Origin of the sequence: Corynebacterium sp. c25Ua_89, from assembly GCF_047459735.1 — a bacterium.
Classification (GTDB): domain Bacteria; phylum Actinomycetota; class Actinomycetes; order Mycobacteriales; family Mycobacteriaceae; genus Corynebacterium; species Corynebacterium simulans.
Window position 1 is genome coordinate 55,317 of sequence record NZ_JASBOD010000006.1, and the last position, 115,343, is coordinate 170,659.

Genomic DNA, 115,343 nt, shown 5'->3' on the forward strand with positions numbered 1-115,343 from the left:
GTGTGTTTGTTGCGATCGTAAGCCACGACCACCCCGGGTTCCAAGGCAACCACGTTGTTGGCGTCATCCCACTGCTCACGCGCCGCGGCATAGGAATTGCCGCCGGTTTCTACGATGTGGAGCTTATCCAGGCCGAGCGCTTCCTCGACCACCGTGACGAAGTGCTTGTCTGGGCTTTCGAGTTCCAGCTTCTTCTGATCATCTGCAGGGCGCAGGATAAGCGGGCGAATGGTATCCACCACGCGCGGATAGGCGGTGGCCTTGTCGACGTCGAGAAAGGTGAACACGGTATCCAGGTGCATCGAGGCGCGATCTGGGGCCATGGCTGCGATGATGACCTTTTCTGCCGCACCCGCCCTGAATAGGTTGCTGGCCAAGCGGCTCACACCCTGCCACGTGGTGCGCTCGCCCATGCCCACTAGGACCGCGCCATTGCCCACCGGCATGATGTCGCCGCCCTCGAGTGCAGCAAGGCCCGGATCCTCGTCGGTGTCGCCGTACCAGAACTCAAAGGATGCGTTGGCAAAGCGCGGATGGTAGCGGTAGATAGCACGCGTGAGCATCGTCTCCTGGTGGCGGGCAGGAAGACGCATCGGGTTAAGGGAGACGCCGCCATAAATCCAGGCGGAGTTATCGCGGGAGAACTGGCTATTGGGCAGGGGACGCAGCGCGAACTCGTCGGGAGCGTACACGTTGCGCATGGTGTCAATGACGCCGTGGCCGAGGCCTTTGGGGATTTCGTTGAAGGGCACGCCGCCTATGAGAAGTTCGGCCAGAGTCTTGTTGTCCAGCTCGCTAAACCACTCGCGCAATTCGCTGCCCACGCCCACGCCGACGTTCTTATCCAGTAGCTTGTTGCCGAGGATGAACTCGCGGCCTTCCTTGGTCGCCAGCGTTTCTTCCAACAGAATTCGCATGTGCAGCACCTCGACGCCGCGCTCTTCCATGCGGGCTACGAACTCGTCGTGGTGGCGTTGTGCTTCCTCGACCCACAGGACGTCGTCGAAAAGCAGCTCCTTGCAGTTGCTTGGAGTGAGCCTCTCGTGTGCCAAGCCGGGGCGGCAGACCATTACCTGGCGGAGTTTGCCTACCTCTGACCAAGCACCGAGTTGCTGTCCACCTTTGCTATCGGAGGTTTCAACAGAATCCATCATGTAAATCTGTGCCTTCCTTTTTCAAGTATTTGGTGCTGGAGGCAACAGTAACTAAAGGTTTATGAGTTATGGGTCACATCGACGGATGAATAGTAGTTTGAATCATACATATCATTCATGCTGCTGGTAGTGAATAAGATTTGCATAATTCGCAAAAGATTCAGGAATCTCGTGTTGCACCCGTCTGGGGGTGGGACTCGTCGTAGGAGGCGGGGAGAAGCGCAACGACGATAATCGTCGCGATGACGACGGCGCAGAAAACCAAAACCCACGGCCAAAACTTGATGAAGATGCTGATACCTACCAATGCGCACAGCACGGCCAACAGATAGGTGGTGCCGCGTCCGGCCTCTTGCTCCTCCCGCTTGGCGGTCTCCAAAGCCTTTGCCATGCGTGCCGATTCGCGGGCTTTTTCCGCGAAGGCGTTGCTGCGGTATCGGTTGGGAATGTCCATCGTGGTCACCACGGCATTCTCACCTAAACCAAAGCGGCAGCCATCAGCGCCATGTAGACCAGCAGGGCCCCAGACAGGATGCCTAGGAACACGGTATCGAAGTCGCGTTCCTGCTTGCGTGCCTTAGACAAGGCTTCACGCTCGAGCTTGGCGACGCGCGCCATTGCCTTCTTGTTGGACTGAATCCGGGAGCGTTCCTGTGCGATGCGTTCAGGCATTAGAGCTGGCATCTGCGTGGTCTGGGACTGCATGAGAGATCTAGGTTCCTTCCTTATCGAGGTCAGCGATTCTGATAAGGAGTATGCGGTAAAAGTCCCAAGTGCCCTCTGAAAATGGGGATTATTCCTCTAGCTCTAGTTCTGGGTCTTCTGCCTGGGCGGCTTCTAGAACTTCCTTCGCAGCGCTCAAGTTGATAGCGCCTACTACAATGCCGACAGCGATGTCCGGCCACGGGCTAAACCACCAGATGGTGATAACGCCAGCCAGCAGGATAAGAAGATTGGCCGCTACGTCATTACGGGCTGCTAGCCAAGCGCCCTTGGTCAGCGCGCTTCCGTGCTTGCGCAGGCTAAGCAGCAATACCGCGCAAAGTAGGTTGATGAGCATTGCAAATACCGCGGTACCGGAAAGCAAGAGGGCTTCTGGCGGAGTGCCGCTAATCATCTTCCAGATTGCAGTGGCAAAGGCCGCGATTGCCGGAATGAGGATAAGCCCCGCAAGCCCGTAACTTGCTTTCCGACGCCCCGCTACCGACCATCCAAGCGCCGCCAAGACGAGTGCGTTGATGAGGAAGTCTTCAAGGAAATCCGCGGCGTCGGCAAGCAGTGAAGCCGAGCCGATGTGCCAGGCCATGGCCACTTCAACGATGAAGCCAAACAGGTTCAATGCGGCAACCGACGCCACCACGCGCCGGGCGCGGGTGCCGAGGGTGGAAGAAGTTAGTTCAGAGCTCACGGAGCTCGATATTAGTCTTTAACGACCACGTCATCGGTACGACGGTGACGCTCAGCCCAGAATGAGCCCAACGCTGTAATCAGGGAGATTGCCACGAGGATGATAACTCCAGGAATCGAGCTTGGCGTCTCGTTTGAAGCGTTCATTGCAGTCGCGATAAACGGCAGGAGTCCGGAAATTGCTCCAGCGATGTTTGCAGCGATAGCGACGCCGGAATAGCGGACGTTCGCTGGGAAGATTTCGGACAAAAGAACGCCGGAGACAGAGTAGGTGCTCGTTACTAACGAGAGGCCGAGACAGACAGCCACAGTTAACAAGGCTGCGTTTCCAGAGTCGATCATTGCCCAGATGGGATAGGCCATGACAGCAGTTGCAATACCTCCCCAGCCCATTACTTTGCCTGGCCCGATCTTCTCGCCGAGCCGGCCAAAGTAAAGGTTGATGAAGATCTGGCAAACAGCGGCAGCGAGCGTCGCATTGACTACCGTTTGGCGCTCGAAGTTCAAGGTGATTGTGGCGTAACTGATGGTGTAGGTGGTCAATACGAAGAACCCGCCGATTCCGAGCAAGGCTGCTGCAGCGGCAAGAACTATTTGCCCGAAGTGCTCGGTAAATAGTTCTTTGAGGGATCCTTTGTGTTTCGCTTCATCTTCTTCTGCTTCCTTCTCCAAGGCTTGATAGACCGGAGATTCCTCTACTTTTGTGCGGATATAAAGCGCAATTGCGAGGAATGGGAACGCGATCAAGAAAGGAATGCGCCAACCCCAGCTTGAAACTGCGTCATCAGGCAGCATGAGGATGAGGGAGAAGACGCCAGAAGAAAGGAGCGTGCCAGCGGGCGAGCCAATTTGGACGAATGCGGCGTAGCGCCCTCGCTTTTCTGCAGGTGCGTGTTCAATTGCCATCGTGGTGGCGCCGCCCCACTCGCCACCAACTGCAATTCCCTGTACAAGACGTAGAACGGTTAGCGCAATCGGAGCCCAAATGCCGATTGAATTGTAATTAGGTAATAGGCCGATTAAGCCCGTTGCTACGCCGATAGCGACAATCGAGATGAGAAGTGCTGGGCGACGTCCCATCCTGTCGCCGATCTGGCCGAATAAAATTGCGCCAAAAGGTCGAGCAAGGAAGCCAACGCCTAGCGTCGCGAAAGACGCGAGAGTTGCTGTGGTTTCGCTGGCGTCGGAGAAGAAGAGGTCATTGAAGACCAATGCTGAGGCGGTGCCGAACAGGAAGAAGTCATACCACTCAAGCGCGGTACCAATGAATGCTGAGCTAGCAATTTTGAATACGTCTTTGGAGTTGACTTCGACTTGCTCGGGGGCTGAAGACTGAGTGTCTAGGGGAGCGGTCGGGCCAGTCAAGATATTCCCTCCTGTCGTTAAGGTGTGGTGTGGATAACACAATAACGGTGGAGAAATTGTAGCGGGATGAAAAATATAAAAGTTGGGATTTTTTCCTGCGGATTGAACATGGGCTGTGCAATTGCACAGCCCATGGCTTGAAGGGCGTGTTTGCCGTGTGGATCGAGAGGCGGGGGAAGAGGATTAGAAAGTGGTTACCGGTTTATAGTTGAGCGCGAGAATGACTGCGGCAGCGTCGTAAGGACGCGTGACGTCGTAGCCTGTTGCATCTGCGAATTGGCTGAGCCGATTGATGACAGTGTTGCGGTGGCAGTAGCTGATGGCTGCTGTTTGTTTGATTGAGCCGGTGCGAAGATAAGCTTCTACAGTTTCTAGGGCCGGGGAGTTGGAATTGCGTAACTTCGTAATATCGGCGCTTAGCTCGTTTTGCTTCGAACCGGGAAAAGATGCGAGTGCGCTTCCTGCAATTGCCCAAGATAGTTCATGGGCTGGGGTCGGCTGTGTGGGCGTGCGTGAAGCCTCAAAGAGTTTGGGGCTAGCTAGTACTGCATCGCGGACATTTGCAAGCCCTTCGACCTTACTGAAAACAGCGCTGGGTAATGCTGGAATGTTCGGCTGATTCTCGGCGCTTATGGACCAGAAAGCGGTGAATAAACCATTGTGCGGATAGCCGAAGATCTTTCCTTCCGCTGTTGCAAGTTCGAGTGCGTCTCGAGCTTTCAAGGCGCTGTTTGCGTGGAAAACGACGACTTTGAAATTGCTATGTGCGTCGCAGCCTATTGCTTGGGCTATTTCCTTGATTGTGATGGTGTCAATGGAGGCGGAGGAGAATAATTTGTCGAGATGGCGGGCGTTGGCTAGGCGTAAATCTTGCGCAATACGGGCATTTTCTCTCCGGAAGCCATCGCGAACGAAGAAATTGTATTTTGCGACCGCATTGTGCAATTGGTCCACGTGAGAGATAAGTACTTCTTGGTTTCCTCCGGCGGCTTGACGGATGCGGTTCCAAATCGCCAGAAAATCCAGTTGAACTGCATCTATGAGCGTGCTGATGGGGACGCCTTGCTGCGCGCGTCTGCGTCCTAAGGCGTCTGCATGCTGGCGAAAAGTCGTGTCGTCCAGTGTGCCTGCGATGGCCTCCATCAGCATGGTGAGCACCTCAAAAGCAGTGCGGCGAAGTTCTTTCTCACTGACAGGGGAGTTGCCATAGCTGCCAAGACTGCTGAAATCAGCAATGAAGTCATCGACCAATCCTGGGATGTCTGACTGAACTTCTTTGAGGATTCTTTCCCAATCGCCATCGTGCATATGCACAACACTACTGGCTAAAGGGTGGGAAAATGACTCAATTTGTGGGAAATGACTGTGCAGCTGCCCTTCTTCGCTTAGTGTGACTTGCAGCATAAGTAAGGAGGAGTGAATGAATCAGAATCAAATCACTATCATCTACGATGCTCATGTACTGACTCAGGATCCGTCTTACCCTGAAGCGCATGCGATTGCCTTCGCGAATGGGAAGATACTTGCCCTTGATGATGCTGCGTTAGCTCTTCCGGGTGAACGTTGGGATGCACAAGGAAAAGTCCTTACCCCAGGGTTTAACGATGTGCATTCGCACTCCGTGTGGTTCGGGCAAACGCTCATGGAAGTTGATTTGTCCAAGGTTGTTAGCGCGCAAGATGTATATGATGCAGTTGCCTCCGCTGAGCCTTCTGGCGAATGGATTATTGCTTCGGGCTTCGTCGCATCTAGCTTGGGTGGACAGACCCTTGAACTTAGCGAGTTGGATCGCGCGGCCGCTGGACGTCCGCTTCTTATCAAACACAACTCTGGCCATGCTTATACCGTTAATACTCGTGCACTCGAATTAGCGGGAATTGATCCTGCGGCGCCGCCGACAGTAGAAGGCGGAGAATTCGTTCGCGATTCAGCTGGTCGATGTACTGGTTTGCTGGACGAAAATGCGATGCGCCCGATTCAGCAGGTGCTTTTGCCTGAATCTCAAACTGAGATTTCAAGTGCATTGGAACGAGCGCACCAAGTTTACCTCGAACGAGGAATTACGTCAGTTACTGATGCTGGTGTAGCGGGCGGATGGATTGGACATAGCCCTCGCGAGATTGCGGCTTACCAAGCTGCTGATTTACAAGTCCGTACGCAGGTAATGGTGACCATGGATGTTCTCCACGAACTCGATGGGCATCAAACTGATGGCATAGGTTGGGGTATCGACGCCGGCATCCGAAGCGGGCTCGGTAACGAATGGTTGCAAATTGGCCCCACCAAGATTTTTACGGACGGCTCCCTGCTTGGGACTACGGCTGCGATGACGGAAAATTATGAGTGCTGCCAGCATTCAGGCTATTTTCAAGGCGACCCGGAGCTAATCAAGCGTAATGCCTTAATGGCAGCGGGCGCCGGATGGTCACTCGCTTTACACGCAATCGGTGATGCTGCGGTTGACTTCGCGATTGAAACGCTCGAAGAAGCCATTCGTGTGCACGGGGCACCCAAGATTCCGCACCGAATCGAACATGGAGGCGTTGTTAGAGCAGAACAGATTGATCGCTTGGCGAAGCTGCCTGTAGTTCTGGTCCCACAGCCGTATTTCATTAAAGAATTCGGTGATGCAATGGCGCAGAAACTCGGTGCCAAGCGTGTAGAGCTGTCTTATCCAGCTAAGCGTCTCCTTGATGCCGGAATGACTCTGCCTGGTAGTTCAGATCAACCGGTGACGCGTGGTATCCCACTCGAAGTCATGCAAGCTTTCGCGCAAAGAACTACTGCTGCGGGCAATGAATATGGGCCTGCAGACAAGATCACCGTATCTGAAGCTCTTTACGCGTATACCGCGGGTTCAGCGGCAGCTACAGGCTGGGCAGGCCGAAAGGGACAAATAAAGCCCGGGCAGCTCGCGGATTTCGTTCTGTTGGGCTCGAACCCACTGGAAACACAAGTGGAAGCGCTATCTGAGATAGAAATTCTGGCGACTGTGGTCGGTGGCGAACTTCGCTACGGAAGCTTCTAAAACCCAAAAAATCTAATACACATTGCGAATTAACTCGGAAAGGAATACATAATGCGAGCAACAACTGATGAACAGTACCTGGCGGACTTCCGCGAGATGTCAGCCAATGGCGCGACTGCGGGAGGTGGCGTCGAAAGGCAGGCTGCGAGCGAAGGCGACCGCGTTAATCGTGCGTGGTTTGCGCAGGTGCTGGAATCGATGGGTGCGCGCGTGCATTACGACGAGATTGGTAATCAGTACGGTCTCTTCGAGTTCGTTCCGGACGCGCCTTTTGTAGGCCTGGGTTCGCACCTCGATTCACAGCCTTTGGCCGGGCGCTATGACGGTGCGTACGGCGTGCTGGCAGCAGCGCATGCGGCAAACCGGGTGGCCCGCCTTGCGGAAGAGGGGAAGATTTCGCCGCGTTATAACCTGGCCATAATCAACTGGTTTAACGAGGAAGGCTCGCGTTTTTCTCCGTCGATGATGGGCAGTTCCGTGTTCACCGGAGTTATGCCGCTGGAAAAAGCGCTGGAATCGACGGATCTTGCAGGAACCACCGTGGCAGAGGCTTTTGAGGAAGCGAAGTGGACCCCGGTGGAGCAGGCCCCGAAGGTGGTTTCCTATGGCGAAATCCATGTTGAACAGGGTAAGGGTTTGGAGGCTGCTGGCAATACCATCGGCTTAGTGACCGCGACCTGGGGTGCGAAGAAATTCCAGGCGGTAGTGCACGGTGAACAGGGACATACCGGTTCCACCATGATGGCGGATCGTCGTGATGCGCTGTTTGGCGCCTCGCTCATCATTGCCGAAGTACAGCGTTTAACGCGAGAGTTCCCAGAGTTTGAGCTTCAGGCATCAGTGTCCCAGCTGACCTTGGAGCCAAACTCGCCGGTGACCATTGCCCGTGAGGTGTGCTTCAATATTGACCTACGCTCGCCGAATAGCGAGACGCTGGAGACCGCGCAGAAGCGCGTTCGGGAGATTATTTCGGCAGCGGAAGAAGAGTCCCGTACCCGTGTTGAGCTGAACACTACCCATGAGTGGGCGCTCAACCCGTATCCAGAGGCCGGTGTGGAACTTGCGCGTGAAGTGGTTGAAGAGCTGGGCTATTCTCACCAGGAGATCTTCACCGTGGCTGGGCACGACTCGACGAATATGAAGGAGCACGTACCGACCGTCATGCTCTTTATCCCAAGCGTTGACGGCGTCTCCCACAATGAGGCGGAATACACCAAGGATGAAGACTGCGTTGCAGGTCTTGATGTATTTACCCACGTGGCAGCGCGCCTGGTTGAGGGCGCGCTGACCTAAAACACCTGGCTCGAGTTACTTGTCCAGCGGCGTTACCTGCGCGCCCGCCATGGACTCGAGTACGGCAGACTCCGTGGTTTCTTCTACCGGCTCGGCGTTGACGTCGAGCACGGAGCTGTCGTCGACGCCGGCGGTATTGGCGCTGCGCTCACCGGAGCCTTCGAGGTTGATGCCGTAGAGCTGGGTGAAGTTTTCCTCATCCTGCTCGGCTTGCCAGCCGCCACGACCCGCGATGACAACGGTTGCCGGTTTTATAGCATTCCAATCGGCAGTAATTTCGCGGGATACGCGAACCTCAATTGAGGCGGTCTGCGCGTTGAACATACTCTAAGAACCCAGCAGCCCCGGATAAAGCGCAGCGACATCTTGCCAGCGAGAACCTTCTGATCCAGAATCGGGAAGTAGCTTTCGCCCCAGCTGCCGATGTCGCTTGGCAGCAGCGTGAGGTTGTCAGCGTGCCCGTATTTTACGAGTTGTTCGACGTCATCGCCCTCGTTGAGCGGACGGTCCATCACGATTTCGCCGTTTTCTACGCGGGCGATCATTCCCACTGGGCTGACCCACTCGCTCTTTCCAAAGCCACCGAGGTAGGAACCCCCAAACGATGACCCGGAGCTAAACCCTTGGGCAGTAGGCACGACCGTGCTGTTTAAGGACAGAGCGACGATTGCAGTTACGGAAAGAGGACGGAGCAATTCCTTAGTCATCTCGAAAGCCTTGCCTCGAGGAAGCTGGTACCGCACTGTTCTCTATCTCTCTTTGCGCGTTCTCTCAAACACACGCGCAAATTATGAGCCCTCAAAACCCAGAAACTGGCGCAAGAACGCTGTGCAAGAGATAGTAGGTTTGTATACTGCTAGATTTTGCACAACGAAAGCGCCCAGGTCTTCGAAAAGGCTCTGGGCGCTATCGCTGTCTCTCTCTAAACGCCTCCGATTATCAGCCAAGGCTGCCCTCCGGAAGCTGAGGGGTTCTCTCTATCTCTCTCATGCGCTCTCTCAAACGCACAACAAAAGTATGAAGCATGCGGCTGGCACAGCAATGATGCGTGGCTGTTAGATCGCTGGGACTGCCTGTGCAATCACTGGCGGTTTATGGGCGCTTGCCGTTTGCCTCTAGTCCTTGCCCGTTAGTTGATGCGGTTGCCGCTTTCGCGGTCGAAGATATGCACGTTCGAGGTATTTGGCTTCAGCCAGATGGTTTCGCCGATGCTTTGATGGCTACGCGGTTCCACGAGCACACCGGTATTGCCACCCAGACGAGTAGTGGAGCTAAACACCGTGCCGTCCTCGCCAGTGAGATCGCCGTAGAGGTAAGACTCGTGGCCAAGTTCCTCAACATGGTGAATGACAAACTTTACGCCGCCTTCGCCTTCAGAACTCTGCTTCCAATCTTCAGGGCGAATGCCCACCGTAAGTGGACCTTCTGGCGCTTGCTCGAAACCCCAGCGGCGCAGAACGGAAGCGTCGATGTCGTAGAGGTTCATTGCAGGCGATCCGATGAATCCCGCGACGAAGGTATTAGCAGGACGGTCATAAATTTCCCGAGTTGGTGCTACTTGTTGCAGAACACCCGCATTTAGTACCGCCACGCGGTCGCCCATGGTTATAGCCTCTGTCTGGTCGTGGGTGACATAAACCGTCGTGGTACCGAGGCGTCGCTGTAATTCGGAAATCTGCGCACGGGTAGATACGCGCAGCTTGGCATCGAGGTTAGACAGTGGTTCGTCCATGCAGAACACCGCCGGTTCGCGCACAATAGCGCGCCCCATCGCTACGCGTTGGCGTTGGCCGCCCGACAAGTTTGCTGGTTTGCGGTCGAGTAGGTCTTCCATCTGCAGGATCTTCGCCGCTTCCTGAACGCGCTCCTTGATGAGGGCTTTGTCCATCTTCCGGTTTTCCAAGGCGAAGCTCATGTTCTGTGCAACGGTCATGTTGGGGTAGAGGGCGTAGTTCTGGAAGACCATGGCAACATCACGATCGGATGGGCTAACGCCCGTGACGTCCTTGCCGTCGATGCGGATGGAGCCGGAATCGGTTGGCTCCAGTCCAGCGAGCATGCGAAGACTCGTTGATTTTCCGCAACCAGACGGTCCGACGAGCACAAGGAACTCGCCGTCGGCGATGTCGAGGTTGAGCGAATCGACAGCGGGGCGTTCGGCGTCCTTGGAATAAATCCGCGAGACACCATCAAAAGTGACAGTTGCCATGGTTTCCTCTCAGTTCAGGTACGAAGACGGGGCGGCGAGATGAATTACTTCTTGATGACCGGCTTGACCTGGTTGTCGTAGATAGACTGCAGTGTCTTTTCCAGATCGGTTAGGGTCTTCTTGACGTCATCGCGGTTGGTAACGATCTTCTCGAAGGCACCGCCGATTTCCTGATCGGCGCCGGGGAGGAATACACGTGCGTAATCCTGTGGACGGGTATCCGGTAGCTGTTCAATAGCAGTCTTGAAGTTCGGGTTTTCTTTCATGAACTTCTTTTGCTCATCCAGTTCCATTGCAGTCTTGCGCACGGGCATGTAACCGACGTTCTGCGACCAGTAGGCAGTGTTTTGGTCATTGGTTACAAAGTCGATGAACTTGATCGCTGCGATTTGGCGATTCTTGTCGATGCCGGCTGGGATAGCCAGACCAGCTCCGCCGGTTGGGCAAGCACCATCGCCGTTTGGGTTAGGCAGGAACGCGGTGCCCAAGTCGAACTTGGCGTTTTCGGTGATGCCGCTGAGATCACCGGTGGACAGCACCGTGGCAGCGGCGCGGCCGGTGGAAAATTCCATCGCCATATCGTTGCCCACGTAGGAGTAGCCTTCTTTTTCATCGGTGACCTTCTTCAGCCACTCGACGGCTTCGATGGTCTTGGGATCAGTGAACTTGAGCTCCCATTCATCGGAGTATGCGCCGCCCTTGGACCACAGCGGCCCCTGGAAGATCCAACCCAGGTAGTCAACAGCATCGCCCCAGCCAAAGGCTTGCATATCGGGGTTTGCATCCGCGAGCTTTGTAGCCCACTTATCCATCTCGTCCCAAGACTTTGGTCCGCGGTCAGGTAGGCCAGCCTTCTTCCATGCGTCCTTGTTGTAGTAGAAGAGTGGAGTAGAGCGGGCAAATGGCAGTGCAAAGTGGCCGCCGTCGTAGGCGTAGTCCTCATACAGTGGCTGCACGTAGGAGGAAAGGCCGACGTTTGCTTCCTTGGCGAGCTCGTCGACGTTCGCGATCTGACCGTTGATAGCGAAGTTGTACCACCAGACGTCGGAGAGAACCACGATGTCGGGAAGGTCGCTGCCGGTCAGTGCCGCGTTAAACTTTTGGGCTGCTTCTTCGTAGTTCTTGCCGGCATCAATCAGGTTGATTTTGATGTCCGGGTTTTCTTTTTCGAAGCGGGAGATGATCTCGGTCTCGATGTCCTTCGAGGAACCCGGGTGGTTGGACCACCAGGTCAGCTCGGTGACTTCCCCGGAACCAGAGGAATTCTTCTTAGCTTGTGGGTCGGTGGAGGAAGTGCCTGCGCAGGCAGAAAGAGAAACCGAGGCGGTGCTCAGTGCAAGAACAGAGAGGAATGAACGGCGGTCCATGAATTAACTCCTTGTAGAAATAGAAAGACTAAACGGCGAGCGTGGTTGAGGTAGCCATCTGCGGCTATCCCTTGACGGCACCAGTGGTAAGGCCCTTGATCATGTATTTCTGAAGGGCCAGGAAGATGATGAGAATCGGAATGATGGTGAGGATGGTGGCGGCCATAACTGGACCCCAGTTGGTGACGCCGTCGTTGTTTTGCAGCATGGTTAGACCCACCTGAAGCGGCGCGACGTCGGCAGTATCGGACATCAAGAATGGCCACAGGTATTGGTTCCATTCGTTGACGATGGTGATCACTGCGAAGGCTGTCAACGTTGGCCAAGAGATCGGAAGCAAGACCTTTGTCAGCAGGCGAATAGGTCCAGCGCCGTCCATTCTTGCGGCCTCAACCAGTTCAAAGGGCAGCGATAAGAAGTGATTGCGCATCAGGAAGGTGCCGAATGCGACGCCAGCCAAAGGCACGATGATGCCTGTGAAAGTATTTCGCCAGCCCAGCGCGTTGACCAGTGCGTAATTGGAAATAACGGTGATTTCGGAAGGTACCATCAGCGCTGAAATGACTACTAGGAAGACGATGTTGCGACCCGGAAAACGCAGGATTGCCAGCGCATACGCAGAAATCACGCCAAGCACGAACTTCAGCACAGACAGCACAGCTGTGATGAGCACCGAGTTGCGCAGGTACGTCCAGAAAGGAACGCGGGTGGTTGCGTCTTTGTAGTTCGCGGTTTCCCAGCTGGGTGGAAGCCAATTTACTGGATCCGTGTAGATGTCGCCTTTGGCTTTGAAGGAGGTCATCAAAATCCAAAACAGCGGTAGGCCAACCAGCAGGAGGACAGCGACGATGCCGATGTATCCAAAAACTTTTTTGAGGGTGTTATCCATTTAGGCTTCGCTCCCATTAGTGGTTTTGCTTGTCCATGATGCGTACCTGAATCAAAGTGATGATTAGCAAGATCAAGAACATGATTGTGGCGGCGGTAGCACCGTAGCCAGCGCGGAAGTTCACGAAGGTCTCTTGATAAATCTGGAACACAAGAGTGGTAGTGCCGTTACCCTGTGGGCCGCCACGGGTCATTACGTTGATGATGTCGAAGACCTGTACAGAGTTCAGCGTCACTGTGATCGAAAGAAAGAATGTAGTGGGGCGAAGCTGTGGCAGCGTCACGCGGCGGAAACGCGTCCAAGTGGACGCACCGTCGATAGCCGCGGCCTCGTCCAAGTCCTTGGAAAGGCCTTGTAGAGCAGCCAAATAAATGACGAAGGTATAGCCCAGGTTCTTCCACACGAAAGTGAAAGTCACCATGAATAGCGCCCAGCCGGGTATGGCATAGAAGTTAGGACTTTCAACGCCTACCCAACTGAGCATCTCTTGAATAAGTCCGAAGTTGGGATCGAAGATGAACTGGAAAGCAATGCCGATGGCAGCTCCGGAAATTGCGAAAGGTGCGAAGACCACCGATCGGGTGAAATTGCGGCCCTTCAAGTTTTGATTGAGCAAGAGAGCTAGCGCGAGTCCCAATACCAGAGAGCCGATTACGGCAAAGAAAGTAAAGATGAGGGTATTCGCGATGATGGTCTTCGTATCGTCGCGCGTGAACCACTCAACGTAGTTCTGAAATCCTACGAATGCCGACGTTGGGCTCGAGATATTCCAGTTAAAAAAGGAAAGCCGGATATTGTCGATGAGTGGGCGATAGGTAAAGATTCCCAACAAAATGAGGTTGGGGGCTAAGAGTACTAGCGCGAGCCACCACTCTTGGCGCTTTTTCCCCTCTGCTTTCTTGCGTAAAGCAGCTGTATCGGGACTATGCTCCGATTGTTTAATAACCACTTTGGAGAAGCTAGGTTGGGAAGGTTAAAACCCGCTACCGGTGGGGTGAAAACTTGGCTAACTAAAGATGAATGAAAAAATACTCAAGAACTAAGGCAAAGTAGCAGCGCCTCCGCCCGAATCACGGGGTTGGCAAGATCGATGCCGCACAGGGCTTGGACCTTTTCGATGCGGGCGCGCACGGTGTGGCGGTGCACGTTGAGCTCGCTGGCAGCGGCGGCGAGCTGGGCGTCGGCAAGCAAGTAGGTGCGCAAGGTGCGCAGCAGCTCCGTATTGTGTGCGGCGTCATGGTGCTTAAGCTTTCCGACGATCGCGGCGCGGCGCTTTCCTAAGGCCTCGTGTACTGCAGATTCACCGAGCCAGGCGGGGGCGTCGGAGCTAAATTCCGCCATGGTTCCAGGAGGCAGGCTGCGAGCGTGGGCCTTCAGGGCCGTTACACGGTCGGTGCTGATTTCCTCCCACGGGGTGTCGCGGAGCACGGAAACCTGCAAGTTTTTGGAGTATCGGCCGAATAGTTCCTGCGCATCGATGGTTTCGGGAGGCAAGGCAATGAGTGCGCTTTCCGACGCCGTGCCTTCCAAAGGCAGCACGAAGCAGGCATAGCCGCCTTTGTTTGCGGCGCGGTGGACTAGCCCCAGCGCGCGGCTCAGGCGGGTGGGTGAATCAGCCTGCGCCAGGCAGAGGTGGAGACGGCCGTGGGAGGCCACAGAGTTGAAAGCGGCGTCTAAAGCCGTGGCGCCAAGCGCAGGCGTGGTGCCGGAGACCTGCGTTGCAAGGGCGAGAGCGCCTAAGATGATGCGGGCCGAAGAGTCGCGGTTTTGCAGCAGCATTTCCGCCAAGCCCGCAAGATGGCGGGTCAATGCGCGGTCATAAGAGTCGAATTTTTGCTCGCGGGATACCGCAAGCGCGATACGCCGTCGGCCGTGGGTATTAAACACGTTGGTGATGGTGGCGATCGTCGTGCCGTCTTTGGTGATGCTCGAGCGCGCGCCTGAGGTCCGTCCCGAGCTTTGGCTTGCCGCGGCAATAGCGAACTCAGCGGCGGAAAGCTCGCCTAAATCGTGACGATTGATGACGATTCCTGAATCGTTAGCCACGGCCACGGCAGCGCCGAGTTCTTTTGACGCACGCTCCAGCAGCGCATTAGTGCCATTCGACGCCGCCTGATTCAAACGCTCCTGTTGGCGGTGCAAGGTGAACTGGAGGTTGTTCTCGATGCGCGATTGCTCCGTAGTCACCGTATTGATGATCGAAATGAAAGGCGTGGCGCGGGGGACTTCAAAAAGCGTTAGGTGGTGGCGCGCCGCGGCGTCGATAAGCTCCTGCGGAACCGTGGAGAAGGTCAGGCCAGTGCCGAAGCCAATGGCACCTACGCCCGCCGCCGCCAGGGTGCGCGCATAGACGGAAAAGTCGCTGGGTGAGTGTTCGAAAGCTAGCCCCAAGGTCAGGATGATGGCGCCCTGAGTGGTGAACTCGCTGGGATCGCGCAACTCGCTGGCTTGGATGGTGGTGAATTCACGCGGGCCTTCGAGAATCGGGCGCAGGTTTAGTTTGCGCTGGTTAAACAGCCATTGAAAGCGAAGCTCGCTCATTGCCGGGTCCTTCTTGCAGCAACTCGTCGATAGACATAGTGAATAGTCTTTTCCTCAAAATATATACGCGATGTCCATGGCCTGCGACTAGTCGTGGCGTCCACAATGATTCACATCACAAAGCAAGACGATTGAAGGAGAATCATGCAGGAACTTGAATACCGCATCGAGCAGACCCGCCACCTCGCGCAGGAGGTCCCAGGACCAGCCAGCGCTGCTCTTGATGAGCGCCGCAAGAACGCCATCCCGGCTGGCATGGCGCCTGCGCTGCCGGGCTACGTCGTGGACGCTGATGGTGGCATCCTCGCTGATGCAGACGGCAACCGCTTCATCGACTTGGCGTCCGGCATCGCTGTTACCTCCGCGGGTGCTTCCAACCCGGCCGTCGTCAAGGCCGTGCAGGAGGCCGTCGCGCACTTCACTCACACCTCCTTCACCATCTCCCCGTACGAGTCCTACGTTGAGGTCGCAGAAAAGCTCAACGAGGTCACTCCGGGCGATCACCCGAAGAAGACCGCGCTATTCAACTCCGGCGCGGAGGCGGTAGAAAACGCCGTGAAGATCGCCCGCAACTACACCGGTAAGCGCGGCGTCGTGGTCATGGACCGCGCATTCCACGGCCGCACCAACCTGACCATGGCCATGACCGCAAAGCAGTCCCCATACAAGAACGGCTTTGGCCCGTTCGCGCCGGAAATCTACCGTGCGCCGATGTCCTACCCGCTGCGCGACCAGCTGTCCGGCGAAGAAGCCGCAAAGCGCACCATCACGATGATCGAGCAGGAAGTTGGCGCAGCCAACCTCGCCTGCGTTGTGGTCGAGCCGATTCAGGGCGAGGGCGGCTTCGTTGTTCCGGCTGAGGGCTACCTGCCGGCTATCCAGAAGTGGTGCAACGACAACGACGTCGTCTTCATCGTTGATGAGATTCAGGCTGGCATGATGCGCACCGGCACCTGGTTCGCTTCCGACCACGAGGGCATCGTCCCTGACCTGGTCACCATCGCCAAGGGTATTGCTTCCGGCATGCCACTTTCCGCTGTCACCGGCCGCGCGGAAATTATGGATGCACCGCAGCCAGGCGGCCTGGGCGGCACCTACACCGGCAACCCTGTTTCCTGCGCCGCAGCGCTGGCCACCCTCAAGGAATTTGAGGAGAAGGACTTTGGCGCCCGCGCGCTGAACCTGGAAAAGATTGCCCGCGAGGAGCTGGAGCCAATCCTGGGCGACGAGCGCGTGGCCGAGTTCCGCGGCCGTGGCGCCATGCTTGCACTCGAGTTCGTCACTGCTGATGGCGAGCCAGACTCCGAGCTCGTCCACAAGATCGCAGACGCTGCGAAGGCCGAGGGTGTCCTCATTCTCACCTGCGGTCTCGACCACAACGTCATCCGCTTCCTGCCTTCCCTGGCCATCCCGGAGGATCTATGGCGCGAGGCCCTGCAGGTAGTGGTCAAGCAGTTCAACGAGTACAAGTAAATCCGGGCTGCAGCCGAAAGGGTAGAAGCAAATGACAAACTTTGATTATTCGCAGGTTTCTGAGCTGTTGGGTTCTCTGCCAATTGGCCTTTGGCTGGAGGGCACGAACGTCGCAGCCACCGGCGGCGCCACTTTCGAGGTCCTTGATCCGGCAACGGAGGAAGTCATTGCCAACGTTGCAGATGGCACCTCCGCTGATTGGATGCGCGCGCTGGAGCTTGCCGACGCCGCGCAAAAGGAGTGGGCCGGTTTTGCGCCGCGCACGCGCTCTATCATCCTCACCGACATCTTCAACGCCATTATTGAGCGCAAGGAAGACTTCGCTCGCGTGATGACCCTGGAGATGGGAAAGCCCTACGCGGAAGCGCTGGGCGAGGTGGCCTACGGCGCTGAGTACATGCGCTGGTTCGCGGAAGAAGCCGTGCGCATTCCGGGCCGCTACTCCCAGTCCCCGGCAGGCAATGGTTCCATTACCGTCTCCCACACCCCGGTGGGCCCAGTGCTGGCAATCACCCCGTGGAACTTCCCGCTGGCCATGGCCACCCGCAAGATTGCCCCGGCCTTCGCCGCTGGTTGCCCGGTCGTGGTCAAGCCTGCGGCGGAGACCCCACTGACCATGCTGCTGTTGGGTGAGGTCATCGCAGAGGTATTCACTCGCCACGAGGTGCCGGCTGGTGTGTTCTCCATCGTGACCACCACGCAGTCGAGCGCGCTGTCCTCCGAGCTCATGGCGGATCCGCGCCTGCGCAAGGTGACGTTTACCGGCTCGACCGGCGTGGGCAAGATTCTGGTGCGCCAGTCTGCCGATAATCTGCAACGCACCTCCATGGAGCTGGGTGGAAATGCCCCGTTCCTGGTCCACGAGGACGCCAACCTCGACCTAGTGCTTGACTGCGCAATGCAGGCGAAGATGCGCAACGGCGGTGAGGCTTGCATCGCGGCCAACCGCTTCATCGTGCACGAGGCGGTGGCTGAGGAGTTCACAGAGCGCCTGACGGAGAAGATGGCTGCTATCCAGGCAGGCCATGGTTTGGAAGAAGGCACCACCCTCGGCCCGCTGATTAGTGCGAAGCAGCGCGACAGCGTGGCCAAGCTGGTTGAGCGCGCGCTCGAGCAGGGTGCTACCGCCACCACCGGCGGCGAGCGTCCGGATGGCGCCGGCTTCTTTTATCCAGCTACCGTTCTGGCGAACGTGCCTGACGACGCCGAGATCCTGCGCCAGGAGATCTTCGGGCCGGTAGCCACCGTGACCACCTTCTCCACCTTGGAGGAAGGAGTCGCCAAGGCCAACGACACCGAGTTCGGTTTGGCAGCCTATGCCTTCACCGAGAACTTCCACACCGCGGAGTACCTGGCGCACGCGCTGGAGGCAGGCATGGTGGGAATCAACCGTTCCGCCATCTCCGACGCTGCCGCTCCATTCGGTGGCATCAAGGAATCCGGCTTCGGCCGCGAAGGTGGTGCCGAAGGCATCGAGGAGTACATCTCCGTGCGCTACATCGCTAAGCCTTAGCGCTAACCGGCAAGCCTCAGCGAGCTGATTTTTCACAGGCATTGCCCCTTGGCGCCCTCACCTTTTGCAGAAAAAGGGGAGGGCGCCGAGGGGCCCAGTTGATCCATGCGCAGTTACTTATATTTCTATTTTAGATTCGGGAGAAAACATGACGGTTGTTGAAAAGACAGAAGGGGCTGCTCCGCAGGCTGCGAAGCCGGCCTTGAGTTTCGTCCAAGGCATTGCCCTTATCTTTGGCACCAACATTGGTGCAGGCATTCTTTCCATCCCCTATGCCGCGCGTAACGGCGGATTCATGGCGCTCGTTATTGCGCTTCTCGTGGCGGGTACCCTGACCACGATTTCTATGCTTTATGTTGCGGAAAGTGCGATGCGCACAAAAGCGCCTCTGCAGGTTTCCGGTTTGGCGGAGCACTATCTGGGGCAGTGGGGCCGTTGGCTGGTCTTTCTTGCCATCATTATTAACGGCGTGGGTGCTTTGATTGCCTATGCTTCTGGCTCTGGCCAGCTGATAAACAATATTTTCGGTGCGCCGCCGCTATTGGGAACGCTTATCTTCTTTGGTTTCGGCTCTTGGGTTATGTACCGCGGCCTGCACACCACCGGAGCTACTGAGGGGGCTATCACCGCCGGAATGGCGATTATCATCGCGATTTTGTGTGGTTGGACCTTCATTGGGCCAGGCATTAAAGCGGAAAACCTACTGGTGCTGCACCCATTTTTCATCGTTCCGATTTTGAACCTGGCTGTTTTCTCGTTCGTGGCGCAGTACGTCGTGCCGGAACTGGTGCAGGGAATGGATCCGGAAAAACCGCATGAGACCGCACGCGCCATCGTCGTGGGTATGGTCATCACCGGCTTTACCTTGGCGCTCGTGCCTTTCGCCGCGCTCGGCCTCCTTGGTATGGATGTGACCGAAGTCGTGACTATCGCGTGGGGTGAGAAGCTTGGGCCGGTGGCCTATTATCTGGCGAATATCTTCGCTTTAGCTGCAATGCTGACATCTTTCTTGGCAATTGGTTTTACCACGATGCGCAACATCTTGGACATGCTGCACTGGGAGGGAAGTAACCGCCAACGTGCGATTGGTGTTGCGCTGACGGTGCTGCCGCCGCTAGTTATTTCCGTTGTAGGGTTGGGCGGCTTTGTTGCCGCGCTGTCTTATGCGGGCGGATTTGCCGGCGCTATCATGTCGATCATTCCCGTGATGCTGTTGCATGCTTCCCGCAAGCATGGCGACAAGGAAACGCGATGGAATGTTGGCGTTCTTGCGCATCCGCTGATTCAGGGCGTCATCATCGTGGTTTATTTCTTGGCTTTCGTTTATTCGGTTCTCTCGATTGTGGGCCTGGTTCCGGCGGGCTGGGCTTAAGGAAGTGGCGTCGGCAAGCGCTCATGGATAGGGGGCAGGGGTGTTTGCCAAAAGTAATACCGGAATTTATTTTTCCAACCGGGCCTGACTATCAGCGCAGCGCATAGAAAAATAGAACGAACTTGACGGGACGCGCCGGACTGGCACTCATAGCCGCCGGACTCCTTCTGGGTGGCGTGTTCTATGACGCGTGTGCTCCAGGCGGTGGTTCTTCTAATGGTTCCTCCACCGGTTCTTCCGCAGGCTCTTCGCAGCAGTAGGAGTACCTAGGCAGCACTGACTTACAGGCCGTCGAAATAGAAAAGGGGCGGCTTCCAGATTCCGCAGTGCGGAGCTGGAAGCCGCCCTCCCTTTTATTCGTTTCTAACCTGCAGCGATGTCGTTGAAGAGATTAGTTCTCGACGTAGTACATCTGCTTGTTGACGAACTCGTCCATGCCCAGCGGGCCGAGCTCGCGGCCGAAACCGGAGCGCTTCACGCCGCCGAAAGGCAGCTCCTCGCCCTCACCGGCTGGGGTGTTGACGTTGGCCATGCCCACCTCGAGGCGACGAGAGATGGCCGCTGCGCGCTCGGTGTCCTTGGAAAAGACGGTGCCGCCCAGGCCGAACTGGGTATTGTTGGCCAGCTCGAGCGCTTCCTCGTCGGAGGAAACCTGGTAGACCACGGCAACCGGGCCGAAGAACTCCTCGTAGTAGATGTCAGAGCCGACTGGAATGTCGGTGATAACGGCGGGGGAGACAAAGGCGCCCTTGTCCGCCAGCTCGCCGCCAGCGCGCAGGGTAGCGCCTTCCTTCACCGCGCGCTGAATCTGATCGTGCAGGGTCTCCGCCGCCGCACGCGAGGACAGGCAGGAGTAGGTGCCTTCGCCCTGGGCGTCGGCAGGCGCTGCTTTTGCTGCCTGCGCGAGCTTGGTCAGCTCAGCCACGAACTCCTCGTAGATGTCTTCCATGACGATCATGCGCTTGTTGGAGTTGCAGGCCTGGCCCGTGTTGTACATGCGGGTCGTCCACGCCAGCTTGGCTGCTTCCTTGACGTCGTCGGTATCGAGAAGAATGTAAGGATCGGATCCACCGAGCTCGAGCACGGCCTTTTTCAGGTTCTGGCCTGCCTGTGCGCCCACGATTGCGCCTGCGCGCTCGGAACCAGTCAGGGAAACGCCCTGGATGCGTGGATCCGCGATGATTGTGGAAATCTGATCGTGGGTGGCGAAGATGTTGTTGTATACGCCTTCCGGAATGCCGGCGTCATCCATGATCTTCTGCACGGCGAGTGCGGAGCGAGGGCAGATTTCTGCGTCCTTTAAGACGATGGTGTTGCCGAGGACTAGGTTCGGGCCCACGAAGCGGGCAATCTGGTAGTAGGGGAAGTTCCACGGCATGATGCCAAGCAGCGGGCCGATGGGCAGGCGGCGGATTACCGCAGTGCCATTGGCAGAAGCCGGAATCGGCTGATCCTTGGTGAATTCCTCGCCGTTATCGGCGTAGTACTTGATGATGGCCGCTGAGAACTCTGCTTCCTCGATGCCTTCGGAGATAGGCTTGCCCATCTCTTCCGCGGCAATCTTGGCCAGCTCCTCCTTGCGCTCCGCAAAGAGGCTGGCGGCGCGAGCAACGATTTCCGCGCGCTCGGACATCGGGCGCGCACTCCACTCACGGTAGGCTGCGGCGGCCTTCGCCAGTACGCCTTCTACCTCGGCGTCGGTGGCGGAGTCGAAGGTCTCGACGATCTCGTCGGTAGCAGGGTTTTGAACTCGGTAAGTGTTAGACATTAATTCTCCTTATTGTGTGATCCAGCTCTTTTTGGAGCCTAATAGTGAACTAGGTTGAAATAGGGCTAGCCTCTAAACTAGCGGCAATTGAGAGTCTTCGCCGGACGTTATCCGCTTCAATGTGCGGCCCTTGAAGAAATCCGGATGGGCAAAGCGCGTGAACAGCATTAATACGGCGCCGAGCAACAGAATTCCCATGCCCAGCACGAAGACGGTGCCTACCCCGAAAATAGAGGAACCGGAACCGTATTCCGGGCTAAGCGAGTCGAATGCCGTGATGAAGAACATCAGCAACAAGAAGCCGCCACCCAGCAGGGGGAAGACGAACTTGAAGATGATGTTGTGCACGCTGCTAAAGAGCTCGTGGCGGAAGTACCAGATGCAGGCCACCGCCGTGATGCCGTAGTAGAAGCAGATCATGAGACCGAGCGCGGAGATGGTATCCCACAGCGCGTTCTCAGACAGGATGCGGGTGATTGTGTAGAAACCGCCCGCTGCAATAGCGGAGGCAATGGTCGCCGTGGAGGGTGTGCGGAATTTTGGGCTGATCTTGGAAAAGACCGGCGGCAGCGCCTTGTAGTATCCCATCGCCAACAGCGTGCGCGCTGGGCCGACCATGGTGGACTGGAGCGACGCGAAGGAACTGGAGAGCACAGCGACGTAGATAAGTAGTGCAGCCGAGCCGAGCACAGGGGAGGAGAGCGCGGCGAAGATCGATTCCTGGTTCTCCGGGTTGCCAGCACCCAGGCCGTCATCACCCGTTCCTGCCCACGTGATGACGGCCAAGGCAGTCAGAATGTAGAGGCTGATGATGACCAAGACCGTGATGGTTGCAGCGCGCCCCGGAGTCTTTTCTGGGTCTTTCGTTTCCTCGTTCATCGTCAGCGTGACGTCCCAGCCCCAGAACATGAAGATGGACAAGGAAATGCCGGCCGCGATGAGGGAGAAGTTGCCGATTTCCAGCGGATTAAACCATGAAACTGAAATCGGGGTGAAGTCGAATCCGCCGCCCTTATAAGCGCGCACGATGGCGACGATGTCAAAGACCACAATGGCCATGATCTGGATGGCAACTAGCACGTATTGCAACTTCTGCGTGGAATCTAGGCCACGGTAGGAAACCCAGGCTGCGATCGCGATGAAGACCATCGTGGTGGGGATATTAATCCAGAGATTGCGCGTAAGGTCTGCAATTTCGGGGCGGCCTGATATCTGGGCAAGGAAGAGATAGAAGAAGTCCACAGCGACTGCGGCAAGGTTCGAAAGCACCAGGATGGTGGCAGTAATAAGGCCCCATCCGCCCATCCAGCCCACCCAGGGGCCAAAGGCTTTGGTGGCCCAAGTAAACGAGGTACCGGAATCCGGAACCGCATTGTTGAGCTCACGGTAGGCAAAGGCCACCAGGAGCATCGGGATGAATCCCAAAAGGAGGACGGCCGGAACAAACTCGCCCACCGCGGAAATGGTGGGGCCAAGTCCGGAAGTCAGCGTATAGGTCGGCGCGATGCAGCTGATGCCGATGACGACTGCGCCGAGTAAGCCGACGCGTCCGGTAGCCAGGCCCTTTGTGGAGGCGATGTTATCGCCGCTGCCCGGCGTGGGCTGAATCGGTGGTGCAGGAGTGGCACTAGTCATGACTACTCACCGCCTTTCAAAATAGAACTAGGAAATACGGTCTGGTGGTAGGAAGCGATCTGGGCGAAAGCGCCTGCTAGATCGCTTCGTGGTCGGCGCCGGCGTGCATGTAGCCGGCTGGTACGACGACCATGGGAACGGGAATGGAGCGCAGCATTCGCGACGCCGTGCCACCCAAGAAGAGCCGGCCGGGAACCGCGAGGCGAGAAGAGCCAACCACGGCGAGCTCTCCGTCTTGCCAGGTGACGTTTTCCATTGCGGCTTCGACGTCGCGCCCCGTGGCGACGTCGGTTGTGGCGTAACCAGCCGAGAGCATTTCTTCGGCGATATCGCCCAGCTTGCGGTTGGCATAAGCGCGTACCGCATTGGGAACGTCGGTGCCGAGGCCATGCAGATCGGACTCACCAGGCAGCACGAGCGAAAGCAGGCGCAGCGGAAGGCGGCGGCGCCGCGCGCGGTCCAAACCAATTGCGATGACGTCCGTGGTGCCTGGGCGCGGACCAAACATGACGGTGATGCGGCTGATGGGGCCGGGGTAGGAGTAGCCGCGTGGTGCGAGAGCGATAGGGACAGTACCGGAGTGCAACAACGTGTTGACCGCAGTACCCATTTGGAAGCGGCCAAAAAGGCCGCCCTTGCGCGCACCAACCACGATCATGTCGCAGTCCAGTTCTTCCGCCGCGCGATTGAGCGCTTCGGCCTCAGACTCGCCGGGGACGATCCGGGCGGTGGCGCGGATGTCACTGGGGACTTCACCCAGCGCCTCCTGCAACCAACCTGCAATCTGTTCTTCCAGGATGGAGCTGTATCCGCGGTCGTGCGGGTAGACACCGGAGAAGGAATTATTGGCCGGGGCCGCCATGACGATCTCAAGGTTGACGTTGCGGGTCTTGGCAAGGGCGATGCCCAAGCGGAGCGCGTCCTTGCCGTAGTCCGTAGCAACGTAGCCCACCAAGATATGTCCGGTGGCTGCGCGGCGATCAAAATCAGAAGCAGACAATATTTAACCCTTATCGGCAATCTTCTGAGCGACGAGCTCGCCCTGGCGGATAGCACCGTCGACGTGCTGGTAGCCTTCGGCAGCGATGTCGGAGCAGGCGTAGTAGATGGAACCGGTCGGCTCGTTCTGCAGGTGGCCCCAGCGGGATAGGCCGCCCAGGTCATAAGAGGTGGCGTAGGCGCCGCGGGTCCACTCCTCAGCGGCCATGTCAGAGAGGTAAAACGCGATCGGCTCCTTGGTCTTCGGGCCCAGGTAGTCCGCCATGGCAGAAAGAATGCGCTCCTTGCGCTCTTCTTCTGGCAGGTGCCACATTTCCTCGGCATAAACGTCGGAGACGAAGCCAACCAAGGTGCCGTACTGGTCTTCTTCGCCCTCGGCGGAGGCAGCAAAGTTCTTGCCGTAGTTGGTGTTGTCGTAGACCTCCTGAACTAAACGGCCGCCGCCGAAGCCGGTGCCAGAAAGGCCCTCTTCGCGCCAGAAAGGCTTGTCGTAGATGGCGTGGACCTTGATGACCAAGCCCATGGAGATGTGCTGGTGCACGATCTGCTGATCACGTGGCAGCGGCGGAACGAAGGAGATGCGGCTGTACAGGTTTGGCGGAACTGCTAGGACTGCGTAGCGGGCCTTGACGGTGACTTTCTCGGAGTAGGCGGTCACCTGGCCAGCAGCGCCGTTGTTCGGCACGCCGTTGCGTACGTCGGCAGCGACCTTATTCAGGTCATCTGCAGTGGTCGGATCAACCTCGGCCCAGTGCAGCTCGCGTACCGGGGTACCGAGGTAGACATCCTCGCCTAGCTCTTCTGCCATGGTTAGCGACACGGACTGCATGCCGCCGATCACGCGGCGGTCCAGGATGAAGTCCTCGTCGACCAAGTTGGAGAAGGAACCCGCGGAAGCAGCCATCAGGACTGCCTGCAGGGTGGAGAAAGCATAGGAAGGCTTGGTGAGCATGCCCGAGGCGACGTAGATGGAGACGTTGTCGATTGCCTCCGGGTCATCAGAAAGGCCTTCGAGCCACTTGCGGAAGGAGATGGAGTCCAGCTCCTTCGCACGCGGGTGTGCCCAGGGGTGCGCCGGGTCCATTTCGGCTGCGAGGTCATCCATGATCTTGATGAGTCGGTCCATCTCCGCGATGGTCTTCTCGGAAGCAGGGAAGACGGTGCCCTCGTACTCGTGGCGGGTGCCGTCTGGGGCAACGTAGATGGACTTGCCCTCGCGGTAGCGCTGGAAGGTTTCGAGTCCTAGCTCATCAACGAGCTCGATGAGCCGCGTCTGATCCGGGGAAATCCACTGTCCGCCCAGTTCCACGAAGTGCTCGACGCCCTCGGCATCCTTGACCTTGCCATTCCAGGTACGGCCGCCGACGCGGTCGCGGGCTTCCAGGACTGCGACGGAAAGGCCCTTCTTCTTCAGCGTGCGTGCTGCCATGAGGCCGGCAGGGCCCGCGCCGATGACGACAACGTCGCGCTCGAGGACCGGGTTGGTGTTGGATTCGTTGCTAAATAATGACGACATGGTGGGTTCTCCTGTGTGAAGTGGTGAGCATCTTCCTCTACGCGGTGCAGAGGAAACGACTATGGGAAGATTGTTTGAAAGCTCGACGCAAAATGAACAACATTCATTTTGTGTTGCGTGTCACTGTACAGAATTAATGTGACTCTGGATAGAGGTTTGAGCCATGAATTTTTCGCGCGCTAAAGGTCGGCCACCAAAGGCGCTGGTAAACCGTGAGAAAATTGCCGAGGCCGCTTTAAAAATTGTGGAGGAAAGTGGCTATGCCAAACTCACGATGGCCCGAATTGCCCGCGAAGTGGGGGTGGCGCCGAGCGCGTTGTACAACCATGTACTTAACAAACATGAGTTGCTCATCCTTGTAGAGGACGCGGTTATGGCGCAGGTAGACGCATCGCTTCTCGACGCAGCCTTAGCGGGTGAGGTGAGCGTGCATCACGCATTAGAGGTCTGGGCGCGTTCCTACCGCGATGTATTCGCGCGGCATTATCCGCTGGTGGAAGTCATTGCTTCTACCCCCGTGTCAGGTGCTCCACGGGCAGTGAAAATGTACGAAAAATTAGCTGAGGTACTGGCATTTGCCGGCGTCGAATCCGCTCAGATTCTTCCGCGGATCATCATGCTGGAGTCCTTCATCTACGGCTCCGCCTTCGACGCCAATGCTCCCCAAGAAATCTTCGAGGTTCCCGAAGACGGTGATGTAGAAGCACCGCATCTGCGCAGCGCCCGTGCTGCATGGCAAGAAAAACTTTCGGCTGCGGCAACTAAAGAGCAAAAAGCCGCCAACCCGTTTGCGGAAGATCCGTTTCAAACGGGTTTGGCGGCGTTATTGGCAGATTTCCTGCCGGCGGTTCCAGGTGAGCAACCGCCATCTAAGTAGGGAAAGGGCGATGGGATAGAAGGCGATTATTCGCCGAATGGGCGAATGCCCGCACGCTCCCAGGCGGCCAAGAAGATGTTTGTTTCTTCCTCGGTGGTAATGGAAACGCGTACACCCTCATCCAGGTAGCGGCGGATGATGACGCCTTCGTCGGAAAGCTTGCGTTCAACCTCTTCGGCGTCGCTGCGAGAAATCCAAACGAAGTTGCCCTTGGAAGGGCGCGCGCCAATTGCCTCAGCTACGCGCTCGCGCTGCACCTTGGTCTCTTCGACGCGGGCAAGCAGCTCCTCTGCCGAGTTAAGCGCTGCGATGGCAGCCTTTTCTGCCATGGAGGTAACCGTCAGCGGCATGGTCATTAGCTTGAGGCCGTGGATGAGCTCCGGGGAGGCGATGCCGTAACCCACGCGTGCACCGGCAAGGCCGAAGGCCTTGGAGAAGGTGCGGGCGCCCACCAGGTTCGGGTAGTTGAAAATCTCCTCGGCAGAGTCCGGGGTATCCTCCGCGTCGTTGTACTCCCAGTAAGCCTCATCGAGGATAACCACGATGTCCTTCGGAACCTGCTCCATGAAGTCACGGAACTCGCCCTTGGTGATGGTGGTGCCAGTTGGGTTATTCGGGTTGCAGAGGATGATGGCGCGGGTCTTGTCCGTGATGGCCTCGATTACGGCATCCAAGCCCAAGCGGTCGTCCTCGGTAAGCGGAGTCATCACTGGTTCCGCGCCGGCCATGCGCACGTAGAGCGGGTAAGCCTCGAAGCTGCGCCACGGGAAGATCACTTCGTCACCAGTGTGGCAGGACATTCCGATGGCCTGCTGAACGATGGCCGAGGCGCCCGCCGCGATAGCGAGGTGATCTTCAGGAACGCCCAGGTACTTGGAAAGCTCGATGGTCAGTTCTGGGGAGCCATCGATCTGGTAGCGGTTGGTCTCCGCCGCCGCCCGCGTCATTGCCTCGAGCACGGAGGGAAGCGGTGGGTTAGGGATTTCGTTGGAGGAGAGCTTCAGCTTGTCGCCGTCGGACTTGCCGGGCTTGTAATCAGGGAACTTGTTGAGATCAGAGCGAAGCATATGGTTATAAAACTCCTTACTTTAAAACGACTTTTAAGAAGTGATTGATAAGAATTAGAACATGTTCCACACGGTAACCGCCATGATGACGATTCCCATGCCAAATACGAAGTAGTTCCACGGGTCATTTTTGAACTTGGAATAAGCGTCGAACTTCTTGAACATGTAGACCGGAACCAGGTAAACGAGGAAAGCCACGAAGATACCACCGACGACCGAAATCATCGACACGATGGATGGGTTATAGACCGCCACCAGGGTAGTGCCAACGAAGGTGATGAGATAGATGATGTTAAGCAGGCTGCGGTGCGAGATATGCTCAGCCAGCTTTGGCGCTGCTAGGCGCAGCAGGTACTCTGTGCCTTCCTCGGTGCCCAGCATGTGGCCGAAGTAGGAGGAGATAATGGCGCACATGACCACAACGGGTGCCATGTAGGCCATGAACGGGGTGCCAGTGACGTTAGCGAAGTAGGACAAGACCGGAATGTTTTGTTCCAGCGCCTCATTCATACCGTCGGCGCCCAAAGCCAAGACGCATGACCAAACAAAGAACATGGTAAAGACCACCAGCAAGATGGCGGTAAGCAGCTCCGTGCGGTCAACGCGCTTGGCGGTCTTCTCGCCATAGGCCGGCTGCATGTCTAGTGCGAACTGAGACAGTGCCGCCATGTGGGAAAAGGAAAATACAAGCACCGGCAGAATCAGCAGGATTCCCTTGAGGATTCCAAAGTCGCCTTCACCGTTGTCGTAGTGCAGGAAGCTCTGAAAATCCCAGCGTGGGATGAGGTAGATGGACGTTGCTGCCAAAGCGAAGATGAGCGGATAGACCAGCACCTGGGCCAGCCACAGCATGGGCTTGCGGCCCACGGCGAACGCGCCGGTCATAATGCCCACGCAGAGGATAGCGAGTACCCACCGGTTGATGGAAGGTCCATCCAGTTGGTTGACGATGAAGCTATCGACCGAGTTGGTGATGCTGATGCCGTAAATCAGCACCGTGGGGAAAATAGCGAGCCAGTACAAAATGGCGATAACGATGCCGGAGGTGCGGCCTAAATACTGCGTGGCCAGGTCCAGCACGTCCTTGCCGTGGTCGCGGATGGGCGCGCCACTGACTATTCGGACATAGGTGCGGTGCGAGAAATAGACCAGCGGCAGGATGAAGACCGTGGCAAAGACCAGTGGCCAGAAACCAAATCCACCAGCGTTAAGTGGAAGGAACAAAATTCCTGCGCCGACGGCAGTGCCGAACAGGGTGATGACCCAAGTCATCGTGGAGCCAGCAGGTTTGGCCTCCGCACGTTCAATAGCGGTAGCAACGGTATCGCTCATTGAAAAATCCTTTGTTTGGGGACAGGTCTAGTCGTTGTCAGGCAGCGACAGAGCTTGATCCACAATCACGTTGATGACTGCTGGAATCTGCTTCTCGCGCATAGCCTGCAGGGCGCGCTCGACGGCAGGGCCTGCCTCGGCGTCGGAAGTGACAAGCTCGCCGTGAGCGCCGAAGCCACGGGCGACGGCGGCGAAATCCGGGTTGGAAAGCTGGGTGCCGGAAACGCGATCAGGGAAGTGGTTCTTTTGGTGATCGCGGATGGTGCCGAACTCGCCGTTGGACATCACGACGGTCAGATAAGGAGCGCCGTACTGCAGGGCGGTAGCCAGCTCTTGGCCATTCATCAGGTACTCGCCGTCGCCAGCAATGGCGATGACGGTGCGCTCAGGAAACTCCAGCTTGGTGGAGACTGCACCTGGAACGGAGTAGCCCATCGAGCCATTGCGCACGCTGAACTGGGAGGGGTAGACGTTGGTGTGCATAAACTGCTGCGCCCAGATGCAGTGGTTGCCGGCCCCGAAGGTGTAGATGGAATCCTCTGGGGCCTGCTCCTGAATGGCGCGCATGAGTGATTCGATGTGTGCGGTTCCGTCAGGAGCCGGGCGCCAGTCGGTTTCGTCCTGAACCGTAGAGAAAGCCACCTGTGCCGCGTGCGCATCCGCGAACCACTGCTGCTGGGTAGCAGAGACCTCGCCCGCATTGATCTCAGACAGCGCTTCGGCGAAGGCTACCGGGCTGGCCAGGATGTGGCGGGTGACGGCTGCGGAGTTGCCACGCAGGCTGGAATCGATGTTGATGAAGAAGTTGCGGTCATTTGCGCCTTGACGCAGCTTGTAGCCGTCAGTCGGGACGTCGCCAAGCACTGCTCCAACGGCGAGTACGAGGTCGGAATCCTTGAGCAGCGCAGCTGCCTTCTCGTCACGGCCGTAGCCCAGCCAGCCGGCGTTGGCCGGGGAAGAAAAAGGGATGCGGTCGCTGGCGCGGAAATCGTGGACTACCGGAATCTGGTTGGTCTCTGCAAACTCGGTGATTTGGCGTGCGGACTCTGGGGTCCAGCGCGGGCCGCCGGCGAAGATGAGTGGGTGCTCGGCTGAGTGTAGGGCCTCGGAAAGCGCGGCGATATCGCTTGGGGATACCGCGCCGTCTGTCACGTTGATTGGCTGGATAATCTCGCCGTCGAAGTCCAAGTGGAGAATGTCTTCCGGCAGGCCCACCACTACTGGGCCTGGGCGGCCCTGCTTGGCCTGGAAGAATGCCTCGGCCACCACGTGGGAAGCACGGGATGGGTCATCGAGGATGAAGACCTGCTTGGTCTGGGTGCCAAACCAAGCCTTTGGATCGAACTCTTGGAAGGACTCACGGTCACGGTCAGGGAAGGGGATAAGGCCCACGAAGAGGACCATCGGGGTGGAATCCTGCCAGGCGGTGTGGATACCAACGAAAGCATTGGAAGCGCCCGGGCCGCGGGTGACCATTGCGACGCCCGGCTCACCGGTGGCCTTGCCGTGTGCCTCTGCCATGTAGGAAGCGCCGCCTTCCTGGCGGGTAACGATGGCTTCGATGGGGCTGTCATAGAGCCCATCAAGCACTGGCAGGAAGCTCTCGCCTGGGACGAGGTATGCGCGCTTGACGTTGTGTGCTGCGAGAGATTCAGCGATGGCGGTGCCAACATGGCGACGAGTCATAGTTTTCAGACAACCCTTCTTCTGTGATTGGTGCAACAATTTCACCCTATTGTGAAGGAATTTCGTCCATGTTGTCTAATGCCTAAGATTTTTCAAATCCATGTCCATTGGTAATAGCTCGTGTTAAATGAAGTTTTATGGATTACACGAGGGTGAAATATTTCTTGGCGCTCGCGCGCACCGGTTCCGTGACCACCGCGGCAGAGCAATTGAGCATCACCCAGCCGGCGCTAAGCCGCCAGCTGCGGCGCTTTGAGGAGGAGCTGGGGCTCGAGCTTTTCGAACGCGCAGCTGGGGTGCTGCGCCTCAACGAGGCGGGCAAGGCATTGATTCCCGTGTGCCAGCAATTGGTGGCAGATAATAACAGGGCTACGCAGGAGGTTTCGGCGCTGCAACGCGGCGAGATGCGCACCTTGCAGGTGGCGGCAACGCCGACAACCGTCTCGACTATCTTGGCGCCTTTCATCGTTGACGCGCGCGAGGAGATACCGCTTCTGACTACGCTGGCGGTCGAGCACTACGAGGTGTACCAGGCGCTAGATACCACCGCCGATGTGGTGGTGACGCCAATTCCAGTAAAGGAGGGGCTCGATTCCGTTCCGCTGGGGGAGGCCACTATCCGGGCTTGGGTAAACAAGGAGCACCCTCTAGCGGGCCAAGACAGCATTGACGTGGAGGACTTGGTCACTCATCGCCTCGCCATGTCAGGCCGGAGCAGCGTCTCGCGCGGGCTCTTCGATGCCTTTGTAGGGCGCAGCCACGCTGTGCTTGGCGACGTCGTCGAGTGCGAGGACACCGTTACGCTCATCGCCCTCGCGCGAGCTGGGCGCGCAATCGCCATCTCCAGTGCTCTGCAGGCCCACGACGCGGTAGGCCTGCGCATTTGCAACGAGGAGGAGATACTAGGCGGTGTGCCCCTGCACGCGGCTTGGCGTAGCGGGCACTTTGCCGCCGCGGAAATCCATGCTGTGGTCACGCGCCTCCAGGAGTTTCTGGGGATTAGCCCCGCCGATGGCGTTCGTGCCAGCTAAAGACGCAGATCCACCTTCTCGTTGGCGGCGATTTCTTCTAAACGCTCGGCAGTGCACATGCCGGCGAAAATAACGGCGGAGCCTCCACATGCGAGCGGTTCGAGAATCAACTTCTTAAAGGAACCCTTGTCCTTCCACCCCGCGGACATCACGCGTTGGGCAGGGCCGGCGGCAGGATAAAGCTCCGGCAAAGCGGTGGTGGGCCCATAGAACTGATCGCCGTAGAAACGCACGGTGGGCCCAAAGTCAATGGCGCCAGCGGGCAATTCGCCGCCAGATTCGATGACGCCGCGCCCGAATGGATCATCGGTAACGAGCACAACATCGGCGCCTGTGAATTCTTCGCTCAACTCTGCAAAGCCCTCGGGCGCGGCAAAAATAACATCGGGGCTTGCGCCGTCTAACTCAGCGCGCGTGAACGCTGTGTCGACGCCGGCAGCAATGGCACCCAAAGCGATAACTGCGGGCTGCCAGGAAACAGGAAGGTCGAGGAAAATGAGGGAATCGGAAGCGAGCTCAAGCTCTTCTAAGAGCATGTTGGCAATCTTGGAGACCCAGTTATCCAAGGTCTGTGCGGAAAAATCCATGCGCGCGCCGGTGGCTTCGTTGTAGAAAGTCAGGCGCGGCGCTGCGGCATCTGCGGAAAGTAGGTGCTGAAGCATATCCATGTCCGCCCATCGTAGGTGACTATGCCTTGGCGGGGCAGGGAATGCTTTCGCACTATGGCTCTGGGCTTCAGAGTGGCCCGGAGCGTGAGTGATAGGGATACTCATTTTCTAACATTAAATGACAACTACCTGCCAAAAAATTGGGGAACGATCCCTAAGAAAAGCCAGGAACCTTTTGGATTAGGTCCCTGGCTTGAGAATTACTTAGTTTGTGTGGCGTTTAGTTCACGCAGCGCGGGCCCTCGCCGCCGGCGTCGATTTCCGGGGCAACCTCTGCCGCGCCCATGTCGCTGCCTGGGGTGCCGACCTGCTCGCTCGGTGCGGTGTCAGTAGGTTCTGCGTCCTGTGCTTCCTTGTCGGACGGGCCTTCGTAGTCGTCGTAAGCCACGACGACAAAGGTGTTTTCATCCAGCGACGGGCTGGAGGTAACCGGCAGACCGCCAAGCTGCTCAGCCAAGTCTTTGGCGCGTTGGTCGTTCTCATCCGCAGCGACAATCTGGGATTCGTAGTACAAGCCCGGCTCGGCATTGCTGGTCCGGTCGACCTTGTAGCCCACGCCAGTAAGCCACTTGCCAACACCGGAGGCCAGGCCGTCGATGCTGCCCGCGTTGAGCACATTGACCTCGATGCCATCGGCTACTGGCTTTTCCGAAGGGTTGGAGCCTGCCTCTGCACTTGACGACGCCGCGGCTTCCTTCGTCTGCTCCGCAGTCTTGGCGAGGTCATCCATAAACTTATGGACCTCTTGCTTGTTGATGGTCACGACGGACTCGCCGTAGTCACCCACGCCGTCGATGGAGGTCACCGGAATGGTGGTGAAGGTGACGTTGCCGCCGGCCAAGCCAGAAAGCTGGGTAACCAAGCCTATGACGTCCCAGCCCTCATCGATAACCACGGAGCGCTCGATTGCGTCTGCAATCTTGGAGAGCTTATTCGGGTTAGCCAGGGTGCCAGAGGAGAGTACCTTGGAAACCAAGGAAGCCATATATGCCTGCTGGCGCACGATGCGGTCCAAGTCGCCGCGCGGAAGCTCGTAACGCTGGCGGACGAAGGACAGACCCTGGGCGCCGTGGAGGGTCTGGCGGCCCTTTTGGAAATCAGCGCCAGACATGACGTCCTTGACGTCGTTGTTCAAGCACACGTCGACGCCACCGACGGCGTCGGTAAGCAGCACGAAGCCCAGCAGGCCGACCTCAGCGTAGTGATCAATGTCGATGTCTGTGAGCGAGCGCACCATGCTGATAAGTCCCTGGCGGCCGGCCTCCACGCCCTGCTGCTCAATTTCCTTCGCGGAATGCGGCTTCTTCTTGCCTTCAGCCTCTGCCTCGGCGTTTTCTTGCTCTAGCTCGTCTACCTTGTCCGTCTTGTGGTTGGCGAAAACGCCGTTAATCTTGGTGTTTCCAAAATCGCCGTCTTCGACGTAGGTATCGCGCGGAATCGAAACCGCAGTTGCACGGGAGCCGTCATCCGGGATGCGGATGATCATGATGGTGTCGGTGTTTTCCTCGCCCTCGTCCACACCGGCGTGCAGGTCCGCCAGTTCCTTGTCTGATAGTGGGTTACCCTTGGCATCCGTACGCGAATCCTTGCCCACCAGCAAGATATCCATCGCGCCATCTTTGGTGTCTGCCTTAAAACCACCCTTGTTGCCCAACGCGAGGTTAGAGACAGAGGACATGCCATCGCCCACGCGGCCCACGGTGGCATAGCCAACGCCAGAGAACACCAAGATTGCCGCCGAGACAAATGTCATGACGGCCTTCAGGGGCTTGGACCCCTGTTGCTTTACCGCCGTCGCCGAATTGGGCGAGGGCGAGATGGCGCGGGAACGACGCTGCTTGTCTGACTTTTTCTCAGAAGACACAGGTGGAGGACTTTCTAATTGTGGCGTTCAAAGGTGGCAGCAATCAAGGTGGCTTCTCTCGGTGCTTGCCGTGTAGCCAAGTTAGGGCTGATCTTGTGACAGTTTAGGCGAGAAGATAAAGAAATCGTGATCTATACATGATTTTCGTCAAGCTTGTAGTGTCTTGGCAGTAACCTAGCAGCGAGTATGGGTACGCTAAGCAGCATTGTGAACACAGATAACGTAACTGCCCTCGCAGTGGTCACGGTGACGTATTCGCCGGGCCATTACCTCGGGGATTTTCTTAAATCGCTGGAAAGCGCAACCAACCGGCCCACGGCTGTGGTCTTGGCGGATAACGGCTCCACCGATTCAGTGCCGCAGGCCGCGGCTGCCGGCCGTGACGACGTTGTGTTTTTAGACACGGGCGGCAACATCGGTTACGGCGGCGGAATGAACGCCGGCGCGCGGCTCGTCCGCTCTGGCGCGCTGGGTGAGGTCGATGAAGAGTTCTTCCTCATCAGCAACCCAGACGTGACTTTTACTCCTGGAGCTTTGGATAAGTTGGTGGAGTGTGCGCGCCGGAATCCACAAGCCGCAGCCGTAGGCCCGCGCATCGTGGAACCGGATGGCTCGTATTATCCTTCCGCACGTGCGATCCCCACATTGGTCACTGGCATCGGCCACGCCCTGTTTGGCACCATCTGGCCTAGCAACCCGTGGTCGCGTGCCTATCGCGATGACGCCGATATGTCCGTCGAGCGCGAGGCGGGCTGGCTTTCGGGTTCCTGCCTTTTGGTGCGGTGGGATGCCTTCCAGCAGATCGGCGGCTTTGACGAGCGCTACTTCATGTACATGGAAGACGTCGATCTGGGTGACCGTTTTAGCCGTGCGGGCTGGAGCAACGTCTTTTGCCCTGAGGCAATCATCACCCATGCCAAAGGGCACTCTACCCGGGCGCATGCAGGCGCGATGCTGCGAGCCCACCACGACTCGGCCTACCGCTTTCAAGCCGACCGCCATCCGCAGTGGTGGCAAGCGCCAGTCCGGCTGGCGCTCAAGGCCGGACTGCGGTTGCGCGGGTTTGCTCTAAGCGCCCTAGCGTGCCGCAGCAGTAGCTAGGCGCCTTGGGCATATACACTGACCCCGATAAAACACGTCGATTTATTCGCATAAGGAATTCTTCTATGAGTCAAGCAGCTGTCCAATGGGGCGCCTCTACCGATGCCGTCATCCTCGTCGGTGGCCGTGGAACCCGCCTGCGCCCGCTGACCATCGGCACCCCAAAGCCGATGCTGCCGACTGCTAACTATCCGTTCCTGCAGCACCTTCTCGCCCGCATCAAGGCTGCGGGCATTACCCACGTGGTGCTGTCGACGTCGTTTAAGGCAGAAGTCTTCGAAGAGTACTTCGGTGACGGTTCCGATATGGGCCTGGAAATTGAATACGTAGTAGAAGAGACCGCGCTGGGTACCGGCGGCGGCATCCGTAACGTCTACGATAAATTGCGCCACGATACCGTGATGGTCTTCAACGGCGATGTTCTCTCCGGTATGGACCTAGGCGGCATCTTGCAGACCCACCACGAAAAGGATGCGGACGTTACCATGCACCTGCTCAACGTGGCAGACCCGCGCGCCTTCGGCTGCGTTCCGACTGACAGCAACGGCCGCGTCACGGCGTTTTTGGAAAAGACCGAGGACCCGCCAACGAACCAAATTAACGCTGGCTGCTACACGTTCAAGCGGAAAGTCATTGAGACCATTCCGGCTGACCGCGTGGTCTCCGTTGAGCGTGAGACCTTCCCGAGCCTGTTGGAGTCCGGCCGCTTGGTGGTAGGCCACGTCGACAACTCTTACTGGCGCGATATGGGCCGCCCAGATGACTTCGTGCGTGGTTCTTCTGACTTGGTTCGCGGCATTGCTCATTCGCCGCTGCTGGAAGGCCGCACCGGTGAGTCCCTCGTCGATGAGTCTGCCGGAATCGCCGGCGGTGCGTTGTTGCTTTCTGGCACCGCGATTGGCCGCGGCTCCGAGGTCGGTGCGGGCTCGCGCCTGGACGGCACTGTTGTCTTTGACGGCGTGACTATCGAGCCGGGTGCAATTATCAGTAACTCGATTATCGCTTCGGGCGCGCATATCGGTGCCAACGCACACATCGACAACTGCGTCATTGGTGAGGGGGCTGTCATCGGCGCGCGCTGTGAACTCAAGGGAGGCATGCGTGTCTTCCCAGGCGTGCAGATTCCGGATGCCGGCGTCCGCTTTAGCTCTGACGCTTAAAAAGGGGCAGACATTTAAGCTATCTCTCCCATGACCCGTTTCCTTTTAAGGGGGGCGCAGGTGGTGGGAGTTTTCGCTTTTTAGCTGGTCTTTTACGGTTTTGGTTGCTGGGTAGCTTGTGTGCGCAGAGATCCAGCAGATCGGCTTAGATGGTGGCGACACGCCGATCAAACCTTGGAATTGTTCACAGGAATATGGAGCACCACTACATATGGTACCCCCAGGCCTTACCCCCGGAGGGGGATCTATGTGACGGATGTGAAAGTTGGGGATCGTGTGCTGCGTTTTTGGCGAGAATCCCCGGAAGGCCCCGTTTTCGGGTTGACGATATTTAGTGATCCGGTGTGAAATAACATCAGTGTAATCAAGCGCATCGGCGACGCCTCCGCCAAACTTTGGCTTCGGTGTAAGGTCGGTGCAACTTAGAAGAAACTACCCAACCTCGGAGAAAGGAATTAGCGTGGAGAAAAACTCGAATAATGGCGCTATTCTCCGTGGCGGTGCTGCCGCAGAGATGTCTCTCGATGAGCTTTTTGGCGCCGTCGAGCAGGAGTGGCAAGACCAGGCACTGTGCGCGCAGACTGATCCTGAAGCCTTCTTTCCAGAGAAGGGAGGCTCCACCCGCGAAGCCAAGCGCATCTGCCAGGCTTGTGCGGTGCGAGATGAGTGTCTCGAGTATGCACTTGAGCATGACGAGCGCTTCGGAATCTGGGGCGGACTGTCTGATCGTGAACGCCGCCGCCTCAAGCGTGAGATTGGTTAACCCCCGGCTAGGGAGACCTTTCTTCTTAGATCCTTCACCTCTATCTATGTTTAGTGCCATCTGGCGCTAGGACGTGGTTTGTGGTGGAGGATTTTTGCTTACCAGCTAAACCGAGGATCAACGTCCTGTGGATCAAGGTTGAGGTAATTGGCCACCAACGCAGTCAGAACCGTGCCGAGTAGCTCGGCGCGTTCGCTAGATGTTTCGACACGCTCCTCGATGGGCATCCGGAAAATTACCATGCGGGCACGTGTTGGGTGGCCGGCAGCATCAACGCCAGCGGGGACAACCCGGCCTAAAGGTACAGGGCCGTCGGAGATGATCTCTTCCGGCAGGACCGTCATATCGGCAGAAAGCCGCATGCGTGGAACCGTGTCCACCGCTAAGTCCAATCCGGCGAGCTGCTCTGCAAAAGCATTCTGGATGGGGGCATAGGCCTCGAGCACGGCCATGTCGAAGTGCTCGCTCTTGCTACGGAACCGCGGCGTCGATTGTGGCAAAAGCGGTCCGTGCATGCCCCTTCCGCGGCGGTCGCGGAACGGACGAGTGTGGGGGCGGCGCATGGTCATGCCCGTGATTTTAAGGTTTCGCATGACCATTTTCGTGCGGGGCGCGCCGAGTTTCGACTATTCAAATCTCAACTAAAGGTTTAGACTCATTGCCGTGAATCATTCTCGTCATTGCTCTCGTCCAGGCTGCGGCAAACCCGCCGTGGCAACTTTGACCTACGCGTATTCACAGCAGACGGCCGTAGTAGGCCCGCTCGCGGAGGAGACTGATCCGCATAGCTGGGACTTGTGCGAAAAGCACAGCTCCCGCATCACCGCTCCCATCGGCTGGGAGATGGTGCGCGTGGACCGCATTGAGCTTGAGGAAGAAGACGACCTCATGGCCCTGGCCGAGGCAGTTCGCGAGGGCGGCCGCGTCACCACCGGGCTAGTTGAGGATGGTTCGGGCTCCGGCCAAGACCCCATCGACTACGCCGCCAACTTTGATGGCGCCGATCCTGATAGCTCCAACCACCCGGTCTTCCGCACGCGTCGCGTAAGCGAGGCAAAGCAGCGCCGCCGGGCACACTTGAGCGTCGTGCCTGACGACGCCCCGACTCAGGACGCCACCGAATCTGCCGCGGGTGGCCGTCATCGCTTGAAAGAGGACTAGTTTTAGGCCACGGCTCCAGTATTTGGGGCTGGGGGAAGAGTACTATTGCAGGTTATGCGTACTCGTGAACAGCTAAACGCCGTTATTAAGGCCTATGACGTCCGTGGCGTCGTAGGTGAAGACATTGATGAGAATTTCGTCCGCGACACTGGTGCCGCTTTCGCCGCTATTTTGCGCGAAGAAGGCGAGAAGACGGTGGCTGTGGGCCACGATATGCGTCCTTCTTCGCCGGCGTTGTCCGCTGCTTTTGCTGAAGGCGTAGCTTCGCAGGGCCTGGACGTGGTGAAACTGAACTTGACCTCTACTGATGAGCTCTACTTTGCAGCAGGCTCCATGGAATGCGCCGGCGCGATGTTTACCGCCTCGCATAACCCAGCCAAGTACAACGGCATCAAGCTTTGTCGCGCTGGTGCTGTCCCGGTGGGCCAGGAGACCGGCCTGGAAGCAATCAAGGACATGCTCGTAGATGGTGTTCCAGCCTATGACGGCGCCGCAGGCTCCGTCTCCGAGCGTGAGGTCCTGCCTGACTACGCAAACTTCTTGCGCTCTTTGGTTCCGCTGGAGTCTTCCCGTCCGCTCGTTGTGGCCGTGGATGCAGCAAACGGTATGGGCGGACACACGGTTCCGGCGGTCTTCGAGGGCCTTCCTTTTGACGTGCGCGAGCTGTTCTTCGAGCTAGATGGCACCTTCCCGAATCACGAGGCTAATCCTTTGGACCCGAAGAACCTCGTGGACCTGCAAGCCTTTGTGAAGGAGCAGAAGGCAGATATCGGACTCGCCTTCGATGGCGACGCAGATCGTTGCTTCGTGGTCGATGAAAACGGCGATGCAGTTTCGCCTTCTGCTATCTGTGCACTTGTTGCGGAGCGCTACCTCAAGAAGTTCCCCGGCTCGACTATCATTCACAACCTGATTACCTCCAAGACGGTCCCAGAGCTTATCGCTGAAAACGGCGGCAAGGCTGTGCGCACCCGCGTGGGTCACTCCTTCATCAAGGCCCAGATGGCCAAGGAGAAGGCTGTCTTCGGCGGCGAGCACTCTGCGCACTACTACTTCCAGGAGTTCTGGAACGCGGACTCGGGCATGCTCGCGGCGATGCACGTGCTAGCTGCGTTGGGCGAATCCGATAAGCCGCTTTCTGAACTCATGGCGCAGTACTCGCGTTACGAAGCTTCTGGTGAGATTAACTCCACCGTGGAGGATCAGAAGGCTACTACGCAGGCAGTGCTTGACGGTTTGGCTGAGGAGATTGAGTCCGTCGATGAGCTCGACGGCGTGACCGTGGAGCTGAAGGGCACCGATGCGTGGTTCAACGTGCGTGCTTCCAACACTGAGCCGCTGCTGCGCCTGAACGTTGAGGCAAAGACCGCAGATGAGGTCGATGCCATCGTGGAGAAGGTTCTCGGCATTATCCGCGCTTAGGCGCTTTCCCCGGCGGGCGCCTTCGTGGCGACCATCCTTCTGTTCGTACCGTTTCCTGTAAATAGTGAACCCAAACAAGCTAGCTTTGCCGGCCTATTTGCAAGAAACGGTACATTCGCGGAGGCTGAGCCGCGCCGCCCTGGCCGAGCCGCAGGGCGTGGCCGCGCCGCAAAACACAAAAGCGCCAGCACAATGCTGGCGCTTTTATTCGGGAAAATTAGCCGCGGGAGTGGGTAACCATGTCCTCCCACTCGACGTACTTCTTGCGCTCGCGGCCTTCTGCCTCACCAAGCGCACGCTCGGCGGCGTCGAGGTTCTTCCAACCATCCCAGGTCAGGAACTCGACGCCTGCTTCGGACAAGGTTGCGGTGATGTCCTCGTCGGAGGAGTGGGAAAGCTTGCCAGCCTCGGCGTCCTCGAGCAACATACCGATGGTCTCCGTTGCATCAGACTTGGTGTTGCCAATAAGTCCGACCGGGCCACGCTTGATCCAGCCCGTGGCGTAGAGGCCCGGAACGATGCTGCCGTCCTGCTCGATGACGTGGCCGCCATCGTTGTTGATGACGTTTTTGTCGGTATTGAAAGGAACGGTGTCGATGGCATCGGAACGGTAGCCTACGGCGAGGTAAACAGCCTGGACAGGCCACTCGGTGAACTTGCCGGTGCCGCGAACGTTGCCGTCGCCAGTCAGCTCCGTGCGTTCGGTCTTGATGCCGGTGACTTTGCCGTTATCGCCGAGGATTTCGACCGGCTGCTCGAAGAGGTGAATCTGCAGGGTGTGCGGCGCATCCTTCGGCTCGCGGATCGCGTAGCCCTCGAGGGTCTGGCAGACCAGATCCTGGGACTTAGAGTTTGCACGTGCTTCGAGAGAAGCTTCGTCGTAGTCGATGTCTTCTGGGTCGACAACAACGTTGATGGTCGGGGAGTGGTCCAGCTCCTTAAGCTCGAGCGGAGTGAACTTAGCCTGTGCGGGGCCGCGGCGGCCGAAAACGCGGACCGTTTCAGCCTGGTTCTTGGCCAGGGAGTCATAAACGTTGTCTGGGATTTCGGTGACCTTGAGCTCGTCGCCGGTCTTCGCCAAGATGCGGGCGACGTCGAGGCCAACGTTGCCCACGCCCACGACGGCTACTTCCTTTGCGCTGAGATCCCACTCGCGGTTGAAGCGTGGGTTGCCATCGTAGAAACCAACGAACTCGCCTGCGCCGTGGACGCCTTCGAGGTCTGCGCCCGGGACGTCGAGGTTGCGGTCGCCGACAGCGCCGGTTGCGAAGACGACTGCGTCGTAATGCTCCTGTAGCTGTGCCACGGTAAGGTCGCGGCCGATGTGCACGTTGGAGATGAGGCGAATTTGCTCGGTTTCCAAAACGCGGTGCAGGGAGTTGACGATGCCCTTGATGCGTGGGTGGTCCGGCGCCACGCCGTAGCGGATCAGGCCGAAGGGAGCTGGCATCTGCTCGATGAGATCGATCTCAACATTGCCACCGGTCTTTTTAACCAGGATGTCAGAGGCGTAGATGCCTGCTGGGCCAGCGCCGATGACGGCTACCTTCAGTGGGGCTTGCGACATGTCAGTAGTGGGCCTTTCCTCAAGATTTTTATGGGGTATTGGAACGACTAGCGCTAAACGCTAAAAGTTATCGTTCAGGTACTGGTCGTAATACTAGTCGTTCTAATTCCTTTTATGAATATTAGACTGACTAGTCTGCTGAAACTGCGTGAGCGTGGGTTTTATTGAACCGCGTTAACGTAAATCCGGCAACCGGGTTATTTAGATTCTTCCAGCTTGGCGATGTTGTCGCAGCTCACACTGTAAAGAGTGGTGAAATTAATCCGAACCGCTTTGTCTATTGAAGTTAGACAGGTAGGTTTTTGGCAACCACTACGAAAGGCAATTGTTCACCGCCATGACTACCGCAACGAAACCTACCGCCAAGTCTCGTACGCGAAAGCCAGAGGGACAATGGAAAATCGACGGTACAAAGCCGCTTAACGCTGACGAGGAGATCAAGCGCGAAGACGGTGGTCTCTCCGCCCGCCAGCGTGTTATCGATATCTACTCCAAGCAGGGCTTTAAGTCCATCCCGCCGGAGGACCTTGCGCCGCGTTTTAAGTGGCTTGGCCTTTATACCCAGCGCAACCAGAATCTGGGAGGCGAGCTAACCTCCAAGCTCAGCAATGCGGAACTGCAGGATGAGTACTTCATGATGCGAGTGCGCTTCGACGGCGGTCGCGTCAGCCCGCAGCAGCTGCGCACGGTGGGGGAGATCTCGCGGGATCATGCGCGTTCCACCGCGGATTTCACGGACCGTCAAAACATCCAGCTGCACTGGATTCAGATTGAGGACGTACCGGGAATCTGGGAAAAGCTGCGCGCGGTGGGCCTCGATACTCTGTTGGGCTGTGGCGACGTTCCCCGCGTCATCTTGGGCTCGCCGGTGGCGGGAGTCGCGGAAGACGAAATCATCGACGCCACCCCGGCCATCGATGACATCGTGGATGATTACCTCCCGCGCGAGGAGTTCCACAATTTCCCGCGCAAGTTCAAGACGGCCATTTCGGGCAATCGCCGGCAGGACGTTACTCACGAGATTCAGGACATCGCGTTCGTCGGCGTCGATCACCCCGAGTACGGCCCTGGTTTCGACTGCTTCGTCGGCGGCGGCTTGTCCACGAATCCCATGCTTTCCCAGTCCTTGGGTGCTTGGGTGCCGCTTGAGCGTGTACCGGAGGTGTGGGCCGGCGTGGCTCGCATCTTCCGCGATTATGGCTACCGCCGCAATCGCAATCGCGCGCGCCTGAAGTTCCTCGTCGCGAAGTGGGGCATCAAGAAGTTCCGCGAGGTACTAGAAAATGAGTACTTGGACGCCCCGCTTGCCGACGGCGAGCCCCTTACCGTCGAGCCTGGCTCTCGCGACCACCTGGGCGTGCACAGGCAAAAGGATGGCAACTTCTATCTCGGCGTCAAGCCCACCGTAGGCCACGCCACGGGCGAGCAGCTCATCGCTATTGCCGACGTCGCGGAGCGTTTCGGCATTACTCGCATCCGCACCACGCCGATGAAGGAACTTCTCTTTCTCGACGTCAAGGAAGACGATATTCCGGCTCTTTCGCGGGCGCTCGATGAGACCGGTTTGTACTCGCAGCCATCTGAGTTCCGGCGCGGCGTTATTTCCTGCACCGGCTTAGAGTTCTGCAAGCTTGCGCATGTAACCACGAAGGCCCGGGCGATTGAGCTGGTGGACATCTTGGAAGACACCTTGGGTGACCTCGACGTGCCGATTTCCATTGCGCTCAACGGCTGCCCGAATGCCTGCGCTCGTTCCCAGGTCTCGGACATCGGACTGAAAGGCCAGATCGTCACCGATTCCGAAGGAAACCGTGTTGAGGGTTTCCAAGTGCATCTGGGTGGTGCGCTCGGGCTTTCCCCGGACTGGGGGCGCAAGCTGCGCGGGCACAAGGTCATCGCGGATGAGGTCCCACATTATGTCATCCGGTTGGTGCAGAAATATAAGGAGCAGCGCGAGGAAGGTGAGCAGTTCCGCCACTGGGTCCTGCGCGCAGATGAGGAGGATCTGCAGTGAATTTTCGTCGCGAGCCGAATCCGAACCGCAACCATCCGATGTACTGCCCCTACTGCGGCGGCATGAACCTCTTTCCTGATGAGGAAGGCGATTTCGCTTGGAAGTGCTGCGAGTGCCTGCGTATCTTTTCCGTGATGTTCCACGGTCAGGATGATGCGCCGGTAGCACCTGCCAAGGCGGTTTCTTCCAACGAGGCGTTGCAACGATCACTACAACGTCGCGGGCATCTGTCTACGGCTAAGCAGGATGCAAGCGCGGGGAGCAAACGATGAGCGCACTGATTACGCTTTCACATGGTTCGCGCCATCCAGAGGCAGCTCTTGGCATTGAGGCTTTGACGCGAAAGGCGGCGGCGCTTGCAGGCGCCGCATCTTATGAAGCGGCTTACCTCGATTTTCACGAATCTGACCTGGAAGCTGCAGCCCAACGAGTAGCCACCGCGGGGCAGAGGGAAGCGGTGGTCGTACCACTGCTGTTTACGCGGGGCTATCATCTGCGCGTGGATGTGCCGGAAGCGATCGATCGCGCTGCGCAATCCGCCGGGCTGCGGCTGCTGCAAGCAGAAGGCTTAGGCACCGGTGCCGACATCGCGGAGCTCCTAGCAGCGCGTGCGATGGCGCCGCAGACAGGTAAGAAACCACAGCATCTCGTCATCTATGCCGTGGGCTCTTCGGACGAGAAGGCGGATAGCTCTGTGCGCGACCTCGCTGCGAATGTAGAAAGCCTCACCCATCTGCCCACCTCGGTGGTGTTTGCAACACGTGGTGGGAAAGAGGGCGTCGCCAAGCAGGTGCGCCGCCAAGGCGAGGTGCGGGTGTTGCCACTGTTTAGTACGGCCGGGCTGTTGCTGGACCTGCTCGTGGATTCCCCTGCACAAGTAGACTCCCCGCTAGGCACTGATCTTGCTGGGGTTGTTGCTGACCGTTTTGCCCATGCAGCGGGCCTGTCCACCCAGACTCACATGCTTGCACAGATCGGATCATAAAAATGCGGTCGTTCATTCTGATTGCTCTAGCCGGCGCTGCGGCACAGCTTGTCGACGGCGGCATTGGCATGGGCTTCGGCGTAACCTCCACGACCATGCTGCTTTTGGCTGGTCTTGGGCCGGCGCAAGCCTCTGCGGTGGTGCATACGGCGGAACTCGGAACGACGCTGGTATCAGGCATCAGCCATTGGCGCTTTGGAAACGTGCATTGGCCAACGGTATTCAAGCTCGGGCTGCCAGGGGCGCTCGCGGCCTTTCTGGGGGCGAGCGTGTTGTCTAATATCTCGACTGCGGCTGCGGCGCCGATAACCGCGTTAATTCTTGTAGGCATTGGAACCAACCTCGTGTGGCGTTTCGCGCGCCTGCAAAGGAGGCCTTCGGCCTATCGCAGCAAGCATTCCGTAGGATTTCTAGCCGGTCTAGGGATAGTCGGCGGATTCGTCGATGCCACTGGCGGCGGTGGATGGGGGCCGATATCCACTTCGACGATGATGGCGATCGGTAAAGAGCAGCCGCGGCGCATCGTGGGAACCGTTAATACGGCGGAATTCCTGGTGACTTTCGGTGCGACTGCCGGGTTCCTGGTGGGGTTGTGGAATGACATCGTGGCTAATTTGGCAGCGGTGATTGCGCTGCTGGTTGGCGGGGCCGTTACGGCACCGATCGCGGCATGGTTGATTTCGCGCGTTAACCCGGTGGTGCTGGGCGGTTTCGTCGGTACTGCAATCGTGGCGCTGAACATCGGCAAGGTGATAAGCGGTGCCGTAGCCTACTTCGGTTGGGCCATCGCGCATTGGTTCGTGGTGGCTGTGCAGATCCTCGTGGTTGTAGCGGGAGTGGCTGCCACAGCGATTGGTGCTCTGCGCGCGCGTTCGGCGCGCGCAGCTGAAGAAGCAGCCGAGGAGGCAGAGCGCGAAGCGCATGCGGCATTCCACGCTGCGGTGCCACACCGCCCGCGCGGGGGCCGCGGCTTCAAGGTGGTGGTGCAAACTGCCCCGGAGCTCAGCAGTGCCGCGGAGTACTCGCCGCTGCAGGCGAACTAAGCCAGGTGGCGGTTACTGCGCATCCTGGCTGTTTAGCCCGGCGACCTCGCCGATGACGAAGACTGCAGGCGGGGCAACCTGCTTTTTGCTGACAGCCTCCGCGAGGTCCCCGAGGACGCACTTATAGACTCTTTCGTTGGCCATTGTGCCCTCCTGGATGATGGCCACAGGCGTCGATGTGCAACGACCGCCATTGATAAGCGCCTGGGCGATGGCTGCCGAATTCTTCACGCCCATGATGACGCTGAGCGTAGCTCCCGATTGCGCTAGCGCTTGCCAATCCACCAAAGACTTGGCGTGGCCTGGCGGCAGGTGGCCGGAAACCACTGTGAATGCATGGACAATGCCGCGTTGGGTGACGGGCACGCCTGCCAAAGCAGGAACCGAGATGGCGGAGGTAACGCCAGGGATTACTTCCACCGGAATGGACGCGGCGGTAAGTGCCTGCAGCTCCTCAAAACCGCGGCCGAAGACATACGGGTCGCCGCCTTTCAAGCGGGCAACTTTTCGGCCGGCAAGCGCATACTCGACGAGGAGCTCGTTGATCTTTTCTTGGGAGGTTTGGCGCTTATACGGCAGCTTGGAGACATCGATGAGCTCTTTGCTTGCCACGTCGCAGAGCTTGTCCAGCTGCTGCACTGGACCCAGGTGATCCGCCAAGATAATCTCCGCCTCCTGCAAGGCGTGCATTCCACGTACCGTGATGAGGTCCCACGCGCCGGGGCCGCCACCAATCAAAACGACGGGGTGAATCTGCGGACTTTCTGCTGCAACCATGCTGGTTGATTCTAGTTGAGGTATTTCACCTCACGTGTAAAAAGGGCTTATATACCTGGGGTTTTATTCATAATTGGCTGGGGAAGTTCTAATAAGCACTACTGTGGGGCCGAGGGCCAGACTATGCTCGGCGGCATGGATAGTGCTTACTATGATGGCGCAGCTTATGACCCAGAAACCGTGCGTTATTTCGACGTCGCTCATGAAGGAGCCCAAATCAGGGTCTTAGGCGGTGCTATCTCGCAGCTGGCCGGCCTTTTGGGCGGGGCTAAACCGCGCTGCCTGGTCATTTTACCTACTGATCAGGTAGCCCGCGCGGCTGCCTATACAGTGGTAGGGCTGGCCGAGCCAGCGCGCATTCCGTTGGTGGTGGCGGAATCGCTCCCGCACTTTGTTGGAGCCTTGGATGTTGTCGTGGTGGTAGGTGAGCGTGCGGAGTGTGACTGGGCCTCCCGTGCACTTATTGCTGCGGATAAAAGAGGAGCCGCGACTGTACTGGTCGGGCCCTCGCGCGGTCCGCTCGTGGAGGACGCTCCCGAGTCCACCTTTGTGGCGCCCACTTTGCCCACGGCGGAGGGCGCCTCGCCGGCTCGGTTCATCGCTGCGCTGTATGCGGTGGCTGCGGTCCTCGAAGAAGAAGAAGGGGAGCTCGTAGCCCGCAGGTTGGAGGAAGCCGCCGACGCAGTGGACCGCGAGCTGGAGGCGCTTAGCCCAGAGCATGATTCCGCAACTAACCCCGGCCGCGAGCTGCGGGAATTTGTGGAGGGCGCGAGGGTTATTCATTCCTGCGGCGTAGACCCATATTCCTGGTCAGAGGAACGTTCCGGAGTATTTATCAATGCCCTGGTTGCCCGCATGGCCGCCGCGGTTTGGGCTGCGCATGGTCTTGGCGGTACTTTTGTTGACCCTGAAGCGTTGCCACATATTTTGGAGCGCGCACAGCAAAGAGGCGGAACAGCGGTGCGTGACATATTCTTTGACCCGCAGATAGACCCGCCAGAAGAAAATGCTTTGGTATCATTGAAAATTGTTTTGTGGGGAGAGGAAGAGGCGAACCTTCCCCATTCAATCGCTGAATCGAGCAATGATCCTGAACCCACCTTAGGGGAATTGGCACGCGCTCTTCAGCTCATTACGCGCAGCTATGCCGCGACCGCCTACGAGATTTCTTAAAAGAAGGAAGCAATACATATGCAGCTGCTCAACAGCGCAACCCGCAACTACTCCTGGGGCTCACGGACCATGATTCCTGTGCTTAAAGGTGAGCCTGCGAGCGATACCCCGGTAGCCGAGCTCTGGTTCGGCGCGCATCCGGGGGACCCTTCAACCGTTGATGGCCAGCGCCTCGACGAGGTTATTGCAGCCGCTCCGGCGGAGCAGTTGGGCAAGCGCGTGCAGCAAGATTATGGCAAGCGCCTGCCTTTCTTGCTGAAGATATTGGCCGCCGCAGAGCCGCTGTCTTTGCAGGCGCACCCCTCTAAGGCGCAGGCGGAAGAGGGGTTTGCCCGCGAAAATGAGCAGGGTATCGAGGTAAGCGCCACGAACCGCAACTACAAGGATGACAACCACAAGCCGGAGCTCATAGTGGCACTCACCGAGTTCTACGCCATGGCTGGCTTTCGGCCCCTCGAGCGCACGCTGGAGCTGCTGAAGGCTTTGGAATGCCCTGAGCTCGAGCACTACCTGAACATGCTCCTGCCGGAGGCCGCTGCGGAGTCGGAAAACTTGCGTGCGCTGTTTACCACTTGGATCACTATCCCGGCTACAAAGCGTAAGGAACTCATTGCAGCAATCGTCGAGGCTGGTGAAAAGCTGATCGCGCGTCTTGAAGCAGAACCAGCGGATTCTACGGATTCGGCTGTGGCGTGGATGGCACGCGATATGCGCACAGTCATCAGCCTGAACGAGCAATACCCAGGTGACATCGGTGTCTTGGGAGCGCTGTTGCTCAACCACGTGGTCTTGCAGCCCGGCGAGGCTGTGTATCTCAACGCTGGCGCGCTGCACGCTTATGTCTCGGGCCTTGGCGTGGAGATCATGGCGAACTCCGACAACGTCCTGCGCGGCGGCCTGACCCCGAAGTTCGTGGATGTTCCGGAGTTGGTCAAGGTCCTCACTTATGAAAGCGTGGATGATCCGCGCGTGCAGCAAGAAGAGAAGGACGTAGAAGAAACCCTGCACGGCGCAAAGGCTTGGTCCTATCCGGTGCCGATCGATGAATTCATCTTGGACCGCGTAGAGCTCTGCGCAGACGATACCGTTGAGCTGAACTTCGATGGTCCGGCTATTGCGCTGTGCACTGGTGGGGAAGTGGAGCTGCGTGACAACGAAGACCAAGAGCTCAAGCTGCAGCCGGGGCAGGCGGCATGGCTGCCAGCAGCAGAGGAGACCGTGGTGGCGCGGGTTGCAGCGGGCGAGGCGAGCCAGCTCTTTATCGCTCGCGTCTAGGGCCTGCTAGGAGACCTGCAGCGTCACCGCGAATTACCTCCGCCATCGAAACTACATCCTTGCGCTTAAGAAAACCCTCGGCCTCTGCCTGAATGACGTCGCCGCGTTCGGCGAACGTGGCATCTAAATCTTCGACGATAACCGTGGAAGCGCCCACCAGTTCGCCGCTAAGCTCGCGTGCGTCCGGAGTGTGCGAACCCAGTGCGACGATGATGGCAACGCGCAGCGGCTCGTTCGCCGTGGATGAAGCGTTGCCGGGGCCTTCCAGAAAATCGACAATTGTGGCAACCGAAACCGCGGGAGTGCGCAAATTGGTCACCGCTTGACCATCGAGCAGTTGCGCTGGGCCACAGCGAGGTTGGTTGCCTGACCTGCGGCCGTAGTCGCGCCGGTGGTCGGCGCTTCCGTTGAGGTAGGAGCCTAGCCGGTTGGATCGGAGGCATCAACGGCTTCGGTCATGTTGGTGTCCTCGATATCAACAGCAATCGGCTCCTTAGAAGCATCTGCATAGGTCGGCGCGGAGCTTGGCTGCGGGGCATCGACGGTATCGCCACTGCCTCCAAAAGTTGGCGCTGCATCGGTAGCAGGAGCTTCCGTGCCGTTTATCTTGTCTGGGGTGGCTTCGCCCGAAGGAGAAGACTCGACGGGCTGAGCCGTCGTGGACTGGCTGGAGTCGGAATCCCCGCGCTTTGGACGGACAGTTTCAGTCAGGCTTGGCTGCGCGTTGCTTGGTGCGGAAGCTTGGCTGGTTGGCTGTTGTGCAGTTGCCTGCGTAGAAGGGGTTGGTGCAGCAGTGCCGGAGGCGCTGTTAGAAGGCTCCTGTGGGTAGCCCGTTGCGTAGGTGCCGTTGGCATTCTGCTGCGCGGTGGCGCGGGACTGGGAGGAGAGGTTCTCCGGGCGGTAAACCAACGTGGGGCCAGTGTTAGAGGCGCTGCCGGTAAAGGCGTTTGGGGCTAAGAATGGGTCATTCTTGAGTGCCGCCGCGCGCTTGCGGGAAGAGCTGTCTTTGTGGCTCTTGCTGCTGTGCTTGGAGTGGGGGCGGCTGCTCGTGGTGGTGGTTTGCGAGGTGTGCTTGCTTTGCGACTCGGTCTCGCCAACCTGGGTTACAGACTCGCTGGTGCTGTGCGACGCCACGGTGTCAGGCGTGGAAACGCGCCAGACACCGTAGCCTACGAACAACGCGAAAAGGAGACCGAGGGCGATAAAGACATACACGCGACGTGCATCGGGCTTCATCGTAAGCTCCTTTCCTTCTCAAGCCATCTATGGAAGGTTCTAAGGGGAATGGCTTAGTTTTAACCGTTACAATAATGGACTTCAAAGAAATAGCTTCCGACCAGCGGGGATGCGGGCTAGAAACTGATATTTGTAACAACTAGGTAACGACCATACCATGTAAGAGCATTTAGTGGAATAGGCATCTTACGCATAGCCATGTAGACGGAAGTTTCCTTGAAAGGCATTTCGGAAAATGGTTTAGCTAGTTCGGCATCCGCTTCGCAGTGCGCAGCCGGAGAAATTTTGCGTCCTACACGGCCTAAGGTGCCTGTCCGTCTGGACTGAATTGGCGGTTGACCTTTGTTTCCGCGCTCAGCCTAAAGTGTGTTGATTCTCTCTGTGGTTTTTAACGTATAAATTGACTGTGGCAACGCACTGACAAAAGCAGCGGCAGCGGCTAGATATAGAAGTAAACATCGCGGGAAGATTTCTCCCCTTCATCAACTGTCTGCCCGCGGTGGAGGCCACCAGCAGTAGAACTTTCGCGTTATATCAAAGGAGAGCGCAATGAGCAGTTGGGACGAAGACATCTTTGCAGATGACATCAACGTTGATTTCCTGGATGAACTCGCCAACCTTGATGACGAGGACATCGTTGAGTCTGTATCTGATGCTTGTGCCTTGGCTACGAATGGCAATTCCGTATCCGAAGAGGAACAGTGCAATGCGCTAGCGGCCGCTACCATCGCCGCAATCTGGGCCGGTGCGCCGTTTAGCGCCGGTGAAGTTGTTTCTTCCTATCCGTTTATCCGTGGTCTTGCCGGCTCCGGCAGCGAAGAGCTCAACGAGCAGGCTCTGGAATTGCTGGAGGGCGTGGAAGAAGATTATGACCTCGAAGCATTCATTGAGGCTTTGTCCTAATAATGCTGGTTAGCATCGAAGGAATTGACGGTGCGGGCAAGAACACGCTCGTAAACAGGATAAAAGGCGAGCTTTCTGTAGAAGTCGATGTCTTGGGCTTTCCGCGCTATGAAGAATCCGTGCACGCGCAGCTGGCCCAAGAGGCTCTCTACGGCCGGATGGGGGACTTAACGGATTCCGCCTATGCCATGGCCACCCTCTTTGCTCTTGACAGGTATGGCGCAAAAGACCGCCTGTTGGAAGCGCAAGAGGGCAAAAACCTGCTCATTTTGGACCGTTACGTGGCCTCAAACGCCGCCTACTCGGCCGCGCGCTTGGGTACTGATGAGGTCATAGACTGGGTCTACGACCTTGAGTTTTCGCGTTTGGGGCTGCCTAAGCCGAGCCTGCAGATCTTTCTCGACACCGACGTCGAGCTCGCTGCAGCCCGAGCCGAGGCGCGCGCAGCCGAGGACGCCAGCCGTGCCCGTGACCGTTATGAAAAAGACAGTGATCTGCAGGCGAACACTGCGGCGGCGTATCGTCGATTAGCGGAACATGCGTGGGGCGGACGCTGGATCGCCACCGCTGATACCGATATGATTGTGCAATCTGTCAAGGAACTCGTAGAGGAGTAGGAAAATGGCGCCGAAGATTCTGGTCGTTGACGATGATCCAGCCATCTCGGAAATGTTGACCATCGTTCTTGAGGCCGAAGGCTTTGAGCCCATCGCTGTTACTGACGGCAATGAGGCAGTTCCTGCTTTCCACGAACACGAGCCAGAGCTCATCCTGCTTGACCTCATGCTGCCGGGCATGAATGGCGTTGATATTTGCCGCGCCATCCGCTCGGAATCGGCAGTTCCTATCGTTATGCTCACCGCGAAGACGGACACTGTCGACGTGGTGCTTGGCTTGGAATCTGGCGCTGATGATTACATCACCAAGCCCTTCAAGCCGAAGGAGCTGGTTGCCCGCATTCGTGCGCGCCTGCGCCGCACCGACTCTTCCTCCAGCGAGCTCATCGAGGTCGGCGACCTAGTCGTCGACGTCCCGGAACATACCGTCAAGCGCGTCAATGGCGAGGAGCTTTCACTTACCCCACTGGAATTCGACTTACTCCTCGAGATGGCACGCAAGCCTGGCCAGGTGCACACCCGTGAAGCGCTACTGGAATCCGTCTGGGGCTACCGCCATGCTTCTGATACCCGTCTTGTCAATGTGCACGTGCAGCGTCTGCGCGCCAAGATCGAGCACGATCCGGAAGACCCGCAGATCGTCCTGACCGTCCGTGGCGTTGGCTATAAGACCGGCAAGACTGGCGTCGGCGAATAAAGAGGACCCGCAGTTATTTTTGATTGGTTTAAGCGTCTGCAGGATGGCGTTGTAGATAAGTGGCGCACATCGCTGCAGACAAGGGTCATCGGCATGATCCTCGTGGCATCCACGGTGGTCATGCTCTTGTTGGCGTACGCGCTTGTCTCGGTGCTGACGCAGCGTTTGGTCAGTCAAAAAGAAGATGCAGCCCGCCAGGAGCTCGATCGCGCGCGTACTACCGTGGAGCAGCAAATCGATGCTACTGGCAGCGCCAACTCGAACCAGGTGCGCATCAATTCCGCACGTTCTTCCCTTGGCCAGCTATCGGCTGATCACAACGAACACCAAGAAGCCTATGAAGCTGTTATCGCCGTAGAAAACGACGATAACTCTCTTACTACTTCTCCTGAGGGCTTCCGCTTGCCCAATGAATTACGGGACTTGGTGTCTAACGGCCAGGTGGCGCAGCAATACACCAGCGTGGATCACCCCGGCGGCGATCCTTATAATGCCTTGATTGTTGGCACCCCTATCGATTCCGATATTCCAAACGCCCAGGTTTATCTGGTGCTGTCGATGGAGTCTGAGGAAGCCACAATGGCTCTCATGCGCGGTTTGCTTTCGGCAGCCGGCGTGGTGGTTGTCGTGTTGCTGGTCGGCATCGCTTGGCTGGCAACGCAGCAGGTTATCGTTCCCATTCGTTCCGCATCCCGCATTGCGCAACGCCTCGCGGCAGGTCACTTGCGCGAGCGTATGGTGGTCAACTCTGATGATGAGATGGGCCGTCTGGCAGGCTCTTTCAACGACATGGCCGACAAGCTTTCAAAGCAGATCAACCAGCTTGAGGAATACGGCGATCTCCAGCGCCAATTTACTTCAGACGTCTCCCATGAGCTGCGCACTCCGTTGACCACGGTGCGCATGGCGGCGGACCTCATCGCTGCTGATCCAGATTCCCTTGAGCCGCATACTCGCCGTGCATCTGCGCTAATGATTCGCGAGCTTGATCGCTTCGAGGAATTGCTCGCCGACCTGCTGGAAATCTCGCGCCATGATGCGGGCGTGGCTGACCTTTCCACGGCCTCATTCGACGCCCGCTCCTGTGTTGACTCTGCGCTGGCACAGGTCCAGCACCTGGCAGAGGAATTAAACGTCGACGTGCAGGTTAATATGCCGGATGAGCCCGTCACTATCGAAGCGGATTCGCGCCGCATTGAGCGCATCTTGCGAAATCTTTTGGCCAACGCTATCGACCACTCTGAGGGAAATCCCGTGGTCGTCGATTTGCAGGCCAACGACCAAGCGGTGGGCATCGCGGTGACCGACTCTGGCGTGGGCCTGAAGGACGGTCAAGAAGAGCTCGTATTCAACCGTTTCTGGCGTGCAGATGCTTCGCGTAAGCGCCATTCAGGTGGTACCGGTTTGGGCTTGGCCATCGCCCGCGAGGATGCGGTCTTGCACGGCGGTACGCTCGATGCCATCGGTTATATCGGCGTCGGTTCGCGCTTCCGCCTCATCGTGCCCCGCGTGCCGAACACGGCCATCGAAGAGCAGCCGATTGCCCTTGAGGTCCCCAATGCCCCGCAGCCGGAACTGGAAGCGGCAGAGGTAATGGAGCAAGAAGATGTCGGCATCATCTGGCCTTCGGAGCGCCGTGCTCGTGAGTTCGTAGAGCTGGAGTCCGCGGTGCTTGACGACGCCCCGCAACCTGGCCCTGAATCCAGCGGTGATCGCTCTGGTAGCGTCGCCGAAAGCGAGGTAGCGCACCTGGATAAGGGTGTACAAGGCGACGAGAAGGAGCAGCGATGAATAATCCCAACTCGTCTAGGGCTACGCAGTGGAAAAAGCAGGCGCGGCAGTGTCTAGCGCTGTTTAGTGGCTTTTTCTTGTTCTCGGCTGCCGGCTGCTCGACGCTGCCGAATAACACTGCGCCCGAAGTCATCGCCACCTTTGCACCGCAAGCCGATCCGCAAGTGGAAATCATGTCCCCGAAGCAGGGCGCGGATGCAGACTTGGTACTGCGTGAATTCTACAAAGCCTCTGGAAAGCCGGCCAATGATTATCAATCCACCCGCAACTTCCTAACACCGGACGCTCAAGAGCAATGGACGCCGAAAGAAGCCGTGGATGTGGTGGACTCTATCGACATCTTGACCACGGATAATGGCCTGGACCATAAAACCTTCGAAGTCAGTGGAAAGCATATCGGTACCTTGAGCCCTAACGGCGCTTATACCCCGAGTGGACGCGATTATTCAGCCACCGTGCAAATGCAAAAGGTGGACGGGCAGTGGCGTATCCAAGATTTCCCGCCCAAGTTGGTCATTGAACGCAACGACTTGCGTAATAATTACCGGCCAATTTCGCTTTATTTCTTGGGGCAGTCGGGCGAATCGCTCGTTTCGGATAGGCGCTGGATCTACACCGGCCAGCAATCCATCGACAGTGAAATTGTCACCTTGTTGCTGGAAGGCCCCAATACTGATCTGCGTCCGGCGACTACAGATCTAACGCCAACTTCGGCGACGTTCTTGGGATATGAAAACGGCACTTACAACTTCGGCGGGTTGAGCTCGATGAGCAAGGACGAGCGTTTCCGCTTTGCCGCGGCGCTGACATGGACGTTAAACAACGCCGGTGTATCTACCACCGTTAAAGCTACGGCGGATGGCAGCCCTCTCGTTGATGGCTTGGACGTGATGACCGTCGATGATTTTGCTGAATTCAACCCGGGAAATCTGGTCAGCTCTGACACCCAGCTTTTCGCCGTCAACAACGGAGCCTTGTTTGAAGTCGCAGGTGACCAGGTGGAGCCAGCCAATAGCGTTTTGGGCAGGGGGTCAGATGTCCAGTCTGCGGATATTTCCAAGGAAGGAATCGTAGCCGCAATACGTAAGAAGTCCTCCGATGAATATCAATTGAGCATGGGAGAGCTAGGCGTAAAGCTGGAGGATGACCTGAAGGCTAAGACGCTGGCGCGCCCGACCTTTGAGGCAAATGGCCAGAGCATTTGGACTGTTGTGGATGGCAAGAAAGTTGTTCGCGTATCCCGCTCGGCGAAGGGCGAACTACATCAATCTGAAATTGATGCCTCTAGCCTGGATAGCATTCAGGGCGAGATTTCTGTTATCCGCCTCTCGGCTACCGGAGCACGCGTTGCGATGATTATTGAGGGCAACGTCTACGTCGGCGTCGTCGTGCGCGGCAAAAACCGTAAGTACTCAATCGTTAATGCGCATCGCGTGAGCCAAGAGATTCAAAATACCGCGCTTTCGCTGGATTGGATGAGCGACGGTGGATTGATGGTGGGCACAGATAGCGTGAACTCCCCGGTATGGCGCATCGAACAGGATGGCTCTTCTGCAACGACTTTGGCAACGGGTAACGTGACCGCACCGGTGGTGGCAGTGGCAGCTTCTCCAACGAAGCTTTACATCACCGACTCTCACGCATTGCTAGAGCTGCCAGCCGAAAGCACCGACAACACTTTCTGGCGCGAGGTTGCCGGCCTGCAGGGGCAGCGTTCTTCACCTATCGTTGTCAAGTAAAAGCGCCTTATATAAGTTGTGACGTTTGCGCCTCAAGCTGGGGTGGCTTTTAGGCAATTGTGAGACAAGCCAGCGTGAGGCAAACATGGGGCGAAAATAAGCCAAGTGCTCGGGGGAGAGATAGGTGGCACCAGTGGGTAAGCATTGGGATTCGCGCGTTTTGGCACAGCGTGCGGCGGCACTATTCGAAATCGTTGTTCCGCGTCAGTGTGCCGGATGTGGGGGAGAGCTAGAGGCTGCAGCACAGCTATGTGCGCGTTGCCAGCTGCATTTGTGGGCTCTGCCGCAACAGATTGCTAGGCCGGTCCCGTTGGGGATGCCGGTATGGGCGCTCGGGCCCTATTCGGACGTGCGGCGAAACCTCATCGTGGCCATGAAGGAGCGGGGCAATCGCAAAGTGCGCAGCCATGTGGCAGCAGTATATGCCGCAGGCATTGAACATTTGCGGGCGCGCGGCGAGATTCCGGAGGAATTAGTGCTGGTGCCAGCCCCCACGCGGCGTTCTTCGGCGCGGGCACGCGGTGGCGACCCGGTAGCGCAGATATGCATGCAGGTGGCCAAGACCTTGCCGCGGGTAAGCGTATGCGAGGCGTTGGAAGTTCGGGAGTCAGCGGCCGATCAATCCGAGCTTTCTGCAACTCAACGCTGGGACAATATGCGCGCAGCGGTGCAGGCCAGGCCCGCTGCAAGCCGGATTGTGGGACGACGATTGCTGCTTGTCGACGATGTGGTAACCACCGGTGCAACTTTGGTGGCCAGCGCCAGCTGCCTGCGGGGTAGCGGGGGAGTCCCTGACGGGGCAATCGTACTGGCAGAAGCTTAGATTCGGTTGGTTGCAGGGGTAATTCCGGCCCTATTGGTCCCCTTGGTTATGACCAGTGCTACCATGAAGAGTGTCACAGGGAAGTAGTTAAAGTGTCCCAAACCATCCGGTTTCTATCTTGGGAAGTCGGACTGGAAAGGGCCTTTCACCTGCGGAATGTGCAGTCAATCAGTCCCCACGAGATAAGGGAGGCAACTCAATGTCCCAGCCCACCAACGCTCAGGTCACCATCACCGGTCGTAACGTCGAGGTACCAGACCACTTCCAAGAGCGCGTCACCGAAAAGCTGGCCAAGATTGAACGCCTTGACCCGACTCTGACTTTCTTCCACGTGGAGCTCCAGCACGAGCCGAACCCGCGTCGTGAAGCAGAGTCTGATCGCATCCAGATCACCGCAACGGGTAAGGGCCATATCGCTCGCGCTGAAGCAAAGGAAGATTCCTTCTACGCAGCACTGGAAACCGCTCTGGCAAAGATGGAGCGTTCCCTGCGTAAGGTCAAGGTCCGCCGTGAGAACGTGAAGTCCGGTCACCGCGCGCAGAAGGGTACCGGCGAGCTCGCTGCTGAGATGGTTGCTGCTGCAGAGCACGAGCGTGCGAAGGAAGAGCGCTACATCGATCCTTATGCAGAAACCGTCGAGGATGTTCGCCCTGGCCAGATCGTCCGCTCCAAGGAGCACCCGGCTACCCCGATGAGCATCGATGATGCTTTGAGTGAGATGGAGCTCGTGGGCCACGACTTCTACCTCTTCGTCAACAAAGAAAACAACAAGCCATCTGTGGTCTACCGTCGTCATGCTTTCGATTACGGCATCATCTCCCTGTCGGAGGACGCAACAGAGGAGTAAACCTAACTCCTTTTAAGATTTAGCCCTTCCGCCGCGTTCGCTTAAGTCCCTGATTGTCAGGTCTATGCGTCGCGGAGGAGGGGCTAAAGTTTTGCCGACGCACTGCAAACGTTCAGTGGTTTATAAGGTGGTCGGAATCAAGCTTTAACTACCCAGTGGGTACAATGACGAGAAGTTAACTATTTTGTCGCGATAAGAAGGACTATCTAGAAGTGTTTGGACTCTCCAAGCTGCTGCGCGCAGGCGAAGGACGCACCGTCAAGCGCCTAGCGAAGATGGCTGATGACGTTATTGCTCTCGATGCGGAGTACGCCGCGCTATCTGATGCAGAACTAAAGGCAAAGACCCAGGAATTCAAGGACCGCCTGGGGGCCGGTGAAGAGATGAATGACATTCTTCTCGAGGCTTTTGCCACCGTCCGTGAAGCCGCTTGGCGCGTGCTCGATCAGAAGCACTACAAGGTGCAGATCATGGGTGGCGCGGCGCTGCACTTCGGCAACGTTGCCGAGATGCGCACCGGTGAGGGCAAGACCCTGACCTCGCTGCTACCGGCTTACCTCAATGCGCTTGAGGGCAAGGGCGTGCACATCGTTACCGTCAACGATTACTTGGCAAAGCGTGACGCCGAGATGATGGGTCGTGTGCACCGCTGGCTGGGCCTTAGCGTTGGCGTCATTCTTTCTGAGATGCGCCCTGCACAGCGCAAGGAAGCCTACGGCTGCGATATCACCTACGGTACCAACAACGAGCTGGGCTTTGACTATTTGCGCGATAACATGGTCCGCACGCTTGACGACGTCGTCCAGCGCGGCCATAACTTCTGCATCGTCGATGAGGTTGACTCCATTCTTATCGACGAAGCCCGTACCCCGCTTATCATCTCCGGCCCGGTGGACGGAACCTCCCAGTTCTACAACGTCTTCTCCCAGATTGCGCCGAAGATGCGCGAGGGCATCCACTACGAGGTGGACCATAAGAAGCGCACCATCGGTGTGCTCGAGGATGGCGTGGAATTCGTGGAGGACCAGCTGGGCATCGACAACCTCTATGCGCCAGAGCACTCGCAGCTCGTGTCTTACCTGAACAACGCGCTGAAGGCGAAGGAACTGTTTGCGCGCGATAAAGACTACATCGTGCGTAACGGTGAGGTCATGATCGTTGACTCTTTCACCGGCCGCGTGCTGGCAGGCCGTCGCTACAACGAGGGCATGCACCAGGCCATTGAGGCCAAGGAGAACGTGGAGATCAAGAACGAGAACCAGACTCTGGCGACCGTTACTCTGCAGAACTACTTCCGCCTGTACGAGAAGATTTCCGGTATGACCGGTACCGCAGAGACCGAGGCTGCCGAGCTGCACTCCATTTATGGTCTCGATGTTGTGCCGATTCCGACGAACAAGCCGAACCAGCGTGTTGACCAGGCTGACCGCATCTACAAGACGCAGGAAGCAAAGTTCGCCGCAGTCGTCGATGACATTGCTGAGCACGTCGAGGCCGGCCAGCCGGTCCTGGTTGGTACCACCTCCGTTGAGCGCTCCGAGTACCTGTCCCAGCTTTTGACCAAGCGTGGCGTCAAGCACTCCGTCCTGAACGCGAAGCACCACGAGGAAGAGGGTCAGATTGTTGCTCGCGCCGGTCGCCCTGGCACCGTAACCGTTGCTACCAACATGGCAGGCCGTGGTACCGATATCGTGCTGGGTGGCAACCCCGAGGTCATCCTGGACGAGAAGCTGCGTGAGCGCGGCCTCGATCCTTTCGAGGATGAAGAGCGTTACCAGGAGGCATGGGACGCTGAGATTGACGAAGAGCGTGAGCGTTCCAAGCGCCTGGGTGACGAGGTCCGTGAAGCAGGAGGCCTTTATGTCCTAGGCACCGAGCGTCACGAATCCCGCCGTATCGATAACCAGCTGCGTGGTCGTTCCGGCCGTCAGGGCGATCCCGGTGAGACCCGCTTCTACCTTTCGATGCGTGATGAGCTGATGGTTCGCTTCGTGGGTCAGTCCATGGAGAACATGATGAACCGCCTGAACGTGCCTGACGACGTCCCGATCGAGGCGAAGATGGTGTCCAACTCCATCAAGGGCGCCCAGGCACAGGTGGAGAATCAGAACTTCGAAATGCGTAAGAACGTTCTGAAGTATGACGAAGTACTCAACGAGCAGCGCAAGGTTGTCTACGCGACCCGCCACGACATCTTGGATTCTGGTGACATCAAGGACAACATCCGCGACATGATCGATGACACCGTGTCGGCTTATGTTGCCGGCGCTACTGCCACCGGCTATGTCGAGGACTGGAACTTGGACGAGCTGTGGAATGCTCTGGAGTCTCTCTATGGCCCGACTATGAGCCACGAGTCCCTGGTGGAGGGCACCGAGTACGGTTCTGCCGGCGAGCTAAGCGCAGAGCAGCTGCGCGATGCATTGCTAAGTGATGCTAACCACGAGTACGACGAACTCGAAGAGTCCGTTAGCGCTATCGGCGGCGAGTCCCAGATGCGCAACACCGAACGCATGGTCATCCTGCCTATCATCGACCAGAAGTGGCGTGAACACCTCTACGAGATGGACTACCTGAAGGAAGGCATCGGCTTGCGCGCGATGGCACAGCGCGATCCGCTGGTGGAGTACCAGAAGGAAGGCGGCGAGATGTTCAACGCCATGAACGAGGGCGTCAAGGAAGAGACCGTCCGCCAGCTGTTCATGCTCCGCAAGCAGTTCAAGGCGCAGCAGGAAGCGCAGGCAGCTTCCACTGAAACCACTGAGGCTTAACGGATTTAAGCTCATTTGAAGCGTCTGGCCAAGAAATTGGTCAGGCGCTTTAAGTTTTATGCCAGTTTCCTATACTCTAGAAGGAAGCTAACGATAGATTTTCTTTTTCTAGGAAGGGTAACTCCGTGCGCAGTCGTTCACTCAGCCTGGGATTTTCAGCATTTTTGTCTGCCACGCTGCTGAGCGGAACCGCGCAAGCCTACGGCGAGGTTGAGCAGGAACCGCGTTCCTGCCATGAGGCTGTTGTCGCTGCAGGCATGGAAGATTACTTTTCTGCTGCCGAAACCGAGAATCTCACGGTCGCAGAATGCGTAGAACGCATTGCAGAAGGAAAACCCAGTAAGACCCCCGAAGGGCGCCCTGCCTTCGGCCAGATTGGCATGCTCTTCGGCGGCATCGCCTCTGTGATTGGTCTCGGCGTCGGCGCATGGACCTCGGTGGATTGGACCGACATCCTGCTGCGCTTGGGTTCGCTTTAATATTTGGCCCTAGGTACTTGGTGCGAGCCCTGCCTCTTAAGCCTAGATATTCAGGTTGTGGCCAAGGGAGAGCAAGCGGAACTCTTCTAGCCGATTGTGCTTGAAGGAGCCGGTAAAACCATGGTGTTTGCCGCCAATATCGGCCGAGCCAAAGAACTCACCGTTAGCACGGGCGTGCAGGCTTCGCAGCTGCGCGCGCAGCGGCCTATCGTGGGGCCGATGATTAAGCGTCCAAGCGCGCAAATGCACTTTGATATCGCGGTTGTATTTATTGCCCGCTAGATGATGCAGTGGGCGTAGCCCACCCGTAACCTCCAGTGCGAAGATAACAAGGTCGAGGATTTCCTTGCGGGTGGAAAGGTCTTCTTCCGTGGGCTTTCTCTCATAGCGCACTCGATCGGGCGCGGTATAGAGCTTGAGGTGGCTAAAACCAGGGATAGGTGAATACAACTTAAGTGAGCCTTCCTGCAAGTCCTACAGGAGGCGAACGCACCCACCATTGTGCCACGTGGCGTCGGAAAGCGCTGGCTCCTGTGAGAATGCTGAAAGGGGTGGGCGCGATATTTTTTATTTTTAGATATACTTTCGTCCGTCAAAAGCACACCCGCTCTTTTAGTATTAAGGAAGTTTAAATGCGCGGTCTTATCGTAGATTTCGTTGGTGTCTTGGACGGCACCGAGGAAGACGTCAAGCGCTGGCGTTCCCTGTTCGCTGCAGCCAAGGCTAACGGCGTAGCGACCGCCATCCTGTCTAATGATCCAGGTGGCCCAGGCGCAGAGCATATCCGCGAGTGGGAATACCGCGGCATCGTTGATGCGGTCATCCTTTCCGGCGAAATTGGGGCAGAAAAGCCTGAGCTGGCTGCCTTCCAGGCTGCGGCGGATGCCATCGAGCTGCCGATCAATGACTGCGTCATGGTCGATGATTCTATTCTCAACGTGCGTGCTGCCGTTGATTTCGGAATGCTCGGCATGCTGTATACCGTCTTCGACCGCACCAGCGTTGAGATCCAGGCTGTATTCGACATCGAGGGTGAGTTCTAAGTGGCTAAGGCGCGCGTTTATCTGCCGGCGACCTTCGCTATGCTCAGCGAGCTTAAGGAGACCGGCCAGTTGGCCGCACGCTCCGGCTGGGGCTTTACCGTGACCCCAGCGCTGCGCGAGTTCTACACTGAGGGGGATGAAGAAGAGATTGCCTACTCCGCATTCTTGGAGGCTTCGATGGCATCCCTTCGCCTGCTCGCCATTGGCGACGAGGAGACTTTCCCGCATCGTCGCGTAGTTATTTCTGTGGACGTTGACGAGTCTGTGTTAACTGCCCAGCCTGACATGGGTGATCCGGTAGTCAAGCTGAATCCTGCAGTCATTACGGAGGAAAACCTGCAGGCTATCCACGTGGATGTGGAAGAGTCTGAGGAAGCTACCGCGAAGGCCATCGAGGTCATCGATAACGCCGATCTTGGTGACGAAGACGCGGAGCTGGCCGTAGGAGACGCCCTGGATAACTTTATGGCGTTCTACGACCCATCTGAGCTGCCCTTCTTGGTGGAGCTGCTCTAATTTTCCCAATCGACGTTGGTGCGCAGCGCTTCGAGCAGCTTGCGCACCGCGTCACGACGGCGGGCGGAGGCTGAGTCTTCGGGGATTTTCAGATCCAGCCCGCATTCTGGATCGGCTGGGGGACCGACGTGCGTGCAGCCGCGCGGGCAATATTCTGTTGCCGCGGCTAGATCTTCAAAGACACCGAGGACTGTATCGGCGTCGACATGCGCCAGGCCAAAGGAACGGATTCCTGGGGTATCGATAATCCAGCCGCCGTCTGCACAAAGCTCTTCTGGCAGCGGAAGAGCGACGGATTGCGTGGAGGTGTGGCGTCCCTTGCCCACGGCGGAGACCTCACCGGTCTCGCGTTTAGCCCCGGGAACCAAGCGATTAACGAGCGTGGATTTGCCTACGCCGGAGTGCCCGATGAGGGCCGTGACGTGGCCATTAATCACATCACGCACTTGGTCCAAGGAATCATCGACGCCCGCCTCGACGACGGTGACATCAAGATCTGCAAATTCGGCAGCAAAAGGTGTGGGGTCGGTGAGATCGGTCTTGGTCAGACAGAGTACTGGGTGCACGTTGCCGACGAAGGCGGCGATGAGTGCGCGCTCTACAAAACCAGAGCGTGGGGGAGGATCCGCCACTGCGGTGACGATGAGCATGCGGTCGGCGTTGGCGACGACGATGCGCTCATAAGGATCCGTATCGTCGGCAGTGCGGCGCAAAACAGAAGTGCGCTCCGCAAGCTTGACGATGCGTGCGAGGGTGTCCTTGCGCCCGCTGGTATCACCGACGACGCCGACTCGGTCACCGACCTCGACCGGGGTGCGGCCCATCTCGCGTGCACGCATGGCGACGACCTGCGGTCCCTCGTCGAGCGCTACGCCCCAGCGGCCGCGGTCTTTGGTCACCACCATGCCGAACTTGGCGTCCTTGTGCTTGGGGCGATCCTTGGTACGCGGACGCGAGCCCTTACCGGGGCGGATACGTACGTCGGATTCGTCGTATGAGCGTGCACTTCTAGCCACGGGCGGCCTCCAGCATTTCTTCCCACATTCCCGCAAAGCCAGGAAGTGTTTTCGCAGTGGCGTTGATGTCTTCTACTTCCACGCCTTTAACGCGCAGCCCGATGATGGCGCCGGCGGTTGCCATGCGGTGGTCCGCGTAGGAATTCCACTTCCCGCCGTGGAGCTGCGCCGGTTCGATATAGAGGCCGTCGGAAAGCTCCGTGACCTTGCCACCTAGGGCGTTGATTTCGGTTGCGAGCGCTGTCAGACGGTCTGTTTCGTGGCCGCGCAGGTGAGCGATGCCGTTAAGACGCGAGGGCGAGGAAGCAAGCGCACACAGGGCCGCGACGGTAGGTGTGAGCTCGCCGATATCGCCCATGTGCTTTTCGATGCCATGCAGGTTGCCGTCTGCGGCACCGATGACGGTGACGGAATCTTCTGTTTGTTCCACGTGAGCGCCCATGGCTTGCAGGATCTCGCACATCTCAGCGCCCGGCTGGGTCGTGTGCTGTGGCCACTGCGGGATGGTTACGCGACCGCCAGCAACCGCCGCTGCGGCCATGAACGGAGTGGCGTTGGAGAGATCAGGCTCGATGTTCCATTCCCCGCCGGCGATGGGGCCGGGGCTAACGCGCCAGGTATTTTTGCTTTCTTCGACTTCGACGCCGGCTTGGCGCAGCATCGCACAGGTCATCTCGATATGCGGCAGGGAAGGAAGCGGGCCGCCTTCGTGGGTGACGGTGATGCCTTCTCTAAAGCGCGCGCCCGAAAGCAAGAGCCCGGAGACGAACTGGGAGGAACCGGAGGCGTCGATAGTCACTGCGCCGCCTACTGGAACTGACGTGGATAAGATGGCAAAGGGCAGGCCCTCGCCCTCGACCTCAACGCCAAGGCTGCGCAGTGCGGAAAGCATCGTGCCCATTGGGCGCTTGCGTGCTTGCGGGTCACCGTCGATGCGGACAGGGCCATTGGCTAGTGCTGCGACGGGTGGGACAAAGCGCATGACCGTTCCTGCGAGACCGCACTCGACGGTGGCACCGTGCAGCGGGCCCGGCTTGACGTGGACGTCGTTGCCTTCGTGGCGGAAGGCAACGCCCATGGACTCAAGCGCTGCCTCCATAAGACGCGTATCGCGTGACTGCAACGGATTGCGCAGGATAGATGGAGAGTCAGCCAACGCTGCCAGAATATAGGCGCGGTTAGTGATCGACTTCGACCCTGGAATGGGTTGTTCCCAATCCAGTGGGCCGGTGGCACGCGGGGCTGACCAATACAAAGACATGTAGTCCATAATATAAGTTCATGTGCGGAAGATTTGTTTTGTTCAGCGAGTCTTTACTCGCCGCGGTTGGCGACTGGCCAGGTATTGAGGAGGTCCACGCCCCACAAGGGCTGCCGCCGACGCGTTATAACATCGCCCCGACACAGCCGATTGCCGTGGTGCGTGTACAGGAATCCGTAGCGCGTGTGGAGCCAGCACGCTGGGGTCTTATCCCGCATTGGAAGAAAGACTTAGATGGCCCGCCGCTTTTTAACGCGCGTGCCGAAACCGTGGCGACTAAGCCTTCGTTCCGCGAGGCTTTCGCACGCAATCGCTGCATCATTCCGTTGGATGGCTACTACGAATGGAAAGCTGACCTACCAAGCCCAGGCGGTGGAACCAAAGTCAAGGGCAAAAAGACGCCCTATTACGTCACCGGCCCAGAGGGCATGCTCTTTGCCGCTGGGCTGTGGTCCCCGGGCCAAGACAGGCTTTCAGCCACGATGATTACCACCGAAGCCACCGAAGAAATGGCGTGGCTGCACGGCCGCCTGCCTAAGTTCCTGCGGCAGGAGGAAATCGAGCCATGGCTGGCAGGCGAGCCTTTGCTCGAGCCAAGCACCGTCACCGGTTTTCAGGCGCGACCCGCGGATCCAGCCGTGGGCAACGTGCGTAACGACTATGCCGAGCTTATTGCAGAACAACCCCCGGAAAGGCTGTTCTAGAACGATGGTTGCGCCAACTACTGCGCTACCAGGTCGGTGAAAGTGATATCGAGAACCTTGGCTAAGTCCTCCGCATTCATTTCGATGTCGAGGCCACGGCGCCCGCCGGAGAAAAAGATGGTGTCGAAGAGGACAGCCGTTTCATCAATTGCGGTGGGAAGAACGTGCTTTTGGCCTAGCGGAGAGATTCCGCCTGGAATATAGCCGGAGGATTTCGAGGCATCTTGAGGATCGGCCATCGTCGCCTTCGCCGCACCGAATGCCGCGGCCGCCTTCTTTAGGCTGAGCTTGTGTGAGACTGGCAGCACGCAAACCGCTAATTCCCGCTTGGCGCCTTTGCCCGCGGTGAGATCGACCACCAGAGTCTTGAATACGCGATCAGCATCGATGCCTAGTTCCGCTGCGGCAGTGTCACCGAAATGATCCGTGCCGCCCTCGAAGATTGCCACCTCATGTGGGATTCCCGCTTCTTTCAAGATCTTTAAAGCTGGGGTAGCGGCATGCGGAGTTTTCTTGGACTTGGACATAAGCCGCATTTTAGTAGCCGCGTCATGCTAACCCATTAGGATGGGATACGTGGCTACAAAAACTACTAGCGCTAAGGACAGTCAGCGCCTCTTTGAGGAGCAAGCACTGCCTTTACTCGACCAACTCTACGGTGGAGCCATGCGTCTTACGCGCAACCCGCAGGACGCCGAAGACTTGATTCAAGAGACCTATCTGAAGGCTTATAAGAATTTCGACTCCTTCAAGCAAGGCACCAACCTCAAAGCTTGGCTCTACCGAATCATGACCAATACCTACATCAACTCCTATCGCAAGGCGAAGCGCCGCCCGGCGGAATCTTCAGCAGATGATCTGAGCGATTTTCAGCTCTATACAACTGCCGGTCATGATTCGACCGGCCTGGAATCGGCTGAAGTCGAAGCATTGAAGTTGATGCCGGATTCCGCGATCTCTGAGGCAATGAATGATTTGCCGGAGGATTATCGCATGGTTGTCTATTACGCCGACGTCGTAGGCTTGGCGTACAAGGAAATCGCAGAAATTATGGACACTCCACTTGGCACGGTCATGAGCCGGCTACATCGTGGAAGAAAACTCCTTCGTGGCGCGTTGAAAGACGTGGCTAGAGAAGAAGGCATCGGTCTCAACCACCCAGACATGGAGGAGAAGTAATGAGCAACGCGACAGGGAACAATTGCGGCGCATGTAATTCTCCTGAGGTCCAGGCACTGTTTTGCGAGCTTTTGGATGAGCGCACAAGCTATGCGCGTGCGCTAGAAATCCGCGAACATATTGCCCAGTGCGACGAATGCCAAGCACGCCTTGAAAGCGAAGAAGTGGTTCGTGCGCTCGTTCGCAAGTGTTGTTCTGGCACCAAAGCGCCACAGTCGCTGCGTCAGCGCATCACCATCGAAATAACTCGTGCCGAGGTTCGCTGGAATTAAAATCCAAAGGTAGATTCAGCAGCTTATTTTAGATACAGCAAAAGGCTCGCCTTCCTTCAATGAAGGGAGAGCGAGCCTTTGTCGTGCTGCTTATTTATGCGCTAGGACGCTTGCCGTGATTTGCACTCTTCTTACGGCGATCCTTGCGCTTACGACCACGCTTAGACATGGGCGGCCTCCTTGCTAATAGGTGAGCGGATAAATTACTTACCCACTGACTTTAGTGGCTGGATCAGCCGGTGGGAAATCGGGTTAGGTTAGCGGAGAATTAGGGGAGTGAAATTTAAACGGTAACGCGTGCGCGGCCGCGGCCTCGGTTGCGGCGGCGCTTGAGAGCGCGGCGCTCTTCCTCAGACATACCGCCCCAGACGCCGGCATCCTGGCCGGACTCCAGTGCCCACTTCAGGCAAGCGGAGGAAACTGGGCAGCGGTTGCAAACCAGCTTGGCCTTTGCGATCTGGGTAAGTGCAGGGCCGGAGTTGCCTACTGGGAAGAACAGCTCTGGGTCTTCGTCGCGGCAAACAGCTTCGTGGCGCCAATCCATGATTGAAATCTCCTAACAAAATTTAGACAGCATGACAGGTCTCTGCGGTCCACAAATGCGGACTACAGCAATTAACAGGGGTGGGAGTGAACCGGTCTGCGCTCAGTGGGGCCCTGTCTCGAGTTAGGGCCAGCGTCGGCGCCGCCATGATTCACTTTGTGTTCACTTGGATGTTGTTCCAAGTTTTGGACTGCTTAAACAGCCCGTTGTTTTTGCTACTTGAGAATCATGACATGTTTACCTCCATCCCGCTAGGGGTAGGAGGCAAATTGTTGCGAAGATCACTGACTTTCATGCAAGTGAACGGCGAAAAATGGCGCCATTCTTCCTGCAAGAAAGCTGGCAATAATTAGTTTACCTGCCACTTTGGGTGATTTTAGGTGAGTGTGGTGACTTGGATACCGTCAAATCTACTTCTGGACAGATGCCCCCCGATGTGCATCCGCGTCGAAAGTTAAGGGCCTTTTAGCAGTACTTGTTCCCATGCGTTATCAAATCCGCGCGCCGTAACGGCATGACAATGCGTCTCATGCTTTAAACAGGTGAGTAAACTGTGGCGCGTGACTGAGAAGAATTCGAAGAAGAACACTGTCAAAAAGTTTGGAAAAAGCGCCGCGGCGAATTCGGGCGCGCCGCGCTCGGTGCTGATTGCTGCGGGCATTGCCATCGTGCAGTCAGTGGCCGTTATTGCCTTCGGGCTCTTCCTCATTATCCGTGAATTGATGGGTGCTGAGAACGCTTCGATGGTCTCTGAGACAGGCGCTTCCAACTTCGTTGGTTTCGGCACCGCTGTCTTCATCTTCATCGTGTTCGGCTTTGTGATTATCGGTGCCCTTGCCTTTGTAAAGGGAAAGCGCTGGGGCAGGGGAGCAGTGGTCCTCGTCGAGTTCATCCTCGCTGCGAGCTCTTTCCAGATGTTTAGCGGCGGCTCTCCGGTGCTCGGCGTTGTCACGCTCGCGAGCGCTATTGCCGCGTTGTACTTCGTGATGTTTGTGCCGGACTCTGCGAAGTGGGCTGAAGCAAACTTCCGCGGCTAGTTTTCTGCCTAGCCGCGGTGGGCTGCGGCCGCAGGGTAGCGCCTTAAAGCGCGCTAAGGCCCACGGCAGTGTCACCGCGCTGTTCCACGATGGTGGTGCCGGACTGCGTGAGGAAAACGGGGCCCTCATAGTCGCCGCGGTCGACCCGGATGGTGCGCTCGGTTTCGCCGGTGGTCCAGTTGACCACAGCAATGCCTTTCTTAGTTGGCATAAGCAGGCGATCGCCTACTGCTACACCGGTACCGATAGCGCCTTCGAGTACTTTGTCGACTTTGAGCTCAGAGGGCGTAAAAAGATAGAGACGCTTTCCATCGAACCAGGACATGTGATGGGGTAAGTCAGCGATCGCTGGTGAAAAAGGCGTTGAGGAATTATTGACGTCAGGGGAAGCGGCGACCTCCATTGAAGAGAGCTTCGTCCCAGAATTGGAGTAAGAATCGATACGTGGTTTGGGGCCTGGTTGGTAGACTGCTGCGGATTTTTGCCCCACTGCGATGATTCGTGAGCCCTGATTTGCCATAATGATGTTCGCGGAAACTTCTGGTTTGCGAGAGTCTTCCGGAGTAGTGCCCATAAAACGAAGAGCGGTGACTGAAGGGTCATCAGGACACGATTCGGTTACCGCGAGATTTTCTGTACGGGTTAGCGCGGACGTGATAGAGCAGTCTTCGTGTTCTTGAAAGTCAGGCTCTTGTTTTGCCTGTACGCTTCCGTATTCAATCGTGCGGACCATGTCGGATCTCCAAATATCGACACGTTCAGCGGACACAGTACCAACTCGATCATTAGAGGTAATGGGGATTACTTCCTCTGAGTTAATTGCGCTTCGAGTGTCTGCGTATTGACCGGTCGCAGCATCAATCGACACTGTGTCGCCGCACCCGACACCAGTGCGGTACGTTGCCACTACCTTGTCCCAAGCGGTGCTGAGGGAACATAATTCGGCATTTTGGCGGGAGTAACGCCATTTTTCTTCGCCGTGAGTATCGGATGCCGTGATAGTTTCCCCAGTATGTGTAATTAGGAGCCCCTTCGCGGAAAGCGCGCGGTGTTGCCCCGGCAGTAGTGGGTTAGAAAGCGTGAATACTTCGTTGAGCTTTTCAGGTGCCTTTGCCAAAACTTCGACGCCGTCTGGCATGGCTTCGCTAGCCGGAACGAGCTCAGCTTCTCGAATGTTTGCAGTGAAAAAAGTGCCTCCAATAGCGATGGCACACACGGCAGTAATTACGCCTGTACGTATCCAATCAGACTTACTAGCTTGAAGGATTGGTGTGGTGCTCATCGGTGTTGGCTCCTTGTACGGCGTTTACGGGAGGGACGCACTTTTGTGGAATATTTTTTGTGCTTAGAGGTTGCGCCGATTATCTTAACCGCGGGACCGACGGATTCGGCAATGCCCTCCTTAAAGCCCAGGGCTTCGGCAAGCTCAGGGGACGTGCTAAACCACTGCGGTGGCTCCGGTTCGTTGAGGTCGAGTTCGTCGTTGATAAGGCGCCATTTACCCAGCTCGTCGTAGCCCACCAAGGTGATTGCGGTGCCGGTATGGCCTGCGCGGCCAGTGCGGCCAATGCGGTGGACAAAGGTCATAGGGTCATCTGGAACCTGATAGTTGATGACGTGGGTGACATCGTCGACGTCGATACCGCGTGCGGCAACGTCGGTGGCGACGAGGATTTCCACCTTGCCCTCGCGGAATGCGTTGAGGGACTTTTCACGCGCTGCTTGGCCCAAGTCACCGTGCACTGCGCCGACTCGGAACCCGCGCTGGGCTAGTTCGTCTGCAACTTCCGCTGCCGAGCGTTTGGTACGGGCGAAGATGATGGTCTTGCCGCGGCCTTCCGCCTGCAGCGCGCGGGAGACAATCGCCAACTTGTCCATGCGGTGAGCCTGGAAGGTCACCTTGCGGGTAGAAGCATGGGTTTGGTTCTCGTCGCCTGATTCGGCGCGGATATGGATAGGCCGCGACATGAAAGTACGTGCCAAGGTCAAAATGGGGCCAGGCATAGTGGCAGAAAACAGCATGGTTTGGTGCGCATTGCCGTGGAGAGCTTCCAGAATCTTTTCAATATCTGGCAAGAATCCCAGATCAAGCATCTCGTCGGCCTCGTCGAGCACGAGGATTGCCACGTGCTCGAGGCTCAAGTGGCCTTGCTGAACCAGATCCAAAAGGCGGCCCGGGGTACCTACGACAACATCGACGCCCTTGTTGAGCATCTTGATCTGCTCTTCATAAGGGCGCCCGCCGTACAAAGTGGCAAGGCGGACCGGGAGATTGCGAGCAGCAGCCGAAAGATCTTCGCCGACTTGGACCGCAAGCTCGCGAGTAGGAACCACGATGAGGGCGCGAGGGGTGCCGTCTAGTTCCTTAATATCGGCGTCGTCAAACACGCGATCTAGAACTGGGATGCCGAAGCCGAGCGTCTTTCCCATGCCAGTGCGGGCTTGGCCGATGAGGTCTTGTCCGCCGAGCGCGATCGGAAGAGTCAGTTCCTGGATGGCGAACGTGCGCTCAATTCCGCGGCTGGCCAGGGCATCTACGATCTCTGCTGCGACGCCGAGGGACGCAAAGGTAGGTGATTGCGAGAGCTCAGACTGTTGAAATGACACAACTTAATAGTAGCCGGTGCGGCTATAGTGGGGCCATTGAGACTTTAAATTAAACTTTTAAGGAGAAGACCTTTTCATGGATATCAAGATTGGTTTCGCAGACACCGCCCGTGAGCTCGTTATTCACGCAGAGGGCACCCAGGAAGAGCTGGTAGCCAAGGTCAATTCCGCATTGGCAGATAACGCTACCTTGGAGCTGGAAGACACCAAGGGCCGCAAGTACATCGTTCGCACTGACCGTGTGGTCTATGCAGAAATCGGCGTCGCTAAGACCCATGCCGTCGGCTTCGCAGGTGCTTAAACCCATGAGGTTTGCGCCCTAGCAGAGGAATTGCCCTCAAAAAGGGTGCAACGGGTAATCTATTTCCTCATGGAAAGCCCTGTGGATAGTTCGCAACGCGCCCCACGTCACTCGCACCGCAAGCCTGGCCAAGATCCGTGGATCGTCAGGTTTGCACAGGCTTATGGTTGGTGGCGCGTTGTTGCGATCCCAGTGATGGTGGTGCTGACCGTGTGGGTGCTTGTCGACGTCGCACGTCCCGCGCAAGAAGAGGAGGCCACCGTAGCTTCTGGCAGTGACGCGGCGGCTACCACCGAAGAAGACCGAGTAGGCCCCGATCCCGCCAAGGCCAGCCACATTGCTGTGGCGAAGGAGGGGCTACCTGCCGGCGGTGATTTCTCGGAAAAGGGCGACGATACTTACCGCGATGCGGGTACTGCCGGCGCGCATGCGGGTAAAGGCGGCAAGAAGAAGGTTCGTTACTCGGTAGAGATTGAAAACGGCGTCGACACGACCCCGTACGGAGGCGACTCCGCCTTTGCTGCCATGGTCGATGCAACGCTGGGGGATCCACGCGGTTGGACGGCTACTGGTGACTTCGAATTCGCCCACGTAAAGGCCGATGAAAATCCGGATACGCGTATTCGCTTGACCTCCCTGGAAACCACCGCTGAGCTCTGCGGCGCGCAGCTGGAAACGGAAACTTCCTGCCACACTGGAATCACTGGTGAGTCCACGGTCAATCTCAACGAGTCCCGCTGGGTGCGCGGGGCGCTGCCATTCGAAGGTGACTTGGGCAATTACCGCCAGTACCTCATCAACCACGAGTTTGGCCATGCCATTGGCTATGCTTCCCACCAGGCGTGTGGCGGCAATGGGAAGCTTGCGCCGGTCATGATGCAGCAGACGCTTAGCTTGAACAACGCTGAGCTCTATGAAAAAGATTCCAAAGAAGTCTATCCCAACGAGGATGTAACCTGCGAGCCGAATCCATGGCCGTATCCAAACCCGCGGGTTAAAGATCCGCATAAGCCGGAACAGGAGAACTAAATGTTGCTTCCTCCAGAGCACGTGCTGAATGCATTTCACGCTGACGCCAATCTCCGCCAGGTCCAAAGTGAGGTTCTGGGACCGGAGTGGGATCACGGCATCAAGGTAGGTGACGTTGTCTTCGCCCGCGCCAACGAGCTTTCCGGATGGTCCGCCAAGGTCCGTGAGAAGCTCGTCGTAGAAGGCGCGCGCGTGGTGAGGCCGGTCCTTAGCACGGATGCCCGTTTTACAGCTGCGGGCTGGAAGGCCAATCAGTATGTTCCAGGGCAGCTGCGTGGGCGCATCGATGAAACCGCACAGATGGCCTTGCGCTTGGACGCGGCGCTTTCTACATTTCCTATGCCGAATGTTGGCCAGCGTGACGACGTTTTCGCTCGTGCCGAGCGTGCCGCTTGGGCGGAGACCGGGGAGGCCTATTCCGCGGAGCTAACTGATAGCCTCCCCGTGGGCATCGCGCACGTGGACGTGCTGGGCACGACCGTTTACTCTGGGGCGAATCCGCCGGCGCTTGTCGACGTCGTGCCTTCCGCAGCCCCACGCCCACTGGGCTGGAGCGCGGCACTCGTTATTGTCGACGGCCTAGTAGCCGAGTCTGTGGATGATGGCATTTGTTCGCGCTTTGGGCACGTGCCAGGTATGCCGCAGTTGTTGTTGCGTGCCTCAGCTTATCGCCGCTACGTCAATAACTTGCATCTCGCTTCGAAGTCAACCACGCGTTCGAATATTGAAAGGGTCGAAGCTCTGCTGGTGTCCAGGGCATCTGAAATACTAAACGGGTGAGTTACGATCCCCGTTCTACTGCCCGTGTAGGTGTCGTTCTGCCGCCTTCCCCTCAAGTGCGCCTCGTGCCGCGCCATGCCAATTACAGCACGCGCATTTGGGATTTTCCGCTGCCGCAAAAAGGTACCTGGCGCGTTTTAGGCTCGGCTGGTGCCGGCGTTTCCAGCCTGCTGATTGATGTGGTTTTGGAACAGCTGCGCAGCGGCGCCGATCCTTCGGGCATTCTGGTTGTTTCCACCTCCAAGGAATCTGGCGCCATCCTGCGCCGTGAATTGGCAGAACACCTTGAGGATTACGCGGCGCAGGCCTCCATGGTGCGTTCCGTGCACTCGCTGGCCTTTGCGCTGTTGCGTAATGCAGCGGACGAGGAGATCCGCCTTATCACCGGCGCGGAGCAGGACGCCGTCATCCGTGAACTACTCGAGGGTCAAGCCGAAGAACATCGCGGCAGCTGGCCGGCGGAGGTACGGCCGGCACTGACCTTCGTGGGTTTCGCGCGCCAATTGCGCGACCTTCTGTTGCGCGCTATCGAGCGCGGCCAAGGTCCTGATGAGCTCATGGAGTTGGGTAAGAAGTATGACCGGCCGATGTGGACTGCGGCGGGTGAATTCCTGCTGGAATATGAGCGCACCCAACAGCTAGCCGGCCTGCACTCTTATTCGGCGGCGGAGTTAGTCAACGAGGTATTGCTGCGCTCTAGCGCTACCGAAAACCACCCGTGGCACACCATCATCGTCGACGATGCCCAGCTGCTTGATCCAACCTCCGGATTGCTTGTGGAAAAGCTCTCGCGTGGGGCGGAACTGACCGTAATAGCAGGTGACCCTGACCAAGCGGTCTTTGCTTTCCGCGGTGCCAATTCGGAGTTCTTGACTTCTTTTCCCGCAGAGCATGAGCTGGTGCTGGATGAACCGCGGCGTCGTCCAGCGCCTGCCTGCATCAGCATCGTGGACTCGCGCTCGACCTTGCGTGATGTGGTGGCCGACGCGGTGCGCCGCCGGCATTTGGAAGACGGCGTCGACTGGCGCGATATCGCCGTCATCGTCCGCTCTAGCGGAGATATCGGCCAGATTCGCCGCACGCTGCTAGCCGCTGGCGTGCCGGTTCATATCAATCCCACGGACGTAATCTTGGCCGAGCAAAGGCTGGTCAAGTCGGTACTTTTGGCTTTACGGGCGCTCGAGCATGAACTCAGCAATGCGGAACTCGAAGACCTAGTCACCGGGCCTGTGGGCGGAGCGGATCCCGTAACCTTGCGCCGCCTGATTCGTGGCCTGCGGCGGTGGGCACCACAAGCGCGCGGCATTGATTCGCTGCGTGGGCTTTTGGAAGGGCAGTTGCCGGATTTCGCGGGGCTTTTGACCGAGCGCGAACAAACAATCTTGGAGCGTATCCGCGCGATTGTGCAGGCAGGCCGCGCTGCCATTGGTGCGCAAGCCTCTATCGAGGAAATCCTGTGGGAGGTCTGGAACGCCACTGGGCTCGATGCTCGTTTGCAGGCGGCTGCGTTGCGCGGTGGTGCAACCGGCTCGCAGGCAGACCGCGACCTGGATGCCATGATGGCGCTTTTCGATGCTGCAGGTGACTACTCTGAGCGCCGTCCCGGAGCTTCGCTCGATTCCTTCCTGCGGCACATCGAAGAACAAGAATTGCCCACCGGCGTGCGTGACCGCCGCAGCGCTGTCCCGCAGGCGGTAGAGGTGATTACTGCGCACGGTGCGGTGGGCCGGGAATGGGACACTGTTGTCATCGCTGGCGCTCAGGAAGGTGCTTGGCCTTCCCTCGGTGAGACGGGATCGATTTTTGAGCAGGAAGCGTTAATTGATCTGCTGGATCGGTCGGTTACCCCGGGCACGCCGGTAAGCCATGTGGCAAGCCGCTTGAGGGAGGAACGCCGCTTGTTCCATGTGGCCACGACCCGCCATCGTGCGCGTTTGTTGCTTGCCGCGGTCGATGCGCCCGATGCTGACGTGCCCGAAGAGCCGTCGCGCTTTATTAGTGAGTTTGCGCGGCAGGGCAGCGTGGACGTGCCCGGTGCAGTCGAACGCCGGGAAGCAAATAAGCGCCTGCGCGCGGTGCGTTTGCCGCAAGAGTTGGGCTTGCAAGTGGCCGAACCCGAACCGGTATCAGTGCGCGGTGAGCGGGAAATCGACCCGCTCGAGGTAGCGGTACTTTCGGTGCCTTCTTTCGTGGCCCAATTGCGCCGTGTTGTCATGGATCCTGAAAGCGGGGAGGCCGAGCGCAGTCAGGCGGCACGTCAGCTCGCACGGCTTGCCAAGGCCGGAGTGCCCGGAGCCCATCCTGAGCAATGGTGGGCTGCACGCTCGGTGGCGGTAGCGGAAGAAACGGAAGACTCTGGCACGCCCACTGGCCGTGTCTCGCCATCCCGCGTGGAGGCGCTCTTGCGTTGTCCGCTCAATGCAGTACTTGGAAACTTGAGCGAGGAAGAAGAGACGCCGCTGGCGTTGCTGCGCGGCACCATGGCGCATGCATATCTTGAGGCGCTGGGCCGCGGTGTGGACCCAGAACTTGGCAAAGAGATGGTCAAGGATGCTTTTGGCTTAATCCTTAATGCGCCCAGCTGGAAGCGAGACTCCGAGCTCGCGGACTTTGAGCGCCTGCTTGAGCGCACGCATCATTGGGCCCTAGACACTGCTTCTAACTTCGAGCTGATTGGTGTGGAGGTTCCGGTCTCCGTGGAGGTCATGTCGGGAATTAAGGTGGCAGGCTATATGGACCGCCTAGTTAAAGCAGGCGAAGTTTACATGGTGGTTGACCTCAAGACGGGCAGCAGCGCGCCGTCTCGTGAGGAAGCCAAAGACAATGCGCAGCTAAAGACCTATCAGCTGGCCTTGGCACACGGTCAGCTGTGCGACGCTAACGAAGACAGGGCACAAGGTCCTGTAATCCGCACGGGTGAGGGTATGGCTCGCGGAGGCGGCGTGCTGGTTTATCCAGGCACTGATCAAAAGTCCATCACCAGCCGTGACCAAGCTGCTGTCCCGCCGGAAGAACTAGAAGAATTCGCTGGGAAGCTGCCCGCGCTGGTAGCTGAACTTTCCAGTCAGCACTTGACCGCCCGGGAAAATGAGTCCTGTGGACGCTGCGCAATCCGGTCCATTTGTCCCATCCAAGCAGAAGGAAAGCAGGTCTCTGATGAGCTCGCAGACTAAACTATTAAGCCCCCAGCAACTTGCTGCTGCTCTGGATAAGCCTTTCCCGCCGACGGATGAACAGAGCAAGGTCATCGAGGGCCCGCTCGGTCCGAAGCTGGTCGTCGCCGGCGCGGGCGCTGGCAAGACGGAAACCATGGCCTCGCGTGTGGTCTACCTCGTGGCCAATGGCATGGTGCGCCCAGAAAACGTCTTGGGTCTAACCTTTACCCGCAAGGCAGCTCAGCAGCTTGAGCAGCGCATCCGTAAGCAATTGATGAAGTTACGAGATTCCCGCATCGTCGCGCCGGATTCTGCAGCGGCGGAAGCGCTGGAAAACATTGCGCCGAAGGTCGCCACGTATGACTCCTACGCGGGTGATTTGGTACGGGAATATGGCCTGCTCGTGCCGGTTGAGCCAAGCGCGCGGATTATTACAGATGCAGAGCGCTTCGCCATCGCGCACGATGTCGTGCTCAATTACGGCGGCAAATTATCTGCGTCCCAGTCGGTGGCCACGGTTACTGAGACCCTGCTCAAGCTTGCACAATCCATCGATAACGCGTTGATGGATCCGGCCGATATCCGGGAGCATGCTCGGATCTTCACTGCCACCGCTTATGACCTAGAAAAGACCCGTAAAAACGGCCCGGAATTCAACAAGGATGTGCAACGGTACCTAGACCGCCAGCAGCTGCGTGTGGAGTATCTTCCACTCGTTGAGGCCCTGAAGGAAGAACAAGCGGCCCGTGGCGTCATCACCTTTGGCGAGCAAATGGCAATCGCCGCCAAGCTGGCCCAGAGCCATCCCGCAGTAGGCGAGCAGCAAAGCCAGCGTTTCAACGTGGTGATGCTCGATGAGTACCAGGACACCTCCCATGCACAGCGCGTGCTTCTTCGTTCCCTGTTCGGCGGCGTGCGCCCAGGCGTATCCGTAACGGCCGTGGGCGATCCAATGCAATCTATCTACGGTTGGCGTGGCGCCACGGCAGAAAATCTTGCTGCCTTCGTAGAGGATTTCCCTCAGGAAGATGGCTCACCCGCGCCGAAGGACCAGCTGACCACATCCTGGCGCAACCCACAGCGTGCTTTGGAACTGGCAAACGACGTCGCGGCCAAGCTCTTTTCCGAGTCCGCTGGCCCACGGCCTGTTGATGAGCTGCAGCCGCGCGATGGCGCGCCGGAAGGCGATATCGAGCTGGGGTATTTTGCCTCTGAGCGCGAGGAGCATGAACACATCGCCCAGCATCTCAAGAGCCTTTATGAGCGATACGAGGACCCAAACGATTTCAGCGCGGCGGTGCTTGTGCGAACGAATAAGCAATCGCCCCTTATCGCACAAGCCCTAGATGACGCAGGCGTGCCGAATGAAATCGTCGGCCTAGGCGGCTTGCTCTGGCAGCCGGAGATTCAAGATCTCATTGCCGTTGCCACCATCCTCGTCCGTCCGCAGGACACCAACGCCGCACTGCGCGTGCTCACCGGGCCCATGTGCGGGCTGGGCGTAAAGGATCTGCAGCAGCTGTTGGCACGTCAACGCAACCTTGCCGGCGGCGATGCAGCGGCATCAGGACGGTTGCGTTGGGAGGGCGGTGACCCAGTTGAGCATCTCGCCGCCCAACTAGCGGAGCTGACTGAAGAAGGCACCGGACAAATTTTGGGCCTGGCCGATGCTTTGGCAGACCTTGGCGAACGCGAACGCTATAGCGCGCCGGGGCTGGTGCGCATGGAGGAGCTTTCTTCGAAACTGCGCCACCTGCGTACCTACTCGCTGTCTAAGTCTTTATCGGATCTCTTCGCCGACATCGAAGCGCTCTTTAATATCCGCACCGAGGTCCTAGCCAGCGGCACGCTGGGCGGCACCACGCACCTGGACGCTTTTGCCGATGTCGTCGCTGATTTCCACGGCGATTCCCTTTCCGCATTGCTGGACTATCTCTCGATGGCACGCGAACGCGAAGACGGCCTTACTCCCGGCGAAGTTCCCGCTGTAGCCGGGCGTGTGCAAATCATGACCGTGCACAAATCCAAAGGCCTAGAGTGGAAGCACGTCTGTGTGCTCCACGCTGACTCCACGAGCTACAAGGGCCAAGCCGAAACCTTCCTCACCTTCGTGGAGAAGGTCCCCGGTGACGAAGACGTCATCGAGCTGGACCCTGATGCCACAAAGCGTTCAGAATTCGGCAAGGCATGCGAGGCCTATAAGGAAAGCGTGCGCCAGAACCAGCGCGAGGAAAGCGCGCGCCTGTTCTACGTTGCGATGACCCGCACCGAGTCCACGCTGACCATCACGGGTTCTGGAACCAACAAGGTCCAAAATAAGTCGAAGAAGGGGCCCTACGAATACCTAGAGCTGCTGCGCGCAAAGCATCATGACTTGGTTCAGCATTGGGACGTGCCCGCTAGCCCCGAGGAGGCTGCCGCGCACGAGGTAATGCTCGAGGGCACTTTCCCAGCGCTGCAAGCTAGCTCGCATGCTGTGAAGGCAGCGGAGACTGTGCTGAAGGCCATGGACAAACTTCCGGAGTTGCGCGCAGGAGAAACCTTTGAGCTTTGGGAACAAGAAGCAGGTGCTTTGATCGAGGAATACGCGGCATTGCAAGCACCTGTCGTGGACGTAGAGCTTCCCACCGAGCTGACGGCTTCCGACATGGTCTCGCTCAGTTCAGACCCCATTCAGTTCGCGCGGCGCCAACGACGTCCCATTCCTTTTAAGCCGAATGCATACGCCAAACGCGGTACCGCTTTCCACGCTTGGCTGGAAGATAGGTTTGGTTCGCCGGCTCTGTTGTCGGAGGATGAACTGCCCGGCTCCGATGAGCAGCCTGAGCAGGACTTGGAAGCATTGAAGGGGGCGTTCCTTTCCTCCGAATGGGCGCAGCGCACCCCGGAATACGTTGAGGCGCCTTTTGAAATCACCATCGGTGATTCGGTAGTACGCGGACGCATGGACGCAGTTTTCCGCGAAGCAGACGGCACCTGGTTTATCGTGGACTGGAAAACTGGCCGCCCGCCTAAAGGCGCGGATATGCGCGCGGCAGAGATCCAGCTGGCGGTCTATGCTGAGGCATGGCGGCGCGTGCATAGCACCGAAGACGTACGCGCGGCATTCTTCTATGTCCATGACGGTTATCTCTTCGAACCGCGGGATTTACCCACTGGAAAGCGGCTGGTAGAGCTTCTTGAATCGTCAGTTTCTGCTTCTGCGAGTTAAGGTATTTAGCCGGTTCGTAAAACGCGGGTCCCATTTTGGTTATGCTCGCGTTAACTCGGGCCGCTAAAGCCACAAAATCAAAGCTAGAGGAAGACCAAAGTCCAGTGCCGAAACAACGTGCGCAACGCATAAGCCGTCGCTTTAAGGCGCGCTTCATGCCGCAGATTGAGCTGACGTCGCAGCCTGATCACGCGCTCATTGATGTGATCACGGTCCCGCGTGCTGACAATGACAGCCCGTGGAAGCAGCTGGGCAGCCGAGTCCTGTGGGCATTCGCGCTGCTTGTCTTCGTCACCGTCGTCGTTTACTTCGATGGTGATGGATACAGCGAAAACCTGTCGCTTCTCGATGCCGCCTACTACGCCGCAGTTTCTCTCACCACAGTAGGCTATGGCGATATCGTCCCAGTGACCCCGCAAGCCCGCTTCGTCAACCTGCTCATCGTTACGCCAGCCCGCCTGATCTTCCTTGTTTTGTTGGTCGGCGCGACGCTGTCAGTGCTGACAGATAAAGCACGTCGTACATTCGAAATCCAGAATTGGAGAAAGCAATTGCGCAACCACACTGTTGTTATTGGTTACGGCACCAAGGGCGCGGGCGCCGTCGCTGCTTTGCTGGCTGACGACGTCCCGGCCTCCCAGATCGTGGTCATCGACACCAACCGTGCCTCGCTCGCGAACGCTGAACACCACGGCCTAGTCACCATCTTCGGTTCCGGTACTAAGCAGGACGTCCTGCGCATCGCGGGCGTCGAGAATGCGGCGTCTGTCGTCGTGACTCCGTCCACGGACGATACCGCCGTTCTGTGTACTCTCTCGGTGCGCGAGCTGAACCCGAAGGCAAAGATCGTTGCTTCGGTGCGTGAGTCTGAGAACCGCCACCTGCTGCGCCAATCGGGTGCCGATTCCGTGGTTACCTCCGCGGAGACTGCCGGACGCCTGCTGGGCCTTGCCACCGTAACACCGACGGTGGTGGAAATGATGGAGGATCTCCTCTCCCCAAACGAGGGCTTTTCCGTCTCCGAACGTGCGGTCCGCGAGTTCGAGGTGGGCTCCAACCCACGTCACCTTGCAGACATCGTGCTGGCAGTGCTGCGTAACAACGAGCTGCACCGCGTGGATACCGCGGATGCTTACTCCCTCAAGCCCGGCGATCGCCTCCTGTACATCAAGCACGAGATGGAGCAGGCAACTGAAGAAGAGGACGAAGAAGACTAGTGTTTCTTCCTGTCACCGAGAGCAACCGAGTACCGGTCGATGACACGGGTGCGCCGGTCTTGGTCGCGGAGCCCAGCGGCCCCATCCTCGTTGAGGTAGGGGCCGTTCAGGCGTTTTCTATCCCCGATGAATCCGCTACGAAGCTGGGAACGCTTCGTGACGCTGCCTTCTTCGCAGAAACCCCTGACATCCTCAAGGCCATCCATTTAGTTCGCAATCGCCGGGAGACGCGTTTTGATGCGCGTACGGGTGATGAACTGTACTTCCCAGAACCGGGCGTCGTCGGGCGCTCGCTCCAAGACCCACGCCGCATGGTCTTTCCGCGGATCAATCCCGCAGTCATCGGCATTATCTACTTGGCAGGCACGAATAAGATCCTTCTGGCTCGCAACCGGATGCGCAGTAGCTTTTTCTCGCTCATCGCGGGCTACGTCGAACCTGGGGAGAGCCTGGAGGAAGCCTTCGCGCGGGAAGCGTTGGAGGAGACCGGCAGGCGCGTGCACGAAGTGCGCTATTGGGGCTCGCAGCCTTGGCCGCCTAGTGGCTCGTTGATGATGGGGTTTAGTGCGGTCACGGATGATGTCCAGGCTGTTTGCGATACTGATGGCGAGCTCGAAGAAATCCGCTGGATTTCACGCGCTGAGCTGCCGGAATTAAACATTGCCCGCAAGGGCTCGATTGCACACACGATGATTATGGAGTGGTACCACGGTGAATAGGCCGGATTTGTCCCTATTGGACGAGGACCAGCTTGCAGCAGCCACCGCCCCGCGTGGGCCGGTGTGCATCCTGGCGGGCGCGGGCACCGGTAAGACCCGTACGGTTACTTATCGCATCGCCAACATGGTGGACCAAGGTTTCGCTAGCCCGCAGCGCATCCTTGCGGTTACCTTTACTACCCGTGCTGCAGGCGAGATGCGTGACCGCCTCAACCATATGGGAGTCGGCGGTGTCCAAGCACTGACTTTCCACGCGGCGGCGCGGCGTCAGCTGCGCTATTTTTGGCCGCAGGTGGCAGGTGATTTGCCGTGGGAGCTCGTCGATAACAAGTTCTCCCTTGTTGCCCGTGCGGTGCGTTCGCTGAATCTCGATAATTCGAAGGACTCCATCAGGGATTATCTCAGCGAGATCGAATGGGCTAAGTCCTCGCTGGTTGGGCCGGATTCCTATCCGGAGGTAATCGCCACGACAGACCGCGAAGCGCCTGCTGAACCTGCCAAGGTCGCGGAGGTATTCCGCCGCTATGAGCAGCTCAAGTCCACTTCGGACCGCATGTTCTTGGACTTTGATGACCTGCTCATGCACATCGCTGGCGCCATTGAGAATGTCCCTTCCGTGGCAGAGGTCTTCCGTGAGCAGTACCGCACCTTCGTGGTGGATGAGTACCAGGACGTTACCCCGCTGCAGCAGCGGGTTCTGAACGCGTGGCTGGGGGAGCGCGATGACCTCACTGTGGTCGGCGATGCCAACCAGACGATTTACTCCTTCAACGGTGCCTCGCCGGACTATCTGCTGAACTTTTCGCGCACCTACCCCAACGCCACAATCGTGAAGCTGCAGCGTGACTACCGTTCCACCCCGCAGGTAACGGACTTGGCCAACCACGTCATCGCGAAGGCATCTGGCCGCGCTGCCGGTACACGCTTGGAGCTGCAGGGTATGCGCGAGCCCGGCCCGGAACCGACGTTCAAGGCTTTTGAATCCGAAGAGATCGAGGCAAAGGAAGTCGCGGGCCAAATCCTGACTCTGCTCAACAAGGGCGTTAAAGCCTCTGAGATCGCGGTGCTCTACCGCATCAACGCCCAGTCCGAGCAGTTTGAGCAGGCACTTGCCGACGCCGGCATCGTCTACCAAGTCCGCGGTGGCGAGGGCTTCTTCCGCCGCCCGGAAATCCTGGAAGCAATCCGCGTGCTCATTGCGGCTACCCGCCGTGAAGACTTGCCGGCGGATCCCGTCGCCATAGCTCGCGCTGCTTTTGTTGAATTGGGGCTTACGCCTAGCGAGCCGCAGGGTGCCAAGGCACGTGAGCGTTGGCAGTCGCTGAATGCTCTCGTAGATCTCATCGAGCAAATTGTCCAAGACCATGAAGGCATTGATTTGAGCGGAGTGCTGGGAGAGCTGCATCGCCGTTCTGAGAATAAGCAGAACCCCACGATGGAAGGCGTCACGCTGGCGACCATCCACGCAGCCAAGGGCTTGGAGTGGGACGCCGTGTTCTTGGTGGGCCTGACGGAGAAGCTGCTACCTATCAACTACGCCATCAAGGCAGGTGACGAGCAGGTGGAAGAAGAACGCCGCCTGTTCTACGTCGGAATCACCCGCGCCCGCGAGCACCTCGCTTTGTCTTGGGCTTTGGCAAAGACCACTGGTTCTCGGGCCTCCCGTGAACGCACCCGCTTCCTTGACGGCTTGGTGCCGGGAATCGAAGAAAGCGCTGGTAGCGGTAGGCGCTATCGTGAGCGCAAGTGCCGGGTATGTGCCGCGCCGTTGAGCAGCCCGGCTGAAAAGGTCTTGGGACGCCACGAGTACTGCGATTACGAGGGCGACGAAGAAGTGTTCTCCGCCTTGCGTGCTTGGCGTGCGAACGCCGCCCGCGATGCCAAAGTGCCGGCTTACGTCATCTTCTCCGATGCCACTCTGCAAGCAATCTCTGAGGCTCTCCCGGCTGACGAAGGCGAGCTGCTCGAAATCTCCGGCGTCGGCCCCTCCAAGCTTGAGCGCTATGGTGCGGAAGTTCTGCAGATCATCTCCACGCTGCGCAGCTGAGCAAGTACCCAGGGCAGCAAACCCAGACCTGCATTTTAAGCCAGATGCCGCAGGGGAGCGCCACGATGCTAGCGCTTAGCGCCGCTGGGACTTTTCAAAACAGTAGGGACACTTCGGATGCTCGAGGACTAGGCGGTATTGGTTGTGGCCGTAAGGGTCTACCTCCAGTAACTCGCCTTGCATGACGCGGCTACTTTTTGCACCAGGTGGGCTGGGGCGGCCTGTAAGCCGTCTTAAAAAGATCATGGTTTGCATGGCAACCGCTTTGATAATGACCTCGTCGGCCTTGGCATCTGCCGCATCCAATTGGGTGACGACGTTGTGCCACTGCTCATCGCCGTCGATTCGGTGCAGATGCGAGCACATGGGACACGGCCCGCGGCCGGCGGTTCGCAGGGGGCCAATTACGCCACGGGCGTCAAACATCGACACAGGTAAAAAGTCGCCCTTGCACTTGCGCAGTGCTTCAGCCAGTTCCACCGGCTTATCAAGGAAATCCACCGCTACCACCGGAAAATGCGGGCTGACAGCCTTGATATAAGAGTAGGTATTTTCTTGTTCTAGCTGGTTACGCAGCACGAATCCATCCTGGCTGGCGGCTGCCCGTATGGCCTCGGCAAGTGGGCTTTTGCCCAACACAACCACGCAGCTTCGCGCAGGCTCCGGCCACAAAATGTTGTAACAAATGAGATCCTCAATCAGCGAGCTCGCAGCGGTTTCCTCCATGCCGGCGCGGGTGAGTAGCCGCTGAATGCTATCGCGCGTAATGGGCTGGTGGAGGCGAGACAGGGAAGCGATAATTTCGCTTTCCACCTCGACCACCCCCACGCGAGTGGCGTCCATGCCGAACTGAATGACGCCGGGCTCGCGCTCCAGAATGCTTACCCCCGGCGCCAACATGTAGGCAGTCATTGATTGCTCTTGCGATGCAACTGGCATGCTTTTCCCCCTAAAACCACGCTCGTTGCTCCCATTCCAGCACAAGTACAATGACCTGTCATGTCGAGTAATGAGAACTCAGGTGTCGCCGTGCGCGTTATCCGTTCTGCAAAGCGCAAGCGGACGGTGCAAGCACGGCTTGTCGACGGCGTCTTAGAAGTCCGGATTCCTTCCTGGATGTCGGCGAAAGAGGAGGCCAAAGCCGTGGCCGACATGCAGGCGAAGGTAGCGCGCAAGCACACCTCGACGCGGCGCTCTGATGCTGATCTGCACGAGCGCGCCGTCCAGCTCAACAAAAACTTCCTCGACGGGCGAGCGAAGATCGGCTCAATTCGTTGGGTGGGCAATCAAAACACACGGTGGGGAAGCTGTACTACCTCTACCGGCGATATTCGCATCACCGATCGCCTCAAGGACGTGCCGGAGTATGTCCTCGATTCTGTCGTCATCCATGAGCTGACTCATACCTTCATCCCCGGGCACGGGCCGGAATTTTGGCAGTGGGCTGACCGCGCGCCGAAAGCGGAGCGGGCCAAGGGATACTTAGAGGCCTACCAGCGCTTTGGCTGATAGGCCTCTAATGGCAACGGGGGAGATAGGCAGTGGCCCTAGGCGTTACTCCTTGTCTTCACCGGAGTTATTGGAATCGCCGTTTTCATCCTGCTCGCGCAGCATTTCTTCAAGCTTTGCGAATTCTTCCTCGAAACCGGAATCGGTGGCATCGTCGAGCAAGCTGTCGATGAAGGCGGCCGGGTTATCGAGGTGTTCTGCCGTAGGCAGGAAGTCTGGGTGGTCCCAAGCCCTGTCGCGCTTGTCAACGCCCACGGCGACCGTCGCGCGACGCCACAGCTCGGCAGCGGCGTCGACCTTCGGCGCAGACAACTCGATGCCGACGACCTTGGAAATGGCCTTTTCTGCGGACCCGCCGGTGGCACGGCGATGCGCCCACGCCTCGTTCATGGTGGAGGTGGACGGGATACGATCTCCCAGTGCATCGTTAACTACCTGATCAACCCAGCCCTCAACGAGCGCGAGCAAGGTTTCTAGGCGGGAGACAGCACCGGCATTGCGGGAGGTGATGCGCGGGGTCAGGTCCATGCCCTGCAGCTTGCTCATCGCATCCTGGATGGCTTGTGGGTCACCGGATTCGAGGTTGAGCTCGCGGGTTGCTTCCTCGATGTGGGAAGTGTCGATGACAAGGCCAATTGCGTACTCCTCGACGGAGGAAACTAGGCGCTCAACCAGCCACGGAACGTGCTTGAACAGGCGCTGGCGGGCGGCCTCGCGGGCGCCAATATAGACCAGAATTTCTTGGCCCGGCACATTGAGATCGCGCGCGATCTTTTGGATGTTGTGCGGCAAAAGCGCGGTGCTACCGGCAGGGGAGACCGGAATGCCGAAGTCGGAGCCGGTAAGTGCCTGGGTGGCAAGGTCACCAAGTGCGCGGCCCAACTGCATGCCAAAGTTCATGCCGGACATCTGATTCATCATGTTTGCCATCGGGCCCATCATCTCGCGGGCTTCTTCCGGCATTGACTCCAGCTGCGCATTGTTCATGTGCTCGGCAACTGGGGTAACCAAGCGCTTCCACATTGGCATCGTTGCTTCGAGCCACTCGCTGGAGTTCCACGCCTTGACGTTGCCGGAAGCGGTGGGTAATTCGGTGGCGTCGTCAAGCCAAAGCTCCGCTAGGCGTACGGCTTCTGCTACCGCATTGCTATCGGCACTGCTGATTTCCTTGTCGCTGGAAATCTGCTGGTGCGCGATGCGCTGGGCCATCGCATAGTTGACCGGGCCGGAGCCCTCAGGAGAGCTCATTGAGGAGCCCATGCCAGAAAGCATCTGGCCGAACTGATTAAGAAGGTCTCCTAGACCACCGCCCGCGGCGCTGCCGCCGAAGCCGAAGGCGCCAAACGGGTTCTGGTCGCGGCGCGAGTTATCGTCGTCACCGTCATCATTGTTGGGAAAAGAAAAACCGAATCCGTTGCTCATGCGCTCCAATGTACCGGCTGGCGGTGGGCTGTTTCCATCGCTCGCGCAACGCTGTCAGCGAACAAGGATGAAAACGTTGTAGGCTAATTCCTCGTGAATTCACCAGAGAATCGACGCCTCCGCACTCTCGTTTGGGGCGCTATCCCGGTCATCGTGCTGGGTGGTGCCTTGAGCATCGATCGCATCCCTGGCACGGATATTGCTTTAACCGTGCCTTATGCGGCCGAGGGGCCTGGCCCAACCGTGGATACGCTCAGCGAGGTTGATGGCACTGAGGTCGTGGACGTGAAAGCGCCAAAGACCTATGAGACTTCCGGTCAGCTCAATATGACCACCGTGTCTGTGCGCACCAACATGACGCTGACGCAGGCCTTGGGTCGCTGGATCATGACTGATGACACTCTGGTACCAATCGATACCGTTATCCCGCAGGGGCAGACGGATGAAGAGGTAAACGAGTCGAACGAGCAGGCCTTCACACAGTCGGAGTCGGCTGCGACGGTCGCCGCGATGAATTATCTCGACGTGCCAGTGAAGATCGTGGTCGCGCAGGTTCTAGAGGATGCACCTGCCGCGGGGGTCGTGCGTGCAGATGACGTTATTACCTCCGTTGATGGTGAGAAGGCAACGCAGCCGGGGCAGGTGCAGGACATGGTCCGTGCGAAGAAGCCCGGCGATGAGGTCGAACTCGGCATCGAGCGCGGTGGCAAGAAGCTGCAAGAAAAGGTCACGCTGGCGGCGCATCCACACGATGATTCGGTGGCGCTGATGGGCATTTCGATGACCTCGAAGCCTAAGGAAGACATTCAGGTCGATTACAACCTGCAGGACATCGGCGGGCCGTCCGCGGGCATGATGTTTACTCTCGCGGTAATCGACAAGCTTTCTGATGGCGAGCTCAACGGCGGCAAGTTCGTTGCCGGTACCGGCACCATCAGCGAAGACGGCACGGTGGGTCCCATCGGCGGAATCGTGCACAAGGTAGCCGCTTCGAAAGAAGCCGGCGCCGAGCTCTTCCTAGCACCCGCAGACAACTGCGCGGAGGCCACGAGCCGCGACACCGGCGACATGGTTGTTGCCAAGGTGGAGACCTTGGACGATGCCATTAAGGCGATGGATGACTTCGCCCACGGCAAGCAGGTTCAGACCTGCAATTAGATAAGACCGAGCTCTTTAAGACGCTCTTCGGGATCGTCTTGGTCGGTTGAGATCATCTGCTGCATCACGAGACCGTCCTTGTTATCCACCACCGTCAAGATGGCGGTGTTGCCCAGCATGGACCAGCCGACGACGCGGTCGCCTTCATCCTTGACCACGCGGGAGCTGCGCAGCTCGGTGAGCACCTGCGTGGTTTGGGCGGCCTTGGACTTGTTCTTGAAGAACTGGAACTGGCCGATTTCCGAGCCGGAGCAGTTATAAGAATCTGCGACACCATTGGGATCACAGCGGTCGAACTGCTGGAAGATCTCCACCGGAACGAGGGTTTCGAAGGTCTCGTAGGCTTCTTCTACCTGCTTGGAAAGCTTTCCGTTGCCCTTCTTTTCGCCCTTGGCAGCAGTCGCAGAAGCGGAGGCGGACCCGCTCGCCGGCTCGCTTGCGCCAGATTCTGTTTCCTCGGAGGTGGTGGCCTCGGCCGATGATTGCTCAGAAGAAGTGGTAGAAGCGGTGCTTTCCGACGTCTTCGGGGCCGGGGTTTCAGCCTTCTGGCTGGTAGCTACAGGAGCAGCCGGTGCGGGCTGGCTAGCCTCCTGGCCGTCCCCACATGCCGCGAGGGAGCAGCTTGCAGCAAACAGTCCAGCTGCTACGCAGACGGTGCGGGCGGACAAGGAATTTCGCACGAGGTACTCCTTCAAAGCTGTGTGTTCAAAAGACAGTATTGAGACTTCAGGTGTAGAGAAATTTGGATATAAGACACTTAGTGCCTCAGTTTAGTCGAGTTCATCGGGATCTTGTTCGAGCCCGTAGCGCAATGCGGCGATGACACCCGGTGCCACGTCTGGGCCGCCGCGCAGCTGGATATCGTCTTGTGCAAACGGGCCGGCTGCTTCCAGTTCTTCCTCGGTTGGGCGCACCTGCAGCAGGGTCAGTTCGACGCCTTCCTCACGCAGCACGCCGGAGAAAAGGCGCGCAGGACGCGGGCTAGAGTCTGCGCTCTGGCCAGACTCAGCGGAGGTGTCGCGGAACTTAATCTCTTGGGCCAAGATGACGCCGGCGATCTCGTGTGGCCAGACCACGCGGGAGACATAATCGGCTAGCTGCTCGGAGCCGGGCTCGATGTTTTCCGGGATATTGTCCTGCACGATAAGGGTCAGCGGGGAAGCGTCTTCCTCATTGAGCTCTGCCAGCTGGTCCGCGACCAAAGAAGTCGGCACCAGAGCGAAAAGGGTAGGGGGTGCCTCCCAGCCCTCAGCGTGGACAAATTCCACTGCTTCACGCATGGCTTTGTTTAATGCTGGCTGAGAAAGCTCGGGGGAACTCATGAGACTCCTTATTCGTTAACTGTGTATTGCTTCCCTAAGCTGGAAGACTATACCGCTTATATTCGCACGATTTTGATTGGAGCTGGCGTTGGCCTCTGGTATCTCCCGACCCGCTGCCCCAATGAAGCGACCTCCCAGGGGCTTGTCCTGGACGGTCGCTATCATTGCCGCCTTACTGTTCATCGGCCCATTGTTAGTGGGCTTTTATACAGATTGGAAGTGGTTCGGCGCAATTGAATACCGTGGTGTCTTTACCACCACCTTGGTAGCGCGAATCGTGCTTTTTGTCATCTTCGCAGTGGTATCGGCAGGCGTGGTTTATGCCGCGGGCCGCGTTGCGTGGCGTGGCCGCCCCGAGAGCTTAGCTTTCAACGATCTGAATTCGCCGGTTTACCAGTATCGTCGTTCCATCGAAAAGACCATGGGCGTGTTCCTAAAGGTTATCCCGCTGCTGGTCGGTGTGGTGGCAGGCCTGATGGGGCAGGCTTCGTGGCGCCAGTTCATGCTCTTTTTAAACGGCCAGGATTTCGGCGTTGATGATCCGCAGTTCAACAAGGACTTGGGCTTCTATGCCTTCCAACTGCCGGTGTGGAACATCATCGTTTCGGCGTTTTCGATGCTGCTTCTGGTGTGTTTCTTGCTGGCGCTGTTTAGCCATTACATTTTGGGCGGCATTCGCATCGGCAACCGTGCCTCCGGTGTGCGCGGTTCCATTTCTCGCCCAGCTCGCATGCAGCTAGCGGTAACCGGTGGCCTATGGATGCTGCTGCAGGTAGCAGGCTACTGGCTGGATCGTTATCAGCTTCTGTACAACCAACACTCGCTGTTTACCGGCGGCTCCTACACCGACATCAATGCTTACCTGCCGGCCAAGATCATCCTGATGGTCGTCGGCGTCGTCGTAGCAGTGGCGATCTTCGCCGCGGTGGTAATCAAGGATCTGCGCATCCCTGCACTGGCAGTGGTGCTGATGCTGCTTTCCTCCGTCATCATCGGTCAGGCTTGGCCGCTTTTGATGGAGCGCTTTTCCGTCAACCCGAACCGCCAGGCAAAGGAAGCGGAATACATCGCCCGCAATATTGAATCCACCCGCTATTCCTACGGGCTCACGGATGAGCAGGTTACCTATGAGGAGAACTGGGGAGCAGAGGAAGTAGCCGATTCTAAGGTGGCTTCGGATTCCTCCACGATTTCGAACCTGCGCTTGTTGGATCCGGATATCTTGGCGCCAACCTTTACCCAGATGCAGCAGCTGAAGAACTTCTATGGTTTCCCAGAGACCTTGGCGATGGACCGTTACACCGTGGACGGTGAACTGCGCGACTTCGTGGTCGCCGCACGTGAGCTGGATCCGAATGAGCTGCAGGAAAACCAGCAGAACTGGATCAACCGCCACACGGTTTATACCCACGGAAACGGCTTCGTTGCAGCCCAAGCAAACACCGTCGACGAGGTGGCGCGCGACGCCGGCTCTGCCCGCGGCGGATTCCCAATCTTTACCGTCTCCGATCTGCAAACCCAGCAGGGCAAGCAGCACGAGGGTGAAGGCGAGACCAAGGACGCCGAGAAGTCCCTGGGAATCAAGGTGGACCAGCCGCGCACCTACTATGGTCCGGTCATTGCCGGCGCACGCGATGGGCGTGACTACGCCGTAGTGGGCGAGACCGGTGACAAACCAGTTGAGTACGATACCGATTCCACCACTTACACCTATGACGGTAAGGGCGGCGTTGAGATCGGCAATATTGTGGACCGCACCGCGTATGCGCTGAAGTACCAGGAGATGAACCTGCTGCTGTCTGACCGCGTGGGCTCCGAATCTAAGATCCTCTACGACCGCGACCCGCGCAAGCGCGTGGAAAAGGTAGCGCCGTGGCTGACCACCGATTCTGCCACCTACCCAGCCGTCATTGACGGCCGCATCAAGTGGATTGTGGATGGTTATACCACTCTCGAGTCCCTGCCTTATTCGCAGCGCACCTCGCTGGCAGATTCCACGCAGGATACGCAGAACCCGAACGGCACCAGCCAGCGGCTTATCAACGAGCAGGTGGGTTATATCCGCAACTCTGTGAAGGCTACTGTCGACGCTTATGACGGCTCCGTGGATCTCTTTGAGTTTGATGACCAGGACCCAGTTCTGAAGGCCTGGGAGGGCGTATTCCCGGGCGTCGTCAAGCCGAAAGCGGAAATCTCTGACGAGCTGCGCGGCCACTTCCGTTACCCGGAAGACATGTTCAAGGTGCAGCGCGATCTGTTGGCGAAGTACCACGTTTCCGACCCAGGCGTGTTCTTTAATAACGATGCCTTCTGGTCTGTGCCGGAAGACCCGACCGCCGGCGAGGCACGTGGTTTGAACCAACCTCCTTACTACGTCATGGCGGCGGACCCGAAGTCCGGGAAGCCAAGCTTCCAGCTGATTACTTCTTACCGCGGTTTGAACCGTCAGTTCCTCTCCGCACATATGGCGGTGTCCTCGGACCCAGAGAACTACGGTCAGATCACCGTTCGCGTGCTGCCGACGAATACTCAGACCCAGGGCCCGAAGCAGGCGCAGGACGCCATGATGTCTTCCGACCAGGTCGCTCGTGACCGCACGCTGTGGGAAGGCTCGAATGACCTGAACTACGGCAACCTGTTGGCACTGCCGGTAGGCGGCGGCGAGATTCTTTACATGGAGCCTATTTACTCGCAGCGTAAGGACCAGGAATCCGCGTTCCCGAAGCTGCTACGCGTTCTCGTTTCCTACAAGGGTCGCGTGGGTTATGCCCCGACTATCGGTGAGGCCCTCGACCAGGTGGGCATCGATCCTAAGTCCGCGCAGGACATCACTGAGATCGACGGCGACGGCAGTGCAGCTGACGCGAAGAAGGACTCCGGTGAGGACTCCAAGTCCAAGGATGAGGGCAAGGCTTCGGCTCCGGCCTCGGCGCCGGCGGCCTCTAGTGAGGCCGATGCCATTGACGGCATCAACAAAGCACTCGACAACGTAGAGAAAGCCCGCAACGGTTCCTTCGAGGAATACGGCAAGGCTCTCGACGAGCTCGACCAGGCTGTTGAGGCCTACAAGAAGGTCGAGTCGAAGTAGGCAAGTAGAAAATACTGCCTAGATAAACGCGAATGGCCACCTGCCCAGGGGATTTGGGTGGGTGGCTATCTGTCTGTATAGTTACAGAGGTCGCCGACGAGAGCGGTTATGAAAATAATCAGTCTCGTTAAAGCGTAGATGTTCGGAAGTTCATCACATCGCGGGGTGGAGCAGCTCGGTAGCTCGCTGGGCTCATAACCCAGAGGTCGTAGGTTCGAATCCTGCCCCCGCTACCAACTTCTAATGCCCTAGCAACGGAAACGTCGCTAGGGCAATTTTGTCTGCATGCCCAAATGTCCCCTAGCCCGGTTCAGGGAAATCCTCCAAGATTTCGTCCGCATCCCCATCCTCCTGTGTGAGCACGCTGCGAAGGCGGTTTTCGTTCGGGTGGCGTCTTTGGCGATGTCGTCGTGGAATCCGGCGAGCATCTTCAGCGCTGCTAGTGTCTCGTCGTCGCGGTGGACTGCCCGCAGTGTGTGCGGCATGGTGCGGGCGGTGTCGGCGATGATGAATGCATTCCGGCGGCGGTTTTTGATCGTCCAGGGTAGAGATCGGCTGCTTTTCGCATGGCTAGGTCGGGGAGGTCTCCGACCGTGCAACCGCAGTCGCGGGCCACGGCGATGGGCAGGGCGCCGATCGTGTTGGGTTGATCGATGACCATGAGAACGCTGCCGTGGGCTTGCATGGACGCGAAGATTTCGCGCCGTGCGGCTTCGCCTTGGGGCAGTGGTTTGTCGTAAATTCTCTCGCCGGTGTTGGTCAGCGCGCAGGCATGGTGGCCGGTTTTGCCGACGTCGAGGCCGATGATGATTTCGGGTGTTGTGGACGGTTCCATGGTGGTGTCCTTCTGTTGCGGCTGGTCGCCGGTGTCTTGGACATCCGTTGCAGGTACCCACGTTACGACGAGACCTCTGTTTGGTCCGTGTCCCTATTAGCTGTCAGCGGTTGTCCCCGGTGTCCGGTGGCAACACCCCCGGATTATGGAAATGTTCACGCAGATAAGCCATACGGGGCCCGGTGACCGCGCCCCGTGAGGGGCACCATCACGGTAACGGGGGTGAGGGGGGTAAGGTCAGTAAACTGGGCCTGGCGTAATGCGATAAGGATTGCCTAACCTAATACTAGTTCAGGTGGTGTTCCCGATCGGGAATCGGCAACGGAAGCGAGGCGGCGACGATGAACGGAAAACGTGGATCGACCGGAGAACCCCTCTCCGGAGGGGGAGCCGGGGATGCGGTGGCGTCGCAGACGGATGACGGGCGGTTGGTGCACGTCGCACCGGTCGCAGCGGGTAGCCGACCATCCACCCGCGACATGCTCGTCGCCGCCGCGATTGGCGTCGCGGGGTCTCTCATCATCGTGCCCCTGACTTACCTGCAGGTGTTCGCCGGCATCGCCCACGTTTATCTCGTCGCGGCGACGCTCGGGTTGTGGTTCCTGCAGTGCGTTGTTCCCCTTATCGTCGTCCGCAAGCCTGGCGCGAGCCTCATCGCATGCCTTGCCATGGGCGTCGTGTCCGCGGCGACCACCCCATTCGGCGTCGCCGCAATCGGTGCGCTGATTGTGGAAGGATTTCTCATCGAGCTTCCGTTCATGGTCACCCTGTACCGGCGGTGGACGCGTCCCCAGTTCGTGGCGTCGGCGATGTTGTTCTCCGCGCTGATGGGAACGATGGCCCCGCGCGCAGTCGGCGTCGACTCGCTGACCACGCCCATGGCCCTGATCAGCTTCGCCGTAGCCTTGGCATCGAGCCTGGTGTTTTTGGTCCTGGGCTTTGCCGTCGCAAAGGGGCTTCGCAGCCGCGGGGTCACCCGGTGACCGCCGGAGCACCCGCGTGCGCCGGTGCGACACGCGGGACGGCCCCGGCCCGGTTACGGGTTAGTGGCGCGGGCGTGCGGCATGCCGATGGGCGATGGGCGCCCGACATGGTGGATCTCTCCTTCGATTTCGGCACGATCAATGCCATCACGGGACCCGTGGGATGCGGAAAGACGAGCCTGGCCCACCTTATCGCTGGACTGATCCCCTCGCACATCCCCATCGACCATGCCGGATTCGTGCACATCGTCGATGCCGACGGCACCGAACGCCCCGTGGACGGGGACCGGGTCACCTTCGTCGGGCAAGACCCGGCGACGCAGGTGCTCACGCTCCGAGTCGTCGATGACGTGTCCATGGCCCTCGAGTTTTCCCTCGTGGAAGCCGGCATCGTCGCCAAGCGATCAGCCGAGGCCCTATCGGAGCTCGGGCTGTCAGAGCTCGCGGAGAAGGATCCGTGGGCTTTGTCGGGTGGGCAACGCCAGCGGATGGCCATCGCCGGTGCGGTGGCCAGGGCGCCGGAGGTCATGATCTTCGACGAGCCCGCGGCCCACGTCGACGAGGACGGTCGCCGGTCGCTGTTCGCCGCCATCCGTGATTTGCGGGCTCCGGGTCGCGTCATCCTGCTCATCGAGCACGACCTCCGCCCGTTCGACGGGTGGGTCGACACAGTGACAATCCTCGATGCGGACGGGAGCGTCGCCGCGCACGGAGCGCCGGAGGGCATCGCGGTGAAGGGCATTGCGACGTCGGTCGCGACCGCCGGAGCGCCGGACGCCAGTACGCCGGGCACGGGGGCACCGGACCGTCTCAGTCCGGACCGGCGGCGAAGGCCCCGGGGAGCCGGGGATGGCGCCGATCCGGAATTGGAGGCGGATGCCGTTCCACTGCTGGCCTTGACCGGAGCCCATGTGGCCCGGGGCAGGGAGCGGATCCTGAACGGGGCCGATCTGACACTGGAACGGGGCGAGATCCATGCCCTGGTCGGCACCAACGGAGCCGGTAAGTCCACCTTGCTGGCGGTGCTGTCGGGCCAGATGAAGGCGGGAGCGGACCTCCGGATCGACGGCGAGCCAGCCCGGCGCGCCCCCGACGCCTTCGCGTCGTGGGCGTTCCAGAACCCCGAGCACCAGTTCACCCGCGCGACCGTCGCCGCGGAAATCGACTCCGCGCTGGCCGGCACGGACCCGCACGGGCCACTCGGCGCCGATGAGCTGCGGAAACTGCGGGAAGCCCTGTGCCCCCGGGCACTTGACCCCGTCTCGCCGTTCGTCCTGTCGGGCGGACAGAAAAGACGGTTGGGCATCTTCCTGGCGGTGGCGGCCAATCGCCGTTTGCTGCTTCTCGACGAGCCGTTGGCGCACCTGGATTCGCCGAGCTCGCGCATCGTGCTGGATGCGCTGGCGGAATACGCCGGGGCCGGCGGAACCGTTGTGTTCACGTGCCACGACCGCCGTGCTGCGCGAACGTGGGCGGATCGGGCGAGCATCGTCGCCGAAGGGAAGGTCGCCTGGTCCGGTCCCGCAGCCGACGTGCCGGCTTCCCCGGAGTCGTCCCGGTGGGATCGCGCACTGCCCGCGGCCGGCGCACGGACGTCCTTGGACGAAAGCCCCTGGACCAGTGGATCCGCCGCTCCAAGGCGCGCGGGGTTGAACGCCATCACGATTGTCGCGGCGGTGATGCTCGTCCTCGTCGCCGGGCTGCTCTCCGGCGGAGACGCCGTTCTCGCTCTGACGGGGGTCGTGTTCCTCGCACTCGCTGCGATCGCGGAACGCGACGTTCGGGCGACGGCGGGGAAGGTCCTCCTCGTCCTGTTGATCGGGGTGTTCTTCGGCCTGCTCGGGTGGCGCTCCGAGTTCTACGGCAGTGGGGATCCGGCGGAGGCTGTCCGCCACGGCATCCATCACGGACTGCTACTGACGGCCGTGTTTGCGGGGACGGTCCTGGTCTCCGCGTGCATGCGCGTCGAGGAGCTTTTCGACGCCATGGTGCAACGCCTCCGGGTTCCCTACACATGGTGCACCATAGCGATTTCCGGGGTGAGCATCGCGGCGTTCCTGCGCAGCGAAATCCCCCAGCTGACATGGGCGATTAGATTGCGCTCGATGCGACCGGGGCAGTCTTTCCGCTCCGGCTTCATTCGCGCGACGACGCCCGCGCGCATCGCCTTTCCCCTGTTCGTCAGCGCCGTGCGCTGCGCCGAAAAGCTGTCCCTGACCCTGGTGATGCGCAACTTCGGCCGCCATCCGCGACGTACCTTCCGCACCGATCACCCCTGGCGAGTGCGTGACGGTTTCGCGGCCGCAGCGTCCGCCGCGGCCTTCGTTGCCGCCCTGGTGTCCGCAGTGACTTGACGGGCACCCGGAACCGGCGGGTCCCGGGCCCGCGAGCGTTTCCGAGCTTGTGCGGAGACGCGTCCCACCCAGTTGCTTCACCCTTTCAACCCTTCAGACACATCCTCCGGGTCACGCCATGCGGGCCCGGTCCGCCCGGCACCGGCATGGCGCCGACAACCGAAAGAGGTACCAATGAACACGATCCAGACCATCAGCGACGTGCTTCGGGACAAGGCCGATGAGACGAAAAAGGGGATCACCTTCGTCGAGAATCGGCGGGACGTCTTCGTCCCGTATGGCCGGGTCCACGCGGAGGCGGTGGCGGCTGCGACTCGGTTGGCTGAAGCCGGCATCGGCCCCGGCGATCGCGTGATCTTCCAAGTTTCGGAGAACCGCGGGCTCATCCGGGCGTTCTGGGGCTGCGTCTACGCCGGCGCGGTTCCGGCGCTTGCGCCGCCGGTGTCGGGCCCGGTTGACGTCGACAGGGTGCGGACGCTCTCGGACATGATGCCCGGGGCCCCGATCCTGGTCGACGAACGCAGTCACACGCTGCTCACCGGCGCAAACGGTGCCGTGGTCGTGGGCGAGGACCGGCTGCTCGACGTGTCCATCGTCAATGACGCTGCCGCGGAACCGGGTGCGGCGATGCCGGGTGATGCTGAATTGGACTTCTCTCAGGCGGGGGACGTGGATTCCGGGGATGGCGCCGGGGCGGTCCCCGCGTTCCCGGTGCGAGGTCGATTGCTGCCGCCACCGTTGTGGCGGTCGCGGGGAAGCCGGTCGCGCCGGGGTGCCGGGATCTCGTCGGCCACCCCCGGCTCCTCGAACCGGTCCTCGCCTTCGCCCGCGATGCGGGCATCCATATCGAGGTGCCGCATGACAACCCGACCACGGGGCCGCTGCCGACAGCGGCCCACTGCGATACCAAAGAAAAGGGGAAACGATGACGGATCAAGCTGAACGAGGTGCGGCGATCGTCGTCCGCGACCTCACGAAGAGCTACCCGATTGCGGGCAATGCGGGCACCCCGCCCGAAGGCGGGGCAGGTGCCCCGCCGGACGGCGGGCGCAAGGGAAAGCGCGGCGCCCGGATGCGCAAGCATGTGCTCGACGGCGTGAGTTTTACCGTGCCCGCCGGGGCGATCGTGTCGTTCCTCGGCCACAACGGTGCAGGCAAGACCACCCTCATCCGAATCCTGTCGACGCTCATCACCGCCGACTCCGGCGAGGTGAGCATCTTCTCGCGCGATGTGAAAGAGGACCCGGCGGGCGTGCGCGCCGACATTGCCACCACCGGCCAATTCGCGGCGATCGACGAGAACCTCACCGGCCGGGAGAACCTGGAGTTCTTCGGACGGCTGCGCGGACTCGACCGCGCCGCCGCGGCCGCCCGCGCGACGGAACTGCTCGCGCAATTCTCGCTCGCGGACAGTGCCTCGACGCTGGCGTCGGCCTATTCGGGTGGCATGCGGCGCCGTCTCGACATCGCCGCGTCGCTGTGCGTCGTGCCCAGGCTGCTGTTCCTCGACGAACCCACAACGGGGCTGGACCCTGTCAGCCGCGAAGAGCTGTGGGGCTTCATCCGGCAACTGCGCGACGACGGAATGACCCTGGTGCTGACCACCCAGTACCTGGAAGAGGCGGAGGCGCTGGCCGACCACGTCCATCTGCTCAAGGATCGCCGCATCGTCGCCAGCGGAACGCCGGAGGAATTGCGCCGTGACTTCGGGTCGCACGTGCTCCGCGTGTCCTTCGCCACCGCCGCCGAGGCGGAGGCGTTCGCCTGCTGCCTCGGGGGAACGTGCCTAGACGGCGCCCGCGTCGCGGGGAAGTCGGTGTCCCTCGACGTCGACCCCGGACCGCGGGTCCTCGAGGCGGTGGCGCAGGCGATGGAGGCCTCGGAAGCGTCGCCGGATTCGCTGAGCGTGTCGCCGCCCACCCTCAACGAGGTGTTCATATCGATGAACGCAGGGGGTGCGGCGCGATGAGTGCGACGTCGGTCGCGGCGTTTCTCCGTCGGGATTTGCTGCTGTTGCGACGCAACACCGCGTCGCTGATCTCCATGTTCGTAGTTCCGCCCCTCTTCCTGCTGTGCCTGTACGCGGTGTTTGGGTACTCGGCGGGGCAATCCGGCTTCGGGTACCTGCGTTTCGTGCTCGGCGGCTGCCTGTTTCAGGCGGCGATGTTCACTGCCGCGGCGTCGGCGATGGCGGTGGGACAGGACGTCGAATCCGGGCTCGTTGACCGCGTGCGTGTGTTGCCCGGGGCCACAGGCGGCTATGTCGCCGGCAGGCTCGCCACCGATGTGCTGCGGATGTCCGCGTCGATCGCGGCGCTGCTGGTCGTCGCGTGGGCCTGCGGCCTCGACATGGCTGTCGGTGACGTCGCGTGGACTGTCCTGTGGTCGCTGCTCGCCGCGGCGGTCCTGTCCCTGGTCACGGACGGGGTGATCCTGATGGTGTCCGCCCCGGTGTCGACGGCCTCATCGATCCAGGCGCTGGAAATGCTGCTGCTCATGTTCTCCACCGCGTTCATTCCGGCGACCGCTTTGGACGGCTCCCTGCGCGACGTCGTACGTCACATGCCGTTTTCGCCGATGATCGAGGTGATCAGGGCGGCGTCCCCGGACGCCTTCCCGGATAGCGCCGGGGAAGAGGCAGCCCTGTGGCTCGGTGTCGCGGTGGTCGCCGGAATCGTCCTGTTCATCCGCCGGTTCACCTCGAGGAGCGAATCATGATCGGCGCCATCTTCGTGCATCTGCGGCGCATCGCCCACATTTGGCTGCGGCGCCCCGACTTCTGGTTCATGACGTTCATTGCTCCGCTCGTGTACCTGTTCATCGTCAACCGCATGTTCGGTGGCCTGGTCAGGCAGCTCACCGGAGAGTTCGAACTCCGGAACGCGGTCATCCTGGTCGTGACGGCGTGGGCGTTCATCCTGGCCATCACGGGATCGTCCACCGTGTTCGTTGAACGCAGCAATGGCTTCCACGAGCGGTTAATCACCATGCCGTCACCGTACGCGGCCGTGCCGGCCGCACGGATCATTGCCGAGTTCATCCGGATCATGGCGATGACGGCCGTCGTCGCGGCGGTGGCCGCTTTGCTTTCCGACGGCCCCCCGGAGGTGTCCTGGTGGTGGAGGATCGCGGTGACCGGGGCGATGGTTGCCGCGGCGGCCGCATGCACCGGCACGTACATCGCGTTCTCCATCACCAGCCCCCAGGGTTCCGTGGCCCTCATCCCGTTAATCATCGTTGCGATGTTCGTCAACACGGTGCTCATGCCCGCCGACCACTTCCGTCCCCTCCTGCGCGGAATCGCCGGGCACACCCCCGTATCCGCGGCCGGCGAGGCCGTCAACGGCACCGGGGCTGCGGGTCTGGTGGTCTGCGCGGCCTGGTTCTTAGGCATCGCCGTGCTCGCGGCGTGGGGCATCGCCGTGAAAACGAGGCCGGGGGAGTCTGCATGACGGGCACGTCCACGGGGGCGGCGCCGCCGGCGACGGCCCGCGAACCCGAGCACCTAACCCGAAACCGCCGCGTGGACGCGGCCCACACACCCCGGAGACAGAACCAGATGAAGTCGATTGCCCAGATCGTCCAGGACAACCGCAGACTCCTCGCGGCCTACGAGGACAAGGTCCAGCCGAGGTTCCTCAGCCGCTATGCGCGTGAACCGATGGACGCCGCCGCCGTGTATCGGAAGCTCCGTGCGCTGGATCCCGGGCCGGATGCGCCGGCCCGGGTTCTCGACCTCGGTTGCGGAACCGGGTGGCTCGCCCGCATGCTCGCCGCCGAGCCTCGCTATCGCAGGGCGAACATCGTCGGCTACGACCTGTCGCCCAATGCGATCCGCATCGCCCGCGAACGCGCCGCCGTCGAAAAGCTCGGGGCCCGGACGGAATTCCACGTCGCCGACGTCCTCGCGCCGCTCGCGGGAGAGCCCGGCAGGACCGATGAAATCTGGGTGTGCGGCGCGCTCCACCAAATGAAGGATGCGGGTGCCGCGCTCGGCAGGGTCGCCGGTCTGCTCGCCGACGGCGGCATCGCTTACGTGCAGACGTTCGCCGAGGATCCCGACGTGAACGAGCGGGTCGACATGGCCGTCATGGCGAAGATGGGCCACCGGGTGTTCCGGGGCAGCGAGCTCGAGGACCTCGCCGAAGCCAACGGGCTGAAGCTGGGCAGAGCCTCACACGCCGGCATGGTGTACTTCTGCACTCTCACGAAGAAAAGCGCGATCGGGGAGGCGGGCAAGTGAGCGCCGTGGACGGGACCGTAGGCCCGTGGTCGCTGCTCGCCCCGATCCGGACGCGGATGCGTGCGGTGGTCGCGTTATCCGTCCTGTCGTCGATGGCTACCGTCGCTTCGCTGGTCGGCATCATCGACATCGCGATGACGTACCCGGAGGCCCCGGAGCATCGGACGTGGTTGGCCGTGGCTGTCATCGTCGTCGCCGCAACGGTGCGCATGGCCGCGGACGGCGCCGCCGGCATGCTCTCGCACCGGGCGGATAACGACCTGCAGCTCCACCTCCGGCGCCGGCTGGTCGCCCAAATCCGGAAGTTGCCGCTGGGCTGGCTGGACGCCCGGCGCTCGTCGGGAATCATCGGGTCGGTTGAGAAGGACGTCGCGGCTGTCCACCAGCTCATGGGCCACACCGTCGGTGAGACCGTGGTGGCGGTGCTGGTTCCCCTGCTTTCCCTCATCGCGCTCGTCGCGGTGGATTGGCGGATCGCGGCGGTGGCGGTCGTCCCGGTGCTGGTCACCTTCGCCCTGATGGGCGTGATGATTTCGCGCGGAGCCGGTCTTCAGCGCGACTACGAGCGAGCCTCCGAAGGAGTGACGGCCGCGGTCATCGAGTTGGTGCGCGGTATCCCGGTGATGAAGTCCTTCGGACGCGCCAACCAGGGCGCGGGTCGCTACGATGCCGCGGCGTTGTCGTTCGTCCGCGCGTGGTCCGCCTGGTCCCGGCAGTCGAACATCTATCTCGGGTTCATCGACGTGGTGACGTCCCCGATCACAGTCCTCGCAGTGGTGTGCTGGGCCGGCCTCGCTCTGAGGGACGCCGCGGGCGGCATACCGGAGGGTCTCGTCGCCGGGCTGGTTCTCAGCCTTGGACTCTCCGCGGCGATCGTGCGGGTGGCCATGAACTCCGAACCCATCATCGCGGGGATTGCCGCCCTGAAGTCCATCGCGGAGGTGCTGGGCACGCCGCCAATCGCCGAGCCCGCCGATCCGGTGCCCGTGCGCGGAGGCGCGCTCGAGGTCCGGAACCTGGTCTTCTCCTACGGCGATGGGCCGCGGGTCCTCGACGGGATGTCCGCGACGTTCGAACCGGGGACCCTCACTGCGCTGGTGGGGTCCTCCGGTTCCGGAAAGTCCACCGTCGCCCGGCTGTTGGCGCGTTTCCACGACCCCGTTGAAGGCTCGGTGCTGCTGGGCGGCGTCGATCTTCGCGACATCGCCGTGCGCGACGTGCACCGCTCGGTGTCGGTGGTGTTCCAAGATCCGCAGTTGCTCACGCTGCCGTTGCGGGAGAACATCCGGCTGGCCAGGAGAGACGCCACCGACGGCGAAATCATGGCGGCCGCGAAGCTCGCGAACCTCGATGCGGTCATCGCGGCGCTGCCGAAGCGTCTGGATTCGGTGGTCAACGTCGACGTGACCTTTTCCGGCGGTGAGGCGCAGCGCGTGGCCATCGCGAGGTCGATCGTCACGGACGCGCCGGTGCTCATCTTCGATGAGGCAACCGCTTATGCGGATCCGGCTTCCGAGGCCCTCATCCAGTCCGCAATCGAGCGTTTGGCCCGTTCGCGGACGGTGATTGTGATCGCGCACAGGTTGAGCACGATCCGCAACGCCGACCGCATCCTCGTTCTCGATGGGGGAGCGGTCGCGGAGGCGGGTACCCACGACGAGTTGCTTGCGCGCGGTGGCCGCTACCGGGATTTGTGGCGCGCGTTCGCGCTCGACGACGAACCATCCGCTCCGCGGGGCACTGAATCAGGCGATGAAAAGGCGGGGAACCGATGATTCGGGACTTGTGGTTGATGACGGATCGGCGCTCGAGAATGACGCTGGCGTGGCTCATTGCGTTGGCCGCGCTTGCCTCGCTGGCCCAGGGAGCGGCGTTCGTCGCGCTGCTGCCGCTGCTGTCGGCTCTGGCCGAGGGAGATGATGCGACGGCGTGGCGTTTCACCGGCGTCATCGCCGGCCTCGCGGTCGCCCATGCGGTGCTGTCCCTCGCCGCGGGGACGGTCGGCAGGGCGAATTCCGCAGCGGTGCTGTCGTCCCTGCTGCGTTCCCTGGGCGAACGCGTGCTGACGTTGCCACTCGGGTACGTCACCAAGTCCACGGCCGGCCGCTTTTCGGAGATGGCGTCGTCGGGTATCGCGTTCGCGGCGTCCGTGCCGCACGTGATCCTGCGGCCCGTCATCGCCGCGGTGGTTGCGCCGACCGTCATCGCCTTCGGAATTCTGGCGGTGGATTGGCGCGTCGGTTTGGTTCTCGTCGCGTCGGCGCCGGTGCTCTTCTTCGCCTACCGGGCCATTGGCCGGGTCGGCGGGGAGTCGGACGAAGCGCATGCTGACGCCGTCGCTGCCGTCTCCGGCAGGCTGATCGAGTTCACCCGCTGCCAGCAGGCGATTCGCGCCGCGAGCGACGGTTCAGCGGCGGACGCGATGGTGGATGAGGCGATCCGGGCCCAACACGATACGTTCGCGAAGGCGACGTCGACGCAGGGGGCGGCCATCGGACGGTTGAGTTCGGTCGTCCATGCGGTGTTCACGGCGGCGGTAATCGTCGCCGTAGCAGTCGCCGCGACGGGCGGGATGGCGCCGGCGCAGTTGGCGCCAATGCTCATCGTGGTCGTCCAGTTCACCGGACCGATCACCACGGCGGGAGCGTTGTCCGGCGGTTTCGGTGCGGGCCGCAACACGTTGGCTGCGTTGCGTGACCTGCGGGCGATCCCCGCCCTTCCCGAACCGACCGCACCGGAGCTGCCCAACGGGCATGACGTGGAGTTCCGCGGCGTGAGCTTCGGGTACGGGGATAAGAAGGTTCTCGACGGCGTCAGCTTCCGTGCACCTCAGGGAGCGCTGGTTGCTGTAGTGGGACCGTCGGGGGCGGGCAAGACGACGGTCATGCGGCTGCTGTCGCGTTTTCATGATCCGGACTCGGGGGAGATCCTCATCGGCGGGGTGCCCTTGCCTCGGATCGGCACCGACGGCGTGAACTCGCTGGTGACCCCGGTGTTCCAGGAGACGTTCCTTTTCGACGCGTCCGTGCGGGACAACGTGGTCTTCGCTGACCCCGAATTCGGTTCCGGGCCCGGTGACGGGGACCGCTTGCGCGAGGCCGCTCGGCGTTCCGGGGTGGACCGCATCGTGGAGCTGCTGCCTTCCGGGTGGGATACCCCGGTGGGGGAGGAGGGGACGCTGCTGTCGGGAGGCGAGCGGCAGCGCCTCGCCATCGCCCGGGCGCTTCTGAAGGATTCCCCGGTGGTGCTTCTCGACGAGCCGACGTCCTCGCTGGATGCGGCCACTGAGCGGGCGATCGTCGGCACGATGGAGGCGTTGCGCGGCGATCGCACCGTGATCGTCGTCGCCCATCGCCTGCACACCGTCCGCGATGCCGACCTCATCGTCGTGCTTTCGGAGGACGGGACGGTCGCAGAACGGGGCACGCACGATGAATTGCTGGCGAAGGGCGGCCGCTACGCCGAGTCGTGGGCGTGTCGGACGGGGAGCTCCTCGGGCGCCTGATCCTCATCACCTGGTCGATGCCCTCACGGGCGCCCTGCCGCAGCGTCCCGAATCCCACCGCCAGGCGCTCGGTGGGCAGAGCGAAACCGCCGACGAAAACACCGAGCAGCACGAACACCGACGAGCTGTAAGGCTGAAGCTTCCTAGAAAGCGAAAATAGCCCTCTTCCTCATCCCCGTGAAAGCTGGGAGGGAAGGGGGCTCTTTGCTGCCTTGCCGCTAGCTACTACCGCCCGTGCACCTGGTTTTGAGCAATTTCCAGCCCGTGGCTGGCGATTAGCTCCACTGCCTCCGCCGCGGTGGGCAGGGTGAAAGCGAGTTCCTTGCGCTCCTTGGCATTGAAGTTGCGCAGCACATAATCAGCTGGATCCTGGCGGCCCTGCACCCACGCCAGGCGCGGATACGCGGCAACAGATGACGCGCAAAACTCTTCCAACGAGTCGGTGCCAGTTACATGGAGTTGCTCGTCTGCGCCAGGCACCCAGGGGTCATGCGGGCAGCCCTCGGCGGGGTGACGATTGCCACTCGGTCAGCGGCCAAACGGCGCAGTTCAACGTCGCATTTCACGACACCGCGCAGCTTTTCAACAGTCCGGTTCCAAACGTCGAACCCAACAGTCGGCGGGGTTTTCACTGACAGGTAAGCGCGACCGTCACCTGTCACACCCCACCCCTGCGGAGTAGGGCAGAGGTAGGAGGTCACCCGAAGGATGGTGCTCTCTTGTGTCTTGCTCCGTCCCGCTTTCCATTTGCCCCATTCGCCTTCACGAGACACGACTTCACCAAATAGCAATTATGTGAATCACATCGTCGATTCTTAGTATGCACGATAAAAGCCGCCTACCCAGTACTTGCTGGGGAGGCGGCTTGTGGTTGTGGTTAGACGGTTCTACTGTCGGCCATTCCTAATGCGCGACCAGGCTGCTGCGATAACCAGGCCAACGCACGCGATGGCGAGGTAACCCCACATGTGATCGGCGCTGGTCTGAATGGTCTTTGGTGGAGCAGGAGTGTTCTCTGCGGTTAGGACGCTTTCTTTGTCGCGACCAGAGGTGACACCGTCAATCCAGTCGGCGGTGCCTGCGAGGGTAGTGATTGCCGCGCTGGGGGAGGGCAGGTCAGGATCTCCATTGGAAGTTCCGGCGGTAGCAAGCCCGGCGAGCTTTCCATCGACGAAGAATGGTCCGCCGGAGTCACCGCCCTGCATGCCTGCACCGGAGACCGAATGTACGTCGAGGATGGCGCTTTGAATCATTGGCATCATGGCAGCGTCGGCTGGGATGCTTTCGGTTCCAGCAGGGATCGACTCGGTTTTGGAAGCATCTGGCTTAACTGCATCTGGCATTGCTGTACCTGGCATGACGGCTTCTGGCTGCATTTTCATTGATTCCATGTCACCGCCTGGAATCGCTTCACCTGGAGTAGCTGCACCAGGCGCAGCCTCACTTGGAGTTCCTTCATCGGGGCCTCCGCCCAGCAGCTCATTGACGACCATCTTGGACATCGGAAGCTGTCCGGATCGGGCCATCGACGAGCTGCTGCTCCAGCCGTAGAGAGTTCCCACCTGTCCAGGTGTTGGAATATCGCGGGAGACCTTCGCCGGGGTTGCGTCAGTGACTTTTTGAGTCAGGTGAAGCAATCCTGCATCAGACATTGGGGACAGCGCCCAAGAATCGGCATCGTAGACTTTCCCGCCGATGCGGGCCTGGGTTCCTTCGTTGTTCACAGACTCTAGGCAGTGGCGTGCTGTGAGCACCCACTGATCTGCAACCAGCGTTCCGGTGCAGTCACCGAAATTGCCGACTTTGCCGATCTTTAGCGCGGCCACAGAACTGCTTTCAGCATTTGCCGGTGCGGGTTCGCCGTTTTCCAATGCAAGAGCTGGAGACGCAGATAGAAGCAGGGTGCTGCTAACAATTGCTGCGATGGAAAAAGATGTTTTCTTCACGGTTATTTCCCTTTCCCAGAAGGAACAATGGCCTTGATTGCGGTGGCAACGAGTTTTTCGGCAGGGCCCTGACCCACAAACTTCCTCCAGAGACTTGCGATGACGAGGAAGAATACGATGAAACCTGCTGCAGACAGCGTGGAATGCAATGCAACATTCTGCTGCCAATAAGCTGCGGTGAGAACGTGCAGGATGTAAATGGTCAGCGACATTGTTCCCATGGCCGCGAATGGGTAAACCGCGGTCGGGAAGCGGTCGCCTACGAACAGGCACAAATGCAGAACAACAGCGGCAACGGCGACGGAGAGAATGATTTCGCCGAAGACACCGGTATGTCCGGTAAATCGGAGCCATCCAGCAATCTCGGGATCAAATCGGAAGTACATGCCGACGGCTGTGATGACAACGCTGACAGCGGTAACAATCCAACTCAACCGGGCATTAGCGCTGGTCTTGGAGGTAGAAGTGTCTTGCAGACGACCGCGTAGGTAGACGTCGTAAAGCAGCATGCCGCCGATGAAGTATGCAATCCATGCCAGTAGCGGATAAATCTGTGGCAGCGTCATGGGCGCGTACTTTATTGTTGCGCCGATAGTTGCGGCGATGAAGAAGCCGACTCGCCACCAGGTTCCGAGCGCTGGCATCCAGGAAACCAACATCATTACCAGACCCATGACGATGAGGACTACTTGAATTTCTCCACCGACCGGCAACAAGGCCAGGCCGATGAGAATAATCAGAGCGCCGCGAGTGATGAGGCGCAAGAAGGTGGTGCTGCTGTAATTTCGGCCGATAATCATCATGGTGGCGCCGGCAATAATGGCGAACAATGATGAAGGCAGGCCGGAGAGCACAACCTTTGTGCTCCAAAGCAGTGAGGCCATATGGACAATGATCATGCCGATGATGGCGAGTGAGCGCGCTATATCAAGCCCCACAATTCGTGAAGGTTTATTCACCTCAGATTTCTCCTTGTACTACAACTTATCGGGAGGTGCTCTTTGGTAAAAAGCTCTCCCTATAAGCGTCTTAATCAAAACGACTTTCTTGTTGTAGCAACCGAATCTGGCAATACATTAGGTGATTTTGAGTAAAAACAGAGTGTTTCGTCTGTACATTCCCTGTGAAGCTAACGTGTTCAAAGAGCCCAGGTCACGCGTAACCTAGTGGCCTGAGAACAATGCTGACGAGTTTCACTTAGTCCGAGGTGCCAGGCGTCTTCCTCGCGTATCTGTTAATCATTGCTATTCCCAGTGCTCTCGCATCGGTAGGTGACGCGTGGCTGGCCCAACCCTGAACCTGCTTGCCACCTGGTGGGCAGCGGTCCCCGGCTATGCCCTGTGCTGGAGCATCATCGCCGATGAAGACAACACGATCTGCAGTCCGGAGAATCGTGGGGTCTATGGGCTTTGGTGATGCACCGTCTATAGAGGCGCCGATTTCTGTAACTGATTTGGCTGCAAGCGCATTGGTAGTAGTTTTGGGATTTCCTTCACTTCAGAATCCTTTTTCTATAGTTTTTCCGGCACGGAAAGATCATTGGGGAAAAGGCGCGGCCCGAGCCAGCGGGTGACGTAGACAAGTGCAACGAGTACGGGAACTTCAATCAGTGGTCCAATCGTTCCCGCAAGTGCTTGCTGGGACAATGGGCCGAAGGTGCCAATCGCAACTGCAATTGCCAACTCGAAGTTATTTCCGGCAGCCGTAAAGGCAATCGATGCGGAGGTTGCGTAGTTCATGCCCGCGGCCTTGGCCGAAGTGAGAGCGATCGCGAACATGGCGAGGAAGTAGATCACTAGTGGTAACGCCACTTTTCCAACGGTCCAGGGATTCTCAACAATCTGCTGTGACTGAAGTGCAAAGAGCAACACGATTGTGTATAGAAGGCCGGCAAGCGCCAATGGTGAGATTTTGGGCAAGTACTCATTTTCATACCAGTCGCGACCACGGGTGCGTTCACCAATTATGCGTGATGCCGCGCCAGCCAGCAGCGGAATGCCGAGGAATATCACTACGGATAGTGCGATTGCCCAAAAAGAAAAGGTGACGGAAGTGGTTTCCAGTCCCAACCAGGAGGGCAGAATCTGCAGGTAGAACCACCCTAGAACGCCGAACATTACAATTTGAAATAACGAGTTTACGGCCACCAATACGGCAGCGACTTCAGTATCGCCGCAAGATAGGTCGTTCCAGACCAAAACCATTGCAATGCAGCGGGCGAGACCGACGATAATCACGCCAGTGCGCAGTTCTGGACTATCGCTGAGGAATATCCAGGCAAGGCTGAACATCAGTGCGGGGCCGAGAATCCAATTGAGGAAGACTGTAATGCCCATCAGCTTCCTTGATGTCAAAATTTTGCCCGTTTTGTCGTATCGGACTTTTGCGAGCGGTGGGTACATCATGACCAGCAAGCCGATGGCGATTGGTACGGAAATTGTCAAAATTTTTGCCTCTGCCAGCCAGTTCACAAGTGACGGTGCAATTTTGCCCAGGATGAGGCCAATTGCCATTGCAGCTGCAATCCATAGCGGCAAGAAGCGATCTAGGAAGCTGAGTGACTTTGTAGTCTGTGTCATAGATTCCGGTGTAATCGATATATCGATAGATGTCAATATGTCCAGAGTAGGGGCCGTGTAGTCTCAACAGGTATGGACGAAATCTCAGAATGCTGCGCACTTGGCGGTCGGCCTCTCGAGGCGGCGGAAGCGCAAGCTGCGGCAACGCTCTTCAAAGCGCTGGCGCAACCGGCGCGCCTGCAAATTTTGTCTCAGCTCGCTGCCGCTGGCTGTAGTCCGATGACCGTGGGGGAGCTGGCCGCTGTTTCTGGGCTTAGTCAGCCGACGGTATCGCATCATTTAAAGACCATGGCGGATGCCGGGCTGCTTACTAGGTCTAAGAGTGGACGGGTAGTAACCCATGAGGTACGCCCTGAGGTATTTGCTGAGCTGCGACGTATCCTGGATATCGGTCACGCGGACGGGAGATAGTGAGCCGCTGCTCGCAAATTGCGACAGGTCGGAAAACTCTGTTTACCCGTTCAGGCGCTTGACGACGGCGTCGTGAAGCAACCCATTCGTCGCAACCGCATCCCCGCCGTGCGGCCCGTCGACACCCGCTAGAGAAGCGAAGCGGCCACCAGCTTCGGCTACCAGGGCTGCAAGCGGAGCCAGGTCCCACAGAGAAACTTCCGGCTCAGCGGCGACATCGACCGCGCCCTCGGCTACTAGGCAGTAGGAGAGAAAGTCACCGTAGCCGCGTAGACGCCATGCTCAAGCGGGAAGTCTTACGTGATAGGAAAGTCTTTGGCAATCCGATCGCCTGCCGGCAGGAAGTCTTTCGATGGTGCATGCGCTACAACACACACCGGCGACACTCGTGGTGCAATCTTGTAGCCCCTGATGTCTTTGAAACCGAGACTTCAGCGACACTGACCAAAGCAACATAGCTAACCCCCGACATGTCCACTATCCGGGGGCCAGGCCCATGCATGAGTTGTACTCATCCGTGTACATTGTGCCGTCCAAATCAAAGACATATTCCACGATTACCCCCCTTAAGCTTATGTCGGTTTCAGACTGGTCAGTATCGTCAAGAGAAGGAATGCAGATAGCGATACAATTCCGAAGAACACCGCAACCCAAATAAAGCCAACTGAGCCCAACAATGCTCCTGCAAGAATAGATCCGATAATCATTCCCAGCGGAGGCATCGATTCAGCACGACCCCGCGCAACTAGATGAGTCCTTCCGTATTGGTTTACCGCAACAATATTTGATGCCGCAGTAAACGAAAAAGCCCAAAGGACTCCCGCAATCACCATCAAGATCGCTAGTTCAAGATTATTTTCTTTTTCATCCTTGAGAAGAAGTTCAGCACACACTGCAGACAAACCGCCCAGCCCCAAGGACCAAATCGCAACCTTCTGCGCTGAAAACTGGTTGATAAGATAGGGAACCACCAATATTGGAAGGTACATGGCAACCATATGTAACTGCGACAATTCAGAAATTTCGGAGCTGCTTAGCTCCTGTCGCTGGGCTTCTAAGGGAACTGCTGTCATTAAAAGGGTCATAGTTACATAACTGAAGAACCCCAATACACCACCAAGATAAAGAGTCGAACGATCACCTGAACGATCACCCGAGCGATCATCCTTGGATGTTCGTGCAAGCATCGTTTCAATGGTTTGGGGTAGAGCCAGCGAGGCGAAAAAGACCAGTATCCCAAGACCAATTACAACCCGATACGCCTTGTAGAAATCGCTTGGGGATTCGGCCACGATACCAGCAACCCAAGGACCGAAAATCGACCCAACGACTCCGCTCAAGAGAACGAGACTCGTATCCCAAGGACTTGGCTGGGGCGCGAAATCTTTCACCAAAATTCGATGAAAATTTGCGAGCCCCATAAAGATACCGACGAGCAGTATTCCACCGTAAAATAGCCAGATTTGTTGCTTTTGCATTGCAAAAGATGTTGCCATTCCTGACAAAATACAAGTTGTACCCGCAATTAGATATACCATTCGAGGCCCGAGCCTTTTAATCAATGGCATTCCAAGTCGAGCGGCAATTATGGTACCCAAGGCTATTAAAACATAGGTCATCGTGCCGCCTAACGCTGTCCTAGTCAATTCTTGACCAGAGCGTACCGAAATCGTCAGATCGATACCCGCGACTGACAGGGAAAGCGCGTATAACAAGCTGAACCGAAAGGTATTAAAATTTATTGCTTGTTTTAATTTCATAATTCACTTACTGCGTTAGCGGTCCGCAACCTTTGTATCCAAATACAGATCTGTCACACCAGAGTCCGGGATGTATCGCTGAACATCTCTACCGACTACATTAATTTCAGGCTCAATACGCACAACTATGCCTCCAGGTACGTCCAAAGGCAAAGACCCCGCCACCCACGGACTGGTAATCCTTAATGTGGTGAGCGGAGTCCTCAACGTTGCTATCACAACAGTGAAGCTTGTTGGGGGGGCTGCGTTTCTTTCAAGAGAAGTTTGCGTAAGGAACGATAGTTGTTATCCATAAGGTGGATGAAATGGAAAAAGAAAGAATTAGCGCAACTATAAATGCTTTCCATGAACAGTTGCCGATGTAGCGGTTTTTCTTCACCAGGAAAATGAAGAAAAGAATGATACCGCACGCAAGCAGGAGCGCCAGTGGTAATCCATAGAGCACAAAAGGAATGGGGAGCGTTGTGGATAATAGTATTTCACCGTAGAGTGCTACTATTCCGCAGACGATTCCCATCACGGTTTCTAATAATGGAAGTTTGTCTTTCATGTCAGGCCTTCTTCAGTATTTTTAGCTCTCCATTGTTTGCTTTGTCATGGCAATCATTAATTGCCTCTTGCTCGTCTCCTTCATGTCGGAGGCCTACATCGCGGCCAATTGCGTTGTTCGTTTGGTCCATGTCCCCGGCATCTGGCGTCCCAGGGTGGTCAGTTTTATGAGCGTCGGCAACCTGAGTAGCGAAGTCTGCGTTTGATCGGATGGTTGTTAACGCCTGCCAGATGCAATGGCGGTCTGCATCTTGGATGGGCCTGGCCCCTGTTAGGTAGACACCTTATATCCAGCCCGGTTGGGTTGGGGCCAGGCCCCTTTGACGTTTTACAAAGAAAACCTAGTACAGCGGCCATTTTTAGGTAAACCAAAGGTTTTGGGTACACCCGCAAACTGTGTAAACGATAACGGGTTGGAAACAGATACAAACTAGGGCTTCGTAATACCTACCCGCGTGAAATGATGAGCCTTGCTAGACCAATAGCAAGATAGATAGAGGGATTTGTTCATGCTTCACATTCCGTACCTAAAGAAAGTCATCGTGGGCTCGGCTTTCGCAGGTGCGTTTTTCTTTGCGAGCCCCACTGCAGGCGCCCAAGAGCTGCCTGCTGCCGAGCCATTCGACCCAGCTGCCGCCGCGAATGCCGTGGTCAATCATGTCAATGATGAGATTGCTCGCTTCGGCGCGCAATCTGGTTTAAGTGACATGCTGCAGACGCAGCAGCCGGCCGCGCCGGCCCAGGCACAAGTGCAGGGCCAAGTTCAGACCCAAATTCAGGCACAGAATAAAGCGCTGAATTCGGCCGTCAACGATGCAGTGTCCCAGGCCCAGAACGCAGTGCAGCCGGTCATCGAACAAGCGAATGCGGATAGCCAGCAGTACGCGCAACCGCTGACCAACCCGAACCCGGTCGGCATGATTGAGCAGGCAACACAGCCGGCTTTCAAGCCACAGGGCACGGACCCGAACTACGTCTGGAAGAACGATGCTTTCTCCAAGGCGGCAGCCGCTAAGCCCTTCGATGACTACGTGTTGCATCGCGTACCTGGTTCCTACTTCGACGCACCGCGCGTACCTGAAGAATCCAATGCGGCGTTGACGCGTGGAAAGTCCTTGTACGGCCCAGGTACGCCGCTGTATGTTCGTCAGGACACCATGTGCACCTTGACCGCAGCAGGCACCGACGCAGCCGGCCGCAAGGTAGGCATCACCGCGGGACACTGCGGCAACGTCGGTGACCCAGTTTCTTCCGCCGATTCCTGGCAGGTTGGCCCAACCGGCACCATTGCCTCCAGGAACGATTACCTGGACTACTCGGTCATCGAGTTCGGCTCCAAGGCTGAGGTAACCCGCAACTACAATGGCGTGCATGCCACGGAGGTTGGCGGCAATGTCAAGCCGGGCGCTGTCACCTGCAAGACTGGCGTCGCAACCGGCACTACCTGTGGCATGACCTACCAGCAGGCCAAGGAAGTCCAGATCAACCAGGTCTGCGCCATGGAAGGTGATTCCGGCGCACCGGTTATGTACAAGGGTCGCATCATCGGTGCAATCTCCCGCGGTCTTATCCCGGGTCTGCCTGATTGTCGCACCCCGCTGCAGGGCGCTCTGCACGATCCGACCGTAGCGATGAACATGGACGCAATCCTTGCGGACATGAACCGCCGCGGTGGGGTAGGAGCAGGCTTTACGCTCCCGCAGAACTAATCTCTCCCACAAACGGCTACATGCCCCGCGTTTGAAGCGCGGGGCATGTAGCCGTTTTAGTGATTGTTTTGTCTATTGCAGTTTCAGCGCTTCCAGCGCTGCCGTATGCAGCAGGCCGTTGCTAGCCACCGAAGAGCCGTGGTGCGGGCCGGCCTCGCCGTTGAGGCCGGTGAACTTACCACCTGCCTCGGTTACCAGCAAAGACGGCGCTGCAAGATCCCAGAGGGAGACCTCGGGCTCTGCCGCGATGTCGACTGCGCCTTCTGCCACCAAGCAGTAGTTCCAGAAGTCGCCATAGCCGCGCAGACGCCAGGTCTTTTCGGAGAGTTCCACGAAGCAATCACGCAAACCGCGCTTAGCCCAGCCTGCCAACGAGCCCATGGCCAGAGAGGCATTTTCGAGCTGGTCAATCTGCGATACGTGTAGACGCTTTGGCTCGCCGCCGAATACGCGGTAGGCGCCGCCGCCCTTGGCGGCGTACCAGCGACGTCGCAAAGCAGGCGCGGAAATCACCGAAACCACAGGCTCACCGTCTTCCAAAAGAGCAATCAGCGTGGCCCATACCGGCACGCCGCGCACGAAGTTCTTGGTGCCATCGATCGGATCGATGACCCACTGGCGGCCCTTGAAGGTGGGGGTGCCGCCGAATTCCTCGCCTAAGACTTCGTCGCGCGGGCGGGAGCGCTTGAGAGCCTCACGAATCTGCTTCTCGCAGGCCAAGTCAGCGTCAGAAACCGGGGACATATCCGGCTTGTCCTTGACCGAAAGATCGGAAGCCTCAAAGCGGTGCATCGTGATGACATCCGCGTGACCTGCTAGCTCGAGCGCGAGGCCTAAGTCTTCTTTGAACTTACCCACGGAGCCATGCCTCCATTTGATCGACAACCTGTTTATTACCAGCGATGCACCATTCCACACCGCCTGCTTCTACCTTGCGGGCGGCGCCACCTGCGGCCTCCACCAGCGCTTTGCCCGGGAACCAATCCCAGTCTGCGACGCTGTGCTGCATCCAAGCACCCCAGGTGCCGTCAGCAATGCTGGAGAGGTCCACGGAACCGGCGCCGAGCATGCGAACTGTAGCAAAGTGCTCGGACACACGCTGCCCGGCCGCGCAGATTTCCGGGTCCTGAATGGATGTAGGGTGCAGGTAGGTTGCCATGCTGGTTTCATTTGCCGGTTTATCCTGCAGCTTGGCGACGTCCTTTCCATCACGGGAAGTAGGAAAGTCACGGCCGCCGAACCAGGTGTAGCCCATGGCGGGACGGTGTACTGCGCCCATGATGACGCCCTCGGCGTCGGTAAGCGCGAGCGCCGAGCACCAGTAATCCGAGCCAGATGCGAAGTTATAGGTACCGTCTACTGGGTCGATGACCCAGTTGCGTCCCGAGGTGGAAGGGCGGGTAGCGCCCTCCTCTCCGAGGATGCCGTCCTCGGGGCGCACCACCTCGAGCACGCCGGCAACGAAGCGCTCGGTGGCGCGGTCTGCATCGGTGACGACATCAGAAATGGAGGTCTTCTGATCGACGTCAATGCCCTGCTCACGCATGCGCCATGCTAGGCGGCCTGCGTTGTAAACGAGTGCCTGCGCAAGGTGTGCGTCGGTGTCATCTACGTGAGCTACCAGAAAGGTTTTGGTGATCGCGTCGATCATCTCATTCAAGCTCGGCTGTTGAGTCATGGAGCTATTGTCCCGCTAAATGCGGCCGATGGCTAATTGTGTGTGCTGCGCAGGTAGACTTGGGCGCTATGCGTCCCGAACAATCAGCCCGTCTTGCCGAATTGGATTCCACCCTTACGACCATTGAAAAGGTCATGGATCCTGCAGCTTTAGCTGAGCAGGTTCGTGAGCTCGAGGCTCAGGCTGGTGACCCCTCTTTGTGGGATGATCCGGCCCACGCGCAGCAGGTGACTTCCGCGCTTTCGGCCGCGCAGGCCAAGATTCGCAAGCTGGAATCGCTGCGTTCTCGCGTGGACGATATGCCGGTTATGTACGAGTTGGCGGAGGAAGAGGGGGACACCTCGCTTGCCGACGACGAGCTAGACGAGCTGGGCACCCTCATCGAGGCGCTGGAAGTGACCACGATGCTTTCGGGCGAGTATGACCCGCGCGAGGCCGTTATTAACATCCGTTCCGGTGCAGGTGGCGTGGATGCGGCGGACTGGGCTGAGATGCTCATGCGTATGTACGTGCGCTGGGCGGAAAAGAATGGCCATAAGGTGGATGTCTACGACATTTCTTATGCAGAGGAGGCGGGCATCAAGTCGGCCACCTTCGTGGTGCACGGCGAGTACATGTACGGCCAGCTTTCTGTAGAACAGGGCGCCCACCGTTTGGTCCGCATCTCGCCCTTCGATAATCAGGGTCGGCGCCAGACCTCCTTCGCTGAGGTGGAGGTGCTGCCGGTGGTGGAGCAGACCGACCATATCGATATTCCGGATGCGGACGTGCGCGTCGATGTCTATCGCTCTTCGGGCCCTGGCGGCCAGTCAGTTAATACTACGGATTCCGCGGTGCGTCTGACGCACATTCCGACCGGCATCGTGGTGACCTGCCAGAATGAAAAATCCCAGATCCAGAACAAAGCCTCGGCGATGCGCGTGCTGCAGGCCAAGCTTTTGGAGCGCAAGCGTCAGGAAGAACAAGCGGAGATGGATGCGCTCGGCGCAGGCGGTAATGCCTCGTGGGGAAACCAAATGCGCTCGTATGTCCTGCATCCGTATCAGATGGTCAAGGACCTACGCACTAACTATGAGGTGGGCGATCCATCGAAGGTGCTCGACGGTGACCTGGATGGATTCTTGGAGGCCGGAATCCGCTGGCGTATGGCTGAGGCGCAGAAGGAAGAGCAGGAAAGTTAGGTTTTACACTTTCTGTTGTTAACTCATGTTGCTAATGTGGCTTGAGTGATCACCTTTGAAAATGTGTCCAAGGTT

The 115,343-nt window shown here is 58.7% G+C and carries 105 protein-coding genes, 1 tRNA gene and 2 pseudogenes (2 of these 108 cut by a window edge); 59 read left to right on the forward strand and 49 right to left on the reverse strand.

Annotated elements, in window-relative coordinates:
- The 6 genes from QKB66_RS09645 to QKB66_RS09670 form a co-directional block, all read right to left on the reverse strand.
- A protein-coding gene (locus QKB66_RS09645; RefSeq protein WP_414253192.1) for an arginine deiminase crosses the window boundary here: on the reverse strand, nt 1-1,154 show its 5' portion. The gene continues 124 nt to the left of window position 1, outside the view; 1,154 of the gene's 1,278 nt are visible here — the first part of the coding sequence; the start codon lies at nt 1,152-1,154; its stop codon lies off the left edge, out of view.
- Between the two features lie 160 nt (nt 1,155-1,314).
- A complete protein-coding gene (locus tag QKB66_RS09650; protein ID WP_141761307.1) occupies nt 1,315-1,608 on the reverse strand; it encodes a hypothetical protein in 294 nt (97 codons plus the stop codon).
- A 23-nt stretch (nt 1,609-1,631) separates the two neighbouring features.
- Complete coding sequence (locus QKB66_RS09655; protein ID WP_061920908.1) at nt 1,632-1,859, reverse strand: hypothetical protein; 228 nt, start codon at nt 1,857-1,859, stop codon at nt 1,632-1,634.
- An 88-nt stretch (nt 1,860-1,947) separates the two neighbouring features.
- On the reverse strand, nt 1,948-2,562 hold the full coding sequence (locus QKB66_RS09660; protein ID WP_414253193.1) for a cation transporter: 615 nt from the start codon (nt 2,560-2,562) through the stop codon (nt 1,948-1,950).
- Between the two features lie 11 nt (nt 2,563-2,573).
- Complete coding sequence (locus QKB66_RS09665; protein ID WP_311517696.1) at nt 2,574-3,926, reverse strand: MFS transporter; 1,353 nt, start codon at nt 3,924-3,926, stop codon at nt 2,574-2,576.
- 183 nt (nt 3,927-4,109) lie between these two features.
- On the reverse strand, nt 4,110-5,234 hold the full coding sequence (locus QKB66_RS09670) for a helix-turn-helix domain-containing protein (RefSeq protein ID WP_414253194.1): 1,125 nt from the start codon (nt 5,232-5,234) through the stop codon (nt 4,110-4,112).
- A 112-nt stretch (nt 5,235-5,346) separates the two neighbouring features.
- Here QKB66_RS09670 and QKB66_RS09675 point away from each other — a divergent pair, with 112 nt between their 5' ends.
- The gene (locus QKB66_RS09675; RefSeq protein WP_070455522.1) at nt 5,347-6,954 is read left to right on the forward strand and encodes an amidohydrolase; all 1,608 of its coding nucleotides are present in this window, start codon (nt 5,347-5,349) and stop codon (nt 6,952-6,954) included.
- A 51-nt stretch (nt 6,955-7,005) separates the two neighbouring features.
- On the forward strand, nt 7,006-8,247 hold the full coding sequence (locus QKB66_RS09680; RefSeq protein WP_414253195.1) for a M20 family metallo-hydrolase: 1,242 nt from the start codon (nt 7,006-7,008) through the stop codon (nt 8,245-8,247).
- A gap of 15 nt (nt 8,248-8,262) precedes the next feature.
- Here the strand turns inward: QKB66_RS09680 and QKB66_RS09685 are convergent, their stop codons facing one another.
- The 6 genes from QKB66_RS09685 to QKB66_RS09710 all read right to left on the reverse strand — a co-directional run bounded on the left by QKB66_RS09685 (nt 8,263) and on the right by QKB66_RS09710 (nt 15,253).
- The gene (locus QKB66_RS09685; protein ID WP_239239790.1) at nt 8,263-8,571 is read right to left on the reverse strand and encodes a hypothetical protein; all 309 of its coding nucleotides are present in this window, start codon (nt 8,569-8,571) and stop codon (nt 8,263-8,265) included.
- 805 nt (nt 8,572-9,376) lie between these two features.
- Nucleotides 9,377-10,456 carry an ABC transporter ATP-binding protein gene (locus QKB66_RS09690; RefSeq protein WP_414253196.1) on the reverse strand — a complete coding sequence of 360 codons (1,080 nt, stop codon included), beginning with the start codon at nt 10,454-10,456 and terminating at the stop codon, nt 9,377-9,379.
- Nucleotides 10,457-10,500: 44 nt separating this feature from the next.
- On the reverse strand, nt 10,501-11,823 hold the full coding sequence (locus QKB66_RS09695) for an ABC transporter substrate-binding protein (protein ID WP_414253197.1): 1,323 nt from the start codon (nt 11,821-11,823) through the stop codon (nt 10,501-10,503).
- 64 nt (nt 11,824-11,887) lie between these two features.
- Nucleotides 11,888-12,712, reverse strand: a complete 825-nt coding sequence (locus tag QKB66_RS09700) for a carbohydrate ABC transporter permease (RefSeq protein WP_414253198.1) — start codon at nt 12,710-12,712, stop codon at nt 11,888-11,890.
- 16 nt (nt 12,713-12,728) lie between these two features.
- On the reverse strand, nt 12,729-13,661 hold the full coding sequence (locus QKB66_RS09705) for a carbohydrate ABC transporter permease (RefSeq protein WP_414253199.1): 933 nt from the start codon (nt 13,659-13,661) through the stop codon (nt 12,729-12,731).
- A gap of 83 nt (nt 13,662-13,744) precedes the next feature.
- The gene (locus QKB66_RS09710) at nt 13,745-15,253 is read right to left on the reverse strand and encodes a PucR family transcriptional regulator (protein WP_248092312.1); all 1,509 of its coding nucleotides are present in this window, start codon (nt 15,251-15,253) and stop codon (nt 13,745-13,747) included.
- Nucleotides 15,254-15,397: 144 nt separating this feature from the next.
- Between QKB66_RS09710 and gabT the strand changes: the two genes are divergently transcribed.
- The 3 genes from gabT (at nt 15,398) to QKB66_RS09725 (ending at nt 19,611) form a co-directional block, all read left to right on the forward strand.
- Nucleotides 15,398-16,726 (forward strand): 4-aminobutyrate--2-oxoglutarate transaminase, encoded by a 1,329-nt coding sequence (gene gabT, locus QKB66_RS09715; RefSeq protein ID WP_311517692.1) that lies wholly within the window; start codon nt 15,398-15,400, stop codon nt 16,724-16,726.
- Between the two features lie 31 nt (nt 16,727-16,757).
- Nucleotides 16,758-18,239: an NAD-dependent succinate-semialdehyde dehydrogenase gene (locus QKB66_RS09720; RefSeq protein WP_414253200.1), complete on the forward strand. Its 1,482-nt coding sequence runs from the start codon at nt 16,758-16,760 to the stop codon at nt 18,237-18,239.
- Between the two features lie 148 nt (nt 18,240-18,387).
- Nucleotides 18,388-19,611: an amino acid permease gene (locus QKB66_RS09725; RefSeq protein ID WP_248092302.1), complete on the forward strand. Its 1,224-nt coding sequence runs from the start codon at nt 18,388-18,390 to the stop codon at nt 19,609-19,611.
- A 391-nt stretch (nt 19,612-20,002) separates the two neighbouring features.
- Here QKB66_RS09725 and QKB66_RS09730 read toward each other — a convergent pair whose 3' ends face one another.
- The 4 genes from QKB66_RS09730 to QKB66_RS09745 all read right to left on the reverse strand — a co-directional run bounded on the left by QKB66_RS09730 (nt 20,003) and on the right by QKB66_RS09745 (nt 25,529).
- Nucleotides 20,003-21,379 carry an NAD-dependent succinate-semialdehyde dehydrogenase gene (locus tag QKB66_RS09730; RefSeq protein ID WP_248092299.1) on the reverse strand — a complete coding sequence of 459 codons (1,377 nt, stop codon included), beginning with the start codon at nt 21,377-21,379 and terminating at the stop codon, nt 20,003-20,005.
- A gap of 72 nt (nt 21,380-21,451) precedes the next feature.
- Complete coding sequence (locus QKB66_RS09735) at nt 21,452-23,014, reverse strand: APC family permease (RefSeq protein WP_311517689.1); 1,563 nt, start codon at nt 23,012-23,014, stop codon at nt 21,452-21,454.
- Between the two features lie 76 nt (nt 23,015-23,090).
- Nucleotides 23,091-24,014: a universal stress protein gene (locus QKB66_RS09740; RefSeq protein ID WP_062035695.1), complete on the reverse strand. Its 924-nt coding sequence runs from the start codon at nt 24,012-24,014 to the stop codon at nt 23,091-23,093.
- Nucleotides 24,015-24,017: 3 nt separating this feature from the next.
- Nucleotides 24,018-25,529 (reverse strand): flavin monoamine oxidase family protein, encoded by a 1,512-nt coding sequence (locus QKB66_RS09745; protein ID WP_414253201.1) that lies wholly within the window; start codon nt 25,527-25,529, stop codon nt 24,018-24,020.
- Between the two features lie 163 nt (nt 25,530-25,692).
- Here QKB66_RS09745 and QKB66_RS09750 point away from each other — a divergent pair, with 163 nt between their 5' ends.
- A complete protein-coding gene (locus QKB66_RS09750; protein ID WP_248092290.1) occupies nt 25,693-26,406 on the forward strand; it encodes a TetR/AcrR family transcriptional regulator in 714 nt (237 codons plus the stop codon).
- Between the two features lie 26 nt (nt 26,407-26,432).
- Here QKB66_RS09750 and QKB66_RS09755 read toward each other — a convergent pair whose 3' ends face one another.
- From QKB66_RS09755 to QKB66_RS09765, 3 genes are read right to left on the reverse strand one after another with little or no spacing between them, the layout of a single operon-like run.
- A complete protein-coding gene (locus QKB66_RS09755; RefSeq protein WP_248092287.1) occupies nt 26,433-27,473 on the reverse strand; it encodes a histidinol-phosphate transaminase in 1,041 nt (346 codons plus the stop codon).
- A gap of 54 nt (nt 27,474-27,527) precedes the next feature.
- Nucleotides 27,528-28,805 (reverse strand): amino acid permease, encoded by a 1,278-nt coding sequence (locus QKB66_RS09760; protein WP_414253202.1) that lies wholly within the window; start codon nt 28,803-28,805, stop codon nt 27,528-27,530.
- A gap of 27 nt (nt 28,806-28,832) precedes the next feature.
- A complete protein-coding gene (locus QKB66_RS09765) occupies nt 28,833-30,491 on the reverse strand; it encodes a thiamine pyrophosphate-dependent enzyme (RefSeq protein WP_248092284.1) in 1,659 nt (552 codons plus the stop codon).
- 152 nt (nt 30,492-30,643) lie between these two features.
- Here QKB66_RS09765 and QKB66_RS09770 point away from each other — a divergent pair, with 152 nt between their 5' ends.
- Nucleotides 30,644-31,522, forward strand: coding sequence for a LysR family transcriptional regulator (locus QKB66_RS09770; RefSeq protein ID WP_311517684.1), 879 nt, complete (start codon nt 30,644-30,646; stop codon nt 31,520-31,522).
- Here QKB66_RS09770 and QKB66_RS09775 read toward each other — a convergent pair.
- A complete protein-coding gene (locus tag QKB66_RS09775) occupies nt 31,519-32,190 on the reverse strand; it encodes a TIGR03089 family protein (RefSeq protein ID WP_414253203.1) in 672 nt (223 codons plus the stop codon). The two genes, QKB66_RS09770 and QKB66_RS09775, sit on opposite strands and share 4 nt — an antisense overlap.
- A 220-nt stretch (nt 32,191-32,410) precedes the next feature.
- On the reverse strand, nt 32,411-34,054 hold the full coding sequence (locus tag QKB66_RS09780; protein WP_414253204.1) for an LCP family protein: 1,644 nt from the start codon (nt 34,052-34,054) through the stop codon (nt 32,411-32,413).
- Nucleotides 34,055-34,240: 186 nt separating this feature from the next.
- Here QKB66_RS09780 and QKB66_RS09785 point away from each other — a divergent pair, with 186 nt between their 5' ends.
- From QKB66_RS09785 to QKB66_RS09795, 3 genes are all read left to right on the forward strand, one after another.
- Nucleotides 34,241-35,155 carry a glycosyltransferase family 2 protein gene (locus tag QKB66_RS09785; protein WP_248092276.1) on the forward strand — a complete coding sequence of 305 codons (915 nt, stop codon included), beginning with the start codon at nt 34,241-34,243 and terminating at the stop codon, nt 35,153-35,155.
- 65 nt (nt 35,156-35,220) lie between these two features.
- Complete coding sequence (locus tag QKB66_RS09790; protein ID WP_414253205.1) at nt 35,221-36,315, forward strand: sugar phosphate nucleotidyltransferase; 1,095 nt, start codon at nt 35,221-35,223, stop codon at nt 36,313-36,315.
- A gap of 514 nt (nt 36,316-36,829) precedes the next feature.
- Nucleotides 36,830-37,078, forward strand: coding sequence for a WhiB family transcriptional regulator (locus QKB66_RS09795; RefSeq protein WP_005528147.1), 249 nt, complete (start codon nt 36,830-36,832; stop codon nt 37,076-37,078).
- A gap of 98 nt (nt 37,079-37,176) precedes the next feature.
- Here the strand turns inward: QKB66_RS09795 and QKB66_RS09800 are convergent, their stop codons facing one another.
- Nucleotides 37,177-37,647, reverse strand: a complete 471-nt coding sequence (locus QKB66_RS09800; RefSeq protein WP_311517681.1) for a metallopeptidase family protein — start codon at nt 37,645-37,647, stop codon at nt 37,177-37,179.
- A gap of 94 nt (nt 37,648-37,741) precedes the next feature.
- Between QKB66_RS09800 and QKB66_RS09805 the strand changes: the two genes are divergently transcribed.
- Both QKB66_RS09805 and QKB66_RS09810 read left to right on the forward strand, forming a co-directional pair.
- A complete protein-coding gene (locus QKB66_RS09805) occupies nt 37,742-38,239 on the forward strand; it encodes a DUF3499 domain-containing protein (RefSeq protein WP_311517680.1) in 498 nt (165 codons plus the stop codon).
- 54 nt (nt 38,240-38,293) lie between these two features.
- A complete protein-coding gene (locus QKB66_RS09810) occupies nt 38,294-39,661 on the forward strand; it encodes a phosphomannomutase/phosphoglucomutase (RefSeq protein WP_248092270.1) in 1,368 nt (455 codons plus the stop codon).
- Between the two features lie 217 nt (nt 39,662-39,878).
- Here QKB66_RS09810 and QKB66_RS09815 read toward each other — a convergent pair whose 3' ends face one another.
- On the reverse strand, nt 39,879-41,228 hold the full coding sequence (locus QKB66_RS09815; protein WP_414253206.1) for an FAD-dependent oxidoreductase: 1,350 nt from the start codon (nt 41,226-41,228) through the stop codon (nt 39,879-39,881).
- A gap of 337 nt (nt 41,229-41,565) precedes the next feature.
- On the opposite strand from QKB66_RS09815, the gene QKB66_RS09820 reads away from it, so the two are divergent.
- From QKB66_RS09820 to QKB66_RS09835, 4 genes are read left to right on the forward strand one after another with little or no spacing between them, the layout of a single operon-like run.
- The gene (locus QKB66_RS09820) at nt 41,566-43,242 is read left to right on the forward strand and encodes a nitrite/sulfite reductase (protein ID WP_414253207.1); all 1,677 of its coding nucleotides are present in this window, start codon (nt 41,566-41,568) and stop codon (nt 43,240-43,242) included.
- Complete coding sequence (locus QKB66_RS09825) at nt 43,239-43,514, forward strand: hypothetical protein (RefSeq protein WP_248092254.1); 276 nt, start codon at nt 43,239-43,241, stop codon at nt 43,512-43,514. The genes QKB66_RS09820 and QKB66_RS09825 overlap by 4 nt, the downstream gene beginning before the upstream one ends.
- The gene (locus QKB66_RS09830) at nt 43,511-44,227 is read left to right on the forward strand and encodes a sirohydrochlorin chelatase (RefSeq protein ID WP_414253208.1); all 717 of its coding nucleotides are present in this window, start codon (nt 43,511-43,513) and stop codon (nt 44,225-44,227) included. The genes QKB66_RS09825 and QKB66_RS09830 overlap by 4 nt, the downstream gene beginning before the upstream one ends.
- Before the next feature lie 2 nt (nt 44,228-44,229).
- Nucleotides 44,230-45,270 (forward strand): sulfite exporter TauE/SafE family protein, encoded by a 1,041-nt coding sequence (locus tag QKB66_RS09835; RefSeq protein ID WP_414253209.1) that lies wholly within the window; start codon nt 44,230-44,232, stop codon nt 45,268-45,270.
- Between the two features lie 12 nt (nt 45,271-45,282).
- On the opposite strand, the gene cobA is transcribed toward QKB66_RS09835, so the two are convergent.
- Nucleotides 45,283-46,047, reverse strand: a complete 765-nt coding sequence (gene cobA / locus QKB66_RS09840) for a uroporphyrinogen-III C-methyltransferase (RefSeq protein ID WP_414253210.1) — start codon at nt 46,045-46,047, stop codon at nt 45,283-45,285.
- Nucleotides 46,048-46,182: 135 nt separating this feature from the next.
- Between cobA and QKB66_RS09845 the strand changes: the two genes are divergently transcribed.
- Together QKB66_RS09845 and manA are read left to right on the forward strand one after the other, a co-directional pair.
- Nucleotides 46,183-47,220, forward strand: coding sequence for an exopolyphosphatase (locus QKB66_RS09845; protein WP_414253211.1), 1,038 nt, complete (start codon nt 46,183-46,185; stop codon nt 47,218-47,220).
- An 18-nt stretch (nt 47,221-47,238) separates the two neighbouring features.
- The gene (gene manA / locus QKB66_RS09850; protein ID WP_248092243.1) at nt 47,239-48,495 is read left to right on the forward strand and encodes a mannose-6-phosphate isomerase, class I; all 1,257 of its coding nucleotides are present in this window, start codon (nt 47,239-47,241) and stop codon (nt 48,493-48,495) included.
- On the opposite strand, the gene QKB66_RS09855 is transcribed toward manA, so the two are convergent.
- Nucleotides 48,479-48,814, reverse strand: coding sequence for a hypothetical protein (locus QKB66_RS09855; RefSeq protein ID WP_248092241.1), 336 nt, complete (start codon nt 48,812-48,814; stop codon nt 48,479-48,481). The genes manA and QKB66_RS09855 overlap by 17 nt on opposite strands.
- Before the next feature lie 101 nt (nt 48,815-48,915).
- Nucleotides 48,916-49,731, reverse strand: a complete 816-nt coding sequence (locus QKB66_RS09860) for a hypothetical protein (RefSeq protein ID WP_414253212.1) — start codon at nt 49,729-49,731, stop codon at nt 48,916-48,918.
- Between the two features lie 549 nt (nt 49,732-50,280).
- On the opposite strand from QKB66_RS09860, the gene QKB66_RS09865 reads away from it, so the two are divergent.
- The 9 genes from QKB66_RS09865 to QKB66_RS09905 all read left to right on the forward strand — a co-directional run bounded on the left by QKB66_RS09865 (nt 50,281) and on the right by QKB66_RS09905 (nt 60,398).
- Nucleotides 50,281-50,634 (forward strand): DUF4259 domain-containing protein, encoded by a 354-nt coding sequence (locus tag QKB66_RS09865; protein WP_248092237.1) that lies wholly within the window; start codon nt 50,281-50,283, stop codon nt 50,632-50,634.
- Nucleotides 50,635-50,636: 2 nt separating this feature from the next.
- A complete protein-coding gene (locus tag QKB66_RS09870; RefSeq protein ID WP_248092235.1) occupies nt 50,637-51,251 on the forward strand; it encodes a dTMP kinase in 615 nt (204 codons plus the stop codon).
- Nucleotides 51,252-51,255: 4 nt separating this feature from the next.
- On the forward strand, nt 51,256-51,948 hold the full coding sequence (mtrA, locus tag QKB66_RS09875) for an MtrAB system response regulator MtrA (protein WP_248092232.1): 693 nt from the start codon (nt 51,256-51,258) through the stop codon (nt 51,946-51,948).
- A 93-nt stretch (nt 51,949-52,041) separates the two neighbouring features.
- Nucleotides 52,042-53,739: an MtrAB system histidine kinase MtrB gene (gene mtrB / locus QKB66_RS09880; RefSeq protein WP_248092221.1), complete on the forward strand. Its 1,698-nt coding sequence runs from the start codon at nt 52,042-52,044 to the stop codon at nt 53,737-53,739.
- Entirely contained in the window at nt 53,736-55,478 is a 1,743-nt protein-coding gene (locus QKB66_RS09885) for an LpqB family beta-propeller domain-containing protein (RefSeq protein ID WP_248092220.1), read from the forward strand. The genes mtrB and QKB66_RS09885 overlap by 4 nt, the downstream gene beginning before the upstream one ends.
- 133 nt (nt 55,479-55,611) lie before the next feature.
- Nucleotides 55,612-56,301 (forward strand): ComF family protein, encoded by a 690-nt coding sequence (locus tag QKB66_RS09890; protein WP_414253213.1) that lies wholly within the window; start codon nt 55,612-55,614, stop codon nt 56,299-56,301.
- A gap of 199 nt (nt 56,302-56,500) precedes the next feature.
- Nucleotides 56,501-57,148 (forward strand): ribosome hibernation-promoting factor, HPF/YfiA family, encoded by a 648-nt coding sequence (gene hpf / locus QKB66_RS09895; RefSeq protein WP_248092216.1) that lies wholly within the window; start codon nt 56,501-56,503, stop codon nt 57,146-57,148.
- A 212-nt stretch (nt 57,149-57,360) separates the two neighbouring features.
- Nucleotides 57,361-59,919, forward strand: coding sequence for a preprotein translocase subunit SecA (gene secA / locus QKB66_RS09900; protein WP_248092214.1), 2,559 nt, complete (start codon nt 57,361-57,363; stop codon nt 59,917-59,919).
- A 125-nt stretch (nt 59,920-60,044) separates the two neighbouring features.
- Nucleotides 60,045-60,398, forward strand: coding sequence for a hypothetical protein (locus tag QKB66_RS09905; protein ID WP_248092212.1), 354 nt, complete (start codon nt 60,045-60,047; stop codon nt 60,396-60,398).
- A 42-nt stretch (nt 60,399-60,440) separates the two neighbouring features.
- On the opposite strand, the gene QKB66_RS09910 is transcribed toward QKB66_RS09905, so the two are convergent.
- A complete protein-coding gene (locus tag QKB66_RS09910) occupies nt 60,441-60,848 on the reverse strand; it encodes a hypothetical protein (protein ID WP_248092210.1) in 408 nt (135 codons plus the stop codon).
- Nucleotides 60,849-61,030: 182 nt separating this feature from the next.
- Here QKB66_RS09910 and QKB66_RS09915 point away from each other — a divergent pair, with 182 nt between their 5' ends.
- The gene (locus QKB66_RS09915; protein ID WP_248092208.1) at nt 61,031-61,441 is read left to right on the forward strand and encodes an HAD-IA family hydrolase; all 411 of its coding nucleotides are present in this window, start codon (nt 61,031-61,033) and stop codon (nt 61,439-61,441) included.
- Nucleotides 61,442-61,957: a DUF6912 family protein gene (locus QKB66_RS09920; protein ID WP_414253214.1), complete on the forward strand. Its 516-nt coding sequence runs from the start codon at nt 61,442-61,444 to the stop codon at nt 61,955-61,957.
- Here the strand turns inward: QKB66_RS09920 and rsgA are convergent.
- Together rsgA and aroA are read right to left on the reverse strand one after the other, a co-directional pair.
- On the reverse strand, nt 61,954-62,973 hold the full coding sequence (gene rsgA, locus QKB66_RS09925; protein ID WP_248092205.1) for a ribosome small subunit-dependent GTPase A: 1,020 nt from the start codon (nt 62,971-62,973) through the stop codon (nt 61,954-61,956). The two genes, QKB66_RS09920 and rsgA, sit on opposite strands and share 4 nt — an antisense overlap.
- Nucleotides 62,966-64,234 (reverse strand): 3-phosphoshikimate 1-carboxyvinyltransferase, encoded by a 1,269-nt coding sequence (aroA, locus tag QKB66_RS09930; RefSeq protein ID WP_248092202.1) that lies wholly within the window; start codon nt 64,232-64,234, stop codon nt 62,966-62,968. The genes rsgA and aroA overlap by 8 nt, the downstream gene beginning before the upstream one ends.
- Nucleotides 64,235-64,254: 20 nt before the next feature.
- On the opposite strand from aroA, the gene QKB66_RS09935 reads away from it, so the two are divergent.
- A complete protein-coding gene (locus tag QKB66_RS09935) occupies nt 64,255-64,938 on the forward strand; it encodes an SOS response-associated peptidase (protein ID WP_414253215.1) in 684 nt (227 codons plus the stop codon).
- A gap of 17 nt (nt 64,939-64,955) precedes the next feature.
- On the opposite strand, the gene ybaK is transcribed toward QKB66_RS09935, so the two are convergent.
- Nucleotides 64,956-65,474, reverse strand: coding sequence for a Cys-tRNA(Pro) deacylase (ybaK, locus tag QKB66_RS09940; protein WP_248092196.1), 519 nt, complete (start codon nt 65,472-65,474; stop codon nt 64,956-64,958).
- A gap of 31 nt (nt 65,475-65,505) precedes the next feature.
- On the opposite strand from ybaK, the gene QKB66_RS09945 reads away from it, so the two are divergent.
- Nucleotides 65,506-66,117 carry a sigma-70 family RNA polymerase sigma factor gene (locus tag QKB66_RS09945; RefSeq protein ID WP_248092194.1) on the forward strand — a complete coding sequence of 204 codons (612 nt, stop codon included), beginning with the start codon at nt 65,506-65,508 and terminating at the stop codon, nt 66,115-66,117.
- Complete coding sequence (rsrA, locus tag QKB66_RS09950; RefSeq protein WP_248092191.1) at nt 66,117-66,389, forward strand: mycothiol system anti-sigma-R factor; 273 nt, start codon at nt 66,117-66,119, stop codon at nt 66,387-66,389. Before QKB66_RS09945 ends, rsrA begins: the two co-directional genes overlap by 1 nt.
- Before the next feature lie 94 nt (nt 66,390-66,483).
- On the opposite strand, the gene QKB66_RS09955 is transcribed toward rsrA, so the two are convergent.
- Together QKB66_RS09955 and QKB66_RS09960 are read right to left on the reverse strand one after the other, a co-directional pair.
- On the reverse strand, nt 66,484-66,558 hold the full coding sequence (locus QKB66_RS09955) for a 50S ribosomal protein bL37 (protein ID WP_096030696.1): 75 nt from the start codon (nt 66,556-66,558) through the stop codon (nt 66,484-66,486).
- Nucleotides 66,559-66,672: 114 nt separating this feature from the next.
- Nucleotides 66,673-66,933, reverse strand: a complete 261-nt coding sequence (locus tag QKB66_RS09960) for a WhiB family transcriptional regulator (RefSeq protein WP_061921027.1) — start codon at nt 66,931-66,933, stop codon at nt 66,673-66,675.
- A 560-nt stretch (nt 66,934-67,493) separates the two neighbouring features.
- Here QKB66_RS09960 and QKB66_RS09965 point away from each other — a divergent pair.
- On the forward strand, nt 67,494-67,970 hold the full coding sequence (locus tag QKB66_RS09965; protein WP_248092188.1) for a hypothetical protein: 477 nt from the start codon (nt 67,494-67,496) through the stop codon (nt 67,968-67,970).
- 43 nt (nt 67,971-68,013) lie between these two features.
- Here QKB66_RS09965 and QKB66_RS09970 read toward each other — a convergent pair whose 3' ends face one another.
- On the reverse strand, nt 68,014-69,252 hold the full coding sequence (locus QKB66_RS09970; RefSeq protein WP_248092185.1) for a hypothetical protein: 1,239 nt from the start codon (nt 69,250-69,252) through the stop codon (nt 68,014-68,016).
- Nucleotides 69,249-70,577, reverse strand: a complete 1,329-nt coding sequence (locus QKB66_RS09975; RefSeq protein WP_248092182.1) for a DEAD/DEAH box helicase — start codon at nt 70,575-70,577, stop codon at nt 69,249-69,251. The genes QKB66_RS09970 and QKB66_RS09975 overlap by 4 nt, the downstream gene beginning before the upstream one ends.
- A gap of 76 nt (nt 70,578-70,653) precedes the next feature.
- On the opposite strand from QKB66_RS09975, the gene QKB66_RS09980 reads away from it, so the two are divergent.
- From QKB66_RS09980 to QKB66_RS10015, 8 genes are all read left to right on the forward strand, one after another.
- Nucleotides 70,654-70,878: a DUF3107 domain-containing protein gene (locus tag QKB66_RS09980; RefSeq protein ID WP_061921035.1), complete on the forward strand. Its 225-nt coding sequence runs from the start codon at nt 70,654-70,656 to the stop codon at nt 70,876-70,878.
- Between the two features lie 69 nt (nt 70,879-70,947).
- Nucleotides 70,948-71,907: a DUF3152 domain-containing protein gene (locus tag QKB66_RS09985; RefSeq protein ID WP_248092179.1), complete on the forward strand. Its 960-nt coding sequence runs from the start codon at nt 70,948-70,950 to the stop codon at nt 71,905-71,907.
- On the forward strand, nt 71,908-72,687 hold the full coding sequence (locus QKB66_RS09990) for a hypothetical protein (protein WP_248092177.1): 780 nt from the start codon (nt 71,908-71,910) through the stop codon (nt 72,685-72,687).
- On the forward strand, nt 72,684-75,860 hold the full coding sequence (locus QKB66_RS09995) for a PD-(D/E)XK nuclease family protein (protein WP_248092175.1): 3,177 nt from the start codon (nt 72,684-72,686) through the stop codon (nt 75,858-75,860). Before QKB66_RS09990 ends, QKB66_RS09995 begins: the two co-directional genes overlap by 4 nt.
- Nucleotides 75,844-79,053, forward strand: a complete 3,210-nt coding sequence (locus tag QKB66_RS10000) for an ATP-dependent helicase (protein ID WP_248092173.1) — start codon at nt 75,844-75,846, stop codon at nt 79,051-79,053. Before QKB66_RS09995 ends, QKB66_RS10000 begins: the two co-directional genes overlap by 17 nt.
- A 155-nt stretch (nt 79,054-79,208) precedes the next feature.
- Entirely contained in the window at nt 79,209-80,270 is a 1,062-nt protein-coding gene (locus QKB66_RS10005) for a potassium channel family protein (RefSeq protein WP_248092170.1), read from the forward strand.
- A complete protein-coding gene (locus tag QKB66_RS10010) occupies nt 80,270-80,989 on the forward strand; it encodes an NAD(+) diphosphatase (RefSeq protein ID WP_248092168.1) in 720 nt (239 codons plus the stop codon). The genes QKB66_RS10005 and QKB66_RS10010 overlap by 1 nt, the downstream gene beginning before the upstream one ends.
- The gene (locus QKB66_RS10015; protein ID WP_414253216.1) at nt 80,982-83,036 is read left to right on the forward strand and encodes an ATP-dependent DNA helicase UvrD2; all 2,055 of its coding nucleotides are present in this window, start codon (nt 80,982-80,984) and stop codon (nt 83,034-83,036) included. The genes QKB66_RS10010 and QKB66_RS10015 overlap by 8 nt, the downstream gene beginning before the upstream one ends.
- A 75-nt stretch (nt 83,037-83,111) precedes the next feature.
- On the opposite strand, the gene QKB66_RS10020 is transcribed toward QKB66_RS10015, so the two are convergent.
- The gene (locus tag QKB66_RS10020; RefSeq protein WP_248092162.1) at nt 83,112-83,975 is read right to left on the reverse strand and encodes a hypothetical protein; all 864 of its coding nucleotides are present in this window, start codon (nt 83,973-83,975) and stop codon (nt 83,112-83,114) included.
- 60 nt (nt 83,976-84,035) lie between these two features.
- Here QKB66_RS10020 and QKB66_RS10025 point away from each other — a divergent pair, with 60 nt between their 5' ends.
- Nucleotides 84,036-84,545 carry a M48 family metallopeptidase gene (locus QKB66_RS10025; RefSeq protein WP_062035654.1) on the forward strand — a complete coding sequence of 170 codons (510 nt, stop codon included), beginning with the start codon at nt 84,036-84,038 and terminating at the stop codon, nt 84,543-84,545.
- 45 nt (nt 84,546-84,590) lie between these two features.
- On the opposite strand, the gene QKB66_RS10030 is transcribed toward QKB66_RS10025, so the two are convergent.
- The gene (locus QKB66_RS10030; protein WP_248092156.1) at nt 84,591-85,967 is read right to left on the reverse strand and encodes a zinc-dependent metalloprotease; all 1,377 of its coding nucleotides are present in this window, start codon (nt 85,965-85,967) and stop codon (nt 84,591-84,593) included.
- A 93-nt stretch (nt 85,968-86,060) separates the two neighbouring features.
- Here QKB66_RS10030 and QKB66_RS10035 point away from each other — a divergent pair, with 93 nt between their 5' ends.
- Entirely contained in the window at nt 86,061-87,125 is a 1,065-nt protein-coding gene (locus QKB66_RS10035; protein WP_248092153.1) for a PDZ domain-containing protein, read from the forward strand.
- Here the strand turns inward: QKB66_RS10035 and QKB66_RS10040 are convergent.
- Together QKB66_RS10040 and QKB66_RS10045 are read right to left on the reverse strand one after the other, a co-directional pair.
- Nucleotides 87,122-87,805, reverse strand: a complete 684-nt coding sequence (locus QKB66_RS10040) for a beta-N-acetylglucosaminidase (RefSeq protein WP_248092150.1) — start codon at nt 87,803-87,805, stop codon at nt 87,122-87,124. The two genes, QKB66_RS10035 and QKB66_RS10040, sit on opposite strands and share 4 nt — an antisense overlap.
- Before the next feature lie 90 nt (nt 87,806-87,895).
- Nucleotides 87,896-88,447 carry a PPA1309 family protein gene (locus QKB66_RS10045; protein WP_248092147.1) on the reverse strand — a complete coding sequence of 184 codons (552 nt, stop codon included), beginning with the start codon at nt 88,445-88,447 and terminating at the stop codon, nt 87,896-87,898.
- Nucleotides 88,448-88,568: 121 nt separating this feature from the next.
- Here QKB66_RS10045 and QKB66_RS10050 point away from each other — a divergent pair, with 121 nt between their 5' ends.
- Together QKB66_RS10050 and QKB66_RS10055 are read left to right on the forward strand one after the other, a co-directional pair.
- Nucleotides 88,569-91,535, forward strand: coding sequence for a UPF0182 family protein (locus QKB66_RS10050; RefSeq protein ID WP_414253217.1), 2,967 nt, complete (start codon nt 88,569-88,571; stop codon nt 91,533-91,535).
- A gap of 159 nt (nt 91,536-91,694) precedes the next feature.
- Nucleotides 91,695-91,771: transfer RNA gene (locus QKB66_RS10055), tRNA-Met, on the forward strand.
- Between the two features lie 118 nt (nt 91,772-91,889).
- Here QKB66_RS10055 and QKB66_RS10060 read toward each other — a convergent pair.
- Nucleotides 91,890-92,370, reverse strand: a pseudogene (locus QKB66_RS10060) (IS110 family transposase); the annotation flags it as partial.
- Between the two features lie 341 nt (nt 92,371-92,711).
- Here QKB66_RS10060 and QKB66_RS10065 point away from each other — a divergent pair.
- The 9 genes from QKB66_RS10065 to QKB66_RS10105 all read left to right on the forward strand — a co-directional run bounded on the left by QKB66_RS10065 (nt 92,712) and on the right by QKB66_RS10105 (nt 103,455).
- Nucleotides 92,712-93,353 (forward strand): ECF transporter S component, encoded by a 642-nt coding sequence (locus QKB66_RS10065; protein WP_414253218.1) that lies wholly within the window; start codon nt 92,712-92,714, stop codon nt 93,351-93,353.
- 107 nt (nt 93,354-93,460) lie between these two features.
- The gene (locus QKB66_RS10070) at nt 93,461-95,707 is read left to right on the forward strand and encodes an ATP-binding cassette domain-containing protein (RefSeq protein ID WP_414253219.1); all 2,247 of its coding nucleotides are present in this window, start codon (nt 93,461-93,463) and stop codon (nt 95,705-95,707) included.
- A gap of 174 nt (nt 95,708-95,881) precedes the next feature.
- A complete protein-coding gene (locus QKB66_RS10075; protein ID WP_414253220.1) occupies nt 95,882-96,649 on the forward strand; it encodes a hypothetical protein in 768 nt (255 codons plus the stop codon).
- A complete protein-coding gene (locus tag QKB66_RS10080; RefSeq protein ID WP_061921079.1) occupies nt 96,633-97,676 on the forward strand; it encodes an ATP-binding cassette domain-containing protein in 1,044 nt (347 codons plus the stop codon). The genes QKB66_RS10075 and QKB66_RS10080 overlap by 17 nt, the downstream gene beginning before the upstream one ends.
- Entirely contained in the window at nt 97,673-98,425 is a 753-nt protein-coding gene (locus tag QKB66_RS10085; RefSeq protein WP_414253221.1) for an ABC transporter permease, read from the forward strand. The genes QKB66_RS10080 and QKB66_RS10085 overlap by 4 nt, the downstream gene beginning before the upstream one ends.
- Nucleotides 98,422-99,159, forward strand: coding sequence for an ABC transporter permease (locus QKB66_RS10090; RefSeq protein WP_062041717.1), 738 nt, complete (start codon nt 98,422-98,424; stop codon nt 99,157-99,159). The genes QKB66_RS10085 and QKB66_RS10090 overlap by 4 nt, the downstream gene beginning before the upstream one ends.
- A 107-nt stretch (nt 99,160-99,266) precedes the next feature.
- On the forward strand, nt 99,267-99,950 hold the full coding sequence (locus QKB66_RS10095) for a class I SAM-dependent methyltransferase (RefSeq protein WP_414253222.1): 684 nt from the start codon (nt 99,267-99,269) through the stop codon (nt 99,948-99,950).
- Nucleotides 99,947-101,725, forward strand: coding sequence for an ABC transporter ATP-binding protein (locus QKB66_RS10100; RefSeq protein WP_414253223.1), 1,779 nt, complete (start codon nt 99,947-99,949; stop codon nt 101,723-101,725). Before QKB66_RS10095 ends, QKB66_RS10100 begins: the two co-directional genes overlap by 4 nt.
- Entirely contained in the window at nt 101,722-103,455 is a 1,734-nt protein-coding gene (locus QKB66_RS10105) for an ABC transporter ATP-binding protein (protein WP_061921088.1), read from the forward strand. The genes QKB66_RS10100 and QKB66_RS10105 overlap by 4 nt, the downstream gene beginning before the upstream one ends.
- A gap of 225 nt (nt 103,456-103,680) precedes the next feature.
- Here QKB66_RS10105 and QKB66_RS10110 read toward each other — a convergent pair whose 3' ends face one another.
- The 3 genes from QKB66_RS10110 to QKB66_RS10120 all read right to left on the reverse strand — a co-directional run bounded on the left by QKB66_RS10110 (nt 103,681) and on the right by QKB66_RS10120 (nt 106,360).
- Complete coding sequence (locus tag QKB66_RS10110) at nt 103,681-103,935, reverse strand: hypothetical protein (protein WP_345791626.1); 255 nt, start codon at nt 103,933-103,935, stop codon at nt 103,681-103,683.
- 407 nt (nt 103,936-104,342) lie between these two features.
- Nucleotides 104,343-105,401 carry a trypsin-like serine protease gene (locus QKB66_RS10115; RefSeq protein ID WP_414253224.1) on the reverse strand — a complete coding sequence of 353 codons (1,059 nt, stop codon included), beginning with the start codon at nt 105,399-105,401 and terminating at the stop codon, nt 104,343-104,345.
- Between the two features lie 2 nt (nt 105,402-105,403).
- Nucleotides 105,404-106,360 carry a DUF418 domain-containing protein gene (locus QKB66_RS10120; protein WP_311517657.1) on the reverse strand — a complete coding sequence of 319 codons (957 nt, stop codon included), beginning with the start codon at nt 106,358-106,360 and terminating at the stop codon, nt 105,404-105,406.
- A gap of 319 nt (nt 106,361-106,679) precedes the next feature.
- Between QKB66_RS10120 and QKB66_RS10125 the strand changes: the two genes are divergently transcribed.
- The gene (locus tag QKB66_RS10125) at nt 106,680-106,817 is read left to right on the forward strand and encodes a hypothetical protein (RefSeq protein WP_414253225.1); all 138 of its coding nucleotides are present in this window, start codon (nt 106,680-106,682) and stop codon (nt 106,815-106,817) included.
- Between the two features lie 95 nt (nt 106,818-106,912).
- Here the strand turns inward: QKB66_RS10125 and arsB are convergent, their stop codons facing one another.
- Nucleotides 106,913-107,980, reverse strand: coding sequence for an ACR3 family arsenite efflux transporter (arsB, locus tag QKB66_RS10130; protein ID WP_414253226.1), 1,068 nt, complete (start codon nt 107,978-107,980; stop codon nt 106,913-106,915).
- 72 nt (nt 107,981-108,052) lie between these two features.
- Here arsB and QKB66_RS10135 point away from each other — a divergent pair, with 72 nt between their 5' ends.
- Nucleotides 108,053-108,391 (forward strand): ArsR/SmtB family transcription factor, encoded by a 339-nt coding sequence (locus QKB66_RS10135; RefSeq protein ID WP_248092125.1) that lies wholly within the window; start codon nt 108,053-108,055, stop codon nt 108,389-108,391.
- Between the two features lie 42 nt (nt 108,392-108,433).
- Here the strand turns inward: QKB66_RS10135 and QKB66_RS10140 are convergent.
- From QKB66_RS10140 to QKB66_RS10155, 4 genes and pseudogenes are all read right to left on the reverse strand, one after another.
- Nucleotides 108,434-108,670: pseudogene (locus QKB66_RS10140) on the reverse strand (inositol monophosphatase family protein); the annotation flags it as partial.
- 293 nt (nt 108,671-108,963) lie between these two features.
- Nucleotides 108,964-110,151 carry an MFS transporter gene (locus QKB66_RS10145; RefSeq protein ID WP_414253227.1) on the reverse strand — a complete coding sequence of 396 codons (1,188 nt, stop codon included), beginning with the start codon at nt 110,149-110,151 and terminating at the stop codon, nt 108,964-108,966.
- 253 nt (nt 110,152-110,404) lie between these two features.
- Nucleotides 110,405-110,701: a hypothetical protein gene (locus QKB66_RS10150; protein WP_414253228.1), complete on the reverse strand. Its 297-nt coding sequence runs from the start codon at nt 110,699-110,701 to the stop codon at nt 110,405-110,407.
- A 1-nt stretch (nt 110,702) separates the two neighbouring features.
- Nucleotides 110,703-110,957 carry a DUF6973 domain-containing protein gene (locus QKB66_RS10155; RefSeq protein WP_399531255.1) on the reverse strand — a complete coding sequence of 85 codons (255 nt, stop codon included), beginning with the start codon at nt 110,955-110,957 and terminating at the stop codon, nt 110,703-110,705.
- A 252-nt stretch (nt 110,958-111,209) separates the two neighbouring features.
- On the opposite strand from QKB66_RS10155, the gene QKB66_RS10160 reads away from it, so the two are divergent.
- On the forward strand, nt 111,210-112,409 hold the full coding sequence (locus QKB66_RS10160) for a S1 family peptidase (RefSeq protein ID WP_311518843.1): 1,200 nt from the start codon (nt 111,210-111,212) through the stop codon (nt 112,407-112,409).
- 72 nt (nt 112,410-112,481) lie between these two features.
- Here the strand turns inward: QKB66_RS10160 and hisN are convergent, their stop codons facing one another.
- Nucleotides 112,482-113,267, reverse strand: a complete 786-nt coding sequence (gene hisN, locus QKB66_RS10165) for a histidinol-phosphatase (RefSeq protein WP_061921103.1) — start codon at nt 113,265-113,267, stop codon at nt 112,482-112,484.
- Entirely contained in the window at nt 113,260-114,087 is an 828-nt protein-coding gene (locus tag QKB66_RS10170; RefSeq protein ID WP_414253229.1) for an inositol monophosphatase family protein, read from the reverse strand. The genes hisN and QKB66_RS10170 overlap by 8 nt, the downstream gene beginning before the upstream one ends.
- Nucleotides 114,088-114,155: 68 nt before the next feature.
- On the opposite strand from QKB66_RS10170, the gene prfB reads away from it, so the two are divergent.
- Nucleotides 114,156-115,268 carry a peptide chain release factor 2 gene (gene prfB, locus QKB66_RS10175; protein ID WP_061921119.1) on the forward strand — a complete coding sequence of 371 codons (1,113 nt, stop codon included), beginning with the start codon at nt 114,156-114,158 and terminating at the stop codon, nt 115,266-115,268.
- A gap of 45 nt (nt 115,269-115,313) precedes the next feature.
- Nucleotides 115,314-115,343, forward strand: the start of a protein-coding gene (gene ftsE / locus QKB66_RS10180) for a cell division ATP-binding protein FtsE (protein ID WP_061921107.1). The gene runs 660 nt beyond the window's last position; the window shows 30 of its 690 coding nt (coding positions 1-30); its start codon is at nt 115,314-115,316; the stop codon falls past the right edge of the window.

Coding starts and splice junctions, on each gene's coding strand:
- QKB66_RS09650 (WP_141761307.1), bottom strand. CDS start 1,608: ATGGACATTCCCAACCGATACCGCAGCAACGCCTTCGCGGAAAAAGCC.
- QKB66_RS09655 (WP_061920908.1), bottom strand. CDS start 1,859: ATGCAGTCCCAGACCACGCAGATGCCAGCTCTAATGCCTGAACGCATC.
- QKB66_RS09670 (WP_414253194.1), bottom strand. CDS start 5,234: ATGCACGATGGCGATTGGGAAAGAATCCTCAAAGAAGTTCAGTCAGAC.
- QKB66_RS09675 (WP_070455522.1), top strand. CDS start 5,347: ATGAATCAGAATCAAATCACTATCATCTACGATGCTCATGTACTGACT.
- QKB66_RS09680 (WP_414253195.1), top strand. CDS start 7,006: ATGCGAGCAACAACTGATGAACAGTACCTGGCGGACTTCCGCGAGATG.
- QKB66_RS09685 (WP_239239790.1), bottom strand. CDS start 8,571: ATGTTCAACGCGCAGACCGCCTCAATTGAGGTTCGCGTATCCCGCGAA.
- QKB66_RS09690 (WP_414253196.1), bottom strand. CDS start 10,456: ATGGCAACTGTCACTTTTGATGGTGTCTCGCGGATTTATTCCAAGGAC.
- QKB66_RS09695 (WP_414253197.1), bottom strand. CDS start 11,823: ATGGACCGCCGTTCATTCCTCTCTGTTCTTGCACTGAGCACCGCCTCG.
- QKB66_RS09700 (WP_414253198.1), bottom strand. CDS start 12,712: ATGGATAACACCCTCAAAAAAGTTTTTGGATACATCGGCATCGTCGCT.
- QKB66_RS09710 (WP_248092312.1), bottom strand. CDS start 15,253: ATGAGCGAGCTTCGCTTTCAATGGCTGTTTAACCAGCGCAAACTAAAC.
- gabT (WP_311517692.1), top strand. CDS start 15,398: ATGCAGGAACTTGAATACCGCATCGAGCAGACCCGCCACCTCGCGCAG.
- QKB66_RS09720 (WP_414253200.1), top strand. CDS start 16,758: ATGACAAACTTTGATTATTCGCAGGTTTCTGAGCTGTTGGGTTCTCTG.
- QKB66_RS09725 (WP_248092302.1), top strand. CDS start 18,388: ATGACGGTTGTTGAAAAGACAGAAGGGGCTGCTCCGCAGGCTGCGAAG.
- QKB66_RS09730 (WP_248092299.1), bottom strand. CDS start 21,379: ATGTCTAACACTTACCGAGTTCAAAACCCTGCTACCGACGAGATCGTC.
- QKB66_RS09735 (WP_311517689.1), bottom strand. CDS start 23,014: ATGACTAGTGCCACTCCTGCACCACCGATTCAGCCCACGCCGGGCAGC.
- QKB66_RS09745 (WP_414253201.1), bottom strand. CDS start 25,529: ATGTCGTCATTATTTAGCAACGAATCCAACACCAACCCGGTCCTCGAG.
- QKB66_RS09750 (WP_248092290.1), top strand. CDS start 25,693: ATGAATTTTTCGCGCGCTAAAGGTCGGCCACCAAAGGCGCTGGTAAAC.
- QKB66_RS09755 (WP_248092287.1), bottom strand. CDS start 27,473: ATGCTTCGCTCTGATCTCAACAAGTTCCCTGATTACAAGCCCGGCAAG.
- QKB66_RS09760 (WP_414253202.1), bottom strand. CDS start 28,805: ATGAGCGATACCGTTGCTACCGCTATTGAACGTGCGGAGGCCAAACCT.
- QKB66_RS09765 (WP_248092284.1), bottom strand. CDS start 30,491: ATGACTCGTCGCCATGTTGGCACCGCCATCGCTGAATCTCTCGCAGCA.
- QKB66_RS09775 (WP_414253203.1), bottom strand. CDS start 32,190: ATGGATATGCTTCAGCACCTACTTTCCGCAGATGCCGCAGCGCCGCGC.
- QKB66_RS09785 (WP_248092276.1), top strand. CDS start 34,241: ATGGGTACGCTAAGCAGCATTGTGAACACAGATAACGTAACTGCCCTC.
- QKB66_RS09790 (WP_414253205.1), top strand. CDS start 35,221: ATGAGTCAAGCAGCTGTCCAATGGGGCGCCTCTACCGATGCCGTCATC.
- QKB66_RS09795 (WP_005528147.1), top strand. CDS start 36,830: ATGTCTCTCGATGAGCTTTTTGGCGCCGTCGAGCAGGAGTGGCAAGAC.
- QKB66_RS09800 (WP_311517681.1), bottom strand. CDS start 37,647: ATGACCATGCGCCGCCCCCACACTCGTCCGTTCCGCGACCGCCGCGGA.
- QKB66_RS09810 (WP_248092270.1), top strand. CDS start 38,294: ATGCGTACTCGTGAACAGCTAAACGCCGTTATTAAGGCCTATGACGTC.
- QKB66_RS09815 (WP_414253206.1), bottom strand. CDS start 41,228: ATGTCGCAAGCCCCACTGAAGGTAGCCGTCATCGGCGCTGGCCCAGCA.
- QKB66_RS09820 (WP_414253207.1), top strand. CDS start 41,566: ATGACTACCGCAACGAAACCTACCGCCAAGTCTCGTACGCGAAAGCCA.
- QKB66_RS09830 (WP_414253208.1), top strand. CDS start 43,511: ATGAGCGCACTGATTACGCTTTCACATGGTTCGCGCCATCCAGAGGCA.
- QKB66_RS09835 (WP_414253209.1), top strand. CDS start 44,230: ATGCGGTCGTTCATTCTGATTGCTCTAGCCGGCGCTGCGGCACAGCTT.
- cobA (WP_414253210.1), bottom strand. CDS start 46,047: ATGGTTGCAGCAGAAAGTCCGCAGATTCACCCCGTCGTTTTGATTGGT.
- QKB66_RS09845 (WP_414253211.1), top strand. CDS start 46,183: ATGGATAGTGCTTACTATGATGGCGCAGCTTATGACCCAGAAACCGTG.
- manA (WP_248092243.1), top strand. CDS start 47,239: ATGCAGCTGCTCAACAGCGCAACCCGCAACTACTCCTGGGGCTCACGG.
- QKB66_RS09860 (WP_414253212.1), bottom strand. CDS start 49,731: ATGAAGCCCGATGCACGTCGCGTGTATGTCTTTATCGCCCTCGGTCTC.
- QKB66_RS09865 (WP_248092237.1), top strand. CDS start 50,281: ATGAGCAGTTGGGACGAAGACATCTTTGCAGATGACATCAACGTTGAT.
- QKB66_RS09870 (WP_248092235.1), top strand. CDS start 50,637: ATGCTGGTTAGCATCGAAGGAATTGACGGTGCGGGCAAGAACACGCTC.
- mtrA (WP_248092232.1), top strand. CDS start 51,256: ATGGCGCCGAAGATTCTGGTCGTTGACGATGATCCAGCCATCTCGGAA.
- mtrB (WP_248092221.1), top strand. CDS start 52,042: ATGATCCTCGTGGCATCCACGGTGGTCATGCTCTTGTTGGCGTACGCG.
- QKB66_RS09885 (WP_248092220.1), top strand. CDS start 53,736: ATGAATAATCCCAACTCGTCTAGGGCTACGCAGTGGAAAAAGCAGGCG.
- hpf (WP_248092216.1), top strand. CDS start 56,501: ATGTCCCAGCCCACCAACGCTCAGGTCACCATCACCGGTCGTAACGTC.
- QKB66_RS09915 (WP_248092208.1), top strand. CDS start 61,031: ATGCGCGGTCTTATCGTAGATTTCGTTGGTGTCTTGGACGGCACCGAG.
- aroA (WP_248092202.1), bottom strand. CDS start 64,234: ATGTCTTTGTATTGGTCAGCCCCGCGTGCCACCGGCCCACTGGATTGG.
- QKB66_RS09935 (WP_414253215.1), top strand. CDS start 64,255: ATGTGCGGAAGATTTGTTTTGTTCAGCGAGTCTTTACTCGCCGCGGTT.
- ybaK (WP_248092196.1), bottom strand. CDS start 65,474: ATGCGGCTTATGTCCAAGTCCAAGAAAACTCCGCATGCCGCTACCCCA.
- QKB66_RS09945 (WP_248092194.1), top strand. CDS start 65,506: ATGGGATACGTGGCTACAAAAACTACTAGCGCTAAGGACAGTCAGCGC.
- rsrA (WP_248092191.1), top strand. CDS start 66,117: ATGAGCAACGCGACAGGGAACAATTGCGGCGCATGTAATTCTCCTGAG.
- QKB66_RS09960 (WP_061921027.1), bottom strand. CDS start 66,933: ATGGATTGGCGCCACGAAGCTGTTTGCCGCGACGAAGACCCAGAGCTG.
- QKB66_RS09970 (WP_248092185.1), bottom strand. CDS start 69,252: ATGAGCACCACACCAATCCTTCAAGCTAGTAAGTCTGATTGGATACGT.
- QKB66_RS09980 (WP_061921035.1), top strand. CDS start 70,654: ATGGATATCAAGATTGGTTTCGCAGACACCGCCCGTGAGCTCGTTATT.
- QKB66_RS09985 (WP_248092179.1), top strand. CDS start 70,948: ATGGAAAGCCCTGTGGATAGTTCGCAACGCGCCCCACGTCACTCGCAC.
- QKB66_RS09990 (WP_248092177.1), top strand. CDS start 71,908: ATGTTGCTTCCTCCAGAGCACGTGCTGAATGCATTTCACGCTGACGCC.
- QKB66_RS10000 (WP_248092173.1), top strand. CDS start 75,844: ATGAGCTCGCAGACTAAACTATTAAGCCCCCAGCAACTTGCTGCTGCT.
- QKB66_RS10005 (WP_248092170.1), top strand. CDS start 79,209: ATGCCGCAGATTGAGCTGACGTCGCAGCCTGATCACGCGCTCATTGAT.
- QKB66_RS10020 (WP_248092162.1), bottom strand. CDS start 83,975: ATGCCAGTTGCATCGCAAGAGCAATCAATGACTGCCTACATGTTGGCG.
- QKB66_RS10025 (WP_062035654.1), top strand. CDS start 84,036: ATGTCGAGTAATGAGAACTCAGGTGTCGCCGTGCGCGTTATCCGTTCT.
- QKB66_RS10030 (WP_248092156.1), bottom strand. CDS start 85,967: ATGAGCAACGGATTCGGTTTTTCTTTTCCCAACAATGATGACGGTGAC.
- QKB66_RS10045 (WP_248092147.1), bottom strand. CDS start 88,447: ATGAGTTCCCCCGAGCTTTCTCAGCCAGCATTAAACAAAGCCATGCGT.
- QKB66_RS10050 (WP_414253217.1), top strand. CDS start 88,569: ATGAAGCGACCTCCCAGGGGCTTGTCCTGGACGGTCGCTATCATTGCC.
- QKB66_RS10065 (WP_414253218.1), top strand. CDS start 92,712: ATGAACGGAAAACGTGGATCGACCGGAGAACCCCTCTCCGGAGGGGGA.
- QKB66_RS10070 (WP_414253219.1), top strand. CDS start 93,461: ATGGTGGATCTCTCCTTCGATTTCGGCACGATCAATGCCATCACGGGA.
- QKB66_RS10075 (WP_414253220.1), top strand. CDS start 95,882: ATGAACACGATCCAGACCATCAGCGACGTGCTTCGGGACAAGGCCGAT.
- QKB66_RS10080 (WP_061921079.1), top strand. CDS start 96,633: ATGACGGATCAAGCTGAACGAGGTGCGGCGATCGTCGTCCGCGACCTC.
- QKB66_RS10085 (WP_414253221.1), top strand. CDS start 97,673: ATGAGTGCGACGTCGGTCGCGGCGTTTCTCCGTCGGGATTTGCTGCTG.
- QKB66_RS10090 (WP_062041717.1), top strand. CDS start 98,422: ATGATCGGCGCCATCTTCGTGCATCTGCGGCGCATCGCCCACATTTGG.
- QKB66_RS10095 (WP_414253222.1), top strand. CDS start 99,267: ATGAAGTCGATTGCCCAGATCGTCCAGGACAACCGCAGACTCCTCGCG.
- QKB66_RS10105 (WP_061921088.1), top strand. CDS start 101,722: ATGATTCGGGACTTGTGGTTGATGACGGATCGGCGCTCGAGAATGACG.
- arsB (WP_414253226.1), bottom strand. CDS start 107,980: ATGACACAGACTACAAAGTCACTCAGCTTCCTAGATCGCTTCTTGCCG.
- QKB66_RS10135 (WP_248092125.1), top strand. CDS start 108,053: ATGGACGAAATCTCAGAATGCTGCGCACTTGGCGGTCGGCCTCTCGAG.
- QKB66_RS10145 (WP_414253227.1), bottom strand. CDS start 110,151: ATGAAATTAAAACAAGCAATAAATTTTAATACCTTTCGGTTCAGCTTG.
- QKB66_RS10150 (WP_414253228.1), bottom strand. CDS start 110,701: ATGAAAGACAAACTTCCATTATTAGAAACCGTGATGGGAATCGTCTGC.
- QKB66_RS10160 (WP_311518843.1), top strand. CDS start 111,210: ATGCTTCACATTCCGTACCTAAAGAAAGTCATCGTGGGCTCGGCTTTC.
- QKB66_RS10170 (WP_414253229.1), bottom strand. CDS start 114,087: ATGACTCAACAGCCGAGCTTGAATGAGATGATCGACGCGATCACCAAA.
- prfB (WP_061921119.1), top strand. CDS start 114,156: ATGCGTCCCGAACAATCAGCCCGTCTTGCCGAATTGGATTCCACCCTT.